The sequence below is a fragment of the Cernens ardua genome (assembly GCF_051251085.1).
Classification (GTDB): Bacteria; Pseudomonadota; Gammaproteobacteria; order Pseudomonadales; family Halomonadaceae; genus Cernens; species Cernens ardua.
Map to the genome: position 1 here is coordinate 1 of NZ_JBPCZH010000004.1, position 115343 is coordinate 115343.

Below are 115343 nucleotides of genomic sequence, written 5' to 3' on the forward strand. Positions count from 1 at the left end.
CAATGGTGATTCGAAAGGGGCCAGCAACGTGGCACCGGGCAGCACTGTTGACTTCACTCCGACCAACAAGAACCTGACCGTTTCCCATGATGGCGACAACGTCAAACTGGGACTGGCAGACAACCTGGATCTGGGTGATAACGGTTCCATTACGACCGGCAACACCACCATTAACAATGATGGGGTAACCAACGGTAATACCACGCTCAACGGTAACGGTGTATCTATTACTAATGGACCCAGTATCACAACCAGTGGTATCGATGCTGGAGGATCACAGATCACTAACGTTAAAGCAGGTACCGCGGGTACCGATGCAGTCAACGTTAATCAGCTGCATGATCAAAATAATGACCTGACCAATAAAGGCCTCACCTTTGCGGGTGACAGTGGTGATAACGTCCACCGTAATCTGGGTCAGACCGTTTCGATCAAAGGTGGCGCTGACAACAGCAAAGATCTGACGAAAGGCAATATTGGCGTCGTCGCCAATGGCAACGATACGTTGACTGTTGCACTGAACAAGGACGTCAATCTTGGTAGCGATGGCAGTCTCACCACAGGTAACACGACCGTCAATAACAGCGGTCTTTCCATTACCAATGGACCGAGTGTCACCAGCAATGGTATTGATGCGGGAGGCAAAACCATTACCAATGTTGCCCCGGGTAAAAATGGTACGGATGCTGCCAACATCAACCAGTTGACCGACGTCAGTAATGTGGCTAACAAAGGCTGGAATGTCAGCACCAACGGCGACTCGAAAGATGCCAGCAAAGTGGCACCTGGAGATACTGTTGACTTCACACCGACAAACAAGAATCTGACCATCAACCATTCAGGCAATAATGTCTCGGTGGGTCTCGCCGACAACCTGAATCTGGGTGATACAGGAAGTATCGCCATGGGTAACACCATTGTTAATAGCGATGGTTTGACCAACGGCAATACCACTGTCAATAACAATGGTCTGACAATTAAAGGCGGCCCGAGTGTCACCAGCAATGGTGTGGATGCTGGCGGCAAAAAAGTCACCAACGTAGCAGACGGCGATATCAGCTCCACAAGTACTGATGCAGTCAATGGTAGCCAGCTCTGGTCTGTACAGCAGGATGCTTCTGCAGGCTGGAACCTGACAACCAATGGTGGACAGGATAAAACGAATATTGCGCCCGGAGGCACTGTTGATATCGGTACCGCCCCAGGGGAGAAAAACCTGAAAGTGACTCAGAATGGCAGTAACGTTCAGGTCTCCATGAATAACAACCTGGATCTTGGCAAAGATGGTAGTGTGAAAACTGGCAATACCACCGTGAATAACGATGGTGTGACTATTGCCAATGGCCCAAGCATGACGTCATCCGGTATCAATGCTGGCGGCGACAAGATCACCAACGTGGCAGATGGTGATGTAAGCCAGAACAGTACCGATGCAGTCAATGGTAGCCAGCTGTGGAATGCTGAGCAAAACATCAACAACATCACCACAAATGGTACCAAGTACTTCCATGCCAATAGTGATGAGGCTGACTCACAAGCCAATGGCTCCAACAGTGTCGCTATAGGGCCTGAGGCCGTTGCAGACGGAGCAAGCAGCATCGCATCAGGTGAAGGGGCAACAGCTAAGGGTTCGGCAGCAGTTGCTTCCGGGGCTCATAGTAAAGCAGAAGCCAATAATGCGACTGCTCTAGGTGCCAATGCGGATGCCAAGTCTTCTGGTAGTGTAGCGCTTGGTGCGAACTCGGTAGCTGACCGTTCAGGCATGAATGGCAAGAAAGAGGCCTTCTCTGGAACCACTGTCAACTCTACTCAGGGCGCAGTTTCTGTGGGTAGCGCTGGTAATGAACGTCAGATCACCAACGTTGCGGGTGGTACAGAAGATACGGATGCTGTCAATGTTCGTCAGTTGAAGTCTGTCCAGCAAGGGGCTGTCAATTATGACAAGAATGCTGATGGAACGACCAACTACAACAGCGTGACCATGAAAGGTGATGGTGGAACACAAATCCACAACGTAGCCGCAGGAACCTCTGGTACAGATGCTGCGAATGTGAATCAGCTGGATCAGCTGGGTAATAACCTTGTCCACCGCATGAGAGATGTTAAGCAGGATGCGGATGCGGGTACAGCCAGCGCCTTGGCTGCAGCCAACTTGCCGCAGTCCATGATCCCCGGCAAGAGCATGATATCAGCAGGGGCTGGTACCTATCAGGGTCAGTCAGCAGTATCTGTCGGCCTCTCGCGCCTCTCGGATAATGGACGAGTCGTATTCAAAGGCAGCATGACCGGTGATACACAAGGACATTTCGGTGCAGGTGTTGGCGTCGGCTGGCAATGGTAAAGGAAACCATAATGAAAAAGAGACTGAATCCCGCCATCTTGATGGGTGGCCTCGTGGCAGGGATCGCATGTGTTTCACTCGCCGGGTGTGCAACACCCGGAGGTGATTACCATACATCCTACAAAAAGGCAGGGAATGGTTTCCCTGCTGTTTACAATTATTACAAGGGTGGTGACTTTGTCGATCCTCAGGCTGTCCTGAGGGTTAGCAAAGGGGAAACCAAGGACGAAGTGCGTCAGTTGTTGGGTGTTCCTCAGTATGACGAAGGCTTCTTCAATGTTCATACCTGGAACTATGCGTTCAACCTTTATTACAACGACCATAGTAACTACCTGACCTGTCAGTATCAGGTGCATTTCGACAAGAACATGCAAGTGGACAATACACGGTGGAAAGATCCGCAATGTCCTACACTTCTGGTACCGGTACAAATTCAGAACAAGCACATCATTCTAAGTGGGGATGTATTATTTGATTTTGATAAGTCCCAATTGAGCTTTGAAGGCCAAAGAGCGCTGGATAAAGTGGTACAGGAAGTCAATACAGAATATGCGTCTCCAAGTATTGTAGTACGTGGCTATACTGACCGATTGGGATCCGATGCCCATAATCAGCCACTGTCACAACAGCGTGCCAATACCGTAGCAGCCTATCTGTCTGCGCATGGGTTAGTAACCAACAGGCTTCAGTCGCAGGGTATGGGGTCAGCGGATCAGGTAAAAGCCTGTAATGGTTATCCCTACGGTAATGAACTCAAGAGTTGTCTGGCCCCAAACAGGCGAGTGGACATTGAAATTGACGGGAAGCAGAAGGCGCCTGCAAAACGCCATATTACCTATGAAAATTCCAATGTGAGCACCCCTTCAACAACAGTAGGTCAGCCAAGTACTAACTAATGTAACCTCCCAATGAGGGGGGTTGCCAGGTAAGCAAGAGCCGAGAACAGGGATGCGTTTCCTGCAGTGAACCCAAAAAGGAATCAAGACGTTATGTGGAATGTTGGACAATTATTTAAAGGCTTCAAACTCCCGATCGCCACTGCAGTAGGTGTAACAGCCGTTGCAATTGCTGGTTGTTCAGGTCATGGTAACCCGCCACCGCCCGATGCTGGTCCTCATCACGTTGACCAAAGCTCTATCTGCGTGGCAGCTACCAACGGTCAGGCTGCACAGTGTCCTGAAGGGAAGCTCTTCCTGGCACAACTGAATGCCCCAGTGAATGGGCAGGCACCCAGCCAGAGTGTCGTTGCTGCCAGAAAACTGAACACGATTGCCTTGTTCTGTAATACCAATTATCCCATTCAGGATGTAGGCAATGGGCTGATTTGTGTCATTACTCATCAAAGACATCAGATCCAAACACCAGGTGCTGGTGCACCACAGCAGAACCAACAGCCTGCACAACAGCAAGCACCAGCAACACCCGACAATAACTCAGACCATTCAGCTCCTGATCACCACTGATCATGAACATGCCGTATCGCCTGTAGGCGATACGGCATGCCTCTTCCATACAATTTCCTTTCAGCGTCATATTTAAGCAGGCACTTGAGTGTTATAAAGTCAGTTATCACTCCCTGTTCAACGTTTATGGCCGATCAAGCATCATGAATAATCACATCGTAAAAGCGGCTACTGGCTTCGCCCTTATTTGCGGACTCATTGGAACGATCACTCCTTCAGCCTATGCTGACTATGCTTCAGGCATGAGGCTATTCGAGAATGGCCAATATGCCTCCGCTGTGTATGACTGGGATGCCTCTGCCGAGAAAGGAGATCCGGACTCACAGGATGCCTTGGGGCAAGCTTTTGAGGCCGGAAAAGGAGTACGCAAAAACCTGGCTCAGGCACTTAAGTGGTATACATTGGCCGCCAATAGCGGGCAGGAAGATGCACAAGTACATCTGGCCCAGCTTTACCTCCGAAATGAAGTACCGAATGGGCACCCCAGTGATGCTATCCAATGGCTGTCACAAGCGGCAAATCAGGGCAATGCTCAAGCAGCCTATCAACTTGGTATGTTTTATATCAGCGGTGAAATTGTCAGCCGAGACTATCATCAGGCCTTTCAATGGATGAGCAAGGCTGCCCAATCTGGGAACGTCGCCGCACAGAATAATCTGGGCATCCTCTACGAAAACGGTATGGGCGTCAGTAAGGACTATAAGCAAGCGCTGAACTGGTACTTGCAATCGGCCAAGGCCGGTAACGGTAATGCACAAGACAATTTAGGCAACCTTTATTTGCAAGGGCATGGTGTTCCACAAAGCTATATATGGTCCAGCTTCTGGTTTGCCATGGCACAAAATCAAGAGATACAACAGGCTGCCACGCAGATTCAAGCAAGCCTTAAGCACCTGCCTACACTAACAATCACATCCACTACAGCAAACATTCGCGCGGGCGCGGGTACACAATACAATCGTGTGATTTCCGTCAAAAAAGACACCACATTCCATGTATTGGGTACGATGAATGGGTGGGCTCAGATTTATATCCCATCCGGGACAACTCAACACCTAGGCTGGATCGATACCAGTCTTACTTCACTGAAGAAATAGCATTCCAAACGAGTTAGCGAATGGCTAGTGCGTCCTGCCCATCAATGAGACATGCGCACTTACAATACGCCAGCCTGAGGGTGTTTTCAGCCAGGTTTGGCTTTGCCGACCCACAGCGGAACTCCCCTCACGCTGGAACTCAAGATTCGATACTCCTACCATATCACCATAAGTAGTAACCACACGTTTTACTACTTCGCGGTGAGGTGATCCGCCGGGGCGCGTGCTACGAAATCCTCTTATCTCATCAATTCCATACAGGTTTTCTCCCACACCATAACGTACCGTCTCCGATGAATCCTGAAACAACTGGTCCAATGTGTCCAGATCATTACTCATCAGGGCTGATTCGTAGGCATCACATGCCGCATTTACTTCAGCCAGAACATCAGGTCGATTGATATCCATTACGTTCCTGTCCCTTTTATAGCCAATCGATTATTTGAAAAGTCGTAAAGAATATTTCACAGCAGGCGATCATTCATGGAGGAATAGTACTTTTCCAATCATTGGTAATTCACCAGGATCACCCCTATGACCAGCATCACCCATACCACTCAGAATAATCGTCATGCCAGCGCCTCATCTGGTCATACCCATAGGATACGCTCTGTCAGTGATGTCACGCGTCTGATCAATACACATGGCAACAGCAATCGTTATGCACGCATGATTGTGTTACTCGCACTGGGCGGTGTCTTTCTGGATGCCTATGACCTCACGACACTTTCCTATGGGATTGATGATGTCGTCAAGGAGTTCGCTCTCAGCCCGGTACTTACAGGCATTGTGACGTCCTCCATCACGATAGGCACGATTCTGGGCAATATAGTCGGGGGATGGATGACAGATAAATACGGACGATACTCCGTCTTCATGGCCGATATGCTGTTCTTTGTGATATCAGCGATTGCTGCCGGCCTGGCACCCAATGTCTGGGTATTGATCGGAGCACGCTTTCTGATGGGGATAGGTATTGGGATCGATTTACCTGTTGCAATGGCCTACTTGGCGGAGTTTTCGAAATTCACTGGTAAGGGCAATAAAGGGTCACGACTCGCCGCATGGTGCCCCATGTGGTATGCGGCCTCAAGCGCCTGCTTTTTGATCGTATTTATCTTTTACCTGATCTTGCCCACAGCCTACGAAGACTGGATATGGCGCGTATCATTATTGTTCGGCGCCGTTCCTGCTCTCATTATCGTCTCAGTCCGTTCAAAATTCATGAAGGAATCTCCCCATTGGGCCGCCAATCAGGGCGACCTTGAAAACGCTGCACGTATTCTGAGGGAGGCCTATGGCATTCCTGCCACTGCAGAGAATACAGATGACTCCCAGGCACTAACCGGGCAGACGAAAAGTCCAGTTACCTATAAGAACAAAGTGGATTTGAAAGCCATTTTACGACCACCTTATCGACAAATCGCTATTGTTTCCGGCCTAATGGGTGTTTGTATCTCTTTCGAATATACTGCAATTGCTTTTTTTCTGCCCACGATCCTGCAAAACTTTCTCGGCGCCAGTGTCTTCCAGACAATCTCGGCATCTTTGGGATTAAATATCCTCTTTGCCTTCACAGGAGGATTATTAGGGATGAAACTCGCATGGAAATACCCATCTCGCCATATACTTATTGTCGGGTTTATTTTGCAATTTATCTCATTGATTACACTGGCATTATTGGGGCATCCCGAAGCACTATGGGGAATTGCACTGGCAGTACTCATGCTGGGGTTATGGCTTTTTGCCGAAGGATTCGGCCCCGGTGCGCAGGAAATGGTTTATCCGGCATTGGCATTCCCAACAGCCATACGAGCCAGCGGGGTGGGCTTTGCGCGTGCTTGTGCAGGGATTGGTGGCGCATTGGCACTCTTCATTATGCCCATCCTGCAACATGCTTATGGCAATAATATGTTCTGGATTATTGCCGTTGCTCCGGTACTACCCATTATTGCCTTATTTATGGTGCGTGTAGAGCCAACGCAGCGGGATGTTGATCTTGATGAACAGGCCGATCAACTTGAATAAGGATCGCATGAAGCTCTTATACCCGTATGTGTGAAACAGCCTTTTGCTAACATACTAATAAACATAGGTTTAACTTTTCTCCAATCAGCCAAGCGATAGGTATGTTATGAGCAATACTCGACAACTCAAGTTGGGAGCCTTTATGCGTCCTGTCTCCATCCATACTGGGGCATGGCGTTATCCTGGCGCCTATTCGGATGCCAATTTTAATTTCAATCATTTAAAGCAATTCGCTCAAAAGCTCGAATCGGCAAAATTTGATGCTTTCTTCATGGCAGATCATTTGGCGTTACTCAATATGCCCATGAACGCCTTGAAGAGAAGCCATACGGCGACGTCGTTCGAACCCTTCACATTGCTCTCGGCACTCAGTCAGGTCACGGAACGGATAGGGCTCGTCGCGACGGCCTCCACAACATTCGAGGAACCCTTCAATATTGCCCGGCGCTTCGCCTCACTGGATCACCTGAGCCATGGCCGTGCTGGCTGGAACGTCGTTACAACAGCCAATCCGGATGCGGCACGGAATTTCGGTAAAACAGACCTGCCAAATCATGCCGAACGTTACGCCCGCGCGCGCGAATTTTATAATGTCGTGACAGGCCTGTGGGACAGCTGGGCGGATGATGCCTTTATTCGCGATGTAGAAGAGGGTATCTATTTCGACCCCGAAAAACTTCATCGCCTGGATTTTCATGGTGACCATTTCAATGTAAGCGGTCCTCTTCATATCGCGCGTCCTGTACAGGGATGGCCTGTCATTGTACAGGCAGGGGCTTCGGATGCAGGGCGTCAACTTGCCGCTGAAACTGCAGAAGTCGTCTTTACATCCACACAGACACTGGAAGATGGTCAGGCATTCTATTCAGATGTGAAGAAACGAATGGAAGCCATAGGACGAAACCCGGAGCATCTGAAGATACTGCCGGGTGTACTGGTTATTGTGGGGGAGACACTAGAGGAGGCCAAACGCAAGCATGCCAAACTGGATAGTCTGGTCAATTATGACAGTGCCATTGCCTCGCTCTCTATTGCATTGGGTGTAGATGCCTCACAATTCGATCCAGATGCACCTCTGCCAGAAGATATCCCTGAAACCAATCACAGCAAAAGTGGGCGAGAGAGAACAATCCGCCTGGCCAGACGCGAGAATCTGACGGTAAAACAACTTGCTCAGCGCTTGGGTGGCTATGGTGGGCTTACCTTTGTAGGTACGGCCGAAAGTATTGCCGATGAAATGCAGGCATGGCTCGAAGAACGGGCGAGCGATGGATTTAATATCATGTTCCCATGGCTACCGGGCGGCCTGGATGAATTCGTTGATAACGTTGTACCTGAACTGCAAAGACGCGGAATTTTTCGACGCGAATATGAAGGTACAACATTAAGGGAGAACCTGGGATTACCTCGCCCCAATAATCCGTTTTTTTCCTGATGGCAGCGTGGTGAAAACAAAAGTGCTGGATTCAGTCATATCCCGAATCCAGCACTTGGAAGGATGTTAGCCATCCTCAACGGATGATGGTGAGCATGAGATTATGTGTTAATCCTGCCCGAACAGGTCACGCGTATAGACCTTGTCCCTGACATCATCCAGATCACTGTTCAAACGGTTAGCGACAATCACATCACAACGTTGCTTGAATTCAGCAAGATCCTTGACGACATCTGAACTGAAAAATTCATCTGTTTCCAGAACGGGTTCATAAACGATCACTTCAATACCTTTGGCTTTGAGCCGCTTCATGATGCCTTGAATGGCACTGGCACGGAAATTATCAGAGCCGGACTTCATGATCAGGCGATATATCCCCACCACTTTCGGCTGTCTTTCCAAAATGGAATCCGCAATAAAATCCTTACGTGTGCGGTTGGCCTCTACAATCGCTCCAATCAGATTATTAGGCACATCTTCATAGTTTGCCAACAACTGTTTGGTATCCTTGGGCAGGCAATAGCCCCCATAGCCAAAGCTCGGGTTCCGATAATGGGTGCCAATACGAGGATCGAGCCCAACACCTTCAATAATTTGTTTTGAATTCAGACCGCGGATGGATGCAAAGCTATCCAACTCGTTGAAGTAGGCAACACGCATCGCCAGGTAGGTATTCGCAAAAAGCTTGATAGCCTCTGCTTCAGTGCTACCTACGAAGAGAGTGGGTATATCTTCCTTGATAGCCCCTTCCTTGAGCAGTGCAGCAAATCTTTCTGCACGCTCCGACACTTCACCAATGATAATACGTGAAGGATACAGGTTATCGTGTAGAGCTTTGCCTTCACGCAGGAATTCAGGAGAAAAAATCAGATTGTCCGTACCAAAACGCGTACGCGCTTCCTGCGTATAACCCACGGGAACAGTGGATTTAATAACCATGACGGCATTGGGGTTGAGCGAACACACTTGTTTTATAACAGCGTCAACGCTGGACGTATCAAAGAAATTACGTTCAGGGTCATAATTGGTTGGCGTAGCAATAATGACCCAATCTGCATCCGCATAGGCTTCACGGGGTTCCAGTGTTGCAGCGAAGTGCAAAGACTTTTCTCTCAGAAAGCGCTCAATATCATCATCGACGATGGGGCTAATTCTTCTCTGGAGCTTTTCCACCTTCTCAGAATCAATATCAACTGCAACAACCTGATGTTGCTGAGATAACAGCATTGCGTTGGATAATCCTACGTATCCCGTGCCTGCAACTGCAATTTTCATACTTGCTCACTTAACGGCTAATACAAAACAGACCTAAATATATCTGCCATGCACCGGCCTGTCATTTGTTTGACTGCATATAGTACTCACGAAGCAAGCATTATTAGCATACTCACTATCCTGACACTAGCTTTAGATCTACCCATCATATTTTCTGAATTATCATTTTTACTTTCAGGCTTTCCCTTACGCTTGAACAAATGCCCAACAAAAGACTATTGCCTTATATACGTTATTTACCGCAATATTCATAAAATACACGGAGGTATAAACATATCACCCGGCATACACCTCAGTGTATCCGCTACAATCCATCGTCCACCTTGTTTTTGGGGTATGAAGTGAACAACAAAGAACTGAAGCAGCTGCGTGCGGAACACGTCTCCAATGGCGTAAGCGTCATGTGTGATTTCCATGCTGCACGAGCAGAAAACGCGCAATTATGGGACACGGATGGGAACCGTTATATTGATTTTGCAGCGGGTATTGCCGTACTAAACACTGGACATCGACACCCAAAACTCGTCGACGCCATTCAACAACAGCTAAGCCAATTTACGCATACGGCTTATCAGATAGTGCCTTATGCGGGCTATGCGGAGCTCGCCAGCAAGATCACGGTGCGTGCAAAAGGGGACTTTAATAAAAAAGCCGCCTTTTTCACTACAGGCGCGGAAGCGGTAGAAAATGCGGTTAAAGTTGCCAGGATTGCAACCGGGCGCTCCAACGTGATCGCCTTTAGCGGTGCTTTCCATGGTCGTACCGCCATGACACTGGCGCTGACAGGTAAAACCGCACCATACAAAATTGGGGCCGGTCCAATGCCTTCTGGCGTATACCGTGCCCCCTTTCCCAATGAATTGCATGGTGTCTCAGTCGACGATTCACTCAATGCTATTTCGCAGCTCTTCAAAACGGATATTGAAGCTTCCAGCGTAGCTGCCATTATCTTTGAGCCCGTACAGGGCGAAGGCGGATTCAATCCGGCGCCAAAAGAATTTGTAGAACGTATCCGCCAGTTATGCGATGAACATGGCATCGTGATGATTGCAGATGAAGTTCAGTGTGGTTTTGCGCGCACAGGTACATTCTTTGCGATGGAACATTACGAATCAGCCGCAGATATCACCACATTTGCCAAGAGTCTGGCCGGAGGTATGCCTCTGTCCGGTATTGTCGGCCGGGCAGATTTACTGGATAAACCTGTACCTGGTTCATTAGGGGGAACATATGCAGGTAACCCGCTGGCAATTGCATCAGCGCTTGCTGTTATTGATGTGATTGAAGAAGAAAAGCTCTTGGATCGTGCTCAGAAGCTGGGAGAACGCTTAATAAATAAACTGAAAGAGCTTGCCGGTGAATACCCTCAGTTAAAAGGAGTGAGAGGCCTTGGCAGCATGGTCGCTGCTGAATTTTTCACCACAGAGGATAAACCTGCAGGGGAACTGACAACACGTATTCAACAGGAAGCACTCAAACGAGGGCTGTTACTGCTGACCTGTGGTGTCTATGGAAACGTTATTAGGTTCTTGTATCCATTGACTATTGAAGATGAACTCTTTGATGAAGCGCTAGGTATTCTTGCTGAATCTGTAGACGCAGCCCTCCAATAAAAATCGTCTTCATGAAAAAAACCTCTGCAAGCCCAATGCCTGCAGAGGTTTTCATTTATACCGCAATAGCGATGAGGTAGGTTGAGCAACAGAGATGTAGCTCCTACATGCTCACCCCACTCATACTTTTCCCTGAAGATTACGCGTTACGCCCACGCAGCGCGTCCAGAGAGAATCGCCCAGCACCCGCTGCGTAGATAGCAACCAAACCACCCGCGATAGAAAAGTTCTTATAAAAGTTGATTTCCATCATTAGTCTTTCTGCCTGGGGAACTGCCCAGTACGGGTGACCAATGAATGCAGTCGCCAGCACGTATATAGCTAGCAGGATGGAGAGCGGACGCGTATAAAATCCGACCAGAATCAGAATCATGGCCGGAAATTCAGCCAATGCTGCAATGATAGTCGCCAGCGTAGGCATGGGAACTCCCATAGCCGTAAACTCACTAACGGTCGCAGAAAAACCACTGATTTTTGCCCATCCGCTCCACAGGAACAAAATAACCATCAAGATACGTGCGATAAGCAATGCCAAATCCTTGCCTGGCGCCATTCTGTCAACAACTGACATAAGATCTTCCCTCACAAAACAAATTATAGAGTTTTATATACACTAGCTCAAAAACCACATAATGCAATTGTGATAGATGATAACAAATTTTTCACTGAAAATTATTGATTAATTGTCAAACTCAGGCTGACAAAATGTTTTGTCATGGAAGGGAAGCCAAGTACAACTCAATTCCCGGATTATCTCGTATTTATAAATTTCTGGTAGAAGTTAACCAAAAAAAACGCCGGATAGGTGAAGAAACCATATCCGGCGTTTTATATTCATGAACACAGCCAGCGTAGAAGATTGCTAACTCTGTTCATTTTATCCCTGGATCAAAGAGCCGCTTTATAGCGTTTTTCAACTTCATCCCAGTTTACAATGTGCCAGAAGGCACCGATGTAATCAGGGCGACGATTTTGATAGTGCAGGTAATATGCGTGCTCCCACACATCCAGACCTAAAACAGGCGTCGCTTCCAGGCCACCAAATTCCTTGGAGGAAAGAGGGCTATCCTGGTTAGCGGTTGATCCGATAGCCAATTTGCCATCTTTTACCACCAGCCATGCCCAACCAGAACCGAAACGGCCTTTAGCGGCAGTAGCAAAATCTTCCTTGAACTTATCAAAGCTGCCAAATGCATCTTCAATAGCAGATTTGAGCTCTGCAGAAGGCTCTGATTTTGCATTAGGTGTCAGAACAGTCCAGAACAGGGAATGGTTCGCATGCCCACCCACGTTGTTACGAATAGCCGTACGGCTGGATTCCGGGACTTCAGACAGTTTGGTCACTAATTCTTCGGGTGCCAGATCAGCAAATTCAGGCAGTTTCTCAAGTGCCGCATTCGCATTGGTTACATACGTCTGATGATGCTTGGTGTAGTGGATCTCCATGGTTTCTTTATCGAAATAGGGTTCCAAAGCATCATAGGCGTAAGGCAGTTTTGGTAGTTCATATGCCATTGCAGTCACTCCTCTCTCTAATTTCTTCATTTAGTGATATTGGTAGTAATCTCCGTTTACCAATATCGTTTGACCCCTCTTGCTCGTTTGAATGAACATTCATCCAAACTGCATAAATCCGAGGCGACTGTTACCTGTACTCACGATAATAGGAGTACACAAGGACTCATGCAAATACCCAGAAGTCATTAGCTAAAGAACAATGGGATTAATAAAGCAATCCAACAAGGCTGTGGTAATTAACATAATGTCTTCCGTCACGGAACGATTACATCCAAATGCCATCAAATGTGACATTATATTTATATTCGGCCAGACCACGCGAAATTCAAGCTATACGTGATACGAAATTTTACATGTAAATACTCTATTATCACTGCTAAAAATGTAACGCCATACTATAGTTTTACCCATACGGCCTTTGTAGGGTAGGCCCCAAGGTGGATGCTTCATCGAAAGACTTCCGCACGTCACTTAAAGACAACGTTCATGACAGGATTATTATGGACTCACACATGCAAAAGATTTGGGATCAACTGAGCTCCCTCATTCCCACCCTGATCGGCTATGCTGGCCGTGCCGTTGCGGCAATTCTGGTACTCATCATTGGTTGGTGGATTATCAACCTGGTACTCAAGGGCTTTACCAAGGCCATGCAGGCCCGCAAAGTTGAACCGACTTTACAAGGCTTTGTTCAAAGCGTGGCAGGCCTCATGCTCAAGGCATTGCTATTAATCAGCGTCGCCTCCATGGTAGGTATTGCCACAACCTCGTTCGTCGCTGTATTGGGTGCCGCTGGTTTAGCTGTAGGTATGGCGTTGCAAGGCAGTTTGGCAAACTTTGCCGGCGGTGTACTGATATTGCTCTTCCGCCCCTTCAAAGCCGGTGATTACATCACTTGTGGAGGGGTGTCAGGGACTGTCGTTTCAATTGAAATGTTTAGAACCATCCTGCGCGCGCTAAACAATGACATTATTTATGTACCTAATGGCACGCTTTCGAATGGTATCGTCCTGAACAATACCGAACATGATTTGCGCTGGGGAACAATCAATATCCTGATTGATTATAATGATGATGTGGATCAGGCCCGCGAGCTGCTTCTTGCCATGTTCAAGGGAGACGACCGTATCTCCACGTCTTCTGCACCTTACGTCACGTTCTCACCCAAGGTGGCCAATATTTCTGTTTCGATCAACTTCCTGAGTTCAACAAATTATACAACGGCGTTGACTAACCAATATTCAGAAGAAGCCATCCAAACCTTGAAAGCCAATGGCTATCATTTGGGTACAACTACACGCACAGCCCCGGTAACCACAAGCTAAAACCCCATTACCGATAACGTGTGAATTCACAAAAAAGAGCTGGTCATTTCCTCTATGACCAGCTCTTTTCGTATTGTTCTGCCTAGCGATGACTTGATTAATCCAACGGCATACCGCTGGCCCCATATCCCTGATAACTTACCTGGCCAGAGGTATCTACATGGCAAGAGATATTGAAAAAGGCATTTCCCTGCCCTTCAAGACTCACGGTTAAACGAAATGGTTGGTGGGCTACGTAACGACTAATATTGGTACTGGCGACCATATTGGAGTGAAACGTCTTGCCGTCTTTTGCCTGCGCCTGCTGAAGACACTGCTGTACGAGTGCATGACTTTGCGAAGTATCTGTGGATGGTGTCTGCGCATAAGCTTGTGTACAAACAACTGCCAAGGCCATACCCATTACAAGTGCTACAGACGAAAGCAATTTTCCTGACATTTCTGGTTCCTCCTCCAGTGTCGGACACTGAATAAATATCCAAGCCGATGGATTACTTGAGTCAATTATTCATCTTCAAAACACAACCAGCGACGCGCATGCACAATGAGGCAATTGGCCTCCCCAAAAGGCGAACCTCACCTGCCCTAACGCCGCTAATACAATATAATTACTGCTCTACATGGCAGTATACATGCTTTTTTTCGTTGTAAACGCACAATCTAAAAATACGTTATCAGACTATAGCCATAGAAGATTGCTTATGTTGCATTCATGAGATGCTCTGGCTGGCGGAACTGTATTAAATGACCATGCTCGCTCATGACCACGGATGAGGAGCAAGAGAAGATAAAAAGAAAGAACGGATAAAGGCTGATGTTCATAAAGAAATTCGCCGCAAGAAAGAGGGGGCGTTTGTGGGAATTATCTGATTTTGATGACTTCAATAGGACGCAATATTGATCTATCCTCAAAAGTAATACATCTATTTACCCTATAGAGAGCCACCAATGAGTTCAGACACCCCCCAACCACAGCAGGATACCTCAACCCACTACACTGAAGCCTATGATGTTGTCATCGTAGGTGGTGGATCGGCAGGTATTGCCATAAGCGCCAGCTTGCTCAAACGCTCTCCGCAACTCCGTGTTGCCATTATCGAACCCAGTGCCAAACATTGCTACCAACCTGCGTGGACACTGGTGGGTGGCGGCCTTTATGACGTTGGTAAAACCGTACGAGCCACGACAGAAGTTATACCGAAAGGAGCTGACTGGATTCAAGGCGCTGTAAGTAGTGTTTCTCCGGAAGAGCAAAAAGTGACGCTGGAAGGGAGTTCACGCAGCATTGAATATCAGCAATTGGTCATCTGTCCGGGACTACGCCTCGCATGGGAGAAAATCGATGGACTTGAGGAAACGCTGGGTAAAAATGGCGTAACCTCCAACTATCGCCTGGACCTGGCACCTTATACGTGGCAGTTGGTAAAAAATCTCTCTTCAGGCAAAGCGATTTTTACGCAACCGGGCATGCCTATCAAATGTGCAGGCGCGCCACAGAAAGCGCTTTATCTCTCCTGTGATTATTGGCTACAACAAGGTAATATCAGCGGTATTGATGTTGAATTCACGCTGGCAGGAAATGCACTTTTCGGCGTAGCTGACTTTGTTCCTGTATTGGAAAGCTACATCGAGCGTTACGATGCCAAAACCAGTTTTGGCAAGAATCTGGTCGCTATCGATGGTGATAGTAAAAAAGCTACATTTGAAGTCGCTACCGAGCATGGTAAAAAAGAGCGCGTTGAAGAATCGTTCGATTTTATTCATGTCGTTCCCCCTCAGGTCGCCCCATCTTTCATTAAAGAGAGCGGTTTAGGTAATGAGGCAGGATGGTGTGATGTGGATGCCTCAACACTTCAACACACGCGATATGACAACGTATTCGCGTTGGGTGACTGCATCGGTACCAGTAATGCCAAGACAGTAGCCGCCGCCAGAGTTCAGGTGGTTATTGTCGCCGATAATTTGCTGGCAAAACGTGAAGGTCGTGCATTGTCAGCCCATTATGATGGCTATGGCGCATGCCCCTTAACGGTCGAACGAGGAAAAGTCGTCCTGGCAGAATTCGGTTATGGGGGGAAATTGCTACCCACACTCCCTCTTGACCCGAAAGTGCCGCGCAAATTTTACTGGTTCCTTAAAACAGAGGCCTTACCGTTCATTTATTGGAATGGCATGTTGAAAGGACACGAGTGGTTGACTAAAGCACATGTGAAGAAATCATAAGTGTGTATTATGATGGGTCAACGGCATTCAATGCTGTAATGAAGTTTTTGCCCAACAGAAGTAAACGTACATCGTATTTTACTTTTCAGTGGGCACTTAAAATCCCTTCGAATGAATCGAAGGTACATATCTCTAAGGAGAATGAGCATGGTGAAGGAACGCATTGAAGGTAAGACAAAAGAACTTGCTGGTCAGGCGCAAGAGGCCTTTGGCGATTTCTCTGATGATGATGAGCAGTCCTATCGCGGTAAGGCACGTCAGGCCGCAGGTCAGATCCAGTCAGGTTATGGAGAAGCCGTGGATCAAGTACGCGATCTAACCCAGAGTAACCCGATTGGTGCATTGGCAGCAGCGGCAGCTGTTGGCTTCATCCTCGGTAAGCTTTGGCGCTAATGGGTATTACAGCTTCTGATAGGAAACAAGGATTGTAAACGGACTTATCAGAGGCTCGCCAATCCCAAATGAGAAAAATCCCCGGGAGCATTATGAATGCAAATTCCCGGGGATTTTTTATTTGAACGGAAAATATCAACAGTCCTCTGAACAGGCATTCATGCGCGCTTAACGGGTAACATAAGGTCTTAATGACTATTGGCTAATGTTCCCACAACGCTGTTTGCATTAAAAAGATCGTGTTCAAGTTAATACCGCGTTGTGTCTCCACTATGTAAATAAAGACATAATTAATTTACTATTTGACGCAAAGTTTTCCTTTATAACGTACATGCTAACCCTTGAAAATGCATAAAATGCGTATTAACAGAGCAAATATGTCTCATACATCTCTATAATCCATATCATCTCGCATGCGAGAGCGTGGATACTGAACAATAACGGTCTGCCTAATTGAGCTGGCCTTGAATAATTTGAGCTAAACCATGAAAAACGATCATTTATCATTATTGCGATGCGGTCTGGTTGCTGCGATTTTAGGTGCAACAGTTTATTCAAATGTGGCCAATGCAGATGTCACACTCTTGAAGGAAGGCCAGGGCTCTTCTTTTTTCAACCCGTTGAGCCTTTCCATTGGTGGTCGTGCTGAGCTCGGTTTTCAAAACCAGATGGGAGGGGTAGACCACGGGTCAGTAACTCACCGGGGTTGGGCTGATGACTCCGATTACCACGCCGATGCCATATACCGCTTGAATAATGACTGGTCACTCCTGGGCTACTACGAAATGACTGCCAGCTGGTTCAAGGCGTTGGGTTGGAATCACCATACTTACCGAAATCGTGGAGGAGACGATACCTATACACGTCAACTCTATGTGGGTATTTCCAACAAAAAATGGGGAACCCTGACCTACGGCAAGCAATGGAATGCCTATTATCCTGCCGTGGCCTCCAAACCTGATATATGGGTCAATGATAATGGCGCGGTAGGGCCTAGTGACGGTATCGACGGGCAAGGTTCATACGATGGCTCATACCGAGCCAAGAATATGATCAACTATAAAAATACCTTTGGTCCGGTCACGCTATATACCACAGTGGCGCTGCCGGCTACGGCTTATTATCTGCACTCGGAAGGAATCAACCGCTACAAGCGTAGAGGCGGTGGGGCCATTGGTATCAATTATCAGATCACCAATGACCTGGCCTGGGGATTGGCATACAGCAACATCAAGGCTAATCTGTATTCAGAAGAGGGTCATACCAATACCTACCATCAGCAAATGACGGGGACCGGATTCTCCTGGGCACCGGGTAATTGGAAATTCGCAGGCTCACTGGGGTATTTCACCGATTTCGTGCCAAATCATCGCTACAATAGCGCACGCAATTATTTCAGCCACTCCGCTTACGGCTACGAGTACTACGCGGGCTATACCATCCCCGTACAATCCAGCGTTCTCAAGGCGGTGCTTCCCTATGTGGCCGGGGCCTCCATGCATGGGCAAAAGTTCTCAACCAATGATCAATTTATCGGTTTGAGCACAACACTGGCGTATAACACCAATATCATCATTGAGCACCAGTTTGCCCATAGCACGGGCATGGACAAGGCAGATCACCCCAGTGCGACACACATTCGTCTTATCTACAACTTCTAGGTCTACAACTTCCAGTACGCTCCGATGTCAGGTTATTTTAAACCGGCCATAGGTAGCATAAAGCTTAAGCAACAACAGAAAATGTGAACATGGATGTTCAACGTAGACTGAACGCAACCATTAGAGGGCCCCACGTGGGGCCCTCTTACTTTTAACGCAAGATATTCAATAACCTCTGCGTTTACAGTAGCGTATGCTGCTTCTCTTTTTCAGTGATTAATGGGGCGCGAGCAAGGTATCCATCACTGAATTGTGATCCCCACCCTGTGAGAGATGTTTTTGGTACCAAGTGACCAAAAGCCCCGCCAAATTGGATTCAGGCCCCTGCGTAATTACCTCGACAGGAAGATCACTCGCCTTACAGACCTGCTCGATAATATCCAGATTGAAACGCAGCCGCCCTTCGTCCGTCATTTCCAACTTGAGATCATCGAATGAGATGCCAGGCGGTATGGTGATACCTTTTTGTGATTTTTCAGTATTAGGATCTTCCGGGGAGTGTGACGATGTCATATTTTACCTCGTTCAGGCATTAATAATGTAGGAGCGTGTAATGGCTACTACTTTGCAGTGAGGTTGCCCAGGATGCAAATGTGACAAATAGTAAACAGATGGGTAGCACCTCACCAGTGATACGCGGTATAACAGTCATACGCTATGTGCTTACCACACCACTCACCCTTCACTAGAAGCATCATTATGGCATACAAGGTTTTTGTTGACGGACAATCGGGCACCACTGGACTGCGCTTACTGGATTATCTGAAGCAACATCCGGATGTGGATATTCTCTACATTGATGAAGACAAACGAAGAGACGCCAAGGAACGGGCTCGATTACTCAATGCTGCAGATGTTGCCTTTTTATGCTTACCGGATGAAGCGTCGAAAGAAGCGGTTAGTCTGATCGACAACGAGACGACCTGTGTCATCGATGCCAGCACAGCTTTCCGAACAAATGATGACTGGGTGTACGGGCTACCTGAGCTCACTAAAGAACAACGTAGCTACATTCGCAACAGCAAACGCATTGCCAACCCGGGATGCCATGCTTCTGCATTTATTCTATTAGTGAGGCCTTTGGTTGATGCCGGACTACTACCTTCAGATTTTCCTTTGAGCGCTTATTCTTTGACAGGATACAGTGGTGGAGGCAAGAACATGATTGCAGACTACCAAAAGGAAGAGAATGGGCAGCGCGATAGTAAATTGGATAGCCCTCGGCCGTATGCACTTGGCCTGAAACATAAACATTTACCAGAAATGCGTACCCATGGCCATTTAGCGGCTGAGCCCATTTTTACGCCAATCGTTGGTGCAAACCTGCAAGGACTATCGGTACAGATTCCGCTTCCCTTGAAACAGCTTGATCTCTCTCCAGAAGCGATCATAAAGGCCTATCAAAAACACTACGCCAATGAGCCCTTCATACGGGTGTCACCATCTCAGGAAAGCAGTAATAACATTGATGGCGGCTACCTTGATATACAGCACAATAACGGCACTAACGACGTTGATATTCTGATATGCGGAAATGAGGAGCAGGCGCTTCTTGTTGCACGCCTGGACAACCTGGGTAAAGGTGCCGCAGGTGCTGCCATTCAAAGCATGAATGTTCATTTGGGACTGGATGAAAGTACTGCGCTCTAATACCACGATGATGCCGTAATCAGATCAAGGAACCTTCTTTCATATTGGAAAAAGCCATATAACAATAAGTTAGCTCTCTGCTACTATTCGTTTCTGAATCACTGCCCTACAACTATTACCTGAAAGCTGCTACGCGGAAATAGTGAACGAAACATCGTGTTCACGATACGTTTTCAGGTATAGACAGGGGGTTGTTATAACTCGGATCTACTCCGGCTTGGCATTGTGGGAAGAAACATGGCTTTTTACCTCTTTATCATCATCAAGTTTATCATCGGGTTTGTGGTCGTTATCACGCACCTCAATCTGTCCGGCAAAACGCAACTAGCTCAAATGACGCCCGTAGACTTCATCGGCAACTTTGTACTGGGCGGTATTATTGGAGGCGTTATTTATACGAGTGCCATCCCGTTGTATCAGTATGTCATCGTTCTACTGATTGGCGTTTCAATGATTTCAATCCTCAATTTTGTCAGCAAGCATCTATTCTTTTTCCGCGATATCACGATAGGCAACCCGATTCCCATCATCGATAAGGGAAAGTTCGTGATGGAGAATATTCTGGAGAAACACAACAAAATCGACATCATCAATGTTGCCTCACAGCTCCACTCTCAAGGCATTTACTCTTTCCAGAGAGTCAGCTATGCACAGATCGAGCCCAGTGGTCAGCTGACAGCCATTGTAGATAGTGAAGAACGGCCTTCCGTACTGGTCATGCAGGATGGGAAAATCCGTGATTCAGAACTGGAGAGTATCGAAAAATCCAAAGAGTGGCTAGAAAACAAGATAAAGGCACATAAAATCGACCCCGAACAGGTTTTCCTGGCCGAATTTTGGGAAGATACTCTCAGCTTTATCATGAGGGATGCTCAAATCATACGCACCGCTGCATAAGTCTCCGGTGGATTACCGTATCCATATTCAGTATTTCGTGATGGATACGGTGCCTCCTGCTTCTATATACCTGCTTATCTATAAAAGTGTCATGTGCCGAACAATAAGTGTACGAGGCATATCAAAAAGAGGGCTTTTCTTCAGCGGTGATATATCACACAACGACCTGGTTACCGTGGTTGAGCTATGGCTTCATCATTCGCTCAATCAATGGGGCTGATACGTTGCCTCGCTGCCAAATGGCCCCCACGCGGGGGAATTCGACGCCCATATCTGGTAGATGCTGGGCCACTACATTGGACAGAGTAGCCGCCACACCTGAAAAACCTTGCGGTAAAACAGCAATACAACGCCCCTGAGCAACCATCAATAAAAGCGTCATGACGGAATCCGCTTCCACATTAATACGGATGTCCATGGTTAATTGATCCTGAATACAGGAAATCCAACGCTGACGTTGCATGTCACTACTCAAAACGCCATGAGGATAGTTTTCGAGCATTTTCCACTGCACGACATCCGGCAACTCATGATGCGTTGACGAATAAAATATCATCATCCGCTCTGTGAGTAGAGGTCGGATTACAAACTCTTCCGACAAGGCATGGGTCGCTTCTATATAACCAATTCCAAGATCAACCGTACGCTGCTCAAGTGCCAATAAAAGCGCTGACATCGAGTACTCACGCAATTCAAGGGTAGTCACTTCCGCAGAATGATGCGACCACTGAATGACATCTGCCATGGCGCTCGGGATGGTTCCGATCGTCAATGGGCCAGAGCACTCAAACGAGGATGTCAGCGAACCAGTAAGTGCCGCATATTCACGTAATATTCGTCTTGCATGTTCAAGAATACGATTCCCTTCCGGTGTGAAACGCTCAAAATATTTACCTCGCTTTACCAGGGGATAGCCCAACTCCAACTCGAGCTGCTTGATGCGTGCTGACAAAGTGGGTTGAGTAACCTGACACCGCTTGGCTGCACGACCGAAATGATGCTCTCGAGCCAATGCATCAAGAAACTGTAACTGACGATGATCCATGTATGTTTCCTAACCTACTGATTCATATAACGATAGAGGGCTGCATGGTATTTAGAAATGAGGCAGAAGGACGTATGCCAAACCCTGCCTCTTCCCCCGTTACCAGCTCGCCCTGTTCATTGACATATATGCCTGTATCGAAGTCGTTGTGCAGTTTCTCAAGGAGGGGGATATCAACCCAGCAAGGGACTTCCGACAGACAGGCTAAATGTAGATTTGCCGCAAAGGTGAGTGGATCATGCATTCCCCGCAGCATCGGATAGACGCCATTGAGAGAGGCAGCATGAATCAGCATGGCTGTTTTTTGAAAGCCGATCTCGGACATACTGCTTAATGCAATATTGTCGACACACTTATCCGTGATCAGAGAGTGGCTATTCTTAATCGAAATTGAGCTTTTCGCCGTGCCAATCCTTATAAGGGTTGAATCCGACAAGGTTCGTAGCTCATAACGCTCATCAGGAAAAAAATTGACTTCGAGAAGATTGATGTTGAGCGACTCCATCCAGGAAACCGCTCGTTTCGCCCATTTGAGAGAGGTATACCGGGTAACCGGAAGCGAGAGAAAAAACTTTTTCCCGTGAGGACATAATAAACTCAGCTCATATATCTGCGTTTTGAAGCATTCAAAATCATCTTCATCCACATTAATTAAACAAAACCGAATCGCTTTACAGTATTCGAGCTTAAGACGAAGTATCTGCTCATTGATGGACTTATTACAATCTATTGCCAGGTTAACGCAGGCATGGGGTGCCGGGTCTGAAATGCCTCCCAACAACTGGTAGACAGGGAGCCCGGTAAAGTGCCCGAGGATATCCCAGAGAGCAATTTCAATCGCTGAAATAACATGGTGAGCATTGGTGTTATCAGACCAGCTTGAACGTAGTCGTTGGCAAAAGGAAACAACATGAAATGCATTCAGTTGCTGATAACTGCTGGCGAGCTCCCTGAGGATGCCAGTTGCTATTTCAGCACCCAAGGCAACAAAGGCATATCCAGCAAGACCTTCATCCGTATTGACCTCGATCAGTGAATGAAGGGGCCAGGTGCGGGAAGGAGTATACACACGGATTTCGGAGACTTTCATGTGATGTGACGCTCATAACTCATCAATAGCCCGTAAGAGCAGAATGCTCTAGCGGTAGCGTTGCCACGCTTTTTTTAATAGTGCCAATCAAATGCAGACAAGAACGGGAGAGTATGAGGTGTTTACCTGTGGATTCATGACTCTTGAGATATGTGCCAAGAGGAGAGCCATGCTGACTTATAGGTGCCCTGGGTAAAAAGCGCCTCATCCAGGTTGTAAACCGAACAAGACCCCATCTTTTACGCCGCCAAGGACTACATTCATGCTCGAATCTAAGTTATGAATCAGAAACTTACAACATGAAAGGTGTCATCTTAAACTTTAATGATGGTTTGAATTTAACGCTTGTTTTATATATCGAGTGATTATCAAGAAATGTCAGATAAAAAGCTGTCCTGCTTTATTAAAACTGAATCTGGAGTCGCTGAGGGAATGGCCAAACGCATTGCGTTGGTGATCAACCATTTCAGGACCAAGATAGCTGCAGCCCAATGTGCAGGTGTCGAAGTTAATACACTAGCGCGATGGTCAGATAATCGACATGAACCGAATCCGAGTCTGGTCAATATCGCCAATCTGATGCTAAGTGCCGGGATGTCACTGGACTGGTTGGTGACTGGGGAGGGTGACTGTTACTTGCCAGGTCGACACCCGAAGATGGGGTATAGTGAATTGAGAGAAGCTTCACCGTACTATTTATCCGACTCATATCATACCAGTGGATATGCCCTGCACTCCATGGGCGAACATACCGCACCTCACGATACCCCGCGGACTGAATCGAGGGATTCCGCATCCCTTTTCGGAAAGACACCCGCCAACCATGAATTAATTCCGTTAGAAGTTTCCCTGGATGGCATACGAAGCACAACATACTTCCCGATTACCCGCCATGAGCTACAAGCGCATGCGCTTACCCGTGAGGGAGTCAAAGCCTTCTGCCTAAGCGACAATGCCATGGCTCCCGGGTTATCCGCTGGTGCCATCGTTCTGGTCGATACGAATGCGTTACAACCCGCAGGTACAGCCCTCTTCCTGGTTGAGTTTCATGGTGCTCAGCTGGTACGGCGCTTGCAACGCACTGTCTCGGGCTTGACGTTGATTTGTGATACGCCTTTACTGAAAGATGTCCATGTACCCGAAGATGCATTGGATCAGCTCACGGTGATTGGCAAGATCGTTTGGAGTAGCTGCTGGCACTAAGTGTCTTCGGTAAACATACTCACTTTTGATCAGGAATTAAGTATGGATTTGGGAATTGAAGGGCGTTGGGCTGTTGTGTGTGCTGCCAGTAAAGGGTTGGGGAAAGGGTGCGCTGAAGCACTGGCCAAGGAAGGCGTCAATCTTGTTATCAATGCACGTACAGAAGTGCCATTGGAAGAAACTGCCAGAGGCCTTCGTCAACTTGACCCCAGTATTACTGTCATCAGTATTGCGGGAGACATCACGCAGCCCGAGACAAGAAACAAGATACTCACCGCCGCCCCCCACGTGGATATTCTGATCAATAATGCAGGTGGCCCACCGCCAGGTGATTTCCGTGACTGGTCACCTGAGCAGTGGCAACAAGCACTCAACAGCAACATGATTACTCCCATTGAGCTCATCAAAGCCACAGTGGACGCAATGGCCGATAGGGGGTTCGGACGGATCATCAATATCACGTCTTCCTCCGTCAAGGCTCCCATTGCGGCACTTGGGCTCTCCAACGGAGCACGCTCCGGGTTAACGGGCTTTGTCGCAGGTATCGCCAGGCAGCCAGGTATCGCAGGGCGTAACGTTACTATCAACAATCTTCTCCCGGGAAAGTTTGACACGGACCGCCTTCGCGCCAATTTCGCACATGCTGCCCAAAAAAACGGGCAATCGGCAGAGAGCATTGCCGCAGCATCCAGCCAGGGAATTCCTGCCAGACGCTTCGGTACCGCTGAAGAGTTTGGTACTTTTTGCGCCTTTTTATGTAGTGAACAGGCAGGTTATTTCACCGCACAAAACGTTTTATTGGATGGAGGCAGCTATCCCGGCACTTTTTGATATAGGAAAGTGGCATGTACAGGTATCATTCATGAGGCCCAACCAGATAACCAGCGAATTAACGGCCATTGCCCATGTTTATGCCGACAAGCCTGAAACGTAGCATTGATCAACGTGTCGCCAATCTTACCGGTCGCACATCCAGATCCATTGATTATTCGCACCCGATAGGGGACCCTGGGCTATTCGGCCCTGAAAGTGCTGTATGGCGAGTCCATGGAGATTTTGTTTCCATGCTGTGCGGCGGTGTCGGCGCACTATTATTACAAATGCTCCACCCGCTTGCTCTCTCTGGTGTTTGGGATCATTCAACATTTCGCGAAGATATGATGGGACGCCTACGCCGCACCAGCCAATTTATTGCGGTAACAACGTATGGCAGCCGGCAGGATGCCCAATCGGCAATAGCCCATGTGCGCCACATACATTCGTTCATCAAGGGAACGTCGCCAGATGGACAAGCCTATCACGCTGATGATCCCGAGTTGCTTTGTTGGGTACACGTAGCCGAAATGAGCCGCTTTCTGGCCGCTTATATGCGATATTGTGAGCCGACTCTCAGCCTTGATGTTCAGGATGCCTATTATCGTGAAAGCGCACGTATCGCCCTTGCGTTGGGGGCTGAATCTGTCCCTGCATCGACCGCTGAGGTAGCCGTTTATCTCGAAGAAATGAGGCCACAGCTTAGCTGTGATGACCGGACTCGGGAAGTGGCCCGCATACTTCAGGAAGCGGGACCGGAAGACACTTTCGGGCGAATGGCAGGTCAACTATTCATGCGTGGTGGTATTGATTTATTACCCCAATGGGCAATAGATGCGCTGGGGTTGCAGCTTTCGTCCATCAAGAGAATGACCGTCAGAAAAAGCCTTCGTGTATTACGCCCCATCGTAACATCTTCCGTGACAGGAACGGCGAGTGAACTCGCACATGAAAGAGTAGGTGCTTCCAAGGCAGTAAGGATATAGGACAGCGCTTTTTTACATGGCATTGTCCGCTCAAATCTTGCAGTAAACAGAAATTTCCTGATATTTGCACACTGTTGGCTCGCCAATATGACACGCTGGCTATTCGAAAACCCACGAACCTGTCATTTTCATTGCTCAAGGAAGCCCCTTACCCCAGCAGCTTTCTTTAAAACGGAGAATACAGCATGGCCTGGACGATTATCAGCTGGTCCATCACTACGTTTTTAACTCTGACTTCGGCCTATATGATTGCCTTGTTGGCTAACAATATTCGACATGGTATGAAGATATAGAAAATAGTCTGCGAGTTACCCTATGGGTAGCTCGTGATCTCACGCCTTACACAATTATCCTTCATTTTCCCTGCCATTTTCCCCAGTTCATCTCTTTATTTTTACCCTTCGTCCTCGTTCAAGGAAGTATTCACAGATTGGGCGGATTGGTAAATTTTTCTATGTCCTCCAATAGCGAAACACTCCGCTTTATCGCTAACAAAGCTACATACATGCACTTCTTTTCGAGTTTTCGAGGTTACCTGCATTCATGGGGGCAGTCCCTATCGTGATTTACTCATCAATGCGACCTTTTTCTTAATACTATTTTAATATTCACTTAACTTTTAAATAATATTAAGATAACCTTAAACCTCAATATCATTTCACTTCAAGATATCCAGATTTCTTGCAATAGGCTAAGGAGGGGTACATGACTGATTCCAGAAGAAGACGCATGTTGTTGGGCGGCGTTGGCTCTGCCGCATTTTTGGGTCTATCCACTATTGCCAAAGCAGCTTCTTTCGGAAACCCTGATCTCCCACCGGAAGGACGCATCAATTCAGGTAGCAACAGCAGCCACACTGATCCAGGGCCCAATAATCCCAATTTGGCCAGCCAATTTCCCGATGGTGAAAATCCCCCCGCAACCGATGTTAATGGGATGCCAGAATTCTGGTCGTCTTTTAGCAACGCACATGTTCGTTTTCAGGAAGGGGGTTGGGCGCGCCAGATTACTGAAAGTGATTTCCCTATATCTACTGAAATTTCCGGCGTAAACATGCGATTGTCAAAATATGGCATTCGCGAGATGCACTGGCACCAGCAAGCGGAATGGGCCATCGTTCTTTATGGTACATGCCGTATCACCACACTGGATGCCGAAGGACGCCCACAAGTCGCTGATGTACAAAAAGGTGATCTATGGTATTTCCCTCCCGGTTTGCCCCACTCACTGCAAGGAATGGGCCCGGATGGCACGGAATTCCTGATTGCCTTCGATGATGGCAAGGCATCGGAATTCAATACATTGCTTGTCACTGATTGGATGGCCCACACCCCCCCCGAAGTGCTTGCCAAAAACTTTGGTGTGCCAGAATCGTCCTTCAAAAATATTCCGCTGCATAACCGCTGGATTTTTCAGGGGAAAGACCCGGGACCACTCTCCACTGCCCAGTCCCAGGCCAGTTCATCGCTGGGTGCGCCTGCTCACCCCTTCGTTTTTCCGATGAGCAAGCTAAAGCCGAATATTCATTCATCAAAGGGCGAGGTTACGATCGTCGATAGTAATACCTTCAAGGTATCCAAAGATATTGCTGTAGCCAAAGTCGTGTTGAAACCGGGCGCCATGAGGGAGCTACATTGGCATCCAAATACTGATGAATGGCAATACTATGTGTCGGGGCAGGGACGTATGACCGTCTTCAATACAGGCCCGGAGGCGGCAACAAATGATTTCAAGGCAGGGGACATCGGGTATGTTCCGAAGGGATTGGGACATTACGTTGAAAATACGGGAAATACCGATTTGGTATTGATCGCTATTTTCAGAACCAGCGATTATGAAACAGTTAGTTTGTCCAATTGGATCAAACACACGCCGCCACGTATGGTAGAGGAGACGTTAAACATCTCAGAAGATGTCATTAATCATATCCCGGATGTTCGACCCGAGATTATATAAGGAAAAAGTCCCATACCGTCCAAATTCGGTATGGGACTTTTCAGCGTCAAAACAGGACGACAAAGCGTCCGCAATCAGATCAGACGTCCAGATTAGCAACCAGAGCGTTTTGTTCAATGAAATCGCGGCGTGGTTCGACTTCGTCACCCATCAGAGTATTAAACATCTGATCAGCCACAACAGCATCTTCAATGGAAACACGCAGCATACGACGAACATCAGGATCCATGGTAGTTTCCCATAGCTGATCCGGGTTCATCTCACCAAGACCTTTGTAACGCTGAATAGATAAACCACGCTGTGCTTCACGCAACAACCAATCCAGTACCTGCCCAAAGTCGTGAACCTCAGAGCGACGTTCACCCCGAGCAACATAGGCGCCTTCTTCAAGCAAGCCATTGAGTGTTTCACCCAGAGACACCATGGCTGCATAGTCCGGCGAGCGGAAAAAGCTGATGCCGAGCATATAATCGGTTACCACACCGTGGGCCTTGATACCGACTTTAGGGAAGTAGAGAGAGCGCTCTTCGTCAAACTGGGTCGAGAACTCGTAACTGGCATCCCCTTCGTATTCGCTCAGTGCCTGCATACGAATGGAAAGCGCATCCATCCACGTATTGACCTTGTTCTGATCGCTCAGGTCAGTATCGCTCAGCACTGGAACATGGATCATTTGCTCCAGTACCTTGGCAGGGTAGACGCGGGAGAGCCGATGCAAACGGTGCTTCACATCCTGATATTGCATAATCAGTTTTTCCAGCTCAGCCCCCGTAATACCGGGCGCCGTCTCATTGACATGCAGACTACCGCCATCCAGCGCAGTGGTGACCAGGTATTGCTCCATGGCTGCTTCGTCTTTCAGATACATCTCCTGCTTGCCACGTTTGATTTTATAAAGTGGCGGCTGTGCAATAAATATATGTCCGCGCTCGATCAGCTCCGGCATTTGACGGAAAAAGAAGGTCAGTAGCAGAGTCCGAATGTGAGAACCATCAACATCAGCATCTGTCATGATAATGATGGAGTGATAACGCAACTTGTCAGGGTCGAATTCTTCACGGCCAATACCACAACCCAATGCGGTAATGAGCGTGCCAACTTCAGCAGAGGAAAGCATTTTGTCGAAGCGTGCTTTCTCCACATTAAGAATTTTTCCCTTTAGCGGCAAAATAGCCTGAGTCCGGCGGTCACGCCCCTGCTTGGCTGAACCACCCGCGGAGTCACCCTCCACCAGATACAGTTCTGACTTGGATGGGTCTTTCTCCTGACAGTCAGCAAGTTTACCGGGCAAGCCTGCTATATCGAGCGCCCCTTTGCGACGTGTCATTTCACGCGCTTTACGGGCAGCATCACGGGCTCGTGCCGCATCAATCATCTTGTTCACGATGATTTTGGCCTCGTTGGGATGCTCCAGCAGATATTCGGAGAAATGACGCCCCATCTCCTGCTCAACAGCCGTTTTCACTTCAGAGGAAACCAGTTTGTCCTTGGTCTGCGAAGAAAATTTCGGATCCGGTACTTTCACCGAGATAATAGCCGTCAAACCTTCGCGAGCATCATCGCCTGAAGTGACAACTTTTGCCTTCTTCTGCAAATCCTCGGCTTCAATATAGCTGTTCAGCGTACGTGTCAATGAAGCACGGAAGCCGGCCAAATGCGTCCCACCATCGCGCTGGGGAATGTTGTTGGTATAACACAACAGGTTTTCGTTGTAGGTATCGTTCCACTGCATCGCAACTTCAACGCTGATGCCATCTTCACGGTCCACCATGAAGTGGAACACCGGATTGATCGTTGTACGATTGCGGTTAAGATGTTCAACGAAGGCTTTAAGGCCGCCTTCATAGTGAAATAGCTCTTCCTTGCCATCACGCTCGTCTGTCAGGCGGATTGCGACACCAGAGTTAAGGAACGAAAGCTCACGCAGCCGTTTGGCAAGAATTTCATAATGAAACTCGATATTCGCAAACGTATCCGGTGAAGGAACAAAATGAATGCGGGTGCCAGTACGGTCTGTTTCACCCACCACTTCCAACGGCTTTTGAGGAACACCGTGAGCGTAGGTCTGAGAGTGAACATGGCCTCCACGCCAGATGGTAAGATCCAGTTGTGAAGACAGGGCATTAACGACCGAGACCCCTACACCATGCAATCCACCTGACACTTTGTAGGAGTTGTCATCGAACTTACCACCCGCGTGCAGTACTGTCAGAATGACCTCTGCCGCGGACACGCCTTCTGCGTGCATTTCTGTCGGAATACCACGGCCATCGTCCGATACACTGATGGATTCATCGGCATGAATCACCACCGAAATCTCGTCGCAATGCCCCGCCAGTGCTTCATCGATAGAGTTATCGACGATCTCGAACACCATATGGTGCAGGCCACTGCCATCATCGGTATCGCCAATGTACATACCAGGGCGCTTGCGTACTGCATCCAGCCCCTTTAGAACCTTGATACTCGATGAATCGTAAGATTGTTCGCTCATGTTCACTCCTGAACTGATGGACGACACCCTTTATTGTCGCCAAACTCTGCCCCATAAGGCAGAAGGATTACCAGACTCTCTACGGTAACGCTATTTCTTTCACTACTGCTTGTCGATACTTGTTGTACTGCCACTAAATTGCTGACCCTGAAAGATGATACCGGCTACCGCTTTTACCTCGCGACAGCAGCAATGGCAGACTGCATCAACAAGTATCGACATCACTCGACAGTAGCAATGCGCCCCGCTATTAACTCGAACACTCCGTGATCTTCCTGTAAAAACGGTGAGATGCCGCTTTTATCAATCACAGTGATGAAACTCTGGCCCTGCTGTTTTTCAAGCAACTCAAAAAAGCGCTGTTGATGACCTGCATCCAGCTCAGCGGCCAGATCATCGATTAAATAAAGACAATGCCGTTGGGTCATTTCCTCAAGCAGCTGCCCTTGAGCCAATTTGAGGGCACTGACCACAACTTTTTGTTGCCCTCGGGAAAGCACCTCCGTTGCCGGGCGTTTCCCAATACGAATACGCAAGTCAGCACGCTGAGGGCCCTGTTGGGTAAAGCCCATTTGCTGATCACTATTGATATTCGCTTCCAGAATCTCTTCCAAGGGGCGTTTGCGATCCCACCCCCGATAATAGCCCAACGAAATATCCGGCAACGTAGCCAACTGCCCAAGAAGCTCATTAAAGATCGGCGCAAGACGCTCTACATAGTCACTTCGGAACTGATCCAGACGCGTAGCTTCCCTCGCGAGCTCCTGATTCCAGGCACGCATTGAAATGCGGTCAATTGTACCATATCTCAGCAACACATTGCGGTGTTTAAGTGCTCTTCTCATGCGTTTCCAACAGTCATAAAACGCTGGCTCCACATGAAAGACACCCCAATCAAGATATTCCCGCCTGGCCTTGGGTGAGCCATCAATCAGTTCGAAGGTTTGGCTATCAATCAATTGGAGCGGTAAAAGCTCTGCCAACTGGCTGATGCGATCAATCGTTTGCCCATCCTTGCGCATCAACAAGGTATCACTGTCACGGCGCCGCTGAATACCTATAGAACTGGGTGGATGGCCTGAAAGACGCCCAAAAACAGTCAACCCATCACTATCAAAATGAATGATCGGCTTGAACTGTCGAGCTCTGAATGAACGCCCCAGCCCTAATAAATGGAGCCCCTCAAGAATACTGGTCTTGCCACTACCATTTGGACCAACGATCAGATTCACGCGGGGAGACGGAGAAAAATCCACCTGCTGAAGATTGCGTAACCCTGTCATGTGAATACGTTCAAGAGGCATGGAAAAGGCGCCTGTCAGGGAAAAAATCGTTGGGTGAAGAGTATGGCGTCGGAATAGATAAGCAAAAAAAGTGCCGTTGATAGGATGCACGCAGGAAAGGAGCGGGGAAAGGGACCCGGGTAACCAGCCTCATGCAGGCAGACCAGTTACCCTGAATGGGAAGACAATAACCTTCAACTCCCATTAGAGACGCATAGGCATGACAACGTAACGAGCCTTGAATCCGGGCGTAGACTCTTCATCATCCCCCGGGACGGCCTCTAGAAGTGTGGTGGAGATGGAGTCAGACATTGTCATATTGATTTTCTGGGTAGGGATGACATTGAGTACATCTACCAGATACCCCACGTTGAAACCAATTTCCAACTCAGGGCTGTTGTAATCAACACTAATGTTTTCCTCTGCCTCTTCCTGTTCAGGGTTATTGGCCTGAACACGCAGGTTGTTGGCTTCGAGATAAAAACGAACACCACGGTATTTTTCATTCGACAGAATAGACGCGCGCGTTAATACCTGACGCAATTCAGCACGCTCCGCCACCAGCTGTTTGTCCCCGCCTTTTGGCATCACGCGGTTCACATCAGGGAATTTCCCATCAATCAATTTGGAGGTGAATACATAGCCACCCGTGCGTGCGCGAAGGTGGTTCGGTCCCAAAATCAGTGTGATCGGCGTATTGGTATCATCCAGAAGGCGACCCAGCTCCAGGACCCCTTTACGTGGCAGGATCAGACGTTGGGCTTCAGAGAGCGCTACCTCACCATCGCTTTCAGCGAGGGCCAAGCGGTGCCCATCGGTTGCAACCACACGCACGGTATTAGGCTCAAGCTCGAACAGCATACCATTGAGATAATAACGTACATCCTGCTGTGCCATGGCAAAGGAAGTGGCATCGATCAGGCGTTTGAGCAAGGAGCGTGGTAGCGTCAGTTCAGCACTGTGTTTGCTCTGATCAATATTGGGGAACTCGGCGGCAGGCAAGGTAGACAGCGTAAAGCGGGAGCGTCCTGCACGAAGTACTGCACGCCCGTCTTCCAAAGAGAAACCGATGACAGAACCCTCGGGCAGGGAACGGCAAATGTCCATCAACTTTCGCGCTGGAACCGTTGTAGAACCGGACTCTTCCAAAGAATCCAGCTGAGCATGACCTACCAATTCAACTTCAAGGTCAGTACCCGTTAATTCAAGGCCATCACCGCCTGCCATCAATAGAACATTGGACAGTACAGGCAAGGTCTGACGACGCTCAACGACACCTGCAACCAGGGTCAAGGGACGCAAAAGGGCTTCGCGTGAGATGGAGAATTTCATCGTGGCCGCTCTCTTTTAAAAACTCTTTGAAAAAATGTTCTCTATCGAATTCGTATCAGCGTTAATGCCTGTGGGTAGCGCCAGGAGATATTCCCAGCTGACCTCACTTCTCTACACAAATCACCGTATCTGACACGTAATCGATACACCTGACAACCGAATATTCTTTGCCGATACTAACTGGTCAGCAGGCGCATAAGATTCTTGTAGTCTTCACGAATATCAGCGCTCTCTTCCTTCAGGGCAGCCACTTTACGACATGCGTGCAATACCGTCGTATGATCGCGGCCGCCGAAGGCATCACCAATTTCCGGCAAACTGTGGCTCGTCAGCTCCTTGGCCAGCGCCATGGCAACCTGTCGCGGCCGTGCAACCGAACGTGAACGGCGCTTGGAGTGGATGTCTGCCACCTTGATTTTATAGTACTCCGCCACGGTACGCTGGATATTATCGATGCTGACCTGCTTGTCCTGCAATGCCAGCAGGTCTTTCAGGGATTCTCGTATAAATTCCTGATCAATCCGGCGCCCCATGAAGTGGGAGTCAGCAATCACCTTTTTCAATGCACCTTCGAGCTCACGAACATTCGAACGAATCTTCTGGGCAATAAAGAAGGCAGCATCATGAGGCAGATCCACATGGGACTGTTCTGCCTTTTTCATCAAAATGGCAACGCGCGTTTCCAGCTCGGGCGGCTCAATCGCAACTGTTAGCCCCCACCCGAATCGAGACTTAAGGCGTTCTTCCACACCGGAAATCTCTTTGGGGTAGCGGTCAGACGTCAGAATCATCTGCTGACCGCCTTCCAACAAAGCATTGAACGTATGGAAAAACTCTTCCTGGGAACGCTCTTTACCCGCGAAAAACTGAATATCGTCGATCAACAGGGCATCCACACTACGATAGAAACGCTTGAAATCATTGATGGCGTTCAACTGAAGCGCTTTTACCATGTCTGCTACAAAACGCTCGGAATGCAGATAGACAACACGCGCATTTTCCCGCAAACCAGCCATGTGATTCCCCACAGCATGCATCAAGTGAGTTTTACCCAACCCGACACCACCATAGAGAAAGAGTGGGTTATAGGCGCCCCCTGAATTTTCGGCAACCTGCCGTGATGCCGCACGCGCCAGCTGGTTTGACTTGCCCTCGACAAAGGTATCAAAGGTAAAACTGGGATTCAGACCACTTTGGTGTTTCAGACTGCCTTCGACCTGAACATGACGGTTGGAAGAACCGGATTCCTGTGCTTCCGATTCGCTCTCTTCTGGCTCGACGTCCCCTGAAAAGGAGGAGCGGGAGGGTGCCGAGCTACGATGAACAGCCGGCGCAACTGAGGATGCTGGTTTGGGAGTCGGTGTCGCCGTTACAGGGTTCGATACCGTGCGACGACTACCGATCCCCAGACTCACCAAAGGTGGCTTGTCCGGCGCCATTTCACGAAGCAATTCATTAATACGCTTCAGGAACTTGTCATTCACCCAATCACGTACGAAACGATTGGGAGCCAACAATACCAGTGCATTACCCTCACCTTCCTCTACTTGAAGAGGCCTGATCCAGGTATTGAACTGTTGAGAGCTCAACTCGTACTGAAGAGAGTCAAGACATTTTTGCCATAGTGCTATCGACACGTCGATTCGCCCACCTTAAAACTGAAATTGCAAAAAACGGAACACACCACAGGAACGACGACGTGAAATCAACGAGATCAATGAACACTGGTAAAGAGGCGTCAGTCAACGACAACAGCCCTGTGCATACCGATACGTGAACGTCACTCTAGTAATGAATATAAAATTAATGTATCGCCAAAAAGCTGGATACGAACCCTGTTAAATGCAATATGAAAGTAATCCTGACTAGTTTATCGGTGATTGGGCCAGTTATCCACACCTTTAGGCCAATCGATACACCCTGTGCATAACCTTACTGAAAATAGCTGCAACTTGTTGATTTTGGAAACTGCAACAGCTTGATCCCAGCTTATACATTGCTCATACAAAGGTTATCCACAAAGAAACCCACAGAAATAATGGGTTTTCAACCTCGAAAAACATGCTGAAAATGAAAAAAAACCATTACTTTGCAGAGAAAAATTGCTAACGGGCCGCGTATTCTCTAAAATCCCCGCTCTTGAATGAATCGTGCTTATCTCTGATTCGCGATTCACCCTTACACTTACATTGATTAATTTTCGGGGAAAGACGTTATGAAACGCACTTTTCAACCCAGCGTACTGAAACGTAAACGTGACCACGGTTTCCGTGCTCGCATGGCAACCAAACGCGGCCGTCAGGTTCTGGCTCGTCGTCGTGCCAAAGGCCGTAAACGCCTGAGCGCCTAATCTCTCGTTTTTCCTTCTGGTACTATCCTGGAAACGTTAAAGAGAGAGGCCTTCATGGCCAAACAGTTGGCGACCCACCCTTTTCCACGCTCGTTAAGAATATTGACCAGCGCGGAATTCGGGCATGTATTCAACAATGCCTGCTTCAAGATATACGGCAAGGGGCTATTAGCGCTCGCTTGCCCGAACTCGCATGGGCATGTCCGGGTGGGGCTCGTTTTCAGTCGCAAGAATCAGAAACGGGCCGTGGATCGCAATTTGCTTAAACGACTGACGCGCGAATCCATTCGAATGCGTCAACATCGTTTACCCGCTGTTGATATTGTTGTTTTGTCTCGCAGAGGCGTCGCAGACATCGAGGGGCCTGTATTAAGACAGCAACTCGACATGATGTGGAAAAGGCTCGAGAACGATATCAGGAAACAGGCTGGAAAAGAGCAGAAAAGCACTTCTGGCAACGGGAAGCACAGAGCAGAAACACGCGCCACCGATACCGGGCAAGGCAACACCGGGCAAAGTAGGCCGACAACGGCTTGAGTGCACTGGAAAAGTCTGCGTTAGCTGATATGTTAAAGGCTAGCAATGGCATGCTTGTGCACGTGATGGCAGGCATCATTAATGGGCACTATCATCGCCAGGTCTGAATGAAGTCGACTTCAGGTTAGGCGAGGATAAACAAATGTCCTAGAATGAGAACCATCAATATTGTGCATATACGCACTCTCAATATGCACTTATTTGCTATTAGCACTTATGTATGGGCGGTATCCTTGGCAGGTTAGCTACGCATTCCGCTTCGACACCTATCACCGGGCTTATCCCTCATGGATTTGAAACGCATTATAATCCTGATTCCAATCGCCATTCTGGCTTACCTGATGGTGATGCAGTGGAACAAGGACTACCACCAACCGAATAATTCCCAGCAGAATCCAACTGTTGCACAGCAATCTAATGCTCAGCAACAGGCGAATGGTGCCTCGAGCACTGGCGACGGACCTCAAGTACCCGGCTCCGATAATCAGCCAAGTGCGAATGGTGATGCTACCCAGGGTAGCCTGGATAACGCATCCAAAGGCAGTGGTGCTTCATCACTCATTGATGTAAACACCAACGTGCTTCAGCTGCATATCAACCCGGAAGGGGGAGACATTGTTTATGCAGCACTGCCCAAACAGACCAAGTCGCTAAATTCAAATGCGCCTTTTGTTCTGCTGGATAACAGCAAGTCACTTGATTATATTGCTCGCTCGGGAATTCAACTGGGCGGCAAAAGTGACCAACTGCACTTCTCTGCCGATCAGACCGACTACACATTAAGTCCGGATCAAAAACAATTGGTGGTCAACCTGCATACCAGTGTCAACGGTGTTCAGGTCACCAAACGTTTCACGTTGACCAGAGGCTCCTATGCAGTTCGTGTGGATTATCTGCTTAACAACCAAAGTAATGCGCCGATAAATGCGCAATTCGTTGGTGAACTGGCACGTGATCAGTCGCCTGATCCCACTGAATCACACGGTATGGGCGCTCATTCCTACCTCGGCGCGGCGTTCTCTACACCTGATAACCGATACCAGAAGGTCAGCTTTGACGACATTCGTGATCATGATTTCCATAACATGACTGCGAATGGTGGTTGGGTTTCAATTATCCAGCAATATTTCGTTAGCGCCTGGGTGCCCAATGCCAATCAAAGCAACCTGTATTATGGTCGGGTAGACAATGCCAGCCGGACAGTCGCTGGTTTTGCAGGCCCCCAACAACAGATTGCTGCGGGAAGTACAGGCACACTAGGCGCAACACTTTACGTGGGCCCCAAATACCGTGATCAATTGTTGGCGACGGCACCCAATCTACAGCTAACTATCGATTATGGTTGGCTCTGGTTCCTCTCAACACCCTTGTTCTGGCTGCTGTCAAAAATTCACAGCCTGATTGGCAACTGGGGTTGGTCCATCATTTTGCTGACCTGTGTCGTCAAACTGATCCTGCTGCCGCTCTCTGCCAAGGGTTATAAATCCATGGCCAAGATGCGCAAAATGGGCCCGGAAATTCAGCGTATCCGTGAGACATACGGCGATGACCGCCAGAAAGTCTCTCAGGAGATGATGAAGTTCTATCAGAAAGAGAAGATCAACCCGATCGGTGGATGCTTACCGATGGTGATCCAGATGCCGGTCTTTATCGCGCTTTACTGGATGCTGAGAGAATCCGTTGAATTGCGTCATGCGCCCTTCATGCTCTGGATTCATGACCTCTCTGCAATAGATCCATACTTTATTCTGCCTATCATCATGGGTGCGTCCATGTTCCTGCAACAGCAGCTGAACCCTACGCCTCCGGATCCCACGCAGGCGAAGGTCATGAAGATGCTGCCCATCATCTTCACCATCTTCTTTATGTGGTTCCCGGCAGGTCTGGTTCTGTACTGGATCACCAACAACGTGCTTTCAATGGCGCAGCAATATTTCATCACCAAACAGATTGAAAAAGGTGATGCCAGGAAAGCCGTAAAAAAAGCGTAACCATCGCATCGGGATTTCATTACTATAAAATTCCAATGTGAGATTAGCCGGTACCGGGCCACCCCCTATGGTACCGGCTTTTTGCTTTTAAAATTCATTTGCCATTTGATGCTCATGTAGCCCTCAAGGGTAGCATTTCAGGATCGATTACCGTTATGTCAGTACCGCTCAGTTCATTCGATCAGGACACCATCAGTGCACAAGCCACTCCACCGGGCAGAGGTGGCGTCGGGATTGTCAGACTTTCCGGCAGGAAAGTGAGTGAGTTGGCCCACGCCATTCTGGGCTTCGCTCCCAAAGCACGTCACGCACATTATGGTCCCTTTCTGGCAGAAGACGGCAGTGTCATAGATCACGGTATAGCACTCTATTTTCCAGGCCCTCACTCCTTCACAGGGGAAGATGTACTGGAGCTTCAGGCCCATGGTGGGCCAGTCATTATCGACTGGTTGCTTGAACGCACATTGCAACTGGGTGCTCGGCTTGCCCGCCCGGGCGAATTTTCAGAACGCGCTTTCCTTAATGACAAACTGGATCTGGCACAAGCGGAAGCGATCAGTGATCTCATTGAAGCGAGTTCACGTGCAGCAGCATCGAATGCCTTACGCTCCCTTCAAGGAGAGTTTTCAAAACGTATAAGCGCCCTAACTACTGCATTGATCGAACTGCGTGTCTATGTTGAGGCTGCCATTGACTTTCCCGAAGAAGAGATAGACTTTATTGGCGATGGCATTGTGGCTTCACGTCTGCAAAACATTCAGGAGCGGCTTGAAAGTGTAATGGCCTCTGCCGCACAAGGCTCACTGATGCGTGAAGGGATGAGCGTGGTGATTGCCGGCCGCCCCAATGCAGGTAAATCCAGCCTTCTAAACGCGCTCACCGAGCGTGATAGTGCCATTGTGACTGATATTGCAGGAACCACACGGGATGTATTACGTGAGCACATCCATCTGGAGGGTATGCCGCTTCATCTTATTGATACTGCCGGTTTGCGTGATACACCCGATGCTGTAGAGAAAATAGGCGTACAGCGTGCCTGGGATGAGATCGAAAAGGCCGATCGCGTATTGCTGCTGGTGGATGCAACCTCTACAGATTCACTTGATCCACAAGAGATCTGGCCCGAATTCGTGTCACGATTGCCTCATCCGGAGCAATTGACTCTGGTGCGTAACAAGGTAGATTTGAGTGGAGAAGGGAGTGAAAGCAATTTATCCACAACCCCTCCCGTGATCCGAATCTCCGCTCAGCAAGGGCTGGGTGTGGATAACTTGAAAAGCCATCTCAAGAACGTCATGGGTTACAACGCCACTAATGAAGGGCAGTTTTCTGCCCGCCGCAGGCACCTTGAAGCATTGGAACGTGCCAAAGCATCATTGGAAACAGGCGCCCTGCAGCTTAATGAAGGCGGAGCCGGTGAATTACTGGCTGAAGACCTGCGCTCAGCACAACAGGCATTGGGAGAAATTACCGGTGAATTTACGGCCGATGACTTATTGGGTGAAATCTTCGGCAGTTTCTGTATTGGGAAATAAACCTTTTTTCCATCAAGGGGATAAGGGGATAGCTTCCCCTTGATACAGGCAACTACTTCATTATGAATGATGAAGCCGTGTGTTCAGGAGGGCTGCACTTGTCCGTGAACTTTATCAAGAAGCATTGATATTCGTGAAGTAAGCATTCACTTCGTCTCGACAACCTTCCCGATTACCTGTTTCAAATCATGCGCAAACTGACCCGACATACCTTCGTAGAGGGTGTTTGTAAGCGCGACGACACTAACCTCGCGTTCAATATCAACAAACCACGAATGGCCATATACCCCATCCCACCACCATGACCCTGCCGACAAAGGAGAATTTGCCAGATCAGGCGTCCGCAAAATCGCAAATCCCAAACCAAATCCAGCGCCCGGCATACCTGCCAAGGCTTTTCCACCTGTCTGATCCTTTGCCATCTCTTCAATCAATTCCGAAGGCAACAAGTCACCATTATTCAGGCGTAGCGCTTCAAGCAAGTGCAGTACATCAAGCGCAGAGCTGTACATCCCGGCCCCACCGGAGGGAAATGCCTCTTTGTTGAAAATACGACTGGGGCTGAAGGTCACTCCAACCTCTCCATTATCTTCATCAGCGATCCGCTCTCCCTCTTTCAATAAATGGGGAGAAGACACATCATTGACATAGGGGGTAGCAATATCTGAATCAGTATCTGTAGAAAATCCGGTATTATCCATGGACAGAGGATCTGCAACCAGCTCCTTAAAGGCCTCGGGTAGCGTCTTTCCATACACACGCTCTATTAATAAGCCTGCTACATCAATGGCAAGAGAGTAATGCCAGTCTTCACCCGGACTAAAAAGCAAAGGTACTGTTCCCAATCGTTTTATATTTTCTTCCAACGTAATGGTAGCCGCATCCAAACCATCTGAAACTCCGGCATCTGCATAGGGGGTATGCCCCGGTTTTTCATAAAAACCATAGGAAAGGCCGGCCTGGTGGCTAAGCAATTGCCGCAAGGTAATAGAAACACGTGTTCCGTCTTTCAAATGAGGATCAAGCTCGGGTAACCAAGGGTTAATCACATCATCCAACTGAATCTTCTGCTGATTCACAAGTGTCATGACAGCTGCCGTTACCAAAGGCTTGGATACAGAGGCCAGACGAAACAACGTATCGGTCTTCATCTCGCGTTTGGTTTCGCGATCGGCATAACCTGCTGCGCGGTGATAGACCATTTCTCCGTCTATCGCAACCGCTACCACTGTGCCAACCAGTCGTTTGTCATGGAGTGCCGAATCAATAACGGAATCCAGGCTGGAAGAAAGCAAAGGGGAAGCCTTGCCTTCAAATAATGAAAAAAGTGATGACATAACGTGATATCCCGCTAGAGAGAGGTTTCCCCCATCATAACCACATCCAAACAGAAAATCTTGCCACGATCGAAGAGACGTAACCTGACCTTGTAGTTCTACCAAGGCAGTACAAATGTCTACCACATCACTACAACTATCTACCACATCATTACAACTATCTACCTCATCACTACAACTATCCAACACATCACTACAACTAACTATCGCATCATTACAACTATCATGGTGTATAACAGATCGCCTATTAAATTGTTATTTTATCTCAGGAATGAAAATCCTTAACTCTATTTTAACAATATGGCCGTTAATATGTAGATCATCCATATTGTTTGATTTTTTTGATATATAACCACTTGTTTTATTCCGGTATATTATTCGCCAAAATTTATAACTGATTATTTAAAAACAATCCAAATGCACATACATAAAGGCTGAGCAAGCTCTTGGCCGCAGCATCAAAAAGTGAACATGAAGATACTATATTTGATTACCAGCCTGGAGGCCGGAGGTGCTGAATATGCCGTTGCTGATATCGTCAAATCGATTCATTGTCTCGGCCATCAGGTTTATATCACTGCCTGTGAGCCTCGGGATATGGGCGCTGCGACAAGGCTTGAGGAAGAAGGGTTACCCTACGACGTATTATTTAATAAACGCCGCAGCAAGAATCTTGTTTTATTGGCCTTTATCAAGAGGATATTGGCCTTCCGCCCCGATGTAATAATGACCTCGCTGAACCGTGCAACCTTTATTGGGCAAATAGCGGGTAAGCTGACAGGCGTCCCCGTGATCAGTTTCAAGAACAGTACTTTTGCTCAAAAAAATACACGTTTGACGAAAAACATCTCCAAACTATGGATTGGAGATTCCCATACTGTCGTTCAATTTCTGAAGAATGACTTACAAATCCCTGAACATAAAGTCATGAACTGGCCGCTTTATTATTGCAATGAAAAAGCGCCTCAGGCACATGGATGGGATGGTTGCTCAGAATTGCGTCTTGGAAGTCTGGGTCGACTCTGTTCTCAAAAGAATTATTCCGTACTTCTTGAAGGGATTGCCCTATTCCTCGAAAAGCATCCTGAATGGGCTAATCGCTTACGTGTCACTATTCTGGGAGAGGGTGAAACACGTAAAATACTAGAACAACAGAGGGAAGAGTGGGGACTGGAAAAGGTAATCTCTTTACCCGGCCATTCAAATGACATTGAAGAATTTCTTTCTCACCAACACGCCTATCTTCAGCCTTCTCTTTTCGAAGGGATGTGCATCGCCGCTCATGAAGCCATGAATGCAGGTTTACCTCTCATGGCCACCCCTGTGGGTGAACTTACCCATGTCATCAAACACAAACATGTTGGTTTCCTTCTTGAAGGAGATCCTGCTAAAGCGTTGTGTGAGACCCTGGAGAATGTTGTTAATAATCCTGCTCTGCTTGATACGTATGGAAAAAATGCGCTTTCCTATGTACGTGATACTTATAGCAAGCAAGCCTTTCATGGAAGGGCTGAATCAGTTATAAATGCGATAAATAAAATAATGGGAAAAATACAACTTATACCACATGAATAATAAGCTATATATTCTTCGCTCTTGTTTGCACAATTAATGGACTAGATACGGTTCAATACAAAGTAAAAATGTCGCTACCTTTATGTTTAAAGAGAAGCGACATCTTATCGTGTTATTTATATAAATGAGCAACGGCAAGTGGATATTCTTATATATACATATCCTGGTTAAAGTGTAAATATAAGAATTGCGGCAATAACGCAAATAATACCCAGCCATCCTATAGGGCTTAGTTTTTGTCCAAACAGGAGCCGGCCAGCCAAGGCAGTCCCCAAAACCCCTATTCCGCCCCATAAGGCGTAGGCAACAGAGATATCCACGTGGACAACTGCAGCACCGATCAAGCCAAATGAGGCCCAGATCAATACGATGGCCAGCACCCCCCACTTAAGATGGCGAAAGCCTTTGGAATAGGTTAAACAAATATTCGACAGGATATCGAACAATGCTGAACTAACAACAAATACAAGTGCAACAGGATTCATTTACTACCTACCTCTGACCTGAATGGTCATTTGAACAAACACTGGGTTATGCAGATTTCCTTTCGCCCAGCGAAACACACACAATACCAATCACAGCAAGCATCAGACCGACCAACTTCTTAAGAGACAAAGCCTCTTCAAAGAAGAAACATCCAATGGCGGCCAATGCAACCATACCAACCCCTTCCCAGATCGCGTAGGCAATCCCGACAGGGATATGCTTAACTGCGCAAGACAGTAGGTAATATGACGCGGTGATCGTAATACCCATGATCAGATAGCCTAGCCATTCACCTTCACGTGCAGAGTATGTCAACAAGGACGTGCCCATTACTTCCAGCAAAATAGCACCCAGCAGGAAGAAACAGGCTTTTTTACGATGATGTCCAACGCTGCTGATGTTTGTAGATTGGCCTGCCTGGCGAATGTGATTGGTTTGACTTCCCCGGCCATGACTTACAGATTTCAAAATATGATCCATGATACTTTCCTGCATTAATATCCTATGTTAAGGCACAGGTGAGACCGACATGCGTATAGACATTATTTCGTATAGAAATTGTTTTTTGGCACCTGTACAGCTATGGCACTTACATAAATCATGGCAGGTACGCAAAAATACATATTGGCCTTGTAGAGTGAGTTCCATTCAGAGAAATACCCACTCAAGATTCACCTATGCAGAAAGACGGTTTTGATGAAAAGAACAATGGTATAACCACCTCGAATCATCTTTATGCGACAATTATCATCATATTTATCTATAGTTAAAAGATAGATTGTATCGTGTTTATCAATACATAAGAGGGTCGGATGATCTACTCACCGGATTCTTTAGAGGCTTTTGTGGCCGCCGCTCAACAGGGCTCATTCTCGGCCGCCGCACGGCAGCTCAGAAAGACCCAATCCACGATTAGTACGGCTATCGCCAATCTGGAAATTGATCTGGGCAATACGTTGTTCGATAGAAGTGGGCGTTACCCTTCTCTTACGCCATTTGGTAAGGAGATACTGGGTTACGCTCAAGAAATACTGGATGCGCAGGAACGTCTGGCACGTGCAAGTATGCGCCTGTCGTCACCCGCTGAAATACGTCTTACGCTCGCCTCTTCCGATGTTTTCCAGCCAGATCCCAAACGGCGTTTACTGCACAACTTTGCTGCTAGATTCCCGGATATTTCTCTCGAGTGGCTGGATGCAGAGGGTCAAGCTGTCATTGATTACATCAAGGACGGGCGGGCGCAATTGGGGCTTCTTTCCAGAAATGATCATTATCCTGATGATATTCAGGTGGAATCCCTGGGGCACTATAGCGAGCTCAGCATCTATGTTGCCAAAGAGCACCCTCTGGCACAAAAGGACCAGGATGGGAGCGCGCGATTGGCACGCTACCGCAAGCTGCAGGTCAGTACTCAGCTTAATGGAGAAGTACGAGGACCTCTTTGGTCGGCATCCGATTATCTGATGGTGCTCGAAATGGCTGAAGATGGGCTGGGCTGGGCAGAGCTACCGAAAATTCTGGTTGAGCGCTATGGTCGCCGCCGGCTTGTAGAGCTGCAGGTACCTGGGTGGCCACGCCGTGTAAACAGTGATGCAGTTTGGCTAAGGGGAAATCAGTTGGGGCCCGCTGCCTTATGGTGGTTAAAGGCCTTTCAGTATCCACAGTTGAAAGACCCCGAATGGCATTAAGAGAAAGCATGTAATTACGCATATACTGCACTAACGAATACCTCGCGGCGTGGCGAGATAACCAGTAACATGGACGGGATGAAACGCTATAGCCTCGAAAACAACTTTTTCAGCTATAGGTGAATGCTGCAGAATAATGAGCACGCCCAGCGAGGGGCGTTGGAATCGTCAGGGATAACGTTTTATGGATACACCTATGCATTCGGGTAGCAATGAATTACAACAGTCCCGGAGAGCCGAAGGTAGTGCAACAAGCACAACGCCTCCAACCCGTTTGCGTTCATTTTTTCGTCTGCTTATTGCGCTTGTCCTCTTGATAGGAGGCCTCGTTCTAGCGATAGGTGGATTCCGACTGCTTCTACTGGGCGGCTCCCTCTATTATCTGGTGGCAGGAAGCGCTTATATACTCGGTGCAATACTGCTCTTCTTCCGCCTGCGCATCAGCGCACATTGGGCAATTCTTACTTTCATTGGCACATTTGCCTGGAGCCTTTACGATTCGCCGTCCCTGTCATACTGGAATCTGGTGCCACGTTTGGGAATTCCTGCATTATTGATGTTACTAACGTTATGGTGCACTGCTTATTTACCTAAAGTAGGCAAGGTATGGCGTAGCATTCAGCTAGGGGTCAGCTTACTGACCTTTATTGCCCTGGGAGCTACCTTCGGCGCCTCTTTCTATCCTCATGAGCAGTTTCGTGCCCCCGGGAAGATTCCGGACCTATCGCTCCTCCCGGACCAAAGCCCCAACTGGACGAGCTATGGCCGAGATGCCGATGGGACGCGCTTTTCACCTTCAACCCAAATTACGCCGAAAAACATTCAACACTTGAAAGTCGCGTGGGTGTATCACACCGGCCGTTCGTTAGCAGAAAACCATACGGGAACGGATGAAAATACCCCCTTACAGGTGGGTGATACTCTCTATGCTTGTACGCCTGAGCATAGTGTTACAGCCATCAGGGGAGATACAGGCGTGCCCTTATGGCGTTATGACCCACATTCAGCAATTTCACCTCAGGACAGGTGCCGTAGTGTCGCCTATTACGATATAGCGCAGGATCAAAGCCTGAGTCCCGAACAGAAAGCTGCCTATTCTTTAAAGCAATGCCGGCGTCGTATTCTGGTCACCACCGCTGATGGGCATCTGATCGCGTTGGATGCGGCTTCTGGCAAGCCATGCAGTCACTTTGGGCAAAATGGGATCGTGTCTCTTCAGGATACATCACAAGAGGCAAATCCCGGTGAGAATTCACCACACCAGGAAGCGCTCTACTCCCCTAGTGCCTCCCCCGTTGTGGCAGGTCATCTGGTCATTTTGGGCGGCTGGAAATATTCGCAAGGCAGCAGGATGCCGACAGGGAGTGTACGTGCCTATGATGCGATCACCGGTCAACAAGCCTGGGCCTGGAATATAGGCGACAACTCATCTTCGCGTACAAACACGCGTACACCCATCCCTGTTAGCAAAGCGCCCGAATTGAAATACACACTGGCGACGCCAAGTGTATGGGCTACGCCAACCTACGATAGTACTGAACATCTGATCTTTGTGCCCACAGGGAGCACCCCCCATGGCTATGTGGGCAATGCCTCATCGGATACCCATGATCAATACAGTACTGCTATCGTGGCGCTGGATGCGAATACCGGGCAGGTTCGTTGGAAATATCAAACCGTTCACCATGATTTATGGGGATATGACTTACCTTCCCAACCCGTGTTGGCGTACGTGAACAACGATGAGGGCCAATCCGTACAAGCGCTTATCCAAACCACTCGGACGGGCAATATCTTTGTATTGGACCCCGTCACGGGTCAGCCCATTACCGAGGTAGATGAACAACAAGCGCCCAATGCTCCTCATGCCAACGGGGTTGCCCTTGCCTCCACACAACCCTATTCGACAGGGATGCCCAGGATTGGTGCAACAACACTTAGTGAAAACAGTATGTGGGGGCTAACTCCATTTGATCAGATGGCATGCCGTATTCAATATAAACAATCCAGTTATCAAGGGGATTTCACGCCCCCTATGGCATCACGTCCTTACATTGAATATCCGGGCATTTATGGTGGCATGAATTGGGGGGGGATATCGATTGATCCCACACACCGGCTGATGTTTGTTAATGATATTCGTGAGGCCACGCAATTACAGTTGGTGCAGCATAAAAGTAAAGATCAGGAAGATGGCGGCATTGAACGAGTATTCGCAAGATACCTTCAATCACCGTTGGGTGTACCCTGTATTGCACCCCCTTTCGGAACATTGAGTGCCATCAACCTGAATACCCACAAATTAGTGTGGCAGACTCCCATGGGGTCCGTTCAGGATAGTGGCCTTCTGGGCATAAAAACCCATTTGAATATTCCTGTGGGAATGCCTACAAGCGGCGGCCCAACCGCAACGGCAGGAGGGCTCGTGTTCTTTGCTGGTTCCAGAGACTATTATCTAAGAGCCATTGATGAAAAAAGTGGCCGGGTCATATGGAAAACACGCCTGCCAGAAGGCGCAACGGCCGCACCACTAGTGTATACATCGCCGACGACCGGTAAGGAATATGTGGTGATTTCAGCCGGGGGTGCACCTCGTTCGGCCCAGAGTGGGGATGCCATCATTGCCTATGCGTTACCGGATCGTTCAGCCCATTAACCTTTCTAAATGAAGACAGTGGGAGAGCCTGTTGAAACCGATGAAAGCTTCCGGTGTATCTCCCGCATGACCGTCAGGATGTTCACATAATGGCGCATACTCTACTCGAACGCATCCTTATTACCAATGACGATGGCTTGGATGCACCCGGACTCGAAATATTGAAAAGGGCTGCCGAATCCCTGGCGGAAGAAGTATGGGTAGTAGCCCCAGCTACGGATCAAAGCGGTGTCGCGACCAGTATCAGCTTGCAGTCGCCATTACGAATTGATCATAAAGGGGAACGCTGTTACGCCGTCTCCGGAACACCAACCGATTGTGTTGCCGTGGCCGTACGCCACCTGATGAAAGAAACGCCGCCCGATCTGGTGCTTTCGGGCATTAACCGAGGAGCTAACGTAGGGGCAGAAACCTCTTACTCCGGTACCATCGGGGGGGCTTTGGCTGCGTTAGTCCTCAAAATGCCTGCGATGGCGCTCAGCCAGGCATTCACGGATAACCAGGCTGTGCCCTGGGAAACCGCACAGACATTCGCTGCCGATACCATCGCACAGCTTTACCGGCAAGGTTGGCCAGCAGACGTTGTTTTGAATGTGAACTTTCCCGATGTATCTGTACCCCACGTGAAGCCTTTGTCAGTGACCCGGCAAGGGGCAGGTGCATTGGAGGATATCAACGTGATTGAGCGTGTCGATGCCCGTAACCGCCCGTATTTCTGGCTAAAAATCCAACGTACTGCCCGGGAAAATGATACATCAAGTGAAACCCATCAACTCGAACAGGGTCATATTACTGTTTCACCCATCGGTTTTGACCGGACCAATGCAGAGGCATGGGCTTCACTAAGGACATCATTGGAAGGGTGATGGCCCTCGTAATAGCGCCGCGGGGTATCCACATTACGGCCATATTTCGTTACCCTAAAGGGATTAAACTATAGAATGCCGATATCCTGACCGTTTTGAGTACAAATGTGTTATCGCTATTCATTGAATCACTCACTCATTTTTATAACCTGACAAGAGTAATCATGTTGACTACTTCGCTTCGTAAAACTCTCGCCATTGCGGGTTTGAGCACTCTGGCAGCGCTGCCTCTACACTCTTTTGCAAGCAGCTTCACGCCTGACCAACAGCAGGAAATCGGTCAGATTGCTTCAACATATATCACCAAACATCCTGAAGTGCTTCAGCAGGCCAGTCAAAATCTTCAACAGCAGCAACAGGAACAGCAGATGCAAAATCTGCAGCAACAGACGCTGGCACATGTTGACGAGCTGATTCATGACAAGGCAACGCCTACCGTTGGCCCCGCCAATGCCAAAGTCTCTGTTGTTGAGTTCTTTGACTATCAGTGCATGTACTGTTCACACACAGCCCCCCAGATCGAAGCCGTTATGAAGGCACATCCTGAAGTACGTTACGTCTTCAAGGAGTTCCCGATCTTTGGCAACCAGTGGGAGGCCTCGACTCAAGCCGCAGAAACCGGTTTGACAGTCTTCAAGGATAAAGGGGCCAAGGCTTATCTCCGTTACCACAACGGTATTTATGCCACTGGCAAGGACGAAGGCAAATTGCAGGACAGTGATATCCAGCGTGTTGCCGAGCGCGTGGGCGTAACGCGCCATGACGTGGACGCGAATCGCTCCGCAGCCGATGCATGGATTAACGACACCATGACGCTTGCACAGAATCTCGGCATTATGGGAACACCCACACTGATGGTCATGCCAACGCATGGGGCTAACGCCAGTAACACCACGGTTATTCCCGGTGCGACCAGTAGTCAGACATTGAGTGCAGCCATTGCCAAAGCGGCCAAGTAACTGCTTGTATCGATAAAGGCATGTCGACAAAAGGGGGAAGCCATTGGCTTCCCCCTTTTGGTATGCATATCTCGCAAAGAGTCACTCTGTCCTGAGTTATAGCCACATAGAAAGCCAATTCCAGCAATAAATAAGAATGATTATTATTTTGAATTCTGGTAGGGTATCAGCCTCCTTCATTCCATACTATCCATTGCTGTCCGCAGGAGCCGTAACATGGCTGGCACTCGCCCATATCGACTATTCGATGTCGTGCTTACCAAAAGAGAGCAAGTTTCCCCCTCATTGGTTCGACTCACTTTTAGCGGAGATGAGCTTGATCAGGCAACAAGCCTGGCAGCAGATCAATTCATCAAGCTGTTTTTCCCGCTTGAAGGACGTGCTGCCCCTAAAATTGCGGAAATCTTCGGCAACGATGAAGATTGGTATGCAACGTATCGCAAGTGTCCGAAAGATCAGCGTCCAGCCATGCGGACCTATACTATTCGTGAACTGCGCAGGGAGCAAAAAGAGCTGGATGTCGAGTTTGTTCTGCATGGGTTAAATGGACCGGCATCGCGTTGGGCAACAACGGCCGAGATAGGCGATGGGCTCTCTCTGTGTGCGCCCAATAGTGCCTATATGGGTGAGATCAGAGGATTCGAATGGAAACCACCCGTCACGCCCGAAGACATTATTCTTATTGCGGATGAAACCGCGCTCCCGGCAGCCGTGGGCATTATGGAAGAGCTCGATAAAAATTCTGCCAGGCCACGGGTTCGTGCGCTATTGGAGACTCCGCTCAAAGCCGATATTCGCGCATTACCGAAGTGGATAGATGCCATGTGGCTACCCCGCGAAGGAACCGATGCCAAACATGGTGAACGCCTGAAACAAACACTCGCGTCTTTGCCTTTGCCGCCACAGGTTTGCAATATCGAAGAGATGATGGGGGATCAGGATATCGATCTCGACAAACAGATTCTCTGGGAACCCGGCAATCCAACAAAACAGGATCACTTCTACGTCTGGTTGGCCTCCGAATCTCGGGCATGTCTGGATATGCGTCGTTACCTGATCAATGAGCGCTGTGTACCCAAGCGTGTGATCAGTTCGATGGGCTACTGGCGTGAAGGCAAGAGTGTATCCTGATATACGGTAGAACTCTCTCCGTGCCCATAAACTGTCCTGTTCTCTAAAAGAACCCGACACGTTTTTATTAGTTGAGTTATTATGTCTGCTTCATTGCAGGCATAAGCAATATCGACTTTATCGTCTCTGTCTGCCTTGTCTTAAAAATAATAACGTCCAACACTTCACTGTCATTTCAATCAGTTAATCATTTCAGTGCGTTCACGTACGCATGTCATGAAGACATCGACAATAAGCGATTGAGACAGAAACAACAGTAGAGGCCCTCATGTCGCTGTGGCAGCTTTTGCGAGAATTCCTGAACCGTCATCGAGTCACGTATGGGTTGGCGATTGTCTCACTTTTTAGTGTGAGTTTACTGAACATGGTGGTGCCATGGTGGATAGGCCGTACGGTAGACGCGGTTTCCCGGCATCAGATCACGGCTCATCAGCTATTGATGAGCGCACTCCTTATTGCGTTGGTAGGACTCATTATTTATGGCCTTCGCTATACCTGGCGGCGTTTACTGTTTGGTACCGCTTACCGGCTGGGTGTCGAATTACGCTCTCGTTTTTACGCTAAATTGTTGCGTCTGAGCCCTGATTTTTATCAGGATCATCTGAGTGGAGACCTATTGGCGCGCGCGACTCAAGACATTGATGCGGTGGAAAATGCGGCCAGTGAAGGGGTGCTCACCAGTATCGATGGTACGTTAACGCTGATCCTTGTTCTTATCATGATGTTCTTTGTGGTGGATGTACCTCTCACCATCATTGCAGTACTGCCTTTCCCATTTCTGGCCTGGTATTTTCACCGAGTCGCCAAACGGGTCCAGAAAAATTTCACGACTGCACTTAACCGTTTTTCGCGTTTGAGTGAACGCAGTCAGGAAGCCATTGCCGGTATTCGTACCCTTAAAACGCATGCGCTGGTGGATGCTGAAGTTAAAGATTTTCATACGCATACCCGTGCCACTGCGGAGGCTAACTTTCAGGTTTCCCGCATGGAGGCTCGTTTTGGGCCTGCAGTCTTCCTTGCTTTGGGGCTTGCCATGCTGCTGACACTAGGGATCGGTTCCATTCGTTATGAATCCGGTGCCATTACCATAGGCGGGTTGACCAGTTTCACGTTGTATCTGGTCGAACTGATCTGGCCCATGTTTGCAATAGGCTGGTGCCTGAACCTTCTACAGCGAGGTGAGGCAGGCGCAAGGCGGTTGGGAGAGGTATTCAATGCCCATGAAGCCATAGAAGATAATGGAACACTGGCCGCACCCCATACCACCGATATTCACTTCAGTATCGAACGCTTTCGCTACCCCAATACTGAACGTGATGTACTCCATAATATCGATTTGAGCTTACTCAGCGGCAAAACGCTGGGTATTGTCGGTGCCACAGGAAGCGGCAAAAGTACGCTGATCAAGCTGTTATTGCGCCAATATCCGCTGAAGCATGGCGACATTACACTGGATAACCATTCCATCAATGACTATCCACTGGAAACACTTCGCCACTGTTTTGCCTATGTACCTCAGGATGCTTTCCTGTTCTCTGCGACGCTGGCAGATAATCTACGTATTGGTGACCCCGATGCTGACAATGCCACCTTGGATAAAACATTGGATGAAGCCGCATTTAGCCATGACATTCAGGCCCTTCCCGATGGGTTGGAAAGCATGATTGGTGAACGCGGTGTTACGCTCTCTGGTGGGCAACGTCAGCGTGTTGCACTGGCACGTGCGCTACTTCGAAAAGCACCGGTTCTACTTCTTGATGACACCTTGTCAGCCGTTGACTACACCACGGAAAAACGTTTGCTAAAAACCCTGAACAGGGAACGTGGCTCACGTTCGATGCTGATTATCAGCCACCGACTTTCAGCGATTGCTGCAGCGGATGAAATTGTTGTTCTCGAAAAAGGTCGCATTGAGGAACGGGGTACCCATGCTGAGTTGCTTGCAGCCGGCGGACACTATGCCGAACTCTGGTCACAGCAATCTTCCCGACAACCGGTTGATTCTCCAGAGGAGAAAACATCGCCTCTTGTTAAGCCAACATCATCGGAGATGAAATATGACTGAGCATCTTCGACAGACATCCTCGACGACAGACACACCCCCTTCGACACCGAATCCCATCAGTGTGAAGGCTCTATTGCTGGAGCCGCTCATGAAGCGGCCCAAACAGGCTGCCATTGCGTTTTCATTGCTGATTCTCGCGACGTTATGCGATGTCGTCGGCCCCTGGCTCACGCAGTATTATCTGGATCATCAGCTCGTTCCCCATCACTTCGATGCAAAACCGCTGATTTTCCTCGTTGTGGCCTATTTGCTAACGCAGGTCGTCGCAGCTACTTGCCGCTATCTACAAACCATTCGCTTTGCTCATATTTCGACACGGGCTATTCAGGAAATTCGCAACCGCGTATTTGAGCATCTGTTGCGGCTGCCACAAAGCCGTATAGATGCGACGCCATTGGGTGAATTGACCAACCGCGTCACCAGCGATACCGATGCTCTTCAAGAGTTCTATTTGGGCTTTCTGTCATCGGTAGTACAGAACGTCATCCTGTTGGTGGGCATTATTATTGCGATGCTGCTCATCGATTTGCGCTTGGCACTGATTGCATTGTTGATTGTGCCGATTGGTATTCTGCTGATTGTGCTTTATAAAAAGCTCGCTCATCCGGCGGTCACCGCTGTGCGTCGGCTACGTGCAAAGCAAAGCGCACAATTAAATGAAGCGATTCAGGGCATGACGGTCATTCAGGCTTTTTCACAAGGCCAACGTTTTCAAAAACGTTTTGATTCTGTGGGCAAGGAGCAGTACCGCGAGCGTATTCGTATCGTTATCATGGGCGGCCTGTTACTCCGCTCGGCCATCAACTTCCTGACTATTCTACTCATGGCAGGGTTAATATATGGGTATGGTATCACTCACATCAGTGTGGGCGATCAGGCCATCGGGATCGGGGTACTGTATGCGTTCATCAAGTATCTGGATCGTGTGGCAGAGCCCTTGATCGATATTTCGCAACGCTTTTCACTATTCCAAAGGGCCAGTGTTGCAGCCACACGGCTCCTGGAGTTACTGAATTCTCCGGAAGAAGAGGCTGGGCACGATACCAGGCCGATCAACGATATCAATATTGAATTAAATGATGTGCGTTTCCGGCATGATGGCGCATCCCACGATACTCTCAAAGGATTGGATCTTACGATTAAGCCCGGTACTTTTGTTGGTATTGTAGGCGCTACGGGTAGCGGGAAATCAACGCTGCTGGATTTGTTAAGTGGATTGAAACGGACTTCGCAGGGAGAATTGTTGATTGATGGTCGTCCTCTGGCCTCCATCGAGCGGACAACATTAAGCGATAAGATTGCCGTCGTACCGCAGGAGCCTTTCATGCGCTCCACCACACTTCGTGACAATCTGCTCTTGGGAACACAGGCTTCCGACCCTCAATTGGAAAAGGCCATTCACGCTGCGCGTTTAAATACGCTGATTGAACGTCTACCCGACGGGCTGGATACTCGCCTCGGTGAACGCGGGCTGACACTCTCCAGTGGTGAGCGGCAATTACTGGCATTGGCACGCGCGCTATTGCGACAGCCAAAGATTCTTCTTCTCGATGAAGCTACCGCCAGTATCGATAGCACCACGGAAACCGAGCTAAGTGAGGCGCTGAATGCACTTCGTGGACAAGTAACCCTGATCGTCGTGGCACATCGATTGGCAACGATTGCCGAAGCAGACCTTATTGTCGTAATGGCAGATGGCCGCATTATAGAACGTGGTTCTCATGAGGTATTGCTTGGAAACACTCAGGGAGCCTACCATGCCCTTTGGAACAATGCTTTGCAAAATGAAGGCGAAAGCATTGAGTCTTGAGCTTATATCAATCGAGTATTCACGCAATAACATTCATCATCGAATGTAAAAAACATGTTTCTAGGCTATGCTAGTCATAATGTCTTACGGCAAAATGGTAAGAACACTCTTTTTAGGGAAGCAAGCGGCGGCCATAACGCGTCGGTTGTGCTCCTCCGATATCAACATCTGAGCGCTAGCGCATGAGTTTACCACCGCACACCACCAAAACGGCACGCGTTCACGTGTGTTCCGAGTGTGACTTCGTATCGCTTGTGCCACCCCTTGACCCGGGTGAGCGCGCTAGATGCCCGCGTTGTGCCCATACGCTGTCGACTCACTTGCGGAAACGTTTCAGCCGGCCGGTCGCGTATGCGATTTCATCCGCTATTCTGGCCTTGATTTCCCTTTATTATCCGTTTATTTCCTTCAATTCCCATGGCATCACCAAGATCCTGGAATTACCAGACGCATTAAGCACACCCACCACCTTCGGCTACCCTTTTTTGACGTTCTGCTTCTTTCTTGGGGTGATTTTATTTCCGTTGGTTTATCTTGGGTTGATCATCTATATCAACCTTGGCGTAGCCCTGCGTCGTAATGTACCTGGTGGGCTCTATCTTACCAAATGTCTTTCAACCATGACGCCCTGGGTAATGTCCGATATTTTTATCATTGGTACCCTGGTCGCTCTGATCAAGATAATGTCACTGGCACAAATAGGACTGGGGCCCGCCTTTGTCACTTTTTGCGGCTTTGCCGTTCTGCTTATTGGAACTACACAGAGTCTGGATCTGGATGGGTTGTATTCCTACTTTTGCGGTCATGAAAGAATGCCTTTGCCTATGGTCGGTAAAAGTGGCATTTCCCAGGGGTTTACCGGTTGCCCATGTTGTGGACAACCCACGCAGGTCAATACCAAAGGCAAAGGTGTTTGCCCACGCTGCAGACATCACGTTACACAACGCAAGCCCCGTAGCGTACAAGTCACATTAGCGCTGGTATTGACGGCAGGGCTTTTCTATATCCCTTCCATGGCATTTCCCGTCATGTACATCAATCAGATAGGGCAGAACAGTGCACAGACCGTTATCGGAGGGGTGTTACTACTTCTCTCGATGGGCGATTACCCAGTGGCCGCCGTAATTTTTGTGGCCAGTATTATGGTACCTGTTATCAAAGTAGTCTCTCTCTTGTGGCTATGTCGTAAAACAAAACAACCTTATCCGACGCGTTTACATAAACGCATGAAGATGTACAGGATCGTTGAATTTATTGGTCGTTGGTCCATGATCGACGTCTTCGTGGTCACAATTTTGACGACAATCGTTCAAGTCGATAATCTCATGCAGGTAGTACCGGGCCACGGCATCGTTTTCTTCGCCCTGGTAGTCATCATCACCATGATCGCAGCACAACGCTTTGACCCCCGTTTATTATGGGATGCAGTGGATCACAATGCGCAGGATACACCACAGCACCCCTCACGGTATTCTCCCGTAGACTCGCTGGAGTCCGGCACCATTTTCAAGCATATTGACCCAAAACAGGATTTTTCACGATGAGTGATGATGCCCCAAAATCGCGTATTCGGCGCATCAGCGACTATATTTCGCCAGTCTGGTTTGTTCCACTGGTTGCTGCGCTGATTGGCTTATGGATGGTAATTCACTCGTATAGTGAACGGGGCCCGTTGATTACGCTCGTCAGTAGTAATGCTGACAGTATAGAGGCGGGTACCAAGATACGAGTGCGTAATGTAGTGATGGGGCAGGTGCAGTCTATCGGCCTGTCCGGGGATGCTTCGCACGCAATTATCAAGGCGCGGATGAGCAATGAAGCCGCGCATCTCTTGGGCGATAAAACACAATTCTGGGTAGTCAGACCCCGTATCGGTCGTGACGGTATCAGTGGTCTAAGCACTGTATTATCAGGTGCCTATATCCAGATGTTACCCGACAGCAGTGGCGATGAAACCAAGACTTCTTTCAATATTCTGGATAACCCCCCCATTGCGCCTGCTGATGCGGCCGGTTTGAGAATCAGTCTGAACAGTTCCGACGGAAATTCCATTTCCGTGGGCGATCCGGTTGTTTATCGGGGATACACTGTTGGACGCGTTGAAGCCTCAAACTTCAATGTACATGACAGGCTCGCACATTACGAACTCTATATCTTCAAACGTTACCGTTCACTGGTCACCACCAATACCCATTTCTGGGTCACTTCCGGAGTTGGTTTCAACATTACGTCTGCCGGCGTCTCGATGCAGTTGGGTTCACTCGAAACATTGGTAAATGGCGGTATCACCTTTGATGTCACACCGGGTGTAGATCCGGGACAACAAGCTCAGAATGATGCCAATTACCGTCTATTCCCCAACCAGGATGAAGCTGAACAGGGCAGCTATAGCCCCTATATTCCGTACGTGCTGATGGTAAGCGATTCCATTCGTGGATTGACTGTAGGCGCACCGGTTGAATACAAGGGTGTGCGCATGGGGACAGTCGTGGCAATGCCTTGGCACATTACTGATATGGCCAAGTATCATACGAACGGCTTCCGGATCCCAATCCTGATTCACATCGAACCTCAACGCCTACAACCCATCGTAACGCATGATGATCTGGAAAAATGGCATCAGATGATGGATCAGTGGCAGAAAAATGGCATGAGAGCATCTCTCGCAACAGCTAGCCTGGTCACGGGTGCACTGTATGTGGATATGGATTTTGTGGACAAGGATGCAGCCAAAAAATCACTGCCGGTTCTCAAGGACTTCAACGGTGTTCAGGTCTTCCCGACCACTGAAGGTGGCTTTGGACAGGTAGCAGGCAAGGTTTCTACCTTGCTCGACAAGATCAATAACCTGAACATGAGCGGTATCGTGAACAATCTGGATCAAAACCTGGTCAATTCGAATCAGGTACTGGTTCAGGTGAAACAGCTGAGTCAGAGCATCAATTCAATGCTGAGTGATCCAGCAACACGGTCAATATCCTCTGATGTGCGCGCTACGCTACAGCGTCTGAACAAGACATTGGAAGGCTTTGGACCACAGGCGCCAGCCTATAACGAGCTGATGGCCACGACACAGCAGCTGCAGCAATTGTTGCGTAACTTGCAGCCAGCCGTGCGCGCAGTCAGCAATAAACCGAATTCGCTGATCTTCAATCGCTCAGGCGCAGGTGATCCAGAACCGAGGGCAGAATAATGAAGACAATCACTATGAATGGTTGGATGAAAGCAGCAACGACCGCATCACTATTGGCTGTATTGGCCGGATGTGGTGGAGGCTCTGCAGGGCTGCATTACTATAACCTGCCGAACCTCCAGCAGCCCTCAAACTATATTACGTCAGCCGGAGCCACAAGAAACCCTGTCGCAATCAGCATTTCACCGGTTCAGCTATCCAGTTTTCTGGATGGCACCGGCATCGTGTATCAATTGAGTCCGGTCGAATTTAACGAAGCACAGCTCAATCTTTGGGCCAATGATATTTCCGATCAGCTGACCTCAACATTGGCACACACACTCCAACAGGGAGCCGGCGCATATAGCGTGCTGCCTGAAGGTGCAGATGTATCAAGGGCAGACCATTTGAATGTTCAACTGGATCGCTTCCAGGGTCGCTATGATGGTATGGCCGTCGTACACGGCAGCTATCAGCTCTTCGATCCGGATCAGCATTTGATACTTCAGGGACCTATCAATCAAACAGTCGGATTGGATCATGATGGTTATCCGGCATTGGTCACCGCTTTAAGCAAAGCATGGCAACAGGCAGGTGATACCCTTTCTGATCGATTGAGTTCACACTTTCGTGAGCAGGCGACTCATGAACAGGCTGATACAGGCTCTCTTTCTTCTACTGGAAAGTAATAACTTAAAAGTAGAGAAATGACTGAAAAGTAGCGAAATCTGTCGGTGGCCGTTTAGTTAACATCCAGATAACCACATGTCTACGATGGGGGAAAACATGCGAGTGCTAGTCATTGGAGCAGGCGGTAAGATAGGTCAACGTATCGTCAGTCAATTGAAAGCAAATCCTCGTCATACACCGGTTGCACAGGTCCGCCATATGGAACAGGTGGAAAGCTTCCTCCAACAAGGTATTGAAACGCGTCAGGTGGACCTGGAAGATACGGTTAGTGCGTTGGCAAAGGCCATGGAAGGTATCGATGCCATTGTATTTACTGCGGGATCAGGCGGCAGAACAGGTTATGACAAAACGCTGCTGATTGATCTGGATGGTGCCATTAAAAGCATGGAGGCTGCTGAACAAGTAAATATCAAGCGCTATGTCATGGTAAGTGCACTTCGCTCAAATAATCGTGAAAAGTGGCATACGATTCAGCCCTATTTTGCTGCCAAATATTATGCAGACAAAGCCTTGATGAACAGCCGACTGGATTACACCATACTACGTCCGGGGACGCTCACCGACGACGCGGGTACAGGCAAAGTATCCATTGAGTTCGTAGAAGGTGGGCAGACTCACATTACACGTGATGATGTCGCTTCCTTTGCCGTGGCAACACTCACTGCAGAACACACCATTGGAAAGGCCATCGATCTGGTGCAAGGGGATGTTCCAATCAACCAAGTGCTAGCCCATCTCCTATAGGCTTATTCGTTCATGGGTTCTTTCATTAAGAGGCCCTTTCTCCCCATTCATCGACGATGAAATGCGATGAACGTTCGATAAAACTATCGACTATTCAGGGATTAACCAACTCGTTGTAGTATGACCTTTATATAACGTCGAAAGAGCCTCAAGGCTTTGCGCCAGTACCGCGTCCATTTGCCAGGGTGGATTGAATACCAACATACCTGAGCCGTACATCCCACGCCCTTCTTCTGGACTGCGATACACCAGCTCACTGCGTAATACTTTCCGCAAGGGTAGATTTTTGACCTGCTCGAAAAGCTGTTCGTGACGCCCTTCTGGCAACAGGGGATACCATATTGCAACAACGGCATGGCGTACCTTGGCGGCGATTCTACCCAATGCGTTTGCAACCAGCGTGTAATCGCTTTTGATTTCGTAGGAAGGGTCGATCAATACGCAAAGGCGGGGTGTAGCAACAGGTAAATGCGAAATCAGTCCCTCAATGCCATCACCAAAATGTCGCCGAACACCCGCCGGTAACGAATCCATACCCTCCAAATGCGCGTGTTCCCCGGGATGCAGTTCATAAAGCTCTACCCGGTCCCCAGACCGCATTCCATTGGCTAACCACCACGGTGAACCGGGATAGCATGTTAATTGCCCATCGGGATTGAGACGAGCAAGTGCCTGCAACCAATCAGACAAAAGAGGGTCTTGGGAAAATTCTGCCCTGTGCTGCCACAGTGGCAATATCCCTTCACGAAACTCCCCACCCCGTTGGGTCTCATTGGCATTTAACGGATAAATGCCCCTTCCGGCATGAGTATCTGCCCAGGTGATAGCCGACTTTTTCTGTGTCAGACGAGCCTGAAGAGCAAACAACGTGAGATGTTTGTGAACGTCCGCAATATTGCCAGCGTGATAGGCATGTTGGTAGGCAAGCAAGTCAGAACCTCGGAGGCAGATGCCCCAATAAAAATGGGCAAATAAAGACAATAAACAACAAAGGACAACTTCACCCTGCCAAAGTGGGCGAAATTGCCACGGATTCCACCATTTTACACGGTTTCCGTACAGAACGGGCCATGGTGCTGCTCATGGGTAATGCTTATCCCAACACCATGGCTGCCCCCGGAAGGCTCATCAAGAATACCCTGTTATGGACAGAAACCTGTCCTGATACACCGCTTAGTAGGGAACCAATTGGCCCGGCGTCGACTGACCCGGAGCAGACTGCCCTGGTGACGACTGCGACGGTGTAGACTGGCTACCCGCAGAGGATTGCGTAGGCTGGTATTGCTGCGGGGTTATTTGACCCTGTACTACCTGACCGGGGTAATGGGGAGGTATCAGAGTAATAGTCACACGGCGGTTTTTCGCACGCCCCTGAGCAGTAGCATTGGTGGCCACATAATTCGAAGCACCATGGCCTTCCATGGTCAAACGGGAGAAATCAAGGCCGCCTCTGGCCAGATAATCTCCTACCGAATGGGCTCTTAGTTCGGAAAGTTGCTTGTTGTACGCAGCTGCGCCGGTAGAGTCCGTATATCCATCAATGTGAATACCGGTATCAGGAAAATCACGAAGCACGTTGATAACATTATCCAGCACCGGTTTTACGCCATTGGAGAGGGTGCTGACATTGGTGCCAAAAAGCAGAGAGTTGGGCATACTCAATTGCAGGGTATCCGCCGTGCGAATCAATTGCGTACCTGTCCCCGCAAGCTGAGGCTGCAAGCGTTTGGTTTGGGCATCCAGTTGTTGCGAGACTGAAGGCTGGTAGTGCCCTGCGGCACCATTGGTCGTAACAACATCAGCAGCCATGGCGGGTGAAACAATCGCTGGTAAAGCCAAGGTTACGCAACTCAACATAACGGTAGTCGGGATAACACCCCACCGTGATATTCTTTTCTTCATCCTGAGATCCTCTCTCCTGATTCTTTCTAGCTAATGTGATTCGGGATGTACCATGAGTTTTACTCTAAACAACATAACCCAGTCATGACGACCATAAAGCATGGCACAGTACAGATAGGACACACGACATTTTACAAAGTAGCGTTTTCGCACAAGGCGAGTAAATCATTAAGAAAAAGCAGCCCTTTTTCACTGGCCTGTATACGATCAGGTGTATCCACCAATAAACCCCGCTGGCGTGCCAAAGACGTTTGATCCATGTACTTCTTTAGGGATAGACCTGTATTCACCGGCCAGAGTTCCGCAGGCACACCCTCTACCAGACGTAATGTATTAAGGAGAAATTCAAGACCGATTTCAGAGGGGTCTATTTCCTTTTTTCCTGCCAGAAATCCACGCGGATCTGTAACACGTTGCAGATAGGACTGTGGTTGCCGACTTTTCCAACGCCGCTCAACCATGAGTTGCCCTTGAGCATCCCGATGGCTTAGTTTTCCATGCGCCCCGGCGCCGATCCCCAAATAATCACCAAAACGCCAATAGTTCAGGTTGTGCCTTGCCCTGCGCGTTTTATGACTGGCATAAGCGGATATTTCATAGCGACTGAAGCCTGCTTCTTCCAGTAACTGGTGCCCTGCTTCCTGAATATCATAAAGGATATCTTCATTCGGCAGGACAGGCGGCCTGGAATAAAAGGTCGTGTTGGGCTCCAGAGTAAGCTGATACCAGGAGATATGTTCCGGTGACAAATCAAGCGCTTGCTGAATATCGGCCAACGCCTCTTCCTGCTGTTGGTCTGGCAATCCATGCATCAAATCAAGGTTGATATTATCGAAACCTGCTGTACGCGCGGCAGTAATGGCACGAATGGCATCTGCGCCGGAATGGATACGCCCCAACACTTCAAGATGGCGATCATTGAAGCTCTGAATACCCAATGAGAGCCGGTTGATTCCTGCCTTTCTGAAACCTTCAAATCGTTTCTGTTCAAAAGTCCCCGGATTTGCCTCCAGGGTAATTTCAATATCCTCAGCGAAAGGCAGACGTTCTTCTATTGCAGGCAACAATCGCTGGTATGCTGATTCCGAGAGGAGGCTGGGCGTCCCCCCGCCGATGAAAATACTGGTGAGTGGACGAACAGCAACATGCGCCAAATCCTGCTCAAGATCCTGAATCAGAGCGGATATATAAGCTTCTTCCGGAACAGCCTCATGACCAATGCCATGCGAATTGAAATCACAATAGGGGCACTTGCGGACACACCACGGCACGTGAATGTATAAAGAAAGCGGTGGCAAGTTACCCTCGTAATTCATCAGGCATCCTTCAGTGCTTCAACGAGTGCAGCTACCGCGCGGCCTCTGTGGCTCAACCTGTTTTTTTCGCTGGCGGGAAGTTCAGCGGCGCTTACACCCTGTTCAGGAATCCAAAACAGGGGATCATAGCCAAAGCCACCTTCTCCCCTGGGATGGGACAGAATATCACCGCGCCATTCACGCTGAATAACCAATGGGGAAGGATCTTCTGCATGACGCAGATAAACCAATGCACACCAGTATTTCGCTTGACGCTTCCCTTCCGGTATATCGGCCAATGCCGCCAATAATTTAGCATTGTTGGCTTCATCGTCAGAAGGCTCGCCTGCATAGCGCGCAGAGTAGATACCCGGCTCGCCATTCAAGGCGTCTACAACCAACCCCGAATCATCCGCCAATGCAGGTAAGCCACTGGCACGGGCAGCAGCGCGCGCCTTGATTAGCGCGTTTTCAACGAAGGTTAATCCCGTCTCTTCAACATCAGAAACCCCATGATCCGCTTGTGAGGAAAGATGGTAACCAAGGGGAGACAATAGCTCGTTAAATTCATTCAGTTTGCCGGCATTACCACTGGCAAGCACCCATTCGCGTATCGCCATCCAAATTCTTCCTTAAAACCTGAGTATCCATTCAAAAAGCGCTGCCTGGACTCTGAACAGCCTCGAATGTACTTACAAGAAGTACTTATAAGAAGTGAACAAAAGCACTAAAAGTCACTATTTTACGGGGAGGTCAAATAAACATCACTGGTTCATTTCATTTTTTAGGTAAATAGTACACTTTTCATGCGATCAGAAGGGCAACGTGATACATTCACTTTGATGGTTCCCCCCTCGGGATTAAAAGGGAATGGAGTACGTGGCTTTCTGTGAATATAACGGCATATAAAGCACTTCACAGCCACAAGTCTTCAGCTGCCCCCGCAACTGTATACAACTCTGAATGATTCAAATACCACTGATGCCTCTGAATCGGGAAGGTGAATCTGCTTGCTCAGCCAAGCGTTGTAAGCCAGGAGACCTGCCATTACGGCGTCATTACAGAAACATCGGGCGGGGTGATCCGATGGGCACGCGTTGCTTCTGTCATGACATTTTGACGCCCTGATACAGAGACCCAACCATGCTAAAAGCCTTACAAGCGTTATGTCACGAAAAGAGTGACCACTTCAAACAACGATTGATCACAATGAGCACTCTGCTCATTATCATGAATGCCGGTGCCTGGCTATGGGCCTTCATTGCCTTCTGGGACAAACCCGGACTACTGGGTATCGCCCTACTGATTTATAGCCTGGGATTACGCCATGCGGTCGATGCGGACCATATCGCAGCGATAGACAATGTCACTCGAAAACTGATGCAGACGGATCAACGCCCTGTTTCGGTGGGCTTCTTTTTTGCCATGGGGCATTCAACCGTAGTCATCATTGCAGCCGCATGTGTAGCGTTGGCCGCTTCGACCTTTAACTCCATGGAAGCCGCCAGTTCTATCACAGGTATTATCAGTACCAGCGTATCTGCCACCTTCCTATTGATAATTGCGGCCATGAATATCGCGATTTTTATCTCGATCTACCGCAATTACAAACGCATTAGAGCAGGAGGCACTTATGTACAGGAAGACATGGATATCCTGCTGAATAATCGCGGTATTCTGTCACGGCTGTTCAAACCCTTGTTCCGATTTGTCAGTAAAAGCTGGCACATGTACCCCTTGGGCTTTCTATTTGGCCTCGGATTCGATACTGCGACTGAGGTAGCCATGTTCGGTGTTTCCGGCGCACAGGCGGCCAAAGGAGTACCCTTTGAATCGATCATAGTTTTCCCCTTTCTGTTTGCTGCGGGCATGTCTCTCGTCGATACAGTCGATGGGGTCATGATGTTGGGAGCCTATAATTGGGCCTTCGTGAAGCCGATTAGAAAGCTTTACTACAATATGTCCATCACCGCTGTGTCCATTATTGTTGCTGTGTTCATCGGTGGAATCGAAGCACTGGGATTGATTGGCAATCAGCTGAATCTGGAAGGCTGGTTCTGGGAGGGTTTGAATTTTCTGAATGATAATTTCAATGATATTGGCTTCAGCATCATAGGTTTGTTCATTATTGCCTGGGTAGCTTCGTTCGTTATCTACAAAATAAAGAGGTTGGATGACGTGGAAGTGAGGATGCCAAGTGACCACCATTAGCAATATGCCTATTGTACGTCGCCGCAAATCATCAAACTGATGTATATCAGCTGCGCAATCAAAAACGCCGTGACTTGTTCAGCCACGGCGTTTTATTTTCTAATTCCGAGAAAAAATGGGATATAAAACGAAGATCAGAATTGATTATTGCTGATTCGTAAGTGTTCCCGAATCATACCCACCAGCGTCTCGTTGGCCTGATCTTCACTGGTATCCAGCTGAATCAGGTGAATTTTTTCATCTGCTTCGAATGGCTCAAAATCATTCAGTTGCGCGTGGAGAATAGCCAATGCGTGGGAAGTATCCTGGTCTTGCTTCTGCGAACGCCGTTCGATACGCTCTTCAAGTGTTTCACGATCCGCCATGAAGTGAACCATGGCGACCGCTAGCCCCCTATATTGCGCCTGATCCCTTAATTGAGATCGCTGGGAGCGCTTGAGGCATGTTGCATCGATATAGACAGGATAACTGGCTTCCAATAAGGCACCAGTAATTCGGGCCATATGCTGATAGGTTAGCTCAGTCATTTCATCCGAATGAAGTTCAAGCTCTGGTAATCCCTGAGCCTTACGCTGTTCCATCAAACGACGACGTTCTACATTGGAACGAACGCGAATACCCGCCAATTCACGCATGGCCGATCGTGTAAAACGGCTTTTCCCACTACCGATAACGCCCACACCCAGTAATAAATACGGAATGCGAAATTCATAAATGTAAATGATAGCTTCAATGAATTGCTGCAATGCCTGCGGGTCGTCCGCTGCTGCTTCGGCACGCAATAGGGCATAGTAGACCGCCGCATAATCAAAGAGGCGCATCATGCCAAAATCGCCGCATCCTTCCAGATAACGGTCAACGACCTCATTGGCATGAGACAAGCTGTCCAGAATCAGAATATCGCAACAAATAGACACCAATTCGAGGCATATATCGCCCTCTTCTACATCTCCCACAGGGATGCAGAAACCCTGTTGACACCGTTTTTCGAGTGTCGGCGCCATCCGTGCAAAGGCTTCCTCAGCATAGAAAGAGATTTGATCCAGTTCATCCAGATGAGGCTGCGCATTGGGATGAGCGCGCAACCGATTGATGACGGCAACCATCGCCTGATCAAGACGTTGATAGGAAGATAGACCTTCCGATTGAACCGGGGTAGAACGACGCGTCAGCATGACATCAGCAATGTGATGACAAAGGTCGATCATACCTGCCTGATCAAAGGTATCGGCATTTTTCAGCGTCTCTTCGTCAATCACACCATGACGGTAGAAAGACTGAAACAATGCGTTGCGTGACATCTGTGACACAGTGAGCTCCTGTAGAGTACGGCCTGACAAGGGCCCAGCGTTACTCTTCATGCTTTCCTTGTTTATCCGGTATTCGTCGTATAAGCGCCTGGCAAAGGAAGTTAACGCTTTATTCGAACCGGTTTATAACCTGAAACCATTATTTCAGTTGTGCAAACGCCTTTTTGGCCGCATCCAGTGTGGCTTGAATATGCTGCTCTTCATGGGCACTGGACATAAAGCCGGCTTCGTAGTTTGACGGTGCCAGATAAATGCCCTGATCCAACATGGAGGTGAAGAATCGATGGAACATATTCATGTCACAGGCAGTCGCTTCAGAGAAGTTGGTGACATCCTTTTGATCCGTAAAGAACAGACCGAACATCCCCCCTGCCTGATGTGTCAGGAAAGGGATTCCCGCGTCATCAGCCAATGTTTGAAGCCCTTCTGTCAGCGTTTTCACACGTGCTGAAAGGGACTCATGAAAGCCGGGTTCACGAATCTTGTTCAGCAAGGTGATGCCGGCTGCCATGGCCAAGGGGTTACCGGCAAGCGTACCGGCCTGATAAACCGGACCAAGGGGTGAAATCTGACTCATGATTTCACGCTTGCCACCAAAGGCACCCACGGGCATTCCACCACCAACAATCTTACCCAAACAGGTCAGATCGGGAGTGATACCATAATGGGCCTGAGCGCCACCCAACGCGACGCGGAAGCCTGTCATGACCTCATCAAAAATCAGAACAGCACCACTTTGATCACAGACTTCGCGCAAGGTTTCAAGAAAACCGGGCTGAGGAGGAATACAGTTCATATTCCCTGCCACGGGTTCAACAATGATACAGGCGATTTCATCGCCAATATTGGCGAAAAGATCACGCACGGCTTCACTGTCATTGTAGGGAAGCGTCAGTGTCAGTTCTGCCAGACCCTCCGGCACACCCGGAGAGCTGGGCTCACCCTGCGTTAGCGCACCTGATCCTGCTTTCACTAACAATGAATCCACGTGGCCATGATAATTCCCTTCAAATTTGAGAATCTTGTCTCGACCGGTATAGCCACGAGCCAGTCGAATGGCCGACATGGTCGCTTCAGTCCCGGAATTGACCATACGCACCATATCAATCGAGGGCATGATGTCGCATACCAGATCAGCCATGGTCGTTTCAATCGCGGTTGGGGTACCAAAAGAAAGCCCTTCTTCCAGCCGTCCGCTAACGGCTTTCAAGACATCAGGATCAGCATGTCCGGTAATCATGGGGCCCCAGGAACCGACATAATCAATGTATTGTTTACCTTCAACATCATACAAATAGGGGCCCTTGGCACGTTCAATGAACACAGGAGCACGGTCAATACCCTTGAAGGCACGTACAGGGGAATTAACACCACCGGGAATATGCTGTTGAGCGAGGTCAAACAATTGCTGGGAAGTTGTCATGATCAGGTCCTGATATATCCGGAATGACTTGAACTATCTATAGCACGATAAAAATTAGCGGCAACACTAAGCCGATAGCGAACGCTTGGCAAGCCACAGACTAGCCTTTCATCGCTTTTTTAAGGGATAAAACGGCTTGTTCAGGGTCATCTGTTGCAAAAATGGCATGTACAACCGCAAGCAGATCAGCACCCGATGCCACCAACTGATACGCATTGGAAGCCTCTATCCCACCGATAGCTACAATGGGAGAGCCGAGGTATTTCGCCTTTTCCAATAACGAAAGAGGCGCCTGACGTGCATTCGGTTTTGTTTGAGAAGGGAAGAAACGCCCAAAGGCCAGGTAGCTGGCACCTTCGTCGAGAGCTTCCTGAGCCAACGCTATACTGTCATGACACGTCGCCCCAATGATGGCGTGTTTCCCAAGTATTTGTCGGGCTCGGCGAATGGAGCCATCTTCCTGCCCCAGGTGGACGCCTACACCAAGCTTTTCAGCCAATGACAGGTCATCATTAATGACAAGAGGGACCTGATATTCACTACAAAGCGCTTTCAGCAGTTTGGCCTGACGCAAGCGTTTAACTGGATCTTCCGATTTATCACGATACTGCAGGAGAGCCAATCCTGCTTTCAATGCAGAAGAAACCCGCTGAAAAAGAGTGTGGTCATCCGGCATCAGGTGCGCATCGGTAATGCCATAGATACCGGTTTTCCAATTTGCGGAATCGGGAGTTGAAAACGACATATCAATCCGGATAAAGGCGATGAGGCATAAGCTGCCCATGACCGAGTTCATAAGCACTATTCAGCGCTAGCCATGTGCTGCTTTGCGCCAATTCGCATGCACGTTCGAGAGGCGTTCCTTGCGCCAATTCCAGCGCCAAACGAGACGTCAATGTACATCCGGATCCATGATAGTGCCAGGAAAGCCGCGGCCATTGCCACCGCACAGGCGCATGGTCAGCACGATAGAGGCTGTGCTCCACCACTTCGCTCACATGTTCTCCATCCAAGGGATCTGTACCCGTCAGTAAAACCGAACAACCACGGTCATAGATACTACGCGCCCGATCGTTATCAGTGGACTCTTCGGGCACCAGACGGCTGAGTTCCAACCGATTGGGCGTAATGATCGTCGCCAACGGCAGAAGCAGTGAACGAAAAGCCGCCATCAATTCAGCCGAGGAGAGCTCTGCACCACCCCCCGCTTTAAGGACAGGGTCAATCGCTACGGGTATCGAGGGATGCTCGGCAATCAAGGTCGCGATAGCCTCCATGCTCTCGATACTGGAGACCAATCCGATCTTGAAAGCATCAGGAGTAATATCGGCCATGGCGCATTGGGCAGCTGCCCGGATATAGTCAGCAGATACCGGCTCGACCCGAGCCACATTAGACGTATCCTGAACGGTTAGGGCTGTAGGTACCGTCAATGCCCAACCGCCGGCAGCACGTATAGCTTCCATGTCAGCCCCTGTGCCGGCACCATTGGTCGGATCAACACCAGCAAAGACCATAACAACAGGGGGACGAGTATGTGTGGTCATTAGTCTACAGTCAGAAAGGTTTTACAATACTTAGAACAATGATCACCCCGATAATGACTGGAGGAATCATGCTGAATACCTTGTAGAAGAAACGTGGCTTACCTTTGTTGGTACGCAGTTTACGCATGAAAGCCAGACACATGTGGTGGTATCCCACCAGAAGCAGCACCAGAACAATCTTGACCCAGAACCAGGCAGTCCCTAGAACATAATGGTACGTAGGAAAAATCAGCAAGACCCCGAATACCAGAGTTGCGATCATCCCCGGATTCATGATCACTCTGTAAAGCTTGCGTTCCATCACCTCGAAACGTCGTGCTCCCTGTTCATCATTCTGCCGCAGGGTGAATGCGTGATATTTGAATAAACGGGGCAGGTAGAACAATCCTGCAAACCACATCATGATTGAAATCAAGTGAAATGCTAATAGCCAAGCAAACATGTTAGCTCCCCTATATCGTTAATTATATTTTGATCGCTGGTCAGTATCTTTTGCCAGTGTTGTTATCCATCAAGCAGGTACAAGGAAGAATGGTCAGTTCATCATTGTGGGCCAACACTCACAACACCTCGATGACTCGAATAAAGCAGCCAAGTCAATTGCCGATACCCAAATAAGATTTGTCATAATGCAGGGATTATAAAGCACGATAAGTGGGTTCGAACACGTCAGCCAACGGAAACGAGTAAAAAACGGGGCAAAAAAACGATGTTAGCCTCATTTTCATGCTCGTGCCTTCGTTAAGTGACTCGGGATGATGATACACTATTGCCAATATAGGTCATCTTCAGGAATATATCCTGATAACCGTGAAGTGATCATTCTACGTTATTGCCCTTGGCAATCGTCAGAGGAGTAAATCTTATGAGTGGTGCCGAATCTTTCGTGCCAAGCCCTCTGTTTCTTACCGAAAAGGCAGCGGCGCGCATACGCACGCTGGCGGAAGCCGAAAACAATCCTGAACTCAAACTTAGAGTGTATGTCACCGGCGGCGGGTGCTCCGGTTTCCAATATGGTTTCGATTTCAGTGAAAATATGGAAGACGACGACACCATTGTCGAGAAGGACGGTGTCTCCATGCTGATTGATCCGCTGAGTTATCAATATCTCGTAGGCTCAACGGTTGATTATGAAGAAGGGCTGGCAGGCGCTCGTTTCCTTGTTCACAATCCAAATGCGACCACCACATGCGGTTGCGGTGCATCCTTCGGTATTTGATCATACGATGCAGAGGTTATTTTAACACTCTATAGCCTCTGTCATACGTTCATCCTCCAACGCTTCAGTACAAAGAGTGCCAATAACGCGGTAACAAAGTCACAACTGATCGTCAAAATAAACACCGGTATCCAACTATGCTGGGTACTATACAAGGTAGCAGCCAGCGGACCGCCTAAAATGGAACCGATACCTTGCGCTATATAGAGGAAGCCATAATTGGTGGCCGCATGTCGGGTACCAAAAACATCCGTAAGTAGTGACGGAAACAGTGAAAAAATTTCTCCCCATCCCAGAAACACCACGCCTGACATCAGTACAAAAATAACCGGATGGTGTATCAGGACCAGCCAAAGAGTCATAGCGACTCCTTCCATACCAAAGGCCAATGCCATGGTATTTTCACGCCCGATATGATCTGAAATCCAGCCAAACAATGGGCGAGTGGCGCCATTGCAAAGACGATCCAGCGTCAACGCCAGAGGGATTGCCGACATCCCGAAGAGCGTGATCGATGCAATGCCAAAATCATGAGCAAACGTTGCCAATTGTGACGTTACCATGAGCCCTGAGGTTGCCATCAGGGTGAACATGATAAACATGAGCCAAAACAAAGGGGTAGCCAGCATTTGGCGGGGTGTAAATTGCCTTTCGGCTTCCAGTCCATCCTCGGATAATTCCTTCTCCTCCCTATACGGCTTCGTTTCTTTATGAATTACTTTCGCGGTCTTAATGCCATAACGTTTTGCACTATATCCAGCCCCAGGTATCCCAATAGCTGTCACATCAGGAACTCTCAAAAATTGAGCCAGTACAATACCGATGACAGCCATGATGGCACCAAAGACAATCAATGTAGTGTTCAACCCATGCGTATCAAGAAGATGACTTATAGGTAAGGTTGTCAACATGGCGCCCATACCATAGCCAGAGGCCACCATACCTACCGCAAAACCACGCCTGTCAGGAAAATAGCGCACCATCAGTGCTACACATCCCAGATAAACAATACCTGTACCTATGCCACCCAAAACGCCATAGGCAAGATAAAGTCCCCACAATGAATCCGTGTAACCGGACAATACCCAACTGCTGCCACTCAACAAACATCCAATACTGATGAGAGTTCGAATACCGAAACGTTCAAGTAACCAGCCCTGAAGAGGAGAAAAGAGCGTCTGGATGATAATGAGGAGAGAAAAAGTTACCTGTATTGAGGCAAGCCCATACCCGAGTTTGTGACCCAAGGGTGTGGTGAAAAGGGTCCAGACATACTGAGGGCTGGAAATTGTCATCATGCATAAAACAGCAATGATTAATTGAAAGATACGTAAAACCGGGGTGCGAGCAGGTACTTGTTCAAGAGAGTATTCGGAAGACATAAGCATCCATCCAGGTGACAAAATTATTGTTATTGAATGTCAGTGTTACAGAAGCAGGGGTTCTTTTGAATGCGCTTGAGCACACCCAAAGCTTAAATATCGCTTAATTCATGAATTTTTTTCGATAAAAAGCATCTTTTTCAGACTGTGGAAAAAATTTTTTACAAATGTCCAAAATCAGCCTGTATCTCCCATGAAATGGGCACCGAAAGACCTTTAACGTAAACGTTAACTACTACGTTAATAAGCAATGTACTCACCAGTAGATAAAGGGTGGATAATTCGCACTGTGGATAAGTGTACAATTCATTCACACCTTACCCACGCATCGTACCCAGCCCATCCGAGGTTTTTGCAAACGGTTATTATGCCTATAACATACTGTTTTTTATAAGGTTATTGGATTTATGCACAAAAAACAGGGTATGTAATAGTAATCACCATAATAAAACTTCTTAAAAACATAAATCTTTTTTATATTATTTAGTAAATACACTTCCTGTTTTTCAATTTTCCTGTGTAAAACTCCTGACGGTTACCCACAGGCGCGCTATACTGCGCATCCATATTCAATGAACTTTTACAAATTCACTGACCCTTCTCATTGCTTTCCGCTTACGGAAGCGTTGAGGCGTCAGTGAATTTCCATGATTTGAGGTATCCACGTGGATTATCCCGACCGTTTTGACGTTATCGTCATCGGCGGTGGCCACGCAGGCACAGAAGCCGCACTAGCCGCTGCCCGAATGGGCGTTAACACGTTATTGCTGACACACAACATTGAGACTCTGGGTCAGATGTCCTGTAATCCCGCCATTGGCGGGATAGGTAAAAGTCATCTGGTCAAGGAGATTGATGCGTTGGGGGGTGCCATGGCACTCGCCGCCGACAAGGGTGGCATTCAGTTTCGCGTACTGAACTCACGCAAGGGCCCTGCAGTTCGCGCTACACGTGCACAGGCTGATCGTATTCTGTACAAATCTGCTATTCGCACGATGCTGGAAAATCAGCCCAACCTTTCGATCTTTCAGCAGGCTGTCAGTGATCTGATCGTTGATGGCGATCGTGTAACAGGAGTTGAAACCCAGGCGGGGATACGCTTCATGGCACAAACCGTTGTGTTATGTACGGGTACTTTCCTTGGCGGTGTTATTCATATTGGACTCGAACACCACAGTGGCGGGCGTGCAGGAGACCCAAGTGCTTCCGCTCTGGCTCAACGTTTGCGTGAACTGCCATTCAATGTCGCACGGTTGAAAACAGGTACTCCACCCCGCATTGATGCCAAAACCGTTGATTTCAGCACGCTTCAGGTACAACCGGGTGATACACCGACACCGGTCATGTCGTACCTGGGCAACACTGACATGCATCCTCGACAGGTCAATTGTTTCATTGCCAACACCAATGAGCGCACACATGACATTATTCGCGGTAGTCTGGATCGCTCTCCCATGTACTCAGGTGTCATCGAGGGTATTGGACCACGGTATTGCCCTTCCATCGAGGACAAAATCCAGCGTTTTGCAGACAAAAACAGCCATCAGATCTTTATTGAACCGGAAGGTCTGACTACGCATGAACTTTATCCCAACGGAATCTCGACATCGTTACCTTTCGATGCTCAGCTTGAATTGGTGCGTTCGATTGAAGGGTTCGAAAATGCGTTCATTACGCGCCCGGGATATGCCATTGAATATGATTTCTTTGACCCACGAGATCTGAAACACTCGCTGGAAACCCGTTTTGTCGAAAACCTCTTCTTTGCAGGGCAAATCAACGGCACTACCGGATACGAGGAAGCGGGTGCCCAGGGCCTGTTGGCAGGTTTGAACGCTGCACTGCGTGCTCAGGGCAAGGATGCATGGTACCCACGTCGTGACGAAGCCTATATCGGTGTGATGGTTGATGACCTGATTCGCTTGGGCACCCAAGAGCCCTACCGTATGTTCACCTCACGCGCCGAATACCGTTTGCTTTTACGTGAAGATAATGCAGATTTACGCCTGACACCGAAGGGCCGTGAATTGGGTTTGGTTGATGATACTCGAATGGCCGCTTTTGAACGGAAAGTGAGTGCCATTGAACGCGAGCGTACCCACTTGGCGAGCACCTGGATTCAGCCCAAAAGTGAAGAAGCGGGCATGTTATCCGGCAAAATCGGTGAATTGGGTAGGGAACATAACCTGCTCGATTTGCTAAAACGTCCTGAGCTGGTGTACTCGGACATTGCTCCGCTGAAACGGGGTGAACTCCCTGATATTGAGTTGGCAGCGGCTGAACAGGTCCAGATTCAGGCAAAATATCAGGGCTATATCGATCGTCAAACTGATGAAATCGAAAAGCTTAAACGTCACGAACAAACCCCGCTGCCAAGTGACCTTGATTATTCAAGCATTGATGGATTATCCAACGAAATCCGTCAGAAGCTGGAACGTGCGAAACCCGGTACACTTGCTGAAGCTTCCAGAATTTCTGGGGTAACGCCTGCAGCTGTATCGTTGTTATTGATTCAGCTGAAAAAACACCAGCGGGTCTCTACCACCAAGGTTAATGCAGGATGAGCCAGTCAATGCTACCCGAGGGGCTTGAGGCACAATTACAGGCCGGGTTGGATGAGCTCGGTATTGTCACCGATGCTGCGACTATCGGGACGCTCGTTGACTATGTGGCGCTGCTCACCAAGTGGAACAAGGCTTTCAATCTGACGGCCGTTCGACATCCTGCCGATATGGTTAGTCGTCACCTTCTGGACAGTCTGAGTGTTTTACCCTGGGTGAAAGGCCCAAGGCTCCTGGATGTAGGGTCCGGTCCCGGTTTACCGGGTATTGTATTGGCCATTTTACGGCCCGATATTGAGGTCACTCTGCTCGACAGTAATGGAAAAAAGGTACGCTTTCAGCGACAGGCTGTACTCGAACTCGGTTTGTCCAATGTGTTTCCGGTTCATTCGCGCATTGAAGAATTTGTTGATGAACAAGGCTTTGATCAGATTATTAGCCGTGCTTTCGCCTCGGTTGACACCTTTGTGGAGCTGACCCGTAGCCAACTTTCTCCGCAAGGTGAGTGGCTGGCGATGATGGGACGCATTGACTCTACTCTGGATATTCCTGACGATGTACAAGAGCAGCAACGTATTGAGCTCAAGGTTCCCGGTGAATCAGCAGCACGACACCTGGTGCGGCTCGCAGTAAAATAATCACTAAAGTGAAAGTAACAGCCCAAGTAATAACCCAAGGCAAGGAAGATTAGTTTTGACTCATATCATCGCGCTCACCAACCAGAAAGGCGGGGTTGGCAAGACAACGACCGCAGTGAACTTGGCTGCCTCATTGGGAGCGCTGAAGCGTCGCGTATTGCTGATCGATCTTGATCCACAGGGCCATGCGACCATGGGAAGCGGGGTCGATAAGCACGATCTGGCAAAAGGGAGTATTTATGACCTTTTGTCCGGTGATCTGAGTGCCAGTGATATTATCGTTACCTGCAAGGAAGCCGGATATGATTTGCTCCCGGGGAATGGCGATCTCACGGCTGCTGAAGTCAATTTGCTGGATGTAGATGAACGCGAGCTTCAACTCAAGGAAGCACTTGCGCCGATCAAGCATCATTACGATGCCATTCTGATCGATTGTCCGCCGTCACTGAACATGTTGACAGTGAATGCTCTGACAGCATCAGATGGTGTGGTGATCCCGCTGCAATGTGAGTTCTATGCGCTGGAAGGGCTGTCAGCGCTGCTGGATACCATTGATCAGGTACGCGACAGCATCAATCCATCACTCGCGATCTATGGCATCGTGCGGACCATGTACGATAACCGTATTAGTTTGACGCGTGATGTTAGCAAGCAGTTGCTCGATTACTTCGGTGACGATCTGTTGAAAACCGCGATTCCACGTAATATTCGTGTGGCTGAAGCGCCGAGTCATGGTATGCCAGTGACAAAATATGCAAAACTGTCCCGTGGTAGCCATGCTTATCGTGTATTAGCGAAGGAATTGATCAAAAAACTGTCTTTATGATGGTAAGCTGCTATGGCACTGTTGAATAAATATTGATCAAATTTGTGCCGTAGTAGAAACGATTTTCAAAACGATGATTTGAAAGTATAACGGTCATTGGGTGTGTTTCCGGAGCTTGGCTCTTGTGTTGGTGATTCACGTTTTTCAGTGGTTATGGTCTATGTGTAGGCCTGGTTTTAATGAGGAATTTTCTGCATGACACGCAAGCGTGCACTCGGTCGTGGACTCGATGCTTTAATTGGCGCTCGCTCTCGCGCTCAAACCACTCATCAGGAAGTTCCCGTTACTCCTGATAAAACAAGCGTGTCGACAGAAGACGACTCTACGGTAGCCAAGCCAACGCCTGAGAAAACACCTGTACGTGCCGATAAGGGCGGAATTCGAGAAAAGTCGTCTTCTGCGGAAAAACATTCTTCAACAACTTCTTCAACTACACGTTCGAAAACTCCATCCAAAGCAGCGTCATCGCATAAATCGTCTGCCAGTCAAGGTGGTTCGAAGATTTCAGCTAAAACGGAGCAACAGCCCCAGGTATCGGCTGAATCCTCAAATGAATCTGAGCTTTCCGAGAGCAAACCAACAGCCAGTAAAATTTCGACTGCCAATAAAACACCCATCGAGCAGGATGAACTGGTTCGGCTTTCCCTGGGTATCGTTTCTCGTGGACGTTTTCAACCACGTCGTGAATTCAATCAGGATCGATTGGAAGAGCTTGCCGAATCCATTAAAACGCGTGGGCTAATGCAACCCATCGTGGTTCGCTCTTTAACCGTTGCCTCGGGTGATCGTCCCCGTTATGAGATCATTGCAGGTGAACGTCGTTGGCGTGCGGCCCAATTGGCAGGGTTGTCAGTGATCCCTGCGATTGTCCGCGAGTTGGATGACGAAGCGGCACTGGCACTGGCACTGATCGAAAATATTCAGCGTGAAGACCTCAACGTCGTTGAAGAATCCCTGGCATTGAAACGTCTGATGGATGAGTTTGAGCTTACGCAACAACAAACGGCAGAGGCAGTGGGTAAATCCAGAACGCAGGTAACCAATCTGCTACGCTTGCTTTCCCTTGAACCTGAAGTGCTGGGTATGCTGGAACGTCGTGAACTGGATGTGGGCCATGCGCGCGCGCTGCTGGCTTTAAAAGGCACACGCCAACGCCATACTGCCCGGGATGTTGTAGCCAAGGGTTTGACTGTCCGGCAAACAGAAGCATTGGTACGTCGATTGCTCAAACCGAAGAGTGAAGAGTTGCCGCGCAATAATGATGTGGCAAAACTGGAACTACAATTGGGCGAATTACTCGGGGCCGCTGTCAAAATTGACCATGGCAAGACTGGCAAAGGCAGCGTTTCAATCAAATATTCCAGTCTGGATGAATTGGACGGCATTTTGTCCCATATTCGCTGAATATTTTTTCAATCCAATAGGCTCAGGGTGCCAGATGAGATATACTATGCAGCGCTCTGAATATCAGTCCGCTGCTATTTGGACGGTGATTGTGGCTTAGGATTTTCTTATATTTTCGCTTGGGTTGTGGTGTTTTGTCGCGGTTGAGGAAAAAAATCGCTTTTTTTTCCTAATTCTCGCTGAAATTAGCATGTTTACGGCAATATTTTATTGATGCCACCTCCCCTCGACCTTTATAATCCCGCACAATTTTGTGGCCGACATTGATTTGTTTGGATTGACCGTCAAGGATTCTTCTCTGATTGATGAAATTGGGTGAAGAATTTAAGTGATCAATAAAATTGACATCAATGTTGGTTATTGATGTGTCTATGACTTCAAGTGAATGAGCACTCCATGAAAAGAGCGAGTTCCGCGGTGAAGATTCAACGTAAGCCGCGCGATACCCTACCTTTCAAATCCGTGTTGGTTCAGTTGGTGCTGGGCATCATCATTGTGGTTTTAACAGCACTGTTGGTGTCTCGTAGTGCTGCGGAAAGCGCCATGTGGGGTGGAATCGTCAGTATTGTTCCTGCCCTGTACTTCGCGCTCCGTTTTTTGCAGGCTTACTCCTCCAAAGGAGCTGCTCGATCGGTCGGTGTACTATATCGGGCAGAAGCAGGCAAGTTTGGTTTGACAGTGGTACTGTTCCTCGTGGTTTTTATACTGGTGCCGCCTTCAAACCCTGCTTTTTTCTTTTTTGCTTACATAGCGATTACGCTTGTTCAGTGGCTGGTACCCTGGCTACTGACACGTGTTTTTCGCTGTCGGATTTGAGGCGGATCAATGGCTAGTGGTTCATCGTACATCGGTCACCATCTTGAAAACCTGACCCTGGGATATCTCCCGGGGCATGGCTGGTCCTTTGCGCACAGTACGGCTGATGTTAAAGCCATGGGCTTTTGGGCTATCAATGTTGATTCAATGTTATGGTCGATAGTCCTTGGGGCTATTTTCCTTCTGATCTTCCGTGGTGTTGCCAAAAAGGCGAACACGGGTGTGCCGAAAGGCTTGCAAAACGTTGTCGAATATACGGTTGAATTTGTCAGCGGTTTTGTTCGTGACAGTTTTCAGGGCGAGAGCAAGCTTATTGCACCGTTGTCATTGACCATTTTTGTCTGGATTCTTTTGATGAACTCAATGGAATTCCTGCCAATGGACTTGATTCCCAGCATTGCAGGTTTGATGGGCATCGAGCATATGAGACCAGTACCGACCTCTGATCCGAATATCACCCTCGGTATCGCCCTAAGCGTTTTTGTACTGATTCTTTACTATAGTTTTCGAATCAAGGGTGTGGGCGGTTTTGCCAAAGAGCTCTCTTTCACACCTTTCAATCACTGGTTGTTGATTCCCTTCAACCTGATTCTTGAATTGGTAAATTTGCTGGTCAAGCCGGTATCACTCGGATTACGACTGTTCGGTAACATCTTTGCCGGCGATGTGATATTCCTGCTGATTGCAATGTTGCCCATTTGGGCTCAATGGCTGCTTGGTGTGCCGTGGGCTGTGTTCCACTTGCTCATTATTCCATTGCAGGCTTTCATCTTCATGATGCTCACCATTGTTTATCTGAGCCAGGCTCACGAACATCATTGATGAACTCAACTATCGATCCCCAGGTATGTCATAAGGGTATATCGAGAATCGATGAACGTCGTATGCAGCTAATACATGCTGTATGCATTTAACATCTGTTTTGTACTTAACCTAGCGTTACCCATAGGAGCTTCACCATGGAAATGATCTACGTCGCTGCTTCGATCATGATCGGTCTTGGCGCACTTGGCACTGGCATTGGCTTCGGTGTTCTCGGCGGCAAACTGCTTGAGTCAAGCGCTCGCCAGCCTGAACTGAGCAACATGCTTATGTCTCGTGCGTTCCTGATGGCTGGTCTACTTGATGCTGTGCCGATGATCGGTGTTGGTATCGGCCTGTATCTGATGTTCGCTGTCGCTGGCTAATCCTGCGGTGCCGGGTATCAGGATAAAACTCGCTCGGCTCTTAAGATTCCGGTAAACACGAATAGTCAAAGGTACATACCTGTGAACATTAACCTGACACTCATCGGACAGATGATCACCTTTGTGGTCTTTGTCTGGATCTGCATGAAGTATGTGTGGCCACCGATTTCTGGCGCACTCGCAGAGCGTGAGAAGAAGATTGCAGAAGGATTGAATGCTGCTGATCGCGCGAAGGAAGAGCTGGATCGTGCTCAGGCTGAAGCCGAACAGATCCTGCGTGATACGCGTGATGAGGCTGCAAAAATCGTTGAGCAAGCTCGCTCCCGCTCGAACAAGATGATCGAGGAAGCTCGTGATTCTGCCCGAGCTGAAGGCCAGCGCATGATCGATGAAGCGCATGCCCAGATCGAACAGGAGCTTCAATCTGCCAAAGAGGCATTGAGAGCTCAAGTGGGATCACTCGTCGTTCAGGGTGCCGAGAAGATTCTTGAGTCTTCGGTTGATGAGAAGAAACACGAAGATCTTCTCAACAAGCTTGCCGAAGAACTCTAAGGGGAACTCTGATGGCACAGTCGAATCCCGCTACCATTGCCAGACCATATTCCAAGGCTGCCTTTGAGGCAGCTGTTGAAGGCAAGGCACTGGAATCCTGGTCTCGCGCGCTGGCGCTGCTGGCTTCTATAGTCAAGCAACCGCGTGTTGTCGAGGTCATTGAAGATCCTCGACTCAACGCCGAGCGTCAAGCCGAGATCATTATCCAACTCTGTTCTGACGAGCTGGAACCGAAAGTAAAAAACTTCGTCGTTCTCCTCGCAGAACATAAGCGGCTTCCCGTGCTGGACGAGATCCATGCGCAGTTTGAGGTCGCTCGAGATGAATACGAGCGCCGCGTCGAGGTTAATATCATTAGCGCCTATGCGCTTAATGAGGAGCAGCAAAACAAGCTGGCTCAAGCGCTTAAGAAGCGTCTCGATCGAGATATCTCTATCACCACTTCAGTAGACGACTCGCTTATCGGTGGTGTCATCATTCAGGCAGGCGATACCGTTATTGACGGTTCAGTGCGTGGACGATTGGCAGAACTGAAAGATGGTCTAAAAGTCTGAGGTCAGGGGACATGGCATGCAGCAACTGAATCCTTCCGAAATCAGTGACATTATCAAGAGTCGTATCGACAACATCGATACTGACATCGAACCTCATAACGAGGGTACTGTCGTTAAAGTAGCTGACGGTATTGTTACCGTATATGGTCTGAATGACGCCATGTACGGAGAAATGATTGAATTTCCCAACGACGTGTACGGTATGGTGCTCAACCTTGAGCGCGATAGCGTAGGTATCGTTGTTCTGGGTGAATTCGAAAGCCTTTCCGAAGGCATGACTGCCAAGTGCACAGGCCAGATCCTTGAAGTTCCGGTTGGTCGTGAACTGGTAGGCCGTGTCGTGGATGCCCTCGGTAATCCTATTGACGGAAAAGGCGAACTGGGTACAACCCAGACGGATCGCGTTGAAAAAATCGCTCCCGGCGTTATCTGGCGCCAGGGTGTTGACCAGCCTGTTCAAACAGGTTTGAAATCAATCGATGCCATGGTGCCGATTGGTCGTGGTCAGCGTGAGTTGATTATCGGTGACCGTCAGATTGGTAAAACTGCTATCGCGATTGATACCATTATCAATCAGAAAGGTACTGGTGTTACCTGTGTTTACGTTGCGATTGGCCAGAAACAGTCCACTATCGCCGAGATCGTTCGCAAGCTCGAAGAGCATGGTGCGATGGAACACACCATCATCGTTAACGCAGGGGCTGCTGATCCTGCTGCGATGTTGTATCTGGCACCTTATGCCGGCTCTACCATGGGTGAATATTTCCGTGACCGCGGTGAAGATGCGTTGATCGTATTCGATGACCTGACCAAACAGGCATGGGCATACCGTCAGATTTCACTGTTGCTGAGACGTCCTCCGGGTCGTGAAGCTTACCCCGGTGATATTTTCTACCTGCACTCTCGTTTGCTTGAACGTGCATCACGCGTTAACGCTGAGTACGTTGAAAACTTCACCAAGGGTGAAGTCAAAGGTAAAACCGGTTCGCTGACAGCACTTCCGATCATCGAAACACAGGGTGGAGACGTAGGTGCATTCGTACCGACCAACGTTATCTCCATCACCGATGGCCAGATCTTCCTGGAAACCAGCCTGTTCAATTCCGGTATTCGTCCGGCGATCAGTGCGGGGCTTTCCGTTTCGCGTGTGGGTGGTTCAGCACAGACCAAAATCATCAAGAAACTGGGTGGTGGTGTTCGTCTGTCTCTGGCTCAATACCGCGAACTGGCGGCATTCTCGCAGTTTGCTTCTGATTTGGATGAAGCGACTCGCAAACAGCTTGAACACGGTAAGCGTGTCACCGAGCTGATGAAGCAGAAACAGTACTCTCCCATGTCCGTTGCTGAAATGGGTGTTTCACTGTATGCCGCTGACAATGGTTATCTAAGCGATGTTGCTGTTGATGATGTCCTGAATTTCGAGCGTGATCTGCTGGAATACATGCATGCAGAAAAAGCCGAGCTGATGGATAAAATCAATCAGAAAGGCGGCTATGACGACGAGATCCAGAAAGGACTCAAGGAAGCCGTCGAAAGCTTCAAAGCGACCCGTAACTAAATTCACTTTTATTTCTATCGGGAAATGAGGTGTAACGCGGCGCTTTAACATGTAGTCAATACATTCAGGGAAGGTACATTAGCCAAATGTACCTGACTGATTTAGCGCCGCAGTTCCGGGTTGGTTAGAGGAGATCGGTATGGCATCCGGAAAAGAGATCAAGCAACAGATCGGCAGCATCAAGAACACGCAGAAAATTACCAATGCGATGCAGATGGTCGCTGCCTCGAAGATGCGCCGGGCTCAAGAACGTATGGCGGCCAGTCAGCCCTATGCGAAAAAAATTCGCGAAGTCAGCCACCACGTAGCTGGCGGTCAGATGGATGTTAAACACCCTTATCTGGCCAATCGTGAGCTCAAGCGTGTAGGTATGATTGTTGTTTCATCGGATCGTGGTCTTTGTGGCGGGCTTAACGTCAACGCTTTCAAGACAGCGACCAATGAAATCAAGAAATACCGTGAAGAGGGAGTTGAAGTAGCCTTCTGCCCCATTGGTAAAAAAGCGGTGGGTTTCTTCCGTCGTCATGGTGGCGAAATGCTGGCAACCAAACAGGATTATGGAGATGCTCCCGAGCTTTCCGATCTTGTTGGCAGCATGAAAGTCATGCTCGATGCCTATGATGAAGGCAAGCTGGATCGCCTTGTCGTGATCAGCAACGAGTTTATCAACGCCATGACTCAAAAGCCCGTGGTTCGACAGCTTCTTCCCCTTGTGACTGACGATGAACAGTCGGATAAGGAAGAGCATCAGCCTAAAGCGGAGCAGGGAAAAATCTGGTCATATGAATATGAGCCAGACGATCCAAAAGTGATTCTTAATGAACTGTTGGTTCGCTATGTTGAATCGCAGATCTACCAAGCGGTGGTTGAAAACATCGCCTGTGAGCAATCAGCACGTATGATTGCCATGAAAAATGCTACTGACAACGCTGGTCAGATCATCGACGACCTGCAGTTGGCCTACAACAAGGCCCGTCAGGCGGCGATCACCCAGGAGATCTCCGAGATTGTCGGCGGTGCCGCGGCTGTTTGATGCCGTGGGTGATTGGAATAACTGGAAACAGTGACATGCCTGGCGGCATGCAAGAATCGCAGGTTTAGAGGACACCAGATGAGCGGACATATCGTACAAATCATCGGCGCTGTCATCGATGTGGAGTTTCCCCACGGTGAAGTGCCCAAGATCTATGACGCCCTCAATGTAGATAATACCGAGACAGTGCTTGAAGTTCAGCAACAGCTGGGTGACAACATTGTTCGTACTATCGCCATGGGCTCTACTGAAGGTCTGAAACGCGGCCTTCAAGTCACCAACACTGGCCATCCTATTCAGGTGCCGGTTGGTGTTAAAACACTCGGTCGTATCATGGACGTCCTTGGCCGTCCTATCGACGAAGCGGGCCCCATCGGTTCGGACGAAGTCATGTCCATCCACCGCAAGGCGCCGGGTTATGCTGATCAGGCTGCCTCAAACGAGCTGCTCGAAACGGGTATCAAGGTTATTGACCTTGTCTGCCCGTTCGCGAAGGGTGGTAAGGTGGGTCTCTTCGGTGGCGCAGGTGTGGGTAAGACCGTAAACATGATGGAGCTTATCCGTAATATTGCGGTTGAGCACTCAGGTTATTCTGTATTTACCGGTGTAGGTGAACGTACTCGTGAGGGTAATGACTTCTATCATGAAATGAAGGAGTCCAACGTTCTTGATAAGGTTGCGCTGGTTTATGGTCAGATGAACGAACCGCCGGGTAACCGTCTTCGCGTAGCACTGACTGGCCTCACTATTGCGGAAAAATTCCGTGATGAAGGTCGTGATGTATTGCTGTTCATCGATAACATCTACCGTTTCACCCTCGCAGGTACCGAGGTATCCGCACTGCTGGGTCGTATGCCTTCAGCAGTAGGTTATCAGCCGACTCTGGCTGAAGAGATGGGGATGCTTCAGGAACGTATTACATCGACCAAGAATGGCTCTATCACCTCTGTTCAGGCCGTCTACGTGCCTGCGGATGACTTGACGGATCCTTCTCCTGCAACCACGTTCTCTCACCTGGATGCGACGGTTGTACTTAACCGTTCCATTGCCGAGCTGGGTATTTATCCTGCGATTGATCCGCTGGACTCTACCTCTCGTCAGTTGGACCCATTGGTAGTGGGTGATGAGCATTACAACGTTGCACGTCGTGTTCAGGGTGTTCTGCAGCGCTATAAAGAGCTCAAGGACATCATTGCTATCCTGGGTATGGATGAGCTTTCTGATGAAGACAAGTCCATCGTTGCACGTGCTCGTAAAATCCAACGCTTCCTGTCTCAGCCGTTCTTCGTGGCTGAAGTATTCACAGGGGCTCCGGGTAAATACGTTTCGTTGAAAGACACCATCGCTGGATTCACCGGTATTCTTAACGGTGATTATGATGATCTGCCTGAACAGGCATTTTACATGGTTGGCGATATCAACGAAGCTATCGAGAAAGCGAAGAACATGCAGTAAGCCGGAAAGGCATCGCCACTGGGTGTTATAAACTCAGTGGTCGACTTTTCCCTTATGCAGTTCTTGAAGGGGCTGCTAACCGTAGCTCCCGCAGGAGACCAAGATGGCAAATACTGTTCAATGCGACATCGTCAGTGTTGAGAGATCAATTTTTTCTGGCAAGGCGACTCAGGTTATTGTCCCGGGTAGTGAAGGTGAAATGGGCGTGCGTCCAGGTCACGAACCCTTGCTGACGCTTCTCGCACCTGGCCCTGTTCAGGTCACTTTGGAAGATGGCAAGGATCACATCTTCTATGTCTCTGGCGGTATTTTGGAAGTCCAGCCGGATTCCATTTCCGTACTGGCTGATACTGCTGAGCGCGGTGGTGACCTTGATGAGGCAGCTGCCCAGAAAGCATTGGAAGAAGCGCGTAATGCAGCTTCCCAGAAATCATCCGATTTCGATTACACCACAGCACTGGCTGAAATTGCTGAGGCTCAGGCAAGGCTGCGTGCATTGAAAAAAGCACGTGGCATGTAATGTCCACTCGCTTTCAGCAATAAAGTAGAATCATCTTCCGGAAGATCCGGAAGCCATGATCCTTGAATGCCCTGACTTCGGTCGGGGCATTTTTATTTCATACGTGTCACTATCAGGCATAATATTCAGATACGTTGCACAGTTGTCGGGAACACGTTCCTGAATCAGCTTTCTGCCCCCTCATGATATACAGGAGTTTGCATGCCTATTGATGTGGTCATCCTTGCCGCTGGTCAGGGAAGTAGAATGAAATCCTCCTTACCCAAGGTATTACACCCGTTGGCAGGGCGTCCGATGATCCAGCATCTGTTGGATACGGTTAAGCAGCTCAGTGATGCACGGATACATCTTATTGTGGGTCATGGTGCCGATCAGGTGCAGAAAGCCTTGGAAGGCCAACCTATCAATTACGTTTTTCAACATGAACAATTGGGTACAGGGCATGCTGTTGCCCAGGCATTACCCTCTCTGGGGGATGGCCCGGTCCTCTTGTTGAATGGCGATGCACCCTTGTTGAGCCTGAAAACGCTCGAACGACTATCCACCGGGCTGGATCGTGATCAGCTCACACTTCTCAGCGTTATGCAGGATGATCCTACCGGTTATGGGCGTATTGTACGTGATACTGAAGAGCAGGTTGTGGCAATTGTCGAGCAGAAAGATGCCTCGCCCGAGCAACTGACTATTCATGAATGTAATACAGGCCTGATGGCCACAACAGGCCGATTACTCAAGAAATGGCTCCCCCGCCTGAAACCCGAAAATGCCCAAGGTGAATATTACCTGACAGATATCGTGGGTATGGCGCATCAGGATGGAACACCGCTTGCTGCGATTCAGGCAGAGTGTGTTGAAGAAGTTTCCGGCATAAATGATCGTCGGCAATTATCCGTACTGGAACGCTGGTACCAGCAACGCCAGGCTGATCGGGCCATGGCTGATGGCGCAACTCTGGCTGATCCTGCCCGTTTTGATCAACGCGGAACACTCACATTGGGGCAGGATGTTTTTATCGATGTAGGGTGTATCTTCGAAGGGGATGTCACTCTTGAAGATAACGTACACATTGGCCCCTACTGTGTCATCCGTCACTCACATATCGGGGCGGGTAGTCATATCGACGCCTATAGCCATATCGATAATGCCCGTGCCGAAGGCGATAACAGGGTGGGCCCCTTTGCACGCTTGCGTCCGGCAGCTCATTTGGAACGCAGTGTACATATCGGTAATTTTGTTGAAATCAAGAAAGCCACCATCGGTACTGAAACCAAAGTGAATCATCTGAGCTATATTGGCGATGCCAAGGTGGGTAAAGGGACCAATATCGGTGCGGGTTCTATCACCTGTAACTATGATGGCGTGAACAAACACCTCACTGAAATAGGGGATCGCGCCTTTATTGGCTCGAATTCCGTCATGGTGGCGCCTATCTCCATCGGTAATGATTCCTTTGTTGCAGCCGGGTCTACATTGACTGATTCCGTGGGAGATAGCGTTCTTGCCATTGGCCGTAGCCGACAGGTTGTAAAAGAAGGATGGAAGCGTCCGGGCGGCAAATAACATCTCGTTTATACTTTTTTAGACGAAAAGTGCAGGAAAAAGGAATCTTACTCTAGACTTATAATGTTTTGAAACGAAACTATTGAACGCCGTTTTCGAAAATTGTAATATTTCGGAAACGGCGTTTTTTATATTAGAGCCTGAGTTTTGTTGGTTCGACAGATTCAAAGTCGCTTATAAGTCATCGTTTAACACGGCACCACGCTTAAATTATGGTTCGTAAATCGAGTGAACGGCGAGAGCAAATCATGGCTCTCCTGGAAGACAGGCAACAGATGAGTGTCGAAGCGCTTTCTGATTATTTCGATACATCAGAAGTTACGATTCGAAAGGATTTGACGCGTCTGGAAGAAAAAGGGTTGCTGATTCGTCGTTATGGGGGTGCCTCCCTGCTTCCTCATGAAAGCACAAGCCAGAAAGGGCCCACTGCTATCAAGCAGAGGATCGCCGAAGCGGCACGTAAGCGTATTCGTGACCATGCCCGCATTGTAGTGGATTGTGGCAGTACCACGAGCGCGATGATTCCTGAGCTCAAGGATATTCTTGGCTTGGTTGTCATGACGAATTCGCTCGAAATCGCGACCCAACTGTGTGAGTTACCCAATCATCCCTCTCTATTGATGACAGGTGGAACATGGGATGAACGTTCCATGTCCTTCCAGGGGAATAACGCAGAGCAAATGTTGCGTAGTTACGACTTTGATCAGTTTTTTGTGGGAGCCGATGGGATCGATATCGAGCGGGGCTCAACGTCTTTCAAGGAGCTACTGCGACTTTCACAAGTGATGGCCGAGGTATCCCGTGAAGTTATTGTCATGGCAGAAGCCGACAAGATTGGCCGTCGCATGCCGAATCTGGAGCTAAGCTGGGGCAATATCGATGTGCTTATTACCGACGATCGGATCCTTCCGCAGGATCTTCAAAACATCAAGGACCATGGCGTAGAGGTTGTTGTGATTGAATATGTCGAACCCAAAGGCTGATTATTCATTGCTCTTCCATTAATAAATGCCATCTTAAATAAATTTGTAATTCAAGTTTGAGGCTACTGCTGATGCTTACATTCAGCAGAGTATGAGGAGAATCCCATGTGTGGAATTGTTGCCGCTATTGCTTGCCGAGAGGTTCAGGGCATTTTACTGGAAGGACTAAAACGCCTTGAATACCGCGGCTACGACAGCGCAGGTATCGCGACGATGGATGATTCTCTTCATCTCGAACGCCGTCGTTCAATTGGTAAGGTCGCAGCGTTGGAAGCCGAGCTGGATAACGCGCCCTTGCATGGACACTGTGGTATTGCACATACCCGTTGGGCGACCCATGGCCGCCCGACTGTTGCCAATGCGCACCCTCATTTCTCCAATGATCGTTTGGCGATTGTCCATAACGGCATCATTGAGAACTACGAGCCCCTACGTAAAGAGCTGCAGGCCGAAGGGTATACCTTCACCTCGGACACTGATACAGAAGTCATGGCACACCTGATTGATCGCGAATATGATCGGGTGAAAGATCTGCACAAAGCCGTCTACAACGTCATTTCTCAGCTTGAAGGCGCCTATGCCATTGCCGTTATGCATAGCAGCGAACGTGACCGCATTATTGGCGCGCGTAAAGGGAGCCCGCTGGTGGTAGGCGTAGGCGTTGATGAAGCATTTTTGGCTTCTGATCCATTGGCGCTCTTACAGGTCACCGATCGTTTCATTTACCTGAAAGAAGGTGACGTCGTTGATCTTTCTGCCCATGGTGGCATCGATATCTTTACGGCAGACAATACCCCTGTCGAGCGTGAGATCATCACTTACGAACATGGCGATGGTGCTGCCAGCAAAGGCGATTATCGCCACTTCATGCAGAAAGAGATCTTCGAACAACCTGCCACTATCGCGGATACGCTGGAAGCCCGCCTGGGTGCCGATCATGTGCTACCTCAGGCCTTTGGTACCAATGCAGAAGCTCTTTTCGAACAGGTAGACAACATCCATATCGTTGCCTGTGGCACCAGCTATCACGCAGGAATGGTGGCACGGTACTGGATAGAAAAACTGGCCGGTATTCCAACGCAGGTCGAAGTGGCATCCGAGTACCGTTACCGCGATGTCGTTGTTCCCCGTAACACGCTGTTTGTAAGCATTTCCCAGTCGGGTGAAACGGCCGATACCCTCGCGGCGCTCCGTTATGCTCAGGAGAGCGGCAAGTACCTTAGCAGCCTAAGTATTTGTAACGTGCCGGGCAGTTCCCTGGTACGTGAATCCGAATTGAGCCTGATGACGCAGGCTGGCCCCGAGATCGCCGTTGCCTCTACCAAAGCCACGACCACGCAGTTGGTCGCCATGATGTTGCTGACCCTCTCCCTGCGCCATGTCCGTCATGGTCAGGATGAAGTCGAAGCACGACTGGTTCAGGGGCTACGCCATTTGCCTAACGCGATTCGCGAGACCTTGGCACTTGATGAAGGTATAGAAAAGCTTTCTGCTGAATTTGTCGAAAAACACCATGCCCTGTTTTTGGGAAGAGGCGCGCAGTACCCGATTGCACAGGAAGGTGCTCTCAAGCTGAAAGAAATCTCCTACATTCATGCAGAAGCCTACGCCGCGGGTGAGCTTAAGCATGGCCCATTGGCGTTGGTAGACAGCGACATGCCTGTGATTGCAGTGGCACCGAATGACAACCTGCTTGAAAAACTGAAGTCCAACCTTCAGGAAGTGCGTTCACGCGGTGGCCGTTTGTATGTCTTTACTGACGAAAATACGCATCTGGATGCGGGTGAAGATGTCACCGTCTTGAAATTGCCTTCGATTGAAGAAGACCTTGCCCCGATCCTCTATGCCATCCCGATGCAATTGTTGGCGTATCATATCGCCGTGTTGAGAGGCACGGATGTGGATCAGCCAAGGAATCTGGCGAAGAGCGTGACCGTGGAGTGAGGGTAGTTTTTGATGGGATGACAATTGTCGGATGAAAATAAAGATTCATCCTTAAAAATAAAGTGTCATCCTTGAAAATATAGTTTCATCCTCATAGCCTGAAGCTGTTTTATACCTTATGCTGTAACTAATGGTAATAGCACACCAAAAGTCATGCATAAGGGAAACAGTGAATGGCCTCTCAAGAAAAAAATACCGATACCTCCCCTGAGCTTGAATACGCCGATAGCCTTTGGAAAATGGCTGACAAGTTGCGTGGTAGCGTTGAGCCCAGTGCATACAAATACATAGTGCTGGGTCTTATTTTCCTCAAGTATATTTCTGATGCCTTTGAAGGACGCCATGCCGAGCTGATGGTAGAAGGTGAATGGGCGGCCGAAGACAAGGATGAGTACCTGGCAGACAATATCTTTTGGGTCCCCAAGAAAGCCCGTTGGTCCCTCCTTAAGGATAATGCTCGGCAGCCGGAAATCGGTGAGCTGATCGATGATGCCATGCGTGCCATTGAGGCAGAAAACGAACCATTGAAAGGGGTTCTACCCAAGGATTATGCGCGTCCTACGTTGGACAAGCGCATGCTGGGTGACCTTGTAGATTTGGTCTCAGGTATCGCGCTGGGTGATAAGCAAAGCCAGGCTAGGGATGTGCTTGGGCGCGTTTATGAGTACTTCCTGAATCAGTTTGCCGGAAGTGAAGGCAAACGTGGTGGAGAATTCTATACCCCACGTTCTATTGTACGGTTACTAGTTGAGATGCTGGAGCCTTATGAAGGCCGTATCTACGATCCCTGCTGCGGCTCTTCTGGTATGTTTGTGCAGAGTGAGCGTTTCATCAAGGAACATGGTGGGCGTATTGGTGATCTGGCTATCTATGGGCAGGAACGTGTCCACGCCACCTGGCAGCTCTCCAAGATGAACCTGGCGATCCGTGGCATTGATGGTGATATTGCCTGGAACAACGAAGGCAGCTTCCTAAAGGATGAATTTGCTACCCGTACAGATAGCCATGGCGTACCGATCAAGGCAGATTTTATCCTGGCTAATCCTCCGTTCAACGTATCGGACTGGAGCGGCGAGCATTTACGCGATGATGTGCGCTGGAAGTTCGGGGTTCCTCCCGTAGGTAATGCCAACTTTGCCTGGTTGCAGCACATCTACTATCACTTGGCGCCCAAGGGCACTGCCGGTGTGGTATTGGCCAACGGCTCCATGAGCTCTAACTCAAGCGGTGAAGGCGAGATTCGCACGGCGATGATCGAAGGTGATGCCGTGGATTGTATGGTAGCCCTGCCCGGACAGTTATTCTTTTCTACCCAGATTCCTGCCTGCCTGTGGTTTATGGCAAAAGATAAGTCTGGTGGTGGCAAAAAGCAGCTACGTGATCGTCGTGGTGAAATCCTCTTCATCGATGCCCGGAATATGGGGCGTATGATTGATCGTACCCGCCGTGAATTGTCTCCCGAAGATATCCAGAATATTGCAGCTACCTACCATGCATGGCGGGGTGAATCCGAGGGCTATGAAGATGTCCTGGGTTTCTGCAAGTCCGCCTCACTGGAAGAAGTCCAGAAGCAGGGGTATGTACTAACACCCGGTCGTTATGTTGGTGCTGCTGCTGAAGAAGATGATGGCATTCCTTTCCCTGAGAAGATGGCGAAGTTGAGTGCTCAATGGTTTGAGCAGCAGGAAGAAGGTAGGAAGCTGGATGCAGCTATTCAGGCTAATTTGAGGGGGCTTGGGTATGGCCTTTGATATCGAATGGAACGAGAAGTTGCTGGGAGAAGTATCCAGCAACCACGATGGTAAGAGGAAACCAGTTAAGCAATCAGATCGCAATCCAGGGCCCTACCCTTACTATGGTGCTTCGGGGATTGTGGATTATGTTGATGATTATCTTTTCGATGGGCTTCATTTGTTGATAGCAGAAGATGGCGAAAACCTTAGGACCAAACAAACTCCCATTGCCTTTCTTGCGAATGGGAAATGTTGGGTAAACAACCATGCCCATATCGTAACAGGTGGCGAGGAAGTCTCTACAAGGTATCTCCATTATTATTTTCAAACGGTCGATATACAGCCCTATATTACTGGAGCTGTTATGCCGAAGCTCAATCAAGCTAATCTGAACCTCATACCTGTAAAATACCCAGATGTTGCGTATCAAAAAAAAATTGAGCATTTGCTAGGCACCCTCGACGACAAAATCGACCTCAACCGCCGCCAAAACGCAACTCTGGAAGCCATGGCTCAAGCTATCTTCAAGGACTGGTTCGTCGATTTCGGCCCTGTACGCGCCAAGATGGAAGGGCGTGAAGCTTACCTGCCTGAAGAAATCTGGCAACTCTTTCCTGATCGTCTGGATGAGGATGGTGGTAAGCCTGAGGGGTGGAAGCTAGAAACACTTGGAGACAACTTTAACTTAACCATGGGACAGTCTCCAAAAGGTGATACCTACAACGATGATGGAGATGGTTTGCCTTTCTTTCAGGGCAGAACAGACTTTGGTTTTAGATATCCATCTAATCGCAAATATTGTACTGATCCTAAAAGGCTGGCATCAGCAGAAGATACCCTAGTTAGTGTTAGAGCCCCCGTAGGTGATATCAACATGGCGTCAGAAAAATGTTGTATTGGTCGAGGGGTCGCAGCAATTAGGCATAAAAGTGGCGCAAGAGGTTTTACCTACTATTCGCTTCGACAAATACAAAAGGAACTCCAATCATATGAAAGTGAAGGAACTGTATTTGGTTCTATAAACAAGAAGCAATTTTCTGCATTGTCCTTTTTAAAAGCTGATGGTGAACTGATTGATGCTTTTGAAAGGCAAATAGCTTCACTAGACGACAAGGTTAGTTTGAATACTAAAGAAACTATAAACCTTAGCAATCTCCGAGACACCCTCCTTCCCAAACTTATCTCCGGCGAGCTACGCATTCCTGATGCTGAACAGGTAGTTGAGGAGTCCGTCTGATGGCGTTTATTTCGGAAGATGAGCTTGAACAAGGGCTAATTGCCCAGTTGGCAAGTTTGGGATTTCAAACCAGCAACGATGATGTCATTGGCCCTGATGGTAGTGCACCGGAAAGGACATCCTACAAGGAAGTAATTCTGCACGATCGGTTGGTGAATGCCATTGCGCGGATCAACCCTGATATGCCTGCATCAGCATGTCAGGATGCTGTACGTCAGTTGACAGGTACGCAATTCAATCGATTGATTGAAGAGAACCATCGTATCCATATGCTACTGGCAGATGGTGTGACGGTTGAGTATGACAACGCTGACGGTGAACAGGTTGCAGGACGAGTCTATCTGGTCGATTTTAGTAATCCAGCCAATAATGATTGGTTGGCGGTACAACAGCTTACCGTGATAGCAGGACATTATAATCGCCGCCCTGATGTCGTTATCTTCCTTAATGGATTACCGGTTGCGGTCATCGAACTGAAAGCACCCGGCGCTGAAAATGCCACGATTGAGGGCGCTTTCAACCAATTGCAGACGTATAAGGAACAGATCCCTTTGCTGTTCCATACTAATGCTTTGTTGGTGACATCAGATGGATTCAATGCTCGGGTTGGTTCTTTGTCTGCCGATATTGAACGCTTTATGCCTTGGCGAACGACTGATGGTCGAGAAGTTGAGCTCAAGGGTAGCTATGAGCAAAGTACCTTAATTGAAGGTCTCTTCGAACACGGAAGATTTCTTGATCTGCTGCGCCATTTTACGGTGTTTAATCAAACCGATAATGGCTTGGTCAAGATTATTGCAGGTTATCACCAGTTTCATGCTGTCAAAAAAGCGGTTACGTCGACATTGCGTGCCAGTAATGCGTTGCCGGCCGAGCAATTGCTGGGGCGTGAGTCATTTGAGGTAAAGGATCAACGGCAGGGCGATCATCGAGCTGGTGTGATTTGGCATACCCAGGGATCGGGAAAAAGCCTTCTAATGGCGTTCTATGCAGGCATGATGGTAGTTGAGCCTGCCATGAAGAATCCGACATTGGTGATTGTGACGGACCGTAATGACCTGGATGAACAGCTCTTCAGTACTTTCTCTCGTTGTCATGAGCTTATCCGACAGACCCCTGTGCAAGCAGAAGGGCGAGATCATTTGCGGGAACTGCTCAATCGGGCCTCGGGCGGAATTGTCTTTACTACCCTGCAAAAGTTCTCACCGGAACAAGGTGAACAGGACTTTCCCAAGCTGACTGATCGCAGTAATGTCATTGTGATTGCCGATGAAGCGCACCGTAGTCAATACGGATTCAAGGCTCGTATGGATGGCAAGGATGGTGAGATTTCTTACGGGTTTGCCAAGTATTTGCGGGATGGATTGCCCAATGCTTCCTTCATTGGCTTTACCGGAACCCCAATCGAATCGACAGATGTAAATACCCCCGCCGTGTTTGGTCATTACGTGGATGTCTATGACATTAGCCGTGCTGTCGAGGATGGCGCGACCGTCCCCATCTACTATGAGTCACGACTGGCTAGAATCAGCATCGATGATGATGAGCGGCCTCGAATTGATAATGAAGTTGAGGAAGTGCTCGAAGGCGAAGACGAAAATTCGATTGAGCGTATTAAACAGAAATACAGCACGGTAGAAGCACTGGTGGGCAGTGAGAAACGACTGTCCATGGTGGCTAGCGATCTCGTCCAGCATTTTGAGGCTCGTCTGCAGGCACTTTCCGGCAAGGGCATGGTGGTATGCATGAGCCGCCGTATCTGCGTCGCCATGTACAATGAAATTATCCGGATCCACCCCGAATGGCACAGCGATGAAGATGACAAGGGGGTGGTGAAGGTCGTTATGACAGGGAGTGCATCGGATCCAGAGGAATATCGACCGCATGTTTCCAACAAAAAGCGCGCGGAAGACCTGGCTAAACGCGCTCGTAATCCCGATGACCCGCTGAATCTGGTGATTGTCCGAGATATGTGGCTGACCGGTTTCGATGCTCCCTGTATGCATACCATGTATATCGACAAGCCGATGAGAGGACATGGGTTAATGCAGGCGATTGCACGTGTTAACCGGGTGTTCCGCGACAAGCCGGCAGGTTTGGTGGTCGACTACATCGGGATTGCCCAGAACCTCAAGGCTGCCCTAAGCCAATACTCTGAATCCGATCAGGAGAAAACAGGGATCGATGAGGAACAGGCTATCGCAGTGATGCTGGAGAAGTATCAGATCGTCTGCGATATGTTCTATGGCTTTGATTACCGTTCTGCCCTACAGGGAAGCCCTCATGAGCGCATGCAGATGATGGCCGGTGCAATTGAATGGATTCTTCAGAAACAGCAGGAGTGGGCAGCGAAGGAAGAGTCGGAAGAAGGAAAAAAGAAGGCACAGCGTAAGTTTGCTGACTGTGTACTGGCACTCTCCAAGGCGTTTTCTTTGGCCTCAAGCTCGGATGACGCACGCAATATTCGTGATGAGGTAGGCTTCTTCCAGGCCATTAATGCGGCGTTGGCCAAGAGTGAGCGTAGTGCTACCAGCCAAGCCAAGGATCATGCTCTGGCAATCCAGCAGATTGTCAGTCGCTCGGTAGTTTCAACGGATATTGTAGATATCTTCAAGGAATCGGGCATTCAGACACCGGATATTTCGATTCTGTCGGATGAGTTTCTTGCAGAAGTGGCCGGGATGGAGAAAAAGAACCTTGGTATTGAGGCGCTTCGCAAACTCCTGAACGATGATATTCGCTCACAAAGTCGAACCAATGTGGTTCAGTCGAAAGCATTCAGCGAGCGCCTGGAAAATTCCATTGCCCGCTACCATGCCAATGCACTGACCTCGGCAGAAGTCTTGCAGGAACTGATTGATCTTGCCAAACAGATCAGGCAATCACTCAGCCGCGGTGAGGAAAAAGGCCTGTCACAGGAAGAAATCGCTTTCTATGATGCCCTGGCCGAAAATGAATCAGCCATTGATATTATGGGTGACGACCAATTGAAGGTGATTGCTCACGAGCTGCTGAAGAGTCTTCGTCAGAACGTCACGGTCGATTGGGCTCAGCGGCAAAATGCCCGGGCACGTATCCGAGTATTGGTGAAACGCATTTTACGCAAGTATGGTTATCCACCCGATTTGCAGGATGATGCGGTACAGACTGTGTTGAAGCAGGCAGAAGCTTTGTCCGCCAGCCTTTCTGGATAAACTCTGGGGAGTTGATGGATGTCGAAAACCTTCAAGGGCCTAACGCAAAAGCAGATCGATCAGCGAATAGCAGATGGACGAGGCGAAGGTCATGGTCAAGAGTATAAACCTTTCATCTATACGCGTGATGTTTCATCTTTTGGCCGTTCTCATCGGTTGCCAGGGTTGAAAACCAACCGTCTCCATCACCTGCTTTCAGATCTCGAACTGGCCGTCTTCTTTATTCTTGATTGGTCATTGCCTGTAGTGGATATACGCGAACAGTTTCCCATGCGTGTTGAAGACACTACCCGCATTTGTGACGAGTATGGATTACCTCAAGCGAGGTTCAAGGGGACTGCTCAGGTTTTGAGTACGGATTTTCTGGTTGATTTAGAAGAGGGGATAACTCCGTCTCAGGTCGCCATTCAGGCGAAATACAGCGCTGATTTAGAAAAGTCTTCGGTCATTGAGAGGCTCGAAATAGAGCGCCGGTATTGGGAATCAAAAGGCATCCTCTGGAAACTGGTCACAGAGAGAGAGTTTTCCAAAACGGTCTTCAGCAATATTCAATGGCTTTATCCTGGTCAGGTAGATAGCGGCATCTCAAATGAAGAGCTAACGCATTATGAGGCGTTATTTCTTCATGAATTGGAGCGATCTGCCGATAAACCATTGCGAGCAATAGCTCAAAAATTGGATGTTGCTTATAGGTTGGATACTGGAGTTGCTCTCTACTGGCTTCGTCGTTTGTTGGCGAATCGTCGCTTCTCTTTTGATATTCGTATTCCTGTAGAAGAGCTTACGGCCCAGGATCTCGCTCATCAGGGCACGCAATTCGAGGAGGTATTACATGCTTCCAGTTAATCAGGTCCTTTTCGATGGTCAGCTAAGGCGGCGCATTCTTTGGAGTGGTACTGATAAAACGGTCTGGATCGATATAGATGCTAAATCAGCCATGCCTGAGATAGTCTCGACGGATAATTTGGAAGAGCTGCTGTTTGATCGAGTGGCTGAGCCTATTGATGATCCCTTTTTGGAAAATACGCTGCGAGAAGTGGAAGAAGGCTCCGTTGATCAAATAAAACGGGATCAAGCTTGGGCTATGCTGCAACCCATCGTGGAGGATCCTGGATTATTTGAACGGACTTCTCGGGGAACCATAGTCAATGCAGTTGGACAAAAGCACTCTGTCACTAAGCAAACGGTCTATCGCTTGTTGAGACGTTACTGGCAACGTGGGATGAAACCGAATGCCTTGCTTCCGTCCTATATTAATTCCGGTGCGAGGGGAGTTAAACGTAAAGCGGGGGAAACAAAACGAGGCCGCCCCAGAAGCATCAGATCTGGCAGCGGAACTAACATTACGCCCGAAATTGAAAAAATATTCCAGTTTGCTATTAATGACAAGCTATTCAAAGAGAATCCTCCCCCTGTTTCTCACGTTTATGCAGATGTGTTAAACGTGCTTTCAGTGAAGTATCCACATCTTTCCATCCAGGAACAGCCAACCATTGAGCAATTCAGGTATTTTTATCAGCAGAGATTTCATTTCACTGAGACGCTACCTCGCCAGAAATCCTTCGTTGACTTTGCCAAGGATTTTCGCCCTTTGAAGGGGAGCTCTACTGCAGAGGCTTTGGGGCCAGGGCATCGTTACCAATTTGATGCCACCATTGCGGATATCTACCTAGTGTCTGAACAGGATACCAGTCTGGTTGTAGGTAGGCCGGTTGTTTATATGGCCATTGATTCCTTTAGCCGTATGATTGCGGGTATATACGTTGGATTTGAAGGACCTTCATGGGTGAGCGCCATGATGGCTCTTGCCAATACGATTACCGACAAGGTGGCGTTCTGTAAGCAGTATGATATCGATATAGATGCTGCTGACTGGCCAGTCGTTGGATTGCCTGAGGTGATATTGGCCGATAAGGGAGAATTGAATGGTACAAAGGTTGAAACGTTTTCCGAAGCTTTTGGTGTGCGCATAGAAAATGCGCCTGCCCGACGCGGAGATGCCAAGGGTATTGTGGAGCGTGTATTCGGTACCGAACAACAGGCGTTCAAGCCATATGCAAATGGTGTGGTGGAAGGTATTACCAGTCGTAAGCGCGGTGGTAGAGATACACGGCTTGAAGCCAACCTCACACTAAGCAGGTTTACCCGACAGATTATCGCCTGTGTATTGCATCACAACAATTACAATACCATGGTGAAATATGACCGGCCGCGACATATGCCTGCCAATTTGCCAGCGATTCCTTTGGAAATCTGGAACTGGGGGTTATCCGCATTGACTGGCAAATTAAGAACAGCCAGTGAGGATCTCGTCCGTATTAATTTACTTCCCCACGACAAAGCGACAGTTTCTGACCAGGGAATTCGTTTATTCGGTTGCTATTACACATGCGTAAAAGCGATTGAAGAAGGATGGTTTCATCGTAAGCAGAGAAACAATCGTCCTGGTAAAGTCACAGTGGCTTATGATCCTCGTAGTGCCGATCACATCTATCTTCGCCCTTCCCACAGCCTTAAAGAGTACTGGGTATGTGAGTTATCGGATCATAGCAGACGCTTTCGAGGCATGACCTTTTGGGATGTCGCTCTACTGTCAAAGAAAGAACGTCAGAGTGATGGCGATGCATCAATGAGCAGCCATAAGCAGAAAGGTAAATTGATTCAGCAGCTCCAGGAGATTAATGATCAGGCCAAGCAGGATGGTGTTCTGAAAAATGGCATCAGCAAGAAGGATTTGGGTGTTCAGGTACGTGAGAATAAGCAGCGTGAAAAACGTGACGAACGTCAAAGAACGGCATTCCGTCCAAACAAATCAACGCCTATGAGCAAACCCGCTGATGTAGTACCTATCAAGGGTGGTGATGAAAAGGACTATTCCTTTCCGGATTATTCGGAGTTGACCTTTGGGGATGAGGATGACTGATATATCCAGAAACGGGCCTATACCAACAGCTATCTATCATGATCAACAACTGGTTGAGTACCAGGAAAACCCTCTCATTCGTGCTTTGCCCCCAGTACCCGAAATAAAGCAGGTTGTTAAAGAGCTTCGATTACTACCGGACTATGATCCCGCGGAGTCTTGTTTCCCGGGTCATTTACGAGTGCATGCTCTTTGTCGACTGCTTCATCATTTTTTCCAGCCCATGAATCATCATCTGGCATTGGAACAAAAAATATCCCTGATGATTCGCCAGGGATATATTGGCCGGAATCCTGAAAACGGGGCGTTCTATCAGCATTTGCAGAATGGCTTTAGGCGAGTAGAAGAAGAGAACCTGGATGCAGCGGTATACCAGTCAACCGTCTCTACGGCATTATGCATTTCACTGTTTGGTTGCTCTGGCTCCGGTAAATCACGAACACTAGAGCGTATTCTGGGAATGTACCCGCAATGCATGCATCACCCAGATTACAATATCACCCAATTGGTATATCTGAAGCTTGATTGCCCTATTGATGGTGATCTGGATGAGCTGTGTCTTGGTTTTTTCAATGCGGTAGACAAAGTTCTGGGCACTCAATATAGCCGAAGTCATGGCCGTAAGAAATTGGGAACCAAGCGTCTATTGGCCTCAATGTGCCAAATAGCCAATCTGCACGCGCTTGGCGTTTTGATCATCGACGAAGTCCAAAACCTGAATGAAGCTAGATCTGGTGGCGCAGAGAAAATGCACAATTTTTTTGTTTCTCTCGTCAATACGATTGGAGTTCCAGTTATTCAGGTGGGCACTCATAGAGCACGCAAGTTTTTCCAGCGAACCTTCCGTGCAGCTCGACGTATTACCGGCATCAGTAGCTTTGAGTGGGATAGACTCCCGAATGATCGGCAATGGCATCAAATGTTGGAACGACTATGGAAGTATCAGTGGCTGCAGCAGGCTGGACCATTGGATGATGAGCTGGTTGAGGTTATGTATGACTTGACTCAAGGTGTCATGGACATAGTGATCAAGTTATTTGTCTTGGCTCAGATGCGAGCGATAGTAACCGGGGCGGAAACGTTGAATTCAGCGCTGTTAAAGAAAGTTTTTGCAGATGATTTCAAACCGGTTCATCCAATGTTGGCGGCACTTCGAAGTGGAAGAACAGAACTCATTGCCAAGTATGATGATCTGCTTATGCCAGATATCGAGAATAAGATGCTTGCTTTGGGAAGATCAGTAGATGATATAGATATCCCGCTCATTCCAACTCCTGTAGAGGGTGATAAAGCAAAGAAATTGGCGATGTTGTTGCAGAGCATGGGGACACCAGCAGATGTCGCTATCCCCATGGCTGATGACCTGGTAGCACGAAATCCCGATGCCCCGATGAATCTCTTGATGCACAAAGCCACAGCTAATTATGTGCAGGATAAACCTGTTACGTCCAAGTCCAAAGTCCCTTCTAGAATAAAACAATCGGAATGGGCGCAAATGGATACGAATGATTTGCGACGAATTTATGTGGAGGGGCCACCAGATGCTATCCATGATCGCTGCCAGCAGTCAGGCCTTATCATGGATCTGGATGAGTTGCTTGGAGTGGCCTGATGTATTTTCCCAGACTGTACCCGGATGAATTATTGTATAGCGGTATTGCCCGCTGCCGAGTGCACCTTGGGATGGAAAATCATAAGGGACTGTTGAACCTTCTTTTTAACGACAGCAAGGTCGCTGCTATAACGGACTTGCCGACCCATCTGGATGACTTGGCCAGTAATACAGGGTTGGATGCTAATTATCTCATATATCACCACACGCTATTTCCTCTCTATGCACCTTTTATCCCCCAGCAACGTCGAGTCAATCTGTACAAGGCGATGCTTGGCAAGGATAAGCCAACCATCGGATTGGCCGGTATCTCAACATCAACGGTGAAATGGCCGGAATGGCTCCGATATTGCCCTAAATGCCTCAAGGAGATGGTTGATCAGCTGGGGGAGCCTTATTGGAAGCGTAGTTGGCAAATAGAAGGAAACGTTGCTTGTGCCAGGCACTCATGCCTACTGTTGAATTCTCATATACCCTATAGGCGTATTCAGCGGCATGAATTTCATGCAGCATCCAGCCAACTCTTGGATAGAGATCAGCGAGAACTGTTGGCCGACGAGTCTGAAGTATTACTTGCCCGTTCATTTGAGCAATTGATCAAAGGCCTATGTAAGCCGTCTCCTGAGTATGGACGATGGACGAATTTTTATCGCCATATTGCTTCCATGGCGAATGCACGTAGAGGTCAGCAAGTAAGAAGTGAGGTCATATGGGAGCGGGTGCAGGGAGCTTTCAATAAAGATTATCTTGAACGACACCGGTTGCGGGAAAAAGCGACTCTACCGCCATTGTGGTTAACCGCGATGTTCAGGAAGCACCGCAAGTCATTTTCTCCTCTTCAGCACTTGGTAGTATGGACGGCCTTAAAGCCGAATGTCTCAGTGGATGATGTCTTCGCTGACGCTAGCAGTCGTCAGTCATATAAGCTCAAGAATGACCGAACTATCTCCTCCTCAGTGACCTCAGCTAATTCAGAGTGTTACCGACAACAATGGTGTTCAGCACTTGATCGCTATGAAAGTCCATCTATTGCTCGAGAGAATCAAAAGGCCTGTTATGCCTGGTTGTATCGGCACGACCGCAAGTGGCTCATGCGTGAAAATGCAGCCAGGCGAGTAAAACGTGGGAATAGTAGGCAAGTAGATTGGGTGAAAAGAGATCGCTATCTCGTCAAGTTACTGATCAGGCTGGATTACTTAGTTGGTGAGAGTATGGATCAGCCTAGACAAAGCAGGAATTGGTATTTGGCACAAATTCCTCACCGTTCTTCTGTAGAGCATAACCTGCATCGGTTGCCGTTATGTCGAAATTTCCTAGCGGGCCATTCAGAATCCATAGGTGAGTATCAAATTCGCCGTATTACACGTGAATTATGTATTGATGCCCGGCAAGGTGTAACACCAAATCTCTGGGAGCTTAAAAGGCGATGTGGACTGGAAGACAGTAAACTACAGCCGCTGAGTGTACGATTTCTGAGGTGTATAGGGAGCTACCTTGAGTAAGATAACTTTTCGAGATATCCCCTATCCAGCTCAGCTTTTGGGGATAGGAAATATTTTTCGATCAAGTCGACCGCATGCTCAATCGTGGAGAATCGCAGCACTCTTTGAAGACCGGTATGATAAACGGAGTATGGAGAAATTCGATATAGAGGCTGCCAGCGTGCTTGGAGTGGGACGCACGTTCACTGGTGATGGGAATACTCCATATCAGTCCAAAAGAGGTTTTCATGAAATCGTATTGCCTCATGTCCATAGCTGGGGTGAAAACGATTTAGGTAATTTTCCCGATCTATGGTGGGGGTTGGCTAAGAGGGGCGAGATTGCCTCTCAGCGTTGCTTTGTGTTTCAAGTTGGTGAACTGACAGTATGGTTGCCCAAATTCGAACTGGCCAGAAAGCTTTTCTTCCATGCAGGTTTTCTGACACGTGCCGCCCTTGTCTCCAATGGTTTGGATATGTTGTTCAACATAGAGGAGCGGGAGGATGAAGCAACGCTCCATATCCACACACTTGCCAGAACTGGGGTTCCTCTCAAGAATATGCTGCATCAGGCTTATCAGCGGCATTTTAGCTGGTTGCTGCTTGAGCCGGAGGTAAGGCGATCATTTGAATCCATCTGGGAGCATCTTAATAAGGAAGTGCAACAGAGCGAGAGCAGATATGAACGATGGAATTTCAACTTTTTACCTCCAGCTAACATCCATGGCACAAAAATCACAGTATCTGGTCGATTAAGCAAGGATGAGAAATCGATTCTGGTAGGCGAGATATGCAGCCTCTCTGGCCTGAAGATTACTAATCAGCGGGATGTCGTTTTTCACCATCCTTCACACAAAGCTCCTATACGTGGCAACGCAAGTCCGGGTAATAGTGTTGGCAATGCAGAGAATATGGATATTGAGGTAGATATAAATCATGAACCTAGTGATGGAAATGCTCCTGAATTAATTGAACTGCCGGATGAATCTATCTCCTTTGATAGCCACATATCTACCCGAATGGCCTATGCTGGCGAGCGTGCAGCAGGCTATGGCAGAAAGACTGATGACGATGGATTAGCTGGTGGTGATGGATCAAGTCGAGTACTTGGTATTGGCGAGCCAGTAATGGATGGGACTAACTCGGCGGGAGAACTTCAACAGCTTGGTAAGGATGAAATTTCACGTGAATTGTTACGCAACCGCTTTGCACTTTTATATGAGACGATCAAGCAGATAGGCGAAGATCCTCGTCTGCAGCTAGTATCAATAGAAGCAAGACCACTTCCAGCCGTGGGAAGATGTTCGTTTCACATGATTAATGCAGATACGCCACGCTGTTGCCTGGTTGCTAGATTTCGACTGAGAGACGGGCGGGAGAAATATCTTCTGGAACTCGATATGTCAGATGGGAAGAAGGCAATGTCGACAAGTATCATAGATTTTGGCTTGGGAACAAAAGTAGAAAAACTTCTTAACAAAATTTTGGAACAAACAGTAAAAAAATCTCGTTGGCCAAAGCTTTTTCTTAATATGTATATGACATTTGATTCAGTGCATCATTTCAAAGAAGGAACAGGGGCCGAAAATGCAGGAAGACTTAGTATTTGGCAGAATAGATTAAAAAAGATTATTTTACTTTAAAATAATTGATTCTGGCCAATCACTTATTATTTTGTTTGGAAAAATAAAGAGCGTTTATATGTTCACTTTTAAAGTAAAAGAAAATCTCAGCCTATTATGTAAGCGCTTCAAGTTTAAAAACACAAAATATAAACATGAGAATTTATCAAATAGTTCATTTAATTATGAACCTTTAGTTGCTCAATACCTGGAGTCTGAACATAAAGAATATGTTTCGGCTATTGAAGCTGCTCTTGATGATAATAATATATGTAATATTGCTCTATCTGGTAATTTTGGGGTGGGTAAAAGTAGTATCTTAAAAAAAGTTGCTCAAATTCATAGAAAAAAAGTGGTTGAGCTATCTATGTCAGCTCTTGCTCCCATCAAGATGCAAAAGCTTGATGATTCACTGCCTATCCAAGCTACTACCCCAACTAACCGTATCCAGCAAGAAATTGTTAAACAATTGCTCTACCGTGAAGATCCTACCAAGACACCTGGATCAAGATTTAGACGTATAGAGCGGTTCAGGCCCATACGAGAAATAGCGATAGCAATTTTATTTGGTTTTGTTATATCAGTAGTTTTTTTATTGACGGGTTGGACAGTAAATATTGTGGATTTATTCCCATATCCTCATATTTCATTAATATGGTCGCAGTCGATAGTCTGGATAGTTATATCTTGTATTGAGTTATTAGGTCGATGGTTGTTTTTTGGAAAATTGCATATAAAACAGTTATCTGCAGGCTCTGCCAGTATTACCCTTGATGATAATTCTGTGTCGTATTTTGATCAATATTTAGATGAAATATTTTATTTTTTTGAAATTTCTAAACGAGATATTGTTATTTTTGAAGATATTGATCGATTTAATGATTCATATATCTTCGAGACATTACGTGCATTAAATTCACTGCTAAATATTTCATCGCAATTTAATAAGAAGCCTATTCGCTTCATTTATGCCATTAAAGATAGTGTTTTCGAGAATGTTTCATATGATGAAGAAGATCGAAGATCAGGTGAAATAGACAATGTATTAAATGATGCCATAACTCTGGAAACAGAGCGAGCTAATCGTACTAAATTTTTTGATTTGATTATTCCTGTAGTTCCCTTTGTCACGCATCTCAGTGCTCGTAACTTAATTATACAACAACTTAAAGATTTTAAGAATGAAATTAGTTTAGATTTGATTGACATTGCAGCGCAATATGTACCCGATATGCGATTAATTAAAAATGTGTACAATGAGTTTTATACATTTAATAAACATATTTTTTCTGGTGATGGAGAGGGATTGAATCTAAATAAAACTGAACTCTTTGCAATGATGCTTTACAAAAGTAAATATTTACGAGATTTCGAAATGATTCGACTTGGTGATAGTAATCTAGATCGCCTTTATAGATCTAGTCGAGTATTTGTAGAGAAAAATATTAAAAAAATTGAGAAAGAACGTCGTGAACTACGTGATAAACTTAATAATATTAATGGGGTCGCAAACAGGTGCGTTGATCTAGGCGAAGATCTGATTAAGTTTATAACAAATACGGTAGAAATAGCCAAATGTCATTGGGCTAATGAGAACCTTCAATTTAAGGGGAAAACTATTTCAAGAGAATCCCTAAATGAGGTAGGTTTTTGGGAAGATTTTATTTGTGGAGATGATAATAATTCTATAATTAACTTAAATTTATCTACTACTAGTTATCCTCGGAAACATTGCTCTTTTTATTTTACCAGAAGTAATGTTGAAACTGGTCTTAAGATTACTTTTGATGTCCAAAAGTGGAACGAAGGAGATCGTGAAGAAATAAGTAATTGTATCAAAAGTAAAACAGATGAAATAACCTTGCTAAGGAGTGCCGATTTTGAAACGCTTATTAGACAACCAGGTTTTTTAATTTCAGTAGGTGAAAGTGAGCGATCTTTCGATCAGATCTCATTAGAAATATTAAATCAAGGTCTAGCTTACCAACTTGTAAAAAATGGATATATTGGTCGTAATTTTACGCTTTATACCTCAACTTTTCATGGTAATCGTATTAGCTCATCTGCATTGAACTTTATTATCCACCATGTTGAACGAAATCAGATGGATGTGTATTTTGAACTTTCTGAAGATGATGTGGATGCTATAATTCGTGAGAGAGGGAAAAGTTCTTTGAGTGATTCAGCGATGTATAATATATCCATTCTGGATTACCTCATGGCCCATGATAAAGAGTCAACTGATGTTATAGTGAAATCTTTGACCAGCTATGGAGATAAGCAGTCACAATTTATCCAAGCATATCTGGTTTATGGCCAGTATAGTCAACAGTTAATTGCACGGCTTTCAATTTTTTCTAATAATATAGTTAGCTTTCTTGTTAGTGATGCTCAACTAGAAAATGTACTAAAATTGAAATTAGTAGATGAGGCACTTGTTCATTTAACGACAATGATGCAACGTACCGATTCAAGAATTTCGCTATATTTGTTAACGCATTATGCTGAGTTCGAGACATTAAAATCGGATAATATAGACTTTACCTTATCTGAAAGTATTGGTGAGTTTTTTGAAAATTCCAATATCTTAATACCTAATTTAAAAGTCCTCGGTAAAGATGTTTTAATTTCTTTCGTTTCTCGAAATTTGTATGAAATTAATAGTAGCAATATTGAAATTGCTATCAATGATAAGTCTAATAAAGCTTTGGATAGTATTAGTGAGGTTAATGATATTATATATTATTACATGTTAAATAACTTGAGCTTATATCTAAAGGCTGTTGATGACGACACTAAAACAATAGAACACAATTCTAACTTTATTAAGGTTATACAAGATGTTTTGGAATATAATGTTGATGCTGTTTCTGAAATTATTCGTCGATCATCAAGTCAGTGTATAATAACGGATATCTCCGCTGTTTCTGAAATGGCTTGGCCTTCGTTAGCAAAACATCATCGTTTTACTACGACATTTAATAATGTAATGCTGTATATTAAAAAAAATAAATCATCTATCGATGAGTATTTATCTGGTCTACTAAGTATTACAAATAAAATTTTAGAAATTGATTCTTATGATGAGGAAGATAAAGAAAAGTTGGCATTAAAAATAATAGGGGCTAATGAGTATCTCACTTCTCCAGTTTTACGTGTTAACCTGGTTTTAAGTTTGAAATTGACGTATTGTCTTGATGTTCAAGATATTTCCATCGAAAATGGTAGTCTCTTCTTATTGTTACTTGAAAATAATATTATTGCAGATGATGCTATATCCTATGAATATCTTTTGTCAGCAGAGTGGAAAACACGTGAAGATTTCATCTGTTCTTCTAAAGAATTTATAACGTATATGACTCCTGAGCTTGTCGGGAATGATCTCGAAAATATCTTGGCAAGCGATAAGATCAATTCAACAATAAAGAAAAGAATTATCGATAATGCAATAGATTATACTCGGGAGGCCAATGTATCCGGACTTACGGAATTAGCTATATATGCTCTCAAAAATAAAACTGAGCTATCGAATGATGCCATATTAAGAATGGCGCAAGAAAATGTTTCAACTTCTCAAATTATATCACTCGTTTGGCCTATCATTTCATCAATTAATCGTGATCGGCTATTTGAGATTTTACAGGAGCTCGGTGGAGATTATCCAAATCTAACGAAAGTTGGTTATGATAAACCTCTTATCCCTAACAATCCTGAAAATATTGCTTTACTATCCCGTCTTCAACATGAAGGGATTGTAGGTAAATATAAGCAAAGCGAAGATGTAATTCGAGTATATAAAAAATATAAAGAAACGTAGTGTAAAGTGCCCGCTTGTTGTTACAAAAGCTTACAGTCAGAGCGACATATGTTGCTTGCTTAATATCTCTCCTCTTACCGGACTAACCAGAAACAGGTCAACCTCTACATTTCTGAGGGCAGTTTTGTAGGGAATGGCTTGAATATGATGAATGTATGTTTGTAACATATTGTTTTTATTTAAGAGATGATACTTTATTTTCATGAAACAAACAGATTTTGATAAAATCAAAAAAATTAGGATGAAACTTTATTTTTTATTTGTACGAAAAAACGATCAGAATTGGCCCTTTTTAGGCTTGGATAGGATGACACTTTATTTTCATCCGACAACAATAAGGTGTCATTGTCATTCTTAGATAAAACAATTAAGTGATGGTAAGTATAGAGCAGCATTTAAAGTAAATTTTAGAGAAGACGGGGAAAAGTCTCGGTGGCCGACATCTTTGTCTAAAATGTGTCAAACGATGGAGTTGGTCCACCATTTTTCAGAAGGAATAGAAGCCTAGGTTAGGGAAGCTCTTGGTAAATGGAAACAAAGATTAACTCATGAGATTATTAAGTAATAAAAAACGAAGCTCTTGAGTCGTTTGCATGGATAGAAATAATAAGGAGATAGTCGATGCGTATCAATCATGCTGCCCTGATCCGTGCACTTTCACCAGATGATTTAGAGAATTTCGTTGATGACTGGTTGGACCAGAGATATAGGGATTATCACAGTCATGAACTTTGGCGCGGTACGGGTGACATGGGACGCGATGTCACGGGCTATTTAACAGATATGCGTATGGAGGGGCCGTGGGATAATTTCCAATGCAAACAGCTAGGTAGGTCACTTTCCGAAAATTCGGCCTTCATTGAACTTGGCAAGATATTTATGCATTCCTCTGCCGGTGAGTACTCCTTGCCGCGTTCCTACACGTTTGTCGCACCGCGGGGTGTTGCGAGAGCTGTGCAAAAGCATATAGCTCATCCTGAGCTCTTTAGAGCTGCCTTTCTCAAACGCTGGGATTCAGATATTTCTGGAAAACTAGTGGAAAAGCAGAGTATTCCCCTTAGTCCTGAAATTATTGACGTGATTAAGGCATTTGATTTCACACAAATCCATTGGCTTGATGCTGCGCGGCTCGTCGCAGACCCTGCGTGTAAGCCTGTCTTGGTTAAGTGGTTTGGCGCAGATCCTGGCCCTTCGCCACGAGGAGTTGTTCCAGATCAGATAGATGACAGTGAATCTTCTTACATCGGCCAACTACTTAAACTATACGAAGAAAAGTGCCCGGGGATGTTCCCGGATGCCACAATAGCGCTGGCAAGTCCAGAGTTTGGCAAACATCTGCGTAACCAACGTACTCGCTTCTTTGATTCGGTCGCATTTGATAGGTTTTATAGAGATTCAACTCCTGAAGATTACTTGTTCAACTTTAAGGATGAAATTTATCATGGCGTGGTTGAAATTCACGATAATGATCATGCAAATGGGCTGGCAAGGCTTAGCCAAGTGATGCAGCAAGCAGCGATCTTGCAACCATCCGGCATACTGGGAAAGCATGCAGGCCCTCAAGTCAAACAAGGCACCTGCCATCAATTTGCAAATGATGGGCGTTTGCCCTGGCATCGTTAGAGGAAAGGATATTGGACAAACATCCGTTCAATAGCACCCTCGAAACCGGTATTCGGGCTTTGGTAGTGCTTGAGGCGTTTCATCCGCGTCATTGCGATTTGATGGAAGTGACGTGGTTTGATCATTTGGTTGTACATACAGGCGATTTTGATGGGCAAGACGTGCCGGAAAGTCTCCATCCCGACCTACCAAATCGTACCGGCGAACTTCTAGTTCGTCGACAATTGGTAGAGAGAAGTCTGCGTATGATGCAGAAAATGCACCTTGTGGACGTTTTTGAGACAGAAGCGGGAATAGAGTTTTGCGCCAGTGAGGAGGCTCCAAGTTACGTGGAGATTTTGCAGGCGCCTTATTCTCTCGCGCTCAAGGATCGAGCTAGATGGATGGCGGAACGCTTTGCTCAACAAGATAATGATGAAATTCGAGAATTTATTGAAGCTACGATTGGACGCTGGACTATGGAATTCACGACTGATGACAAATCTTCAGGGCAATCAGTATGAATGGTATTCGGTTGCGTCATCTCATCTTTACTAGTCCTGGTATTGAACCTGCTGAACTTAGATTTGGTAAAGGACTTAATATTCTCTACGGTGCTTCGAACACTGGAAAATCTTTCGCTTCGAAGGCAATTTTATTCATGCTAGGTGCTTCAAAGCATTTACCTGGAATTGACGAAATTGCTTCTTACGAGTCAGTTTGGTTAGGGCTAAGTTTATCTGATAATCGTGATGTTACGCTTTATCGTGCGGCAAATGGTGGTCAATTTAAGCTTTATGAGGGGCTGCATAAGAAGCATGTTGCTAAAAAGGGTGAAATTCTCCGTGAGAAGCATGATTCGAAACGCACCGATACTATTTCGCACTTATTACTAGATGCGATGGGAGTTTCGGGAAAATCGATAGTTCGAGATGGTAACTGTAAAAAGTCCACGCTGTCCATTCACTTGCTGTCTCCTTATATTGTTGTATCCGAACAGGACATTATTGCAGAGAAAAGTCCCGTTTTTACCTCAGGGTCATCTTCTGAGCGAATTTTCGAGCAGAATCTATTCAAGCTTTTGCTTACCGGTATTGATGACGCCGCCGCCGTGACAGTTCCCAAGCCCTCTGAACGCAAAGTGGCCAAGGCTGCGAAAATTGAGCTAGTAGATGAGTTGATTGCTCAGATTGATGCGGAACTTGGCGAGAACCCGCCGGATGAAAAGGAAACTGAAGAGCAGCTTGGGCGTCTAGACCGGAGAGCAAATGATCTTGCCTCTCGGCTAGAGGATACCCAAGCAAAACTTGATGCCCTAACAGGTAGCCGGCGAAAAACCATGGGGCGCCACCGTGAGTTGTTAGAAAGAGCAGGAGAGCTTGAGATAACTATTGAACGCTTCTCTAAATTACAAGCTGTATACAACTCGGATCTTCAGCGCCTACAGTCAATCGAGGAGGGAGGATTCGTTCTCATAGCGATGACCGATATGGATTGTCCAGTCTGCGGTGCCCCGTCTGATGCCCATAAACATAATCATGCGGCGGAAGAAATTGCGATGGCGCATAAAGCTGCCGCCGCTGAAGCTCGCAAGATCGAGCGTGAACAACGTGAGCTGACTCAAACTATCGTTTCTCTTAAAGCTGAAGCTAAGGGGCTACGTCGGACTATTGATTTAGAGAAAAACGAGATTGATCGACTCGATAGAGAGATAGAGGAAGCGCGTCCACATGAAATTTCTTTGCGAGAAAGTTACGAAGTATATGCGTCAAAGCGATCTGATATAATAAATATTCTTGATCTTTATAAACGCCGCTTCAATCTATCAACTCGGAGATCTGAGATCGACGCTGAACCTACTCGACGTAGTAAAGGAGATATACCGTCAGTAGGCCCAGATTCGACTACAATATTCCGGTTTGGCGAAACAGTGAAGTTTGTACTTAGTGAATGGCACTTTCCTGATGCAGACAAGGTGCAGTTTGACGTGGAAGCTATGGATATCACTATTGCTGGGAAGCTTCGCTCTGCCAATGGTAAAGGCGTTAGAGCAATTCTCCATGCTGCTTTTAATGTGGCTATTGTTGTTTTCTGTATCGAAAATAATCTTCCATATCCTGGTTTCCTCATTCTTGACACTCCTCTGCTCACTTACCGTGAACCGATGACATCGCGCTATGGTGAATTGTCGGATGATGAAAAGTTACTCAAGCAGACAGGTGTTGCTGAGCATTTCTATAAACATCTCGATAGTTTAAAGGACAAAGTGCAGTTCATCGTGATCGAAAATTCAGATCCACCGACTGCTATCCGAGATATAGCTCATATTGAGACCTTCACTCGTCTCGACAGTAATGGTCGATATGGGCTGTTGGCTAGATAAATATGGTTAGTATTATTTGGACAGTTTTAATGTAGGAAGTTCTTTATGGTGTCTCAAGTTGTTGTTTCTGAGAAAGAGATGATACTTTATTTTCTTCTGACATCCCCCATGTTAATGAAGGGATAGGTCACTGTACAATGATCAATATCGCGTTTCGGCTATTATTGACCTTTAATGCAACATCGCTATTGGTCATTATCTTTTTGGTACAGAAAGGTTATACCTTGAATTACTTCTTGAGTAATATTACTTGGTTTGATTGGATGAAACTGCTCCCAAATGCGATATCTTATCTAATTTATATTTTAATTCCGATATTTTCTACTTGGGTAAGTATTTTGCTGAGCTCCAAATTGGGTAAAGATGAATTTAAATCTGGAGAAGTGAAAAGTATTGAATATGCAAACAATAGTTTCCTCCCTAGTTACTTGGGTTACTTCTTTGTAGCACTGGGTGTTGAAAACTGGGAAACACTTGTATTTACATACTGCATATTATTCGTTTTTACATTCCTTTCACAGGCATTATATTTTAACCCATTATTCTTGTTATTTAGGTTCAAATTTTACAATGTAACTACTATAAGTGGCTCAACCATTTTCCTAATTAGTCGCAACGTTTACAAAAGACCAAACGAAATTCATATTTCTGTTGCATATCGAATTAATAACTATACATTTATAGAATGGGAACGGTGATGGATCAAATTATTGCAAAAGTTAAACGAAAAAGAAGAAAACAGTATTTTAAACTAATCTCTGATGAAGTACTCTTTGAAACTGTAGCTATTGATTTTAATAGCTGCATAGATTATGATCCTGATCATAATCTAGATGAAGACTCTTGGTTTAAAATAGAGCAATTCAGTCAACAGGATTTCTGTATTGACTTGCTGAAAAAAAACTTTGATTCAAAAGATTTTGATGATCTGACTAAGAAGCAATTTTCTGATATAACTTATCTAATATCTATTCAAAAAGATGATTTTTATTTTCAGAAGATTACGCCAAGTTTGTTTATTAAAAGAAAAACTCTTATCTTTGGCGAAGCTGTGAAACTAGATGAAAGTAAAAATCGTTTAATAGTAAACCCTGTCCCGGATGCGGTTTATTTTAAAGAGTCAGATGTCCTTATATTTCGCAATCTTGCAGCTATATCAAGTATATTTAGAGGAATTGATGAACTCTATAGAGAAGCGACCAATGAGGAAGTCACTCAGTTTTTGAGCCAATCTTTCATTGAACTTGAAAGTGGCTATAATACAAATAGGGTGTCGAAGCCAAACCGTAGACGTATAGGCTTGGCTATGGTAACTCTACAAAATATGTCTAAAGAAGATAGAGATAACTTATCGAACTATATTAACGAGTATTGTATAGATAAACTTAATTATGATAAAAACAAACAAAAATTTAAAATAACCACGGATACCGATCTTAAATTATTACTATATGGAATTGAGCAACGATTCTATACAACACCTTTTGGTCATGAGAAAAGAATTGCTAATTCTGTATTTTTATTGGAATAGAACGAACTTTATTATTTCTTTTTAAGAGTTTTGATAATTTCATAATAAAAAGCTTTGCGCTAATCGTTATCTTAAGATAAATATAATTTACTTATGGAATAAAAATATTGAGAAATAGAAGATTATACTTATTAGAATGGGATATAAATGATGAAATTTGATTTACTCTTATCTACGCTCCGCATCGCTCGTCCCAGTGATAACCTCGCTGCGCTCATTCACTTCTATACAGAAGGGCTTGGTTTCAGCACCCTTGGACAATTCCAGGACCATGCAGGTTTTGACGGTATCATGCTGGGTCATCCAAACGCGCCGTGGCACCTTGAATTTACTCACTGTCACAGCCATCAGGTAGGAACGGCACCCAGTCAGGATCATTTGTTGGTATTCTATTTGCCCGACATTGAAGCATGGAATGCCGCTATTAATCGTATGGAGTCTGCCGGGTACTCAGCCGTTACGTCATTCAATCCCTACTGGGATAATAACGGTCGCACCTTCGAAGACCCGGATGGTTACCGGATTGTATTGCAGCATGCGGAATCACCGGTGTAGCACTCACTGATCCCCAAACAGTTATTATCTGGCTTTATTATCAAGTACTAACCTTTACATTTATCGAATCATTTATTCGAGAATAAATATAACGTTGTTAATACCCTTTAGCATTACTTCTGCCTTGTAGAGTCTTCTATTCAACTTAGAAATACGCAGAAAGTATTACTACGTTTTCTGTCATTAGTATTATTTATACCTTTAGATAATAGCGTCACCACGCCGCTTTTCCTACGTTCTATAAAAAGGGTGACATTGTGTAAATATTCATCAATATATTGGTTAACGTTATCTTCTTTATTCACCACCCCTTTGTATGAGTAACCTTTTAGCACCCTTAAAACATCCTGGTTAGCCAAATAATGCTTTCAATTGAGGGCAATGGAATGACTGATATTGCGCACAATGACGTTACTCCCTCACGGGGTGTTCTGACAGCTGTTATTGCCATCGCTGCCTTGGGTGGTTTGCTGTACGGATATGACACGGGGATTATTTCATCGGCGTTGTTATCCATTGGAGAGGACTTTCGCCTGGATGATTTCGGCAAGGAACTGGTCACCAGCGCCATTTTGGTAGGGGGAATTATCGGGGCCTTTTCCAGTGGCCCGTTGTCGGACCGTATTGGTCGAAAACTTACCATCTTGTCGGTCGCGGCATTGTTTAGTGTTGGCGCTGTCGTGACAAGTCTGGTGCCCGATACCACGACCATGGTGGGCGCGCGTGTCATATTGGGCATAGCGGTCGGTGCCATTACGCAGATCATGCCAGTCTATATTGCCGAGCTGTCTCCCGCTCGTATTCGTGGTACGTCAGTCGTCTTGTTTCAGGTCATGATAGCGGGCGGTCAGTTAATTTCCTATATCGTCGGTTACTCAATTGTTGGTCATTGGCGGATCATGTTCTTTCTCGCCATTATCCCCGGTATCATCTTGTTTATTGGTATGTTGAAAATGCCGGAAAGCCCCCGTTGGCTCATTACACGGGGTCAACGTGAAAAAGCCTTGCATGTCCTTGAGCGGATTCGTGGCAGCCGCCAAATCGCCAGCGAAGAAATCAGCAGAATTGTTCAAGTTAATCACAGTGAAGAAGGGAGTTGGTCGGATTTAACCAAGCCCTGGGTACGTCCTGCACTGGTGGCAGCAATTGGTATTGCCATTTTGTGCCAGCTTACCGGTATCAATGCGGTCATTTATTACGCACCTACCATTCTGAACAATGCAGGCTTTACTAGTAATGCCTCCTTGCTGGCGACCATTGGCGTTGGGGTGACGCTGACATTGATCACCATCATTGGCTCCTGGTTGGTGGATGCGCTGGGGCGCAGGCGCTTGATGGTATTGTTCATACCGGTCTCCATCGTGGCTCTTATCGTGCTGGGGGCGTGTTTTATGAACGGTTCACCCACGGGGTCAATGAAATGGGTGGCCGTGGCCTCCATGTTGGCTTATATCGCCTTTAATGGGGGGAGTCTCTCGGTCATTATCTGGTTGATCAATTCAGAAGTCATGCCGCTCTCCATTCGCGGCAAAGCGACGGGACTGGCATCGGTCTCCCTTTGGATAGCGGATCTGGTGGTGACTCTTTCGACCCTGAGCATGATCAGTGGATTGGGGGCAGCAGTTACTTTCTGGATCTACGCAGGTGTTTCCGTCATTGCATTTGTCTTCGTGCTTGTATGTGTACCGGAAACCAAGGGCCGCACATTGGAGGAGATCGAAGCATCTCTGAAAGACGGTACCTTCCTTCCCTATGCGAAGAAAAACCGCCATGCCTGATGCTCATGTACATTAGGAGGGAAGGCGAAAAGGTGGCCTATTCCTCCTGATGTAAAAAGGCACAGCGTCATCATTTTTACAAAAAGTGCGTTAAACACTGATTGAATGCGTCGCTCTCCGTCACGCTGCACGCATGTCCGCCGTAATCCAGACACTCAAATTCGCCATTGGGTAATGCCTTTGCCAAGGCTTCGGAGGCTGTCCACGGTACCAACAGGTCATCACGGGCGGTAATAACGAGTGTCTTATGTTGAATGGAAGAAATCCATGGGGTTGAATCGAAGGAGCGAAGGGCATCTATTCTGCGAATGACAGGTGTCTTACCGGGGAAGTGCTCAACCGCCTGCCGATGGTTTTGTTCAAGTTCCTCTGCATGGGATGACAGCCAGTCAGCAGGGAAGAGAAACAATGGCTGCGCTTTCAGAAAATCACTGGCACCACAGTGTTCGAGGATGGACAGGCGTAATTCGAAGCACTTTCGGGTCTGAATATCCGGTGCTATCCAACCGCCTGCGATAATCAGTTTATCAATGCGATCAGGTGCGATACGGGCCAGTTCCAGGCCCACCAAGCCGCCAAAGGCATGTCCCATGAAGGATGCTTGAGTAATATCTTGATCATCCAGCAAGTCCAATACTTCCACTGCCATGTCATGGACGGAATATCCCTCGGGGATATCACCTTTGCTTTGGCCTGTTCCCAACTGGTCATAGGACAAAATCCGGAAGGTAGATGACAGTGTTTCGAATTGTGGTGTCCAGAAAGCGCCTTTCCCGCCTAAACCGGCCGAGACCACCATGACAGGCGCTGATTTATTTTTATTGCCGTGCCATTCATGAAAAAGCATACAAAAATCTCCGATTGATCATTGTCATTTTTATAGAGGAATCCTAGAGGCTCGTTTCGCTTGTAGCAGCGTTGAATTGCTCTCTTTTATCGTTATATTGGAAAACGGCTTGCCCTCCACCTTCTCATGGAAAATGCCCTTACTCCAGTGCTACATCTGAGGTTTTTCGTTACCGCATATTCCAGCCATGGCTCACGACCATGCTTTGACCGGTAAGCGCATTCGTGGGGAAGGTGGCAATATAGAGGGCAGTTTCAGCGATGTCTTCTGGCGTGGTGAACGTGTGGTCAACGGTTTCTTTCAGCATGACGTTACGTATTACTTCCTCTTCACTGATACCCAATGCTTCTGCCTGTTCGGGGATCTGTTTATCGACCAGTGGTGTGCGTACAAACCCGGGGCAGATCACGTTGGTGCGCACGTTGTGGGCTGCGCC

At 47.6% G+C, this 115343-nt stretch carries 94 protein-coding genes and 1 riboswitch (1 of these 95 running past the window's edge); of the genes, 67 read left to right on the plus strand and 27 right to left on the minus strand.

The features are described from left to right. The 4 genes from LMG33818_RS08100 to LMG33818_RS08115 all read left to right on the plus strand — a co-directional run. Positions 1 to 2341 (plus strand): YadA family autotransporter adhesin (locus LMG33818_RS08100; protein ID WP_442322866.1); only part of this gene is annotated, 2341 nt, incomplete at its 5' end. An 11-nt stretch (positions 2342 to 2352) separates the two neighbouring features. After that, positions 2353 to 3237, plus strand: a complete 885-nt coding sequence (locus LMG33818_RS08105; protein WP_442322867.1) for an OmpA family protein — start codon at positions 2353 to 2355, stop codon at positions 3235 to 3237. Between the two features lie 93 nt (positions 3238 to 3330). Further along, positions 3331 to 3804, plus strand: coding sequence for a hypothetical protein (locus tag LMG33818_RS08110; protein ID WP_442322868.1), 474 nt, complete (start codon positions 3331 to 3333; stop codon positions 3802 to 3804). 143 nt (positions 3805 to 3947) lie between these two features. Then, positions 3948 to 4901: an SH3 domain-containing protein gene (locus LMG33818_RS08115; RefSeq protein WP_442322869.1), complete on the plus strand. Its 954-nt coding sequence runs from the start codon at positions 3948 to 3950 to the stop codon at positions 4899 to 4901. A gap of 24 nt (positions 4902 to 4925) precedes the next feature. Here the strand turns inward: LMG33818_RS08115 and hpxZ are convergent, their stop codons facing one another. Further along, positions 4926 to 5309, minus strand: a complete 384-nt coding sequence (hpxZ, locus tag LMG33818_RS08120) for an oxalurate catabolism protein HpxZ (RefSeq protein WP_442322870.1) — start codon at positions 5307 to 5309, stop codon at positions 4926 to 4928. A 126-nt stretch (positions 5310 to 5435) separates the two neighbouring features. Here hpxZ and LMG33818_RS08125 point away from each other — a divergent pair, with 126 nt between their 5' ends. Next, a complete protein-coding gene (locus LMG33818_RS08125; RefSeq protein WP_442322871.1) occupies positions 5436 to 6929 on the plus strand; it encodes an MFS transporter in 1494 nt (497 codons plus the stop codon). A gap of 106 nt (positions 6930 to 7035) precedes the next feature. Continuing rightward, positions 7036 to 8364: an LLM class flavin-dependent oxidoreductase gene (locus LMG33818_RS08130; protein WP_442322872.1), complete on the plus strand. Its 1329-nt coding sequence runs from the start codon at positions 7036 to 7038 to the stop codon at positions 8362 to 8364. 108 nt (positions 8365 to 8472) lie between these two features. Here the strand turns inward: LMG33818_RS08130 and LMG33818_RS08135 are convergent, their stop codons facing one another. Continuing rightward, positions 8473 to 9639 carry a nucleotide sugar dehydrogenase gene (locus LMG33818_RS08135; RefSeq protein WP_442322873.1) on the minus strand — a complete coding sequence of 389 codons (1167 nt, stop codon included), beginning with the start codon at positions 9637 to 9639 and terminating at the stop codon, positions 8473 to 8475. Between the two features lie 341 nt (positions 9640 to 9980). On the opposite strand from LMG33818_RS08135, the gene gabT reads away from it, so the two are divergent. Then, positions 9981 to 11252, plus strand: coding sequence for a 4-aminobutyrate--2-oxoglutarate transaminase (gene gabT / locus LMG33818_RS08140; protein WP_442322874.1), 1272 nt, complete (start codon positions 9981 to 9983; stop codon positions 11250 to 11252). 139 nt (positions 11253 to 11391) lie between these two features. Here the strand turns inward: gabT and LMG33818_RS08145 are convergent, their stop codons facing one another. Both LMG33818_RS08145 and LMG33818_RS08150 read right to left on the minus strand, forming a co-directional pair. Next, positions 11392 to 11823 carry a DoxX family protein gene (locus LMG33818_RS08145; protein WP_442322875.1) on the minus strand — a complete coding sequence of 144 codons (432 nt, stop codon included), beginning with the start codon at positions 11821 to 11823 and terminating at the stop codon, positions 11392 to 11394. A 317-nt stretch (positions 11824 to 12140) separates the two neighbouring features. Then, the gene (locus LMG33818_RS08150) at positions 12141 to 12767 is read right to left on the minus strand and encodes a superoxide dismutase (protein WP_442322876.1); all 627 of its coding nucleotides are present in this window, start codon (positions 12765 to 12767) and stop codon (positions 12141 to 12143) included. Between the two features lie 515 nt (positions 12768 to 13282). Here LMG33818_RS08150 and LMG33818_RS08155 point away from each other — a divergent pair. Continuing rightward, complete coding sequence (locus LMG33818_RS08155; protein WP_442322877.1) at positions 13283 to 14095, plus strand: mechanosensitive ion channel family protein; 813 nt, start codon at positions 13283 to 13285, stop codon at positions 14093 to 14095. A gap of 97 nt (positions 14096 to 14192) precedes the next feature. Here the strand turns inward: LMG33818_RS08155 and LMG33818_RS08160 are convergent, their stop codons facing one another. Beyond that, a complete protein-coding gene (locus LMG33818_RS08160; protein WP_442322878.1) occupies positions 14193 to 14534 on the minus strand; it encodes a hypothetical protein in 342 nt (113 codons plus the stop codon). 509 nt (positions 14535 to 15043) lie between these two features. On the opposite strand from LMG33818_RS08160, the gene LMG33818_RS08165 reads away from it, so the two are divergent. The 3 genes from LMG33818_RS08165 to LMG33818_RS08175 all read left to right on the plus strand — a co-directional run bounded on the left by LMG33818_RS08165 (position 15044) and on the right by LMG33818_RS08175 (position 18372). Further along, the gene (locus tag LMG33818_RS08165; protein WP_442322879.1) at positions 15044 to 16318 is read left to right on the plus strand and encodes an NAD(P)/FAD-dependent oxidoreductase; all 1275 of its coding nucleotides are present in this window, start codon (positions 15044 to 15046) and stop codon (positions 16316 to 16318) included. Between the two features lie 147 nt (positions 16319 to 16465). Continuing rightward, positions 16466 to 16711 (plus strand): CsbD family protein, encoded by a 246-nt coding sequence (locus LMG33818_RS08170; protein ID WP_442322880.1) that lies wholly within the window; start codon positions 16466 to 16468, stop codon positions 16709 to 16711. Between the two features lie 485 nt (positions 16712 to 17196). Continuing rightward, positions 17197 to 18372, plus strand: a complete 1176-nt coding sequence (locus LMG33818_RS08175; RefSeq protein WP_442322881.1) for a porin — start codon at positions 17197 to 17199, stop codon at positions 18370 to 18372. Between the two features lie 216 nt (positions 18373 to 18588). Here LMG33818_RS08175 and LMG33818_RS08180 read toward each other — a convergent pair whose 3' ends face one another. Further along, on the minus strand, positions 18589 to 18885 hold the full coding sequence (locus tag LMG33818_RS08180; RefSeq protein WP_442322882.1) for a hypothetical protein: 297 nt from the start codon (positions 18883 to 18885) through the stop codon (positions 18589 to 18591). A gap of 186 nt (positions 18886 to 19071) precedes the next feature. Between LMG33818_RS08180 and argC the strand changes: the two genes are divergently transcribed. Continuing rightward, a complete protein-coding gene (gene argC / locus LMG33818_RS08185) occupies positions 19072 to 20022 on the plus strand; it encodes an N-acetyl-gamma-glutamyl-phosphate reductase (protein ID WP_442322883.1) in 951 nt (316 codons plus the stop codon). A 237-nt stretch (positions 20023 to 20259) separates the two neighbouring features. Further along, positions 20260 to 20919, plus strand: coding sequence for a DUF421 domain-containing protein (locus tag LMG33818_RS08190; protein ID WP_442322884.1), 660 nt, complete (start codon positions 20260 to 20262; stop codon positions 20917 to 20919). Between the two features lie 184 nt (positions 20920 to 21103). Here the strand turns inward: LMG33818_RS08190 and LMG33818_RS08195 are convergent, their stop codons facing one another. Both LMG33818_RS08195 and LMG33818_RS08200 read right to left on the minus strand, forming a co-directional pair. Continuing rightward, the gene (locus tag LMG33818_RS08195) at positions 21104 to 21964 is read right to left on the minus strand and encodes a LysR family transcriptional regulator (protein WP_442322885.1); all 861 of its coding nucleotides are present in this window, start codon (positions 21962 to 21964) and stop codon (positions 21104 to 21106) included. 22 nt (positions 21965 to 21986) lie between these two features. Continuing rightward, the gene (locus tag LMG33818_RS08200; RefSeq protein WP_442322886.1) at positions 21987 to 23054 is read right to left on the minus strand and encodes an enolase C-terminal domain-like protein; all 1068 of its coding nucleotides are present in this window, start codon (positions 23052 to 23054) and stop codon (positions 21987 to 21989) included. Positions 23055 to 23486: 432 nt separating this feature from the next. On the opposite strand from LMG33818_RS08200, the gene LMG33818_RS08205 reads away from it, so the two are divergent. The 4 genes from LMG33818_RS08205 to LMG33818_RS08220 all read left to right on the plus strand — a co-directional run bounded on the left by LMG33818_RS08205 (position 23487) and on the right by LMG33818_RS08220 (position 28012). Then, positions 23487 to 24257, plus strand: coding sequence for a S24 family peptidase (locus LMG33818_RS08205; RefSeq protein ID WP_442322887.1), 771 nt, complete (start codon positions 23487 to 23489; stop codon positions 24255 to 24257). Positions 24258 to 24299: 42 nt separating this feature from the next. Next, positions 24300 to 25088, plus strand: a complete 789-nt coding sequence (locus tag LMG33818_RS08210) for an SDR family oxidoreductase (RefSeq protein WP_442322888.1) — start codon at positions 24300 to 24302, stop codon at positions 25086 to 25088. Between the two features lie 74 nt (positions 25089 to 25162). Next, positions 25163 to 26056, plus strand: a complete 894-nt coding sequence (locus LMG33818_RS08215; protein ID WP_442322889.1) for an oxygenase MpaB family protein — start codon at positions 25163 to 25165, stop codon at positions 26054 to 26056. Positions 26057 to 26761: 705 nt separating this feature from the next. Beyond that, positions 26762 to 28012 (plus strand): cupin domain-containing protein, encoded by a 1251-nt coding sequence (locus tag LMG33818_RS08220; protein ID WP_442322890.1) that lies wholly within the window; start codon positions 26762 to 26764, stop codon positions 28010 to 28012. 79 nt (positions 28013 to 28091) lie between these two features. Here the strand turns inward: LMG33818_RS08220 and gyrB are convergent, their stop codons facing one another. The 4 genes from gyrB to dnaA all read right to left on the minus strand — a co-directional run bounded on the left by gyrB (position 28092) and on the right by dnaA (position 34758). Next, positions 28092 to 30506 carry a DNA topoisomerase (ATP-hydrolyzing) subunit B gene (gyrB, locus tag LMG33818_RS08225; RefSeq protein ID WP_442322891.1) on the minus strand — a complete coding sequence of 805 codons (2415 nt, stop codon included), beginning with the start codon at positions 30504 to 30506 and terminating at the stop codon, positions 28092 to 28094. A gap of 221 nt (positions 30507 to 30727) precedes the next feature. Beyond that, on the minus strand, positions 30728 to 31810 hold the full coding sequence (gene recF / locus LMG33818_RS08230) for a DNA replication/repair protein RecF (protein WP_442322892.1): 1083 nt from the start codon (positions 31808 to 31810) through the stop codon (positions 30728 to 30730). 183 nt (positions 31811 to 31993) lie between these two features. Continuing rightward, positions 31994 to 33121 (minus strand): DNA polymerase III subunit beta, encoded by a 1128-nt coding sequence (gene dnaN, locus LMG33818_RS08235; RefSeq protein ID WP_442322893.1) that lies wholly within the window; start codon positions 33119 to 33121, stop codon positions 31994 to 31996. A gap of 176 nt (positions 33122 to 33297) precedes the next feature. Next, positions 33298 to 34758, minus strand: coding sequence for a chromosomal replication initiator protein DnaA (gene dnaA / locus LMG33818_RS08240; protein ID WP_442322894.1), 1461 nt, complete (start codon positions 34756 to 34758; stop codon positions 33298 to 33300). A gap of 578 nt (positions 34759 to 35336) precedes the next feature. Here dnaA and rpmH point away from each other — a divergent pair. The 4 genes from rpmH to mnmE all read left to right on the plus strand — a co-directional run bounded on the left by rpmH (position 35337) and on the right by mnmE (position 39534). After that, a complete protein-coding gene (gene rpmH, locus LMG33818_RS08245; RefSeq protein WP_442322895.1) occupies positions 35337 to 35471 on the plus strand; it encodes a 50S ribosomal protein L34 in 135 nt (44 codons plus the stop codon). Positions 35472 to 35525: 54 nt separating this feature from the next. Next, complete coding sequence (gene rnpA / locus LMG33818_RS08250) at positions 35526 to 36008, plus strand: ribonuclease P protein component (RefSeq protein WP_442322896.1); 483 nt, start codon at positions 35526 to 35528, stop codon at positions 36006 to 36008. Positions 36009 to 36295: 287 nt separating this feature from the next. After that, positions 36296 to 37999, plus strand: a complete 1704-nt coding sequence (yidC, locus tag LMG33818_RS08255; protein ID WP_442322897.1) for a membrane protein insertase YidC — start codon at positions 36296 to 36298, stop codon at positions 37997 to 37999. A 155-nt stretch (positions 38000 to 38154) separates the two neighbouring features. Then, positions 38155 to 39534, plus strand: coding sequence for a tRNA uridine-5-carboxymethylaminomethyl(34) synthesis GTPase MnmE (mnmE, locus tag LMG33818_RS08260; RefSeq protein ID WP_442322898.1), 1380 nt, complete (start codon positions 38155 to 38157; stop codon positions 39532 to 39534). A gap of 146 nt (positions 39535 to 39680) precedes the next feature. Here mnmE and LMG33818_RS08265 read toward each other — a convergent pair whose 3' ends face one another. Then, positions 39681 to 40871, minus strand: coding sequence for a serine hydrolase domain-containing protein (locus LMG33818_RS08265; RefSeq protein ID WP_442322899.1), 1191 nt, complete (start codon positions 40869 to 40871; stop codon positions 39681 to 39683). Between the two features lie 471 nt (positions 40872 to 41342). On the opposite strand from LMG33818_RS08265, the gene LMG33818_RS08270 reads away from it, so the two are divergent. Beyond that, entirely contained in the window at positions 41343 to 42446 is a 1104-nt protein-coding gene (locus tag LMG33818_RS08270) for a glycosyltransferase (RefSeq protein WP_442322900.1), read from the plus strand. A 167-nt stretch (positions 42447 to 42613) separates the two neighbouring features. On the opposite strand, the gene LMG33818_RS08275 is transcribed toward LMG33818_RS08270, so the two are convergent. Both LMG33818_RS08275 and LMG33818_RS08280 read right to left on the minus strand, forming a co-directional pair. Continuing rightward, on the minus strand, positions 42614 to 42931 hold the full coding sequence (locus tag LMG33818_RS08275) for an SMR family transporter (RefSeq protein ID WP_442322901.1): 318 nt from the start codon (positions 42929 to 42931) through the stop codon (positions 42614 to 42616). Positions 42932 to 42977: 46 nt separating this feature from the next. Beyond that, positions 42978 to 43412, minus strand: coding sequence for a DMT family transporter (locus tag LMG33818_RS08280; RefSeq protein WP_442322902.1), 435 nt, complete (start codon positions 43410 to 43412; stop codon positions 42978 to 42980). A 332-nt stretch (positions 43413 to 43744) separates the two neighbouring features. Here LMG33818_RS08280 and LMG33818_RS08285 point away from each other — a divergent pair, with 332 nt between their 5' ends. The 11 genes from LMG33818_RS08285 (at position 43745) to LMG33818_RS08335 (ending at position 58713) form a co-directional block, all read left to right on the plus strand. After that, positions 43745 to 44620, plus strand: a complete 876-nt coding sequence (locus LMG33818_RS08285) for a LysR family transcriptional regulator (protein WP_442322903.1) — start codon at positions 43745 to 43747, stop codon at positions 44618 to 44620. Positions 44621 to 44804: 184 nt separating this feature from the next. Then, on the plus strand, positions 44805 to 47276 hold the full coding sequence (locus LMG33818_RS08290; protein ID WP_442322904.1) for an outer membrane protein assembly factor BamB family protein: 2472 nt from the start codon (positions 44805 to 44807) through the stop codon (positions 47274 to 47276). 89 nt (positions 47277 to 47365) lie between these two features. Next, entirely contained in the window at positions 47366 to 48142 is a 777-nt protein-coding gene (gene surE, locus LMG33818_RS08295) for a 5'/3'-nucleotidase SurE (protein WP_442322905.1), read from the plus strand. A 164-nt stretch (positions 48143 to 48306) separates the two neighbouring features. Continuing rightward, on the plus strand, positions 48307 to 49101 hold the full coding sequence (locus tag LMG33818_RS08300) for a DsbA family protein (RefSeq protein WP_442322906.1): 795 nt from the start codon (positions 48307 to 48309) through the stop codon (positions 49099 to 49101). A gap of 216 nt (positions 49102 to 49317) precedes the next feature. Continuing rightward, positions 49318 to 50232, plus strand: coding sequence for a siderophore-interacting protein (locus LMG33818_RS08305; RefSeq protein WP_442322907.1), 915 nt, complete (start codon positions 49318 to 49320; stop codon positions 50230 to 50232). Positions 50233 to 50500: 268 nt separating this feature from the next. After that, entirely contained in the window at positions 50501 to 52297 is a 1797-nt protein-coding gene (locus tag LMG33818_RS08310) for an ABC transporter ATP-binding protein (RefSeq protein ID WP_442322908.1), read from the plus strand. Continuing rightward, a complete protein-coding gene (locus tag LMG33818_RS08315) occupies positions 52290 to 54107 on the plus strand; it encodes an ABC transporter ATP-binding protein (protein ID WP_442322909.1) in 1818 nt (605 codons plus the stop codon). The genes LMG33818_RS08310 and LMG33818_RS08315 overlap by 8 nt, the downstream gene beginning before the upstream one ends. Before the next feature lie 182 nt (positions 54108 to 54289). Continuing rightward, the gene (locus tag LMG33818_RS08320) at positions 54290 to 55651 is read left to right on the plus strand and encodes a PqiA/YebS family transporter subunit (RefSeq protein WP_442322910.1); all 1362 of its coding nucleotides are present in this window, start codon (positions 54290 to 54292) and stop codon (positions 55649 to 55651) included. Beyond that, positions 55648 to 57300: an intermembrane transport protein PqiB gene (gene pqiB, locus LMG33818_RS08325; protein ID WP_442322911.1), complete on the plus strand. Its 1653-nt coding sequence runs from the start codon at positions 55648 to 55650 to the stop codon at positions 57298 to 57300. The genes LMG33818_RS08320 and pqiB overlap by 4 nt, the downstream gene beginning before the upstream one ends. After that, entirely contained in the window at positions 57300 to 57968 is a 669-nt protein-coding gene (locus tag LMG33818_RS08330) for a PqiC family protein (protein WP_442322912.1), read from the plus strand. The genes pqiB and LMG33818_RS08330 overlap by 1 nt, the downstream gene beginning before the upstream one ends. Positions 57969 to 58044: 76 nt before the next feature. Next, a complete protein-coding gene (locus tag LMG33818_RS08335) occupies positions 58045 to 58713 on the plus strand; it encodes an SDR family oxidoreductase (protein WP_442322913.1) in 669 nt (222 codons plus the stop codon). Between the two features lie 90 nt (positions 58714 to 58803). On the opposite strand, the gene LMG33818_RS08340 is transcribed toward LMG33818_RS08335, so the two are convergent. From LMG33818_RS08340 to rdgB, 4 genes are all read right to left on the minus strand, one after another. Next, positions 58804 to 59643, minus strand: coding sequence for a 23S rRNA (adenine(2030)-N(6))-methyltransferase RlmJ (locus tag LMG33818_RS08340; protein ID WP_442322914.1), 840 nt, complete (start codon positions 59641 to 59643; stop codon positions 58804 to 58806). A 243-nt stretch (positions 59644 to 59886) separates the two neighbouring features. Then, positions 59887 to 60615, minus strand: coding sequence for an OmpA family protein (locus LMG33818_RS08345; protein WP_442322915.1), 729 nt, complete (start codon positions 60613 to 60615; stop codon positions 59887 to 59889). A gap of 131 nt (positions 60616 to 60746) precedes the next feature. Further along, positions 60747 to 61931 (minus strand): radical SAM family heme chaperone HemW, encoded by a 1185-nt coding sequence (gene hemW / locus LMG33818_RS08350; protein WP_442322916.1) that lies wholly within the window; start codon positions 61929 to 61931, stop codon positions 60747 to 60749. After that, positions 61931 to 62530 carry an RdgB/HAM1 family non-canonical purine NTP pyrophosphatase gene (gene rdgB, locus LMG33818_RS08355; protein ID WP_442322917.1) on the minus strand — a complete coding sequence of 200 codons (600 nt, stop codon included), beginning with the start codon at positions 62528 to 62530 and terminating at the stop codon, positions 61931 to 61933. The genes hemW and rdgB overlap by 1 nt, the downstream gene beginning before the upstream one ends. A gap of 206 nt (positions 62531 to 62736) precedes the next feature. Continuing rightward, positions 62737 to 62973: riboswitch (cobalamin riboswitch) on the plus strand. A 146-nt stretch (positions 62974 to 63119) separates the two neighbouring features. Here rdgB and LMG33818_RS08360 point away from each other — a divergent pair. Next, entirely contained in the window at positions 63120 to 64121 is a 1002-nt protein-coding gene (locus LMG33818_RS08360) for a HoxN/HupN/NixA family nickel/cobalt transporter (RefSeq protein WP_442322918.1), read from the plus strand. A gap of 134 nt (positions 64122 to 64255) precedes the next feature. On the opposite strand, the gene LMG33818_RS08365 is transcribed toward LMG33818_RS08360, so the two are convergent. From LMG33818_RS08365 to LMG33818_RS08385, 5 genes are all read right to left on the minus strand, one after another. Next, positions 64256 to 65422, minus strand: a complete 1167-nt coding sequence (locus tag LMG33818_RS08365; protein ID WP_442323132.1) for a P-loop nucleotide/nucleoside kinase family protein — start codon at positions 65420 to 65422, stop codon at positions 64256 to 64258. A 148-nt stretch (positions 65423 to 65570) separates the two neighbouring features. Beyond that, entirely contained in the window at positions 65571 to 66854 is a 1284-nt protein-coding gene (gene hemL, locus LMG33818_RS08370) for a glutamate-1-semialdehyde 2,1-aminomutase (protein WP_442322919.1), read from the minus strand. Between the two features lie 100 nt (positions 66855 to 66954). Beyond that, the gene (gene thiE / locus LMG33818_RS08375) at positions 66955 to 67599 is read right to left on the minus strand and encodes a thiamine phosphate synthase (RefSeq protein WP_442322920.1); all 645 of its coding nucleotides are present in this window, start codon (positions 67597 to 67599) and stop codon (positions 66955 to 66957) included. 1 nt (position 67600) lies between these two features. Then, on the minus strand, positions 67601 to 68401 hold the full coding sequence (thiD, locus tag LMG33818_RS08380) for a bifunctional hydroxymethylpyrimidine kinase/phosphomethylpyrimidine kinase (protein WP_442322921.1): 801 nt from the start codon (positions 68399 to 68401) through the stop codon (positions 67601 to 67603). 10 nt (positions 68402 to 68411) lie between these two features. Beyond that, entirely contained in the window at positions 68412 to 68843 is a 432-nt protein-coding gene (locus tag LMG33818_RS08385) for a CopD family protein (RefSeq protein ID WP_442322923.1), read from the minus strand. A 423-nt stretch (positions 68844 to 69266) separates the two neighbouring features. Here LMG33818_RS08385 and erpA point away from each other — a divergent pair, with 423 nt between their 5' ends. Continuing rightward, positions 69267 to 69620, plus strand: a complete 354-nt coding sequence (gene erpA / locus LMG33818_RS08390; protein WP_442322924.1) for an iron-sulfur cluster insertion protein ErpA — start codon at positions 69267 to 69269, stop codon at positions 69618 to 69620. A gap of 41 nt (positions 69621 to 69661) precedes the next feature. Here erpA and LMG33818_RS08395 read toward each other — a convergent pair whose 3' ends face one another. Then, a complete protein-coding gene (locus LMG33818_RS08395; protein WP_442322925.1) occupies positions 69662 to 71002 on the minus strand; it encodes an MFS transporter in 1341 nt (446 codons plus the stop codon). 665 nt (positions 71003 to 71667) lie between these two features. Here LMG33818_RS08395 and mnmG point away from each other — a divergent pair. The 32 genes from mnmG (at position 71668) to LMG33818_RS08550 (ending at position 114060) form a co-directional block, all read left to right on the plus strand. Then, positions 71668 to 73566 carry a tRNA uridine-5-carboxymethylaminomethyl(34) synthesis enzyme MnmG gene (gene mnmG, locus LMG33818_RS08400; RefSeq protein ID WP_442322926.1) on the plus strand — a complete coding sequence of 633 codons (1899 nt, stop codon included), beginning with the start codon at positions 71668 to 71670 and terminating at the stop codon, positions 73564 to 73566. Beyond that, complete coding sequence (rsmG, locus tag LMG33818_RS08405) at positions 73563 to 74201, plus strand: 16S rRNA (guanine(527)-N(7))-methyltransferase RsmG (protein WP_442322927.1); 639 nt, start codon at positions 73563 to 73565, stop codon at positions 74199 to 74201. Before mnmG ends, rsmG begins: the two co-directional genes overlap by 4 nt. A 55-nt stretch (positions 74202 to 74256) precedes the next feature. Further along, complete coding sequence (locus tag LMG33818_RS08410; protein ID WP_442322928.1) at positions 74257 to 75027, plus strand: ParA family protein; 771 nt, start codon at positions 74257 to 74259, stop codon at positions 75025 to 75027. A gap of 501 nt (positions 75028 to 75528) precedes the next feature. Then, a complete protein-coding gene (locus LMG33818_RS08415; RefSeq protein ID WP_442323133.1) occupies positions 75529 to 76431 on the plus strand; it encodes a ParB/RepB/Spo0J family partition protein in 903 nt (300 codons plus the stop codon). 396 nt (positions 76432 to 76827) lie between these two features. Beyond that, positions 76828 to 77247 (plus strand): ATP synthase subunit I, encoded by a 420-nt coding sequence (locus LMG33818_RS08420; RefSeq protein ID WP_442322929.1) that lies wholly within the window; start codon positions 76828 to 76830, stop codon positions 77245 to 77247. A 9-nt stretch (positions 77248 to 77256) separates the two neighbouring features. Next, entirely contained in the window at positions 77257 to 78069 is an 813-nt protein-coding gene (gene atpB / locus LMG33818_RS08425) for a F0F1 ATP synthase subunit A (protein WP_442322930.1), read from the plus strand. Positions 78070 to 78206: 137 nt separating this feature from the next. Beyond that, complete coding sequence (atpE, locus tag LMG33818_RS08430) at positions 78207 to 78434, plus strand: F0F1 ATP synthase subunit C (RefSeq protein WP_442322931.1); 228 nt, start codon at positions 78207 to 78209, stop codon at positions 78432 to 78434. Positions 78435 to 78515: 81 nt separating this feature from the next. Further along, on the plus strand, positions 78516 to 78986 hold the full coding sequence (locus LMG33818_RS08435) for a F0F1 ATP synthase subunit B (protein WP_442322932.1): 471 nt from the start codon (positions 78516 to 78518) through the stop codon (positions 78984 to 78986). Between the two features lie 11 nt (positions 78987 to 78997). Then, positions 78998 to 79540 carry a F0F1 ATP synthase subunit delta gene (locus tag LMG33818_RS08440; RefSeq protein ID WP_442322933.1) on the plus strand — a complete coding sequence of 181 codons (543 nt, stop codon included), beginning with the start codon at positions 78998 to 79000 and terminating at the stop codon, positions 79538 to 79540. Positions 79541 to 79556: 16 nt separating this feature from the next. Further along, a complete protein-coding gene (atpA, locus tag LMG33818_RS08445) occupies positions 79557 to 81098 on the plus strand; it encodes a F0F1 ATP synthase subunit alpha (RefSeq protein ID WP_442322934.1) in 1542 nt (513 codons plus the stop codon). A gap of 139 nt (positions 81099 to 81237) precedes the next feature. Beyond that, positions 81238 to 82131 carry a F0F1 ATP synthase subunit gamma gene (atpG, locus tag LMG33818_RS08450; protein WP_442322935.1) on the plus strand — a complete coding sequence of 298 codons (894 nt, stop codon included), beginning with the start codon at positions 81238 to 81240 and terminating at the stop codon, positions 82129 to 82131. A gap of 78 nt (positions 82132 to 82209) precedes the next feature. After that, positions 82210 to 83586, plus strand: coding sequence for a F0F1 ATP synthase subunit beta (atpD, locus tag LMG33818_RS08455; RefSeq protein ID WP_442322936.1), 1377 nt, complete (start codon positions 82210 to 82212; stop codon positions 83584 to 83586). A gap of 103 nt (positions 83587 to 83689) precedes the next feature. Further along, on the plus strand, positions 83690 to 84106 hold the full coding sequence (locus LMG33818_RS08460; protein WP_442322937.1) for a F0F1 ATP synthase subunit epsilon: 417 nt from the start codon (positions 83690 to 83692) through the stop codon (positions 84104 to 84106). A gap of 201 nt (positions 84107 to 84307) precedes the next feature. Then, positions 84308 to 85666, plus strand: a complete 1359-nt coding sequence (glmU, locus tag LMG33818_RS08465) for a bifunctional UDP-N-acetylglucosamine diphosphorylase/glucosamine-1-phosphate N-acetyltransferase GlmU (RefSeq protein WP_442322938.1) — start codon at positions 84308 to 84310, stop codon at positions 85664 to 85666. A 212-nt stretch (positions 85667 to 85878) separates the two neighbouring features. Beyond that, positions 85879 to 86649 carry a DeoR/GlpR family DNA-binding transcription regulator gene (locus LMG33818_RS08470; RefSeq protein ID WP_442322939.1) on the plus strand — a complete coding sequence of 257 codons (771 nt, stop codon included), beginning with the start codon at positions 85879 to 85881 and terminating at the stop codon, positions 86647 to 86649. 105 nt (positions 86650 to 86754) lie between these two features. Then, positions 86755 to 88593: a glutamine--fructose-6-phosphate transaminase (isomerizing) gene (gene glmS, locus LMG33818_RS08475; protein WP_442322940.1), complete on the plus strand. Its 1839-nt coding sequence runs from the start codon at positions 86755 to 86757 to the stop codon at positions 88591 to 88593. A gap of 173 nt (positions 88594 to 88766) precedes the next feature. After that, positions 88767 to 90344, plus strand: a complete 1578-nt coding sequence (locus tag LMG33818_RS08480; protein ID WP_442322941.1) for a type I restriction-modification system subunit M — start codon at positions 88767 to 88769, stop codon at positions 90342 to 90344. After that, positions 90334 to 91563 carry a restriction endonuclease subunit S gene (locus LMG33818_RS08485; protein ID WP_442322942.1) on the plus strand — a complete coding sequence of 410 codons (1230 nt, stop codon included), beginning with the start codon at positions 90334 to 90336 and terminating at the stop codon, positions 91561 to 91563. Before LMG33818_RS08480 ends, LMG33818_RS08485 begins: the two co-directional genes overlap by 11 nt. Further along, positions 91563 to 94757 (plus strand): type I restriction endonuclease subunit R, encoded by a 3195-nt coding sequence (locus tag LMG33818_RS08490; protein WP_442322943.1) that lies wholly within the window; start codon positions 91563 to 91565, stop codon positions 94755 to 94757. The genes LMG33818_RS08485 and LMG33818_RS08490 overlap by 1 nt, the downstream gene beginning before the upstream one ends. An 18-nt stretch (positions 94758 to 94775) precedes the next feature. Beyond that, entirely contained in the window at positions 94776 to 95603 is an 828-nt protein-coding gene (locus LMG33818_RS08495) for a TnsA endonuclease C-terminal domain-containing protein (protein WP_442322944.1), read from the plus strand. Continuing rightward, positions 95590 to 97680, plus strand: coding sequence for a TnsB C-terminal domain-containing protein (locus LMG33818_RS08500; RefSeq protein ID WP_442322945.1), 2091 nt, complete (start codon positions 95590 to 95592; stop codon positions 97678 to 97680). Before LMG33818_RS08495 ends, LMG33818_RS08500 begins: the two co-directional genes overlap by 14 nt. Continuing rightward, on the plus strand, positions 97673 to 99292 hold the full coding sequence (locus tag LMG33818_RS08505) for an AAA family ATPase (protein WP_442322946.1): 1620 nt from the start codon (positions 97673 to 97675) through the stop codon (positions 99290 to 99292). Before LMG33818_RS08500 ends, LMG33818_RS08505 begins: the two co-directional genes overlap by 8 nt. Then, on the plus strand, positions 99292 to 100794 hold the full coding sequence (locus LMG33818_RS08510) for a TnsD family Tn7-like transposition protein (RefSeq protein WP_442322947.1): 1503 nt from the start codon (positions 99292 to 99294) through the stop codon (positions 100792 to 100794). Before LMG33818_RS08505 ends, LMG33818_RS08510 begins: the two co-directional genes overlap by 1 nt. Further along, a complete protein-coding gene (locus LMG33818_RS08515) occupies positions 100787 to 102415 on the plus strand; it encodes a Tn7-like element transposition protein TnsE (protein ID WP_442322948.1) in 1629 nt (542 codons plus the stop codon). Before LMG33818_RS08510 ends, LMG33818_RS08515 begins: the two co-directional genes overlap by 8 nt. A 58-nt stretch (positions 102416 to 102473) precedes the next feature. After that, a complete protein-coding gene (locus tag LMG33818_RS08520; RefSeq protein ID WP_442322949.1) occupies positions 102474 to 106211 on the plus strand; it encodes a YobI family P-loop NTPase in 3738 nt (1245 codons plus the stop codon). A gap of 621 nt (positions 106212 to 106832) precedes the next feature. After that, entirely contained in the window at positions 106833 to 107834 is a 1002-nt protein-coding gene (locus LMG33818_RS08525; RefSeq protein WP_442322950.1) for an ABC-three component system protein, read from the plus strand. Positions 107835 to 107845: 11 nt separating this feature from the next. Then, positions 107846 to 108337, plus strand: coding sequence for an ABC-three component system middle component 2 (locus LMG33818_RS08530; RefSeq protein WP_442322951.1), 492 nt, complete (start codon positions 107846 to 107848; stop codon positions 108335 to 108337). Beyond that, positions 108334 to 110196 (plus strand): hypothetical protein, encoded by a 1863-nt coding sequence (locus LMG33818_RS08535; protein ID WP_442322952.1) that lies wholly within the window; start codon positions 108334 to 108336, stop codon positions 110194 to 110196. The genes LMG33818_RS08530 and LMG33818_RS08535 overlap by 4 nt, the downstream gene beginning before the upstream one ends. Positions 110197 to 110333: 137 nt before the next feature. After that, positions 110334 to 110894, plus strand: a complete 561-nt coding sequence (locus LMG33818_RS12910) for a KwaA family protein (protein WP_503128951.1) — start codon at positions 110334 to 110336, stop codon at positions 110892 to 110894. Beyond that, positions 110894 to 111727: a hypothetical protein gene (locus LMG33818_RS08540; RefSeq protein ID WP_442322953.1), complete on the plus strand. Its 834-nt coding sequence runs from the start codon at positions 110894 to 110896 to the stop codon at positions 111725 to 111727. The genes LMG33818_RS12910 and LMG33818_RS08540 overlap by 1 nt, the downstream gene beginning before the upstream one ends. A 147-nt stretch (positions 111728 to 111874) precedes the next feature. Further along, positions 111875 to 112282 carry a VOC family protein gene (locus LMG33818_RS08545; RefSeq protein WP_442322954.1) on the plus strand — a complete coding sequence of 136 codons (408 nt, stop codon included), beginning with the start codon at positions 111875 to 111877 and terminating at the stop codon, positions 112280 to 112282. 386 nt (positions 112283 to 112668) lie between these two features. Further along, entirely contained in the window at positions 112669 to 114060 is a 1392-nt protein-coding gene (locus LMG33818_RS08550; protein WP_442322955.1) for a sugar porter family MFS transporter, read from the plus strand. 76 nt (positions 114061 to 114136) lie between these two features. On the opposite strand, the gene rutD is transcribed toward LMG33818_RS08550, so the two are convergent. Further along, complete coding sequence (rutD, locus tag LMG33818_RS08555) at positions 114137 to 114907, minus strand: pyrimidine utilization protein D (protein ID WP_442322956.1); 771 nt, start codon at positions 114905 to 114907, stop codon at positions 114137 to 114139. A 169-nt stretch (positions 114908 to 115076) separates the two neighbouring features. Further along, positions 115077 to 115343: the 3' end of a 3-hydroxybutyrate dehydrogenase gene (locus LMG33818_RS08560; RefSeq protein WP_442322957.1), read on the minus strand. 531 nt of this gene lie beyond the right edge of the window; only the last 267 of its 798 coding nucleotides appear in the window; its start codon lies off the right edge, out of view — the gene reads right to left on this strand; it ends in the stop codon at positions 115077 to 115079.

What these genes read in the sequence shown, in the direction of transcription:
- LMG33818_RS08105 (WP_442322867.1), top strand. Translation starts at nt 2,353, where the DNA reads ATGAAAAAGAGACTGAATCCCGCCATCTTGATGGGTGGCCTCGTGGCA.
- LMG33818_RS08110 (WP_442322868.1), top strand. Translation starts at nt 3,331, where the DNA reads ATGTGGAATGTTGGACAATTATTTAAAGGCTTCAAACTCCCGATCGCC.
- LMG33818_RS08115 (WP_442322869.1), top strand. Translation starts at nt 3,948, where the DNA reads ATGAATAATCACATCGTAAAAGCGGCTACTGGCTTCGCCCTTATTTGC.
- hpxZ (WP_442322870.1), bottom strand. Translation starts at nt 5,309, where the DNA reads ATGGATATCAATCGACCTGATGTTCTGGCTGAAGTAAATGCGGCATGT.
- LMG33818_RS08125 (WP_442322871.1), top strand. Translation starts at nt 5,436, where the DNA reads ATGACCAGCATCACCCATACCACTCAGAATAATCGTCATGCCAGCGCC.
- LMG33818_RS08130 (WP_442322872.1), top strand. Translation starts at nt 7,036, where the DNA reads ATGAGCAATACTCGACAACTCAAGTTGGGAGCCTTTATGCGTCCTGTC.
- LMG33818_RS08135 (WP_442322873.1), bottom strand. Translation starts at nt 9,639, where the DNA reads ATGAAAATTGCAGTTGCAGGCACGGGATACGTAGGATTATCCAACGCA.
- LMG33818_RS08145 (WP_442322875.1), bottom strand. Translation starts at nt 11,823, where the DNA reads ATGTCAGTTGTTGACAGAATGGCGCCAGGCAAGGATTTGGCATTGCTT.
- LMG33818_RS08150 (WP_442322876.1), bottom strand. Translation starts at nt 12,767, where the DNA reads ATGGCATATGAACTACCAAAACTGCCTTACGCCTATGATGCTTTGGAA.
- LMG33818_RS08155 (WP_442322877.1), top strand. Translation starts at nt 13,283, where the DNA reads ATGCAAAAGATTTGGGATCAACTGAGCTCCCTCATTCCCACCCTGATC.
- LMG33818_RS08160 (WP_442322878.1), bottom strand. Translation starts at nt 14,534, where the DNA reads ATGTCAGGAAAATTGCTTTCGTCTGTAGCACTTGTAATGGGTATGGCC.
- LMG33818_RS08165 (WP_442322879.1), top strand. Translation starts at nt 15,044, where the DNA reads ATGAGTTCAGACACCCCCCAACCACAGCAGGATACCTCAACCCACTAC.
- LMG33818_RS08170 (WP_442322880.1), top strand. Translation starts at nt 16,466, where the DNA reads ATGGTGAAGGAACGCATTGAAGGTAAGACAAAAGAACTTGCTGGTCAG.
- LMG33818_RS08175 (WP_442322881.1), top strand. Translation starts at nt 17,197, where the DNA reads ATGAAAAACGATCATTTATCATTATTGCGATGCGGTCTGGTTGCTGCG.
- LMG33818_RS08180 (WP_442322882.1), bottom strand. Translation starts at nt 18,885, where the DNA reads ATGACATCGTCACACTCCCCGGAAGATCCTAATACTGAAAAATCACAA.
- argC (WP_442322883.1), top strand. Translation starts at nt 19,072, where the DNA reads ATGGCATACAAGGTTTTTGTTGACGGACAATCGGGCACCACTGGACTG.
- LMG33818_RS08190 (WP_442322884.1), top strand. Translation starts at nt 20,260, where the DNA reads ATGGCTTTTTACCTCTTTATCATCATCAAGTTTATCATCGGGTTTGTG.
- LMG33818_RS08195 (WP_442322885.1), bottom strand. Translation starts at nt 21,964, where the DNA reads ATGGATCATCGTCAGTTACAGTTTCTTGATGCATTGGCTCGAGAGCAT.
- LMG33818_RS08200 (WP_442322886.1), bottom strand. Translation starts at nt 23,054, where the DNA reads ATGAAAGTCTCCGAAATCCGTGTGTATACTCCTTCCCGCACCTGGCCC.
- LMG33818_RS08205 (WP_442322887.1), top strand. Translation starts at nt 23,487, where the DNA reads ATGGCCAAACGCATTGCGTTGGTGATCAACCATTTCAGGACCAAGATA.
- LMG33818_RS08210 (WP_442322888.1), top strand. Translation starts at nt 24,300, where the DNA reads ATGGATTTGGGAATTGAAGGGCGTTGGGCTGTTGTGTGTGCTGCCAGT.
- LMG33818_RS08215 (WP_442322889.1), top strand. Translation starts at nt 25,163, where the DNA reads ATGTTTATGCCGACAAGCCTGAAACGTAGCATTGATCAACGTGTCGCC.
- LMG33818_RS08220 (WP_442322890.1), top strand. Translation starts at nt 26,762, where the DNA reads ATGACTGATTCCAGAAGAAGACGCATGTTGTTGGGCGGCGTTGGCTCT.
- gyrB (WP_442322891.1), bottom strand. Translation starts at nt 30,506, where the DNA reads ATGAGCGAACAATCTTACGATTCATCGAGTATCAAGGTTCTAAAGGGG.
- recF (WP_442322892.1), bottom strand. Translation starts at nt 31,810, where the DNA reads ATGCCTCTTGAACGTATTCACATGACAGGGTTACGCAATCTTCAGCAG.
- dnaN (WP_442322893.1), bottom strand. Translation starts at nt 33,121, where the DNA reads ATGAAATTCTCCATCTCACGCGAAGCCCTTTTGCGTCCCTTGACCCTG.
- rpmH (WP_442322895.1), top strand. Translation starts at nt 35,337, where the DNA reads ATGAAACGCACTTTTCAACCCAGCGTACTGAAACGTAAACGTGACCAC.
- rnpA (WP_442322896.1), top strand. Translation starts at nt 35,526, where the DNA reads ATGGCCAAACAGTTGGCGACCCACCCTTTTCCACGCTCGTTAAGAATA.
- yidC (WP_442322897.1), top strand. Translation starts at nt 36,296, where the DNA reads ATGGATTTGAAACGCATTATAATCCTGATTCCAATCGCCATTCTGGCT.
- mnmE (WP_442322898.1), top strand. Translation starts at nt 38,155, where the DNA reads ATGTCAGTACCGCTCAGTTCATTCGATCAGGACACCATCAGTGCACAA.
- LMG33818_RS08265 (WP_442322899.1), bottom strand. Translation starts at nt 40,871, where the DNA reads ATGTCATCACTTTTTTCATTATTTGAAGGCAAGGCTTCCCCTTTGCTT.
- LMG33818_RS08270 (WP_442322900.1), top strand. Translation starts at nt 41,343, where the DNA reads ATGAAGATACTATATTTGATTACCAGCCTGGAGGCCGGAGGTGCTGAA.
- LMG33818_RS08275 (WP_442322901.1), bottom strand. Translation starts at nt 42,931, where the DNA reads ATGAATCCTGTTGCACTTGTATTTGTTGTTAGTTCAGCATTGTTCGAT.
- LMG33818_RS08280 (WP_442322902.1), bottom strand. Translation starts at nt 43,412, where the DNA reads ATGGATCATATTTTGAAATCTGTAAGTCATGGCCGGGGAAGTCAAACC.
- LMG33818_RS08285 (WP_442322903.1), top strand. Translation starts at nt 43,745, where the DNA reads ATGATCTACTCACCGGATTCTTTAGAGGCTTTTGTGGCCGCCGCTCAA.
- LMG33818_RS08290 (WP_442322904.1), top strand. Translation starts at nt 44,805, where the DNA reads ATGGATACACCTATGCATTCGGGTAGCAATGAATTACAACAGTCCCGG.
- surE (WP_442322905.1), top strand. Translation starts at nt 47,366, where the DNA reads ATGGCGCATACTCTACTCGAACGCATCCTTATTACCAATGACGATGGC.
- LMG33818_RS08300 (WP_442322906.1), top strand. Translation starts at nt 48,307, where the DNA reads ATGTTGACTACTTCGCTTCGTAAAACTCTCGCCATTGCGGGTTTGAGC.
- LMG33818_RS08305 (WP_442322907.1), top strand. Translation starts at nt 49,318, where the DNA reads ATGGCTGGCACTCGCCCATATCGACTATTCGATGTCGTGCTTACCAAA.
- LMG33818_RS08310 (WP_442322908.1), top strand. Translation starts at nt 50,501, where the DNA reads ATGTCGCTGTGGCAGCTTTTGCGAGAATTCCTGAACCGTCATCGAGTC.
- LMG33818_RS08315 (WP_442322909.1), top strand. Translation starts at nt 52,290, where the DNA reads ATGACTGAGCATCTTCGACAGACATCCTCGACGACAGACACACCCCCT.
- LMG33818_RS08320 (WP_442322910.1), top strand. Translation starts at nt 54,290, where the DNA reads ATGAGTTTACCACCGCACACCACCAAAACGGCACGCGTTCACGTGTGT.
- pqiB (WP_442322911.1), top strand. Translation starts at nt 55,648, where the DNA reads ATGAGTGATGATGCCCCAAAATCGCGTATTCGGCGCATCAGCGACTAT.
- LMG33818_RS08330 (WP_442322912.1), top strand. Translation starts at nt 57,300, where the DNA reads ATGAAGACAATCACTATGAATGGTTGGATGAAAGCAGCAACGACCGCA.
- LMG33818_RS08335 (WP_442322913.1), top strand. Translation starts at nt 58,045, where the DNA reads ATGTCTACGATGGGGGAAAACATGCGAGTGCTAGTCATTGGAGCAGGC.
- LMG33818_RS08345 (WP_442322915.1), bottom strand. Translation starts at nt 60,615, where the DNA reads ATGAAGAAAAGAATATCACGGTGGGGTGTTATCCCGACTACCGTTATG.
- hemW (WP_442322916.1), bottom strand. Translation starts at nt 61,931, where the DNA reads ATGAATTACGAGGGTAACTTGCCACCGCTTTCTTTATACATTCACGTG.
- rdgB (WP_442322917.1), bottom strand. Translation starts at nt 62,530, where the DNA reads ATGGCGATACGCGAATGGGTGCTTGCCAGTGGTAATGCCGGCAAACTG.
- LMG33818_RS08360 (WP_442322918.1), top strand. Translation starts at nt 63,120, where the DNA reads ATGAGCACTCTGCTCATTATCATGAATGCCGGTGCCTGGCTATGGGCC.
- LMG33818_RS08365 (WP_442323132.1), bottom strand. Translation starts at nt 65,422, where the DNA reads ATGTCACGCAACGCATTGTTTCAGTCTTTCTACCGTCATGGTGTGATT.
- hemL (WP_442322919.1), bottom strand. Translation starts at nt 66,854, where the DNA reads ATGACAACTTCCCAGCAATTGTTTGACCTCGCTCAACAGCATATTCCC.
- thiE (WP_442322920.1), bottom strand. Translation starts at nt 67,599, where the DNA reads ATGTCGTTTTCAACTCCCGATTCCGCAAATTGGAAAACCGGTATCTAT.
- thiD (WP_442322921.1), bottom strand. Translation starts at nt 68,401, where the DNA reads ATGACCACACATACTCGTCCCCCTGTTGTTATGGTCTTTGCTGGTGTT.
- LMG33818_RS08385 (WP_442322923.1), bottom strand. Translation starts at nt 68,843, where the DNA reads ATGTTTGCTTGGCTATTAGCATTTCACTTGATTTCAATCATGATGTGG.
- erpA (WP_442322924.1), top strand. Translation starts at nt 69,267, where the DNA reads ATGAGTGGTGCCGAATCTTTCGTGCCAAGCCCTCTGTTTCTTACCGAA.
- LMG33818_RS08395 (WP_442322925.1), bottom strand. Translation starts at nt 71,002, where the DNA reads ATGTCTTCCGAATACTCTCTTGAACAAGTACCTGCTCGCACCCCGGTT.
- rsmG (WP_442322927.1), top strand. Translation starts at nt 73,563, where the DNA reads ATGAGCCAGTCAATGCTACCCGAGGGGCTTGAGGCACAATTACAGGCC.
- LMG33818_RS08420 (WP_442322929.1), top strand. Translation starts at nt 76,828, where the DNA reads ATGAAAAGAGCGAGTTCCGCGGTGAAGATTCAACGTAAGCCGCGCGAT.
- atpB (WP_442322930.1), top strand. Translation starts at nt 77,257, where the DNA reads ATGGCTAGTGGTTCATCGTACATCGGTCACCATCTTGAAAACCTGACC.
- atpE (WP_442322931.1), top strand. Translation starts at nt 78,207, where the DNA reads ATGGAAATGATCTACGTCGCTGCTTCGATCATGATCGGTCTTGGCGCA.
- LMG33818_RS08440 (WP_442322933.1), top strand. Translation starts at nt 78,998, where the DNA reads ATGGCACAGTCGAATCCCGCTACCATTGCCAGACCATATTCCAAGGCT.
- atpA (WP_442322934.1), top strand. Translation starts at nt 79,557, where the DNA reads ATGCAGCAACTGAATCCTTCCGAAATCAGTGACATTATCAAGAGTCGT.
- atpG (WP_442322935.1), top strand. Translation starts at nt 81,238, where the DNA reads ATGGCATCCGGAAAAGAGATCAAGCAACAGATCGGCAGCATCAAGAAC.
- atpD (WP_442322936.1), top strand. Translation starts at nt 82,210, where the DNA reads ATGAGCGGACATATCGTACAAATCATCGGCGCTGTCATCGATGTGGAG.
- LMG33818_RS08460 (WP_442322937.1), top strand. Translation starts at nt 83,690, where the DNA reads ATGGCAAATACTGTTCAATGCGACATCGTCAGTGTTGAGAGATCAATT.
- glmU (WP_442322938.1), top strand. Translation starts at nt 84,308, where the DNA reads ATGCCTATTGATGTGGTCATCCTTGCCGCTGGTCAGGGAAGTAGAATG.
- LMG33818_RS08470 (WP_442322939.1), top strand. Translation starts at nt 85,879, where the DNA reads ATGGTTCGTAAATCGAGTGAACGGCGAGAGCAAATCATGGCTCTCCTG.
- glmS (WP_442322940.1), top strand. Translation starts at nt 86,755, where the DNA reads ATGTGTGGAATTGTTGCCGCTATTGCTTGCCGAGAGGTTCAGGGCATT.
- LMG33818_RS08480 (WP_442322941.1), top strand. Translation starts at nt 88,767, where the DNA reads ATGGCCTCTCAAGAAAAAAATACCGATACCTCCCCTGAGCTTGAATAC.
- LMG33818_RS08485 (WP_442322942.1), top strand. Translation starts at nt 90,334, where the DNA reads ATGGCCTTTGATATCGAATGGAACGAGAAGTTGCTGGGAGAAGTATCC.
- LMG33818_RS08490 (WP_442322943.1), top strand. Translation starts at nt 91,563, where the DNA reads ATGGCGTTTATTTCGGAAGATGAGCTTGAACAAGGGCTAATTGCCCAG.
- LMG33818_RS08495 (WP_442322944.1), top strand. Translation starts at nt 94,776, where the DNA reads ATGTCGAAAACCTTCAAGGGCCTAACGCAAAAGCAGATCGATCAGCGA.
- LMG33818_RS08500 (WP_442322945.1), top strand. Translation starts at nt 95,590, where the DNA reads ATGCTTCCAGTTAATCAGGTCCTTTTCGATGGTCAGCTAAGGCGGCGC.
- LMG33818_RS08505 (WP_442322946.1), top strand. Translation starts at nt 97,673, where the DNA reads ATGACTGATATATCCAGAAACGGGCCTATACCAACAGCTATCTATCAT.
- LMG33818_RS08510 (WP_442322947.1), top strand. Translation starts at nt 99,292, where the DNA reads ATGTATTTTCCCAGACTGTACCCGGATGAATTATTGTATAGCGGTATT.
- LMG33818_RS08520 (WP_442322949.1), top strand. Translation starts at nt 102,474, where the DNA reads ATGTTCACTTTTAAAGTAAAAGAAAATCTCAGCCTATTATGTAAGCGC.
- LMG33818_RS08525 (WP_442322950.1), top strand. Translation starts at nt 106,833, where the DNA reads ATGCGTATCAATCATGCTGCCCTGATCCGTGCACTTTCACCAGATGAT.
- LMG33818_RS08535 (WP_442322952.1), top strand. Translation starts at nt 108,334, where the DNA reads ATGAATGGTATTCGGTTGCGTCATCTCATCTTTACTAGTCCTGGTATT.
- LMG33818_RS12910 (WP_503128951.1), top strand. Translation starts at nt 110,334, where the DNA reads ATGATCAATATCGCGTTTCGGCTATTATTGACCTTTAATGCAACATCG.
- LMG33818_RS08540 (WP_442322953.1), top strand. Translation starts at nt 110,894, where the DNA reads ATGGATCAAATTATTGCAAAAGTTAAACGAAAAAGAAGAAAACAGTAT.
- LMG33818_RS08545 (WP_442322954.1), top strand. Translation starts at nt 111,875, where the DNA reads ATGATGAAATTTGATTTACTCTTATCTACGCTCCGCATCGCTCGTCCC.
- LMG33818_RS08550 (WP_442322955.1), top strand. Translation starts at nt 112,669, where the DNA reads ATGACTGATATTGCGCACAATGACGTTACTCCCTCACGGGGTGTTCTG.
- rutD (WP_442322956.1), bottom strand. Translation starts at nt 114,907, where the DNA reads ATGCTTTTTCATGAATGGCACGGCAATAAAAATAAATCAGCGCCTGTC.